Consider the following 115343-nt stretch of genomic DNA (forward strand, 5'->3'; position numbering starts at 1 on the left):
CCGCTTGAGGTTGGCGAACAGCTCGAGGCTGTCGGGGAAGGAAAGCAGCAGCGACAGGCTCTCGGGGGTGGTCAGCAGGATGTGCGGCGGACGGGTGCGCTGGCGCTTCTTGCGATCCGACGGGGTGTCGCCGCTGCGGGTCTCGACCCGGATCGGCAGCCCGATCTCCTCGATCGGGGTGAGCAGATTGCGCTGCACATCATGCGCCAGCGCCTTCAGCGGCGAGACATAGAGCGTGTGCAGCCCTTCTGGCGGCGCGGCGCCTTCCAGCCGCGAAGGTGCGAAATCCGCCAGCGTCGGGAGGAAACCGGCAAGAGTCTTGCCCGCTCCGGTATCTGCCACCAGCATGGCATGATGGCCCGCATCGCTGGCGGCCAGCATCGCGGCCTGGTGATCGCGCACCCGCCAGCCGCGCGCGGCAAACCAGGCGGCGATTTCGGGGGGAGGCGAGCGCGTGGTCACTCTGGCACAGCGCCGGAGGCTGCGCTGCGTTCCGGACGCGCTGGCGTCAGCCCGTCGGGCCTCCACGCGTCGCCGGCCCTCAGTGCCCTACGCTCGCCCCGCGCTCGAGCCCCGAGAGCGCCAATTGCTCGTCGATCTGCGCCAGCAGCTTGTCGAGGCCCTGCTGGCTGTCGCTCTCGGCGCGCGCGACCAGCACGTCCTGCGTGTTCGAGGCGCGCAGCAGCCACCAGCCGTCGGCGCTGGTCACCCGCACGCCATCGGTGGAATTGACCTCGGCGGTGCTGTCGGCGAGCCGCGCCTTGACCTCGTCGATGGCGGCGAACTTGCGGCTCTCGTCGACCTGGAAGCGCATTTCCGGCGTGTTGATCATCGCCGGCATCGCCCCGCGCAATTGCGTCACCGACCGCCCCAGCCGCGCGCTGGCGGCCATCAGCCGGACCCCGGCATAGAGCGCGTCGTCATAGCCGTAATAATCGTCGGCGAAGAACACATGACCGCTCATCTCGCCCGCGAGCGGGCTGCCGACCTCCTTCATCTTCGCCTTGATCAGCGAGTGGCCGGTCTTCCCCATCAACGGCTCGCCGCCGCATTGCGCGATATGATCGAACAGCGCTCGACTGGCCTTCACATCTGCAATCACGGTGGCCCCATTATGACGCTTGAGAGCATCCTCGGCGTAGATCATCAGCAGCTGGTCGCCCCAGATGACCCGGCCCTCGCCGTCGATCGCGCCGATCCGGTCGCCATCGCCATCGAAGGCGATCCCGAAATCGAGCCCCTTCTCGAGCACAAGCGCGCGCAGATCCTCGAGATTGGCCTCGACCGTGGGATCGGGATGGTGGTTGGGGAAATTTCCGTCGACCTCGGTGTAGAGCAGGTGATGCTCGCCCGGCAGCCGAGCGGCGAGCTGCACCAATGCGGGGCCGGCAGCGCCATTGCCCGCGTCCCAGCCGATCCGCATAGCGGCGAGCGCTTGCGGGTCGACCCCGTCGAGCCCCGCCAACAACCGGTCGATATAGGCGGGCATGATCTCGCGGGTTTCGGAGGTACCGACGCCATCCATCCATTCGCCCGCCGCGGCGCGTTCCCCGAGCCTTGTGATATCGGCGCCAAAGAACGGACGCCCCTGGAATACCAGCTTGAAGCCATTGTAATTGGAGGGGTTGTGGCTGCCGGTTATCTCAATGCCGCCATCTATCTGCTCGTCTGACGCCTCGGCGTAATAGAGGATCGGGGTCGCCGCCATGCCGATCCGCACGACATCGCAGCCGCATGCGTTGAGCCCCTCTACCAGCGCATGTTCGAGGATCGGCGAGCTGACCCGCCCGTCGTAACCTACCGCCACCGTGCTGCCGCCCGCTTCGCGCAGCATCGAGCCGAACACCCGCCCGATCGCGCGGGCATCGTCGGGGCCGAGCGTTTCACCGATGATCCCGCGAATATCGTATTCGCGCAGCACGCTGGGGTCGAATTGGTGGCTCATTGGGGCGGCTCCGGCGGTTCCTGAGGGATATTGTCCTGTGGCAAATGCGCAAGCAAGAGGTCGCGCGCGGCGTTGACCTCGGCGAGTTTGGCGGTGCTGCCGCCTCTATCCGGATGCAATATGGCAGCCATGCGACGATGCGCATCGCGAATCTCGCTGCGGCTCGCCCTCGGGCTGACCCCGAGCAGGCGCCGCGCCTGGGCGAGCTGCCGCCCCCCGGCAGAACGGGTCTGGAGATATTGCCACGGCCATTTGCCGAGCAGCAGGCGGCAGGCCAGCGCGATCACCACCGCGATGACCAGCAGGCGCATCATGCTGCGGCCGCCTCGGTCCCGGCCAGCCCGGGGAGCCGCAGGCTGGCGACCAGCCCGCGCAATTCCTGCCGCGCGACCAGATGGCTGGTCCCCAGATCGCCCAGATGACCCTTGTCGAGCAGCGTCAGCCCGGAGGGGAACAGCTCGCGATAGACCACCCGCTCGGACAACCCCTTGGCGACGCGGAAGCCGACGCGCTTGGCCATTTCGCCGAGCGCCTTTTCGAGCCGCGCCATGTTGCGCGCCTCGGTGTAACCGGTGCGGTTGCGGACCACGACCCAGTCCATCGGCGGACGGTTCTCCTCAATCTGCATCCGTCCGCGCTTGATCCGCGCTTCCCAGATCAGCTCGGCGTAGAAGGACAGTTTCTTGACCTTGAAGCTGTCGCCCTCGACCTGGCCGATGAGATCGAAATCGACGAAGCTGTCGTTCATCGGGGTGACCAGCGTATCGGCCTGTCCGGCGCTGTGGCGCGCGAGCGGATCGTCGCGGCCGGGCGTGTCGACGAGGATGAAATCGGCGCCTTCGGCCTTCTCGGCTACCAGCGCCTCGAATTCTCCGGCATCGCAATCGCCGACCACATGGCATTCGGCGCCGGGCAGATCGATCCCGCGCTTCTTCGCGGTTTCGGCGCGGTTCTCGAAATAGCGATCCATCGTGCGCTGGCGGTGATCGAGATCGAAGGCCACCACCCGCTTGCCCGAATAGGCCAGCGCGACCGCGATATGGACCGCGGTGGTCGACTTGCCCGTCCCGCCCTTCTCATTGGCGAAGGTGATACGGTGCGGGCGGGTCGAGGGCACGAGGGGGCGTTCCTTACAGCTTAGTGGGCATTTTGGTCGGTTTATCGGTGCAGGCTTAGCGGCTAGAGCACCAGTGTAATCGCCTTACTGGAGGGGCATAGCGCGTGCAAACCATCACTCGGCTGGACATGTTGAGAAGCGCCGTGGTCGCGCTGCGCCGCAGCGGCGCGAGCGTGGCGCTGGTGCCGACCATGGGCGCTCTGCACGAGGGACATCTGAGCCTGATCCGCGCCGCGCGCAGCCAGGCCGATCACGTCGTCGCCTCGATCTTCGTCAACCCACGCCAGTTCGGCCAGGGCGAGGATCTGGACGCCTATCCGCGGCAGATGGAGCGCGATGCGAAGCTGCTTGAGGCCGAAGGGGTGACGCTGCTGTGGGCGCCCGCGCCAGATGAGGTCTACCCCGAGGGTTATGCGACCAATATCACGGTCTCGGGGGTGAGCGCGGGGCTGTGCGGCGCCGACCGGCCGGGCCATTTCGACGGGGTCGCCACCGTGGTCTGCAAGCTGTTCAACCAGGTCCTGCCCGACATGGCCTTTTTCGGCGAGAAGGACTGGCAACAGCTCGCGGTGATCCGCCGGATGGCGCGCGATCTCGACCTGACCCAGCCGCCGGTGGAGGCAATCCACTCCATCGCGACGGTGCGCGGAACCGACGGCCTCGCGATGAGCAGCCGCAACGCGTATCTCACCCTCGAACAGCGTGAGAACGCCACCGCCCTGCCCCGCGCCATGCGCGAAGCGATCGCGGCGATCGGCGCGGGAACTTGTGTTGGCGATGCCCTCGACACCCTGCGCGCCACCTTGCTGGCGAGCGGCTTCGACAGCGTCGACTACACCGAACTGCGCGATGCCGACACGATTGAACCGCTCGACAGATCGCGAACCGGCACACGGCTGTTCGTGGCCGCAAGGATCGGCGGCACCCGCCTTATCGACAATATGGCTGTGTAAGCTGAGCGCTTCGCCAATGGCGGGACGAGGCTGCGCCAAAAGGTAGAGCGGGTAGCGGGATTCTGAGCCGCTTTTCCTACACGTCAAACACCGCAGAAAACCATGGGTTTCTGACTGCGTGAAATCCTTTGTAGCCCGCTATGTGGGAAGGTCAATGTTGCGCTGGCTCAGAGGCCCGCGACCCCTTTGAAGCCTCTAGGAGAATTTTTTGCGGCGCCCGAGGTGCGCCATTTGAATTGCGGCGATACCAATCACATCGCGGCCCAGGATGATGGCCTTCGCGCTTAACTCCTCTGGCCCTCGAGCATGCGAGTCGGGATATTTCGGAAACCTGCGGACGACAGGACCAGCCGCGACGGCGAGCAGATTTGTTCTCCTCTCCTATGGGTGTGTAGGATCTAAATCTGTGCGAACGTTGTGAGCAGCGCACTAGCCATGGCCCACATGATACGGTCGCATTGAACGACACCCGAGCCTGCAAAACTACTCTATGTCGAAACTCAACAGTTCAAAGCTGGCCGGCGCGGTGGCAAAGACTCCATGCCCGCGAGATGAGGCAGAGCCGAAGACTAGGCCGACTTGGCCTGCTTGCACCAGCGAATCCCTGAAGGCCCTCGGGTTCTCGCTTGCCCGTCGGCCCAGAACCGACGTCCAACCAGGATTGTCGAGATCGATCACCATGCGGCGCACGCCTGTCGTGATTTCATGCACATGCTCAGCAGGCGAATACCAGCGATAGTGCTCGTATCGCCCTTTCGCGTTCCAGCTGTCTCCCCGCCGCTGAATGACGAGCGAGACGGTCCCGGCAAGGTGTGGCTGCTCTTGGGGAACGAATCGAGCGCGCCTGTCGGCGGCGACGCGATAATTGACTACGATTCTCGACTTGCCCGCCAGAGAGCCGGGATCGAACGAGACATAATGGACATGCCCGGCAGCGCGGTTGGGATAGGGAAAATCAAACGCCCACCCGCTCTTTGTAGGCTCCGGTTGCAGCGGCATGTTGACCGAATAGTTCGTGCCGCGAATGACCGGGCCGATCGTCCACTCGTTTGCCCATGGTGTAGCCAGAGCTGCTGACCCGGCGAGGGCCACGAGCGATCCGATTAAGAAGGTCTTCGTCCTTTTCATCCGATTGGCTTACGAGGTTTGTCCTCTGCACTTGCTGAACAAGCATGTCATGCGGCCGAAAGGCGCCCTGATTGAGCAACCCACTCCGGATTCCTTCCGGGTGCATCCGACCCTCCCCCAACTTTGGGCACTAGTTCGTAGCCCTGCCGACAGACCGGTGCGCGCTGGACTGTGAGAACCGGAAGTTATAGCCCCCCATCCTGCGCCAATCTGCTCCGATTGAATAAGACATGGGAGGCAGATTGCGCCGCATGAGAGCATCGCAATGCGTTGGCAAGCCTACAAAAACCCGCGCGAGCGCTGCTTTGGGCAAGCGGCGGACTGCATCTTCCGATCCTATTGCATGTGAGCGATTGCGTGGCCCGCGATAGGCGCTAGAGCGTCGGCGCATTGTATTTTCGGGATTGAAGGCGGGATAGCAGTATGTGCGGCATTATCGGCATCGTGGGGAAGGTTTCGGTTGCGGACCGGCTGGTCGATGGCCTCAAGCGGATGGAATACCGCGGTTACGACAGCGCCGGGCTCTGCACTATCCACGAGGGCGATCTGGTCCGCCGTCGTTCGCAGGGCAAGCTCGCCAATCTGGTAGCGGAACTCGCCAGCCGGCCCGCGCCCGGCGATATCGGCATCGCCCACACCCGCTGGGCTACTCACGGCGCGCCGACCGAGGACAACGCCCACCCCCACGCCACCGATCATGTCGCGCTGGTTCACAACGGCATCATCGAGAACTTCAGGGAATTGCGCGAGGAACTGCGCGCCGATGGCCGTCGCTTCACCAGCGAGACCGATTCCGAAGTGGTCGCGCATCTGGTCTCGCGCGAGGTCGAGGGCGGGGCGAGCCCCGAGAAAGCGGTCAAGACCGTGCTGCCGCGGCTGCGCGGCGCCTTCGCGCTGGCTATCGCATTTCGCGCGCATCCCGACATGCTGATCGGCGCGCGGCGCGGTTCGCCGCTGGTGCTGGGCTATGGCGCCAAGGAGAATGGGGGCGAGATGTTCCTGGGCTCCGACGCCCTGGCGCTGGCCCCGCTGACGCAGCAGATCGCCTATCTCGAGGAAGGCGACTGGGTAGTGGTGCGCCGCGAGAGCGTCGAAATCTTCGATGCCGAAAACGAGCCGGTTGAGCGCGAGATCACCACCTCGGGCGCTTCCGCCGCGGCGGTGGAGAAGGGCAATTACCGCCATTTCATGCAGAAGGAGATATTCGAGCAACCGACCGTGGTCGCGCAGACGCTCGGCTCCTATCTGCGCCAGGCGGACAATTCCATCGCGTTGCCGCAGTTCGATTTCGACATCTCCAGCATTCGCCGGGTGACGATCGTCGCCTGCGGGACCTCCTACTACGCCGGGATGGTGGCGAAATACTGGTTCGAGCAATTCGCCCGCGTGCCGGTCGATATCGATGTCGCGAGCGAGTTCCGCTACCGCGATCCGGTGCTCGAGGAGGGCGGCCTCGCGCTGTTCATCAGCCAGAGCGGCGAGACCGCCGACACGCTCGCCGCGCTGCGCCATTGCAAAGCCAACGGCCAGACTATTGCGGTGGTGGTCAACGTCCCCACCAGCAGCATGGCGCGCGAGGCCGATTTGCTGCTGCCGACGCATGCCGGTCCGGAAATCGGGGTCGCATCGACCAAGGCCTTCACCTGCCAGCTCGCGGTGCTCGCCGCGCTCGCCGCGCATATGGCGGTCAAGAAGGGGTTGATGAACCGTGAGGAAGAGGCCGAGGTGGTCGGTCACCTGCTCGAGGCGCCGGCCTCGCTCAACGCTGCGCTCGACCATGACGAGGATATCGCGGCGATGGCGCATCTGATCGCCCCTGCGCGTGACGTGCTGTTCCTGGGCCGCGGGCCAGACTTCCCGCTGGCACTCGAAGGCGCGCTTAAATTGAAGGAAATCAGCTACATCCACGCCGAAGGCTATGCCGCTGGCGAGATGAAGCACGGCCCGATCGCGCTGATCGACGACCAGGTTCCGGTGGTGGTGCTCGCGCCTTCCGGTCCGCTGTTCGAGAAGACCGTCTCCAACATGGAGGAGGTCCGCGCGCGCGGTGGGCAGGTGGTGCTGATCTCCGATGCCGAGGGACTGGCGCAAGCGGGCGAGGGCTGCATCGCGACGATCGAGATGCCCAGAGTCCACCCGCTGATCGCGCCGCTGGTCTAGGCGATCCCGGTGCAATTGCTCGCCTATCACGTCGCCTGCGTCAAAGGCACCGATGTCGATCAGCCGCGCAATCTCGCCAAGTCGGTGACTGTGGAGTGACGGTGGAGTGACGGTGGAGTGACGGTGTTTCGAGCGGTTGGGGATATTCTTTCATGACGGAAAAAAAACGCAGCGTTTCTTCGTCTCGTGTCCGCGACGCAGTCGCAGGCGACCTACCGGACGTCGTTCGGGTTCACCGGATCGCTTTCAAGGGCTTCTTCCTGGATCGAATGGGGCCTCGGTTTCTTCGGGCCTATTACGAGGCGATCCTCGAATACGACGATGCGATATTTTTGGTCAGTATCGACGACTCCGATGAGCTCGACGGCTTTGCCGTCGGGTTTCGGGATCCCGAGGCATTCTACGATCACTTCCGATCTCGGCGGTTGCGGCTGTTGCCGATCATCGCGCTAACGCTCCTGCGCCGTCCCACACTGTTCGTCGAGATCGCGCGCAACACGGGTCGCGTAGCCGCAAGCGGGAAAGGCGCCGCGAGCGTTGTCGAGCTCTCGTCGATCGCCACAAGTCGCCTAGGAACCGGGATCGGATCGCGCCTGCTGCAGGCGTTTTGCGACAGGAGCCGGAGCCTTGGAGCGAGCGAAGTCACGCTGACCACCGACCGCGACGACAATGCCCCGGTCGTGAATTTCTACCTTAGGCATGGCTTTAAGAAGCGAGGAACCGAGCTGCGTGGCGCACGGGCTCTGCAAGTGATGGCGCGCGATCTCTCGAGCGACGAATGACGATCAATCCTGGATAAGCGCCGTGAGTTGACTGCTCATGGCCGCAGGAAAGACCGCGGGTTCCACCCACATCAACGCCGTCCGCTGATCCGTCCTGGTCGGGTCTATTTTCAACCCAAACGGCACGATGAAAATGGCGGCTGCTGTGCGAAGGATGTAGGCGATGTCGCTAAAGAAATTGGCACGTTCGAGATAGGCGCGTTCGAGCGCCAGCTTAGCGGGCAACATCCGCTCGACATAGGATTCTTCCGGTCGCAACGGGTCGATCAGTTCCTCGCCGTAGCTATAGCCAAATAAAGCGCCGACGCTGGTCAAGCCGGGCGCGACAGCGAGGGTTTCCCGCATCCAGTCGGTGTAATGTTCGGCCACGATAACGTCGGACTCCGGACGAGGTCCGACGATCGACATCTCACCGCGCAGGATGTTGACCAACTGCGGGAGCTCGTCAATTTTCAACAGACGGATCACTCGTCCGAGTGCAAAAACGCGACTGTCCCCCGGCGCCGTGATCTCGCTTTGCCCCGCCGTTCCCACGGTCATGGTCCGGAACTTGGCCATCCGAAACGGTTCGCCACCTCTCCCGATCCGGGTCGCATGGTAGAAGATGGGACCCGGAGAGGACAGCGCGATCCCGATCGCTGCGACCAGCCACAGGGGTGCCGAGAGGATAAGCGCGATGACCGAAAGCACGATGTCGAACAACCGTTTAGACATCGCAGATCACGCTGCGCACCGCCTCGATCACTTCATCCTGCTCGTCGTCGGTCATCGCCATGAACAAGGGCAGCGAGACGCACCGATCGAAATAGGCGTCCGCCGCCGGAAAGCTGTGGCCCTCGCAATAAGACGACCAGAACCGCATCTGATGGAGCGGACGATAGTGAACCGAAGTCCCGATCCCGCGCTCGCGCAGGGCAGCGATCAGCTCGTCGCGATCGACCTTCGAGCTGGCCGCAGCCTGCACAATATAAAGGTGCCAGCTGTGGGTGTCACCAGGTGCCGGGTGCGGCGGCAAGATGAGCGGCAAGTCGGCGAAGGCGGTGTCGTAGCGCGCCGCCAGTGCGGTCCGACGTTCCGCGAAATCCTGATGGCGGGCCAGTTGGACGCTGCCCATCGCCGATGCAATGTCGGTGAGGTTGTACTTGTAGCCTGGCGCGACCACGTCATACATCCAACTCGCACGCGGATCCGTGAACCGGTTGAAGACGTCGCGGTCGATCCCGTGCAGCCGCATGATGCGCGCCCGGCCGGCGAGTTCGGCATCACGGGTTACAAGCATCCCGCCTTCGCCGGTGGTCATGGTCTTGTTGGCATAGAAACTGAAAGCAGTCACATCTGCACCGGTCAGTCCGACCGACTGGCCCTGATGGCTTGCTGGCAGTGCGTGAGCCGCATCGTCAAGGATCTTGAGCACATGCCGGTTCGCAATGTTGCGCAGTGCAGTCATGTCGCACATACGTCCGGCGAAATGAACCGGCATGATGAGACGTGTGCGCTCGGTAATGGCGGCTTCTGCGGCTTTCGGGTCGATGCAGAGCGTTGCCGGGTCGCAATCGACGAAAACCGGGGTGGCCCCGACGTAACGCACGACCTCCGCTGTTGCGGTGAAGGTCAGGGTCGGCACGATAACCTCGTCGCCCGGTCCGATACCGAGCGCATCGATCCCGAGGTGCAGGGCAGCGGTCGCGCTGTTGACGGCGAGTGCATGAACCCCGCCACCGATTGCTTCTGCGAACTGTTCCTCGAACTCACGGGTTTTCGGACCTGTCGTGAGCCAGCCGGATTTCAGACATTCCACGACAGCATTGATCTCTTCGTCGCCGATCGACGGTCTAAAAAACGGGACGGGCATTCTTCCCCCTTAAAATAGCAGAACGCGGACTGGATGGCGTAGCCGCCGCTTAACGGTTGTCGCTATGCGTGACTAGGTGCTGCTTTGCCCCTCGCCGCGCGTTCGACGACGAAACCGCTCGATTATGCCGACCGTGGCGTCGATGCCGTGGCGGAAGGTCAACTTGCGATCGTAGAATGCGCGTGCACGGGCCCCCATCTCAGTCCTTCCAGCGACGCCCAGATCAGCCAGTGTGCGGATTGCTTCGGCCAGCGCCTGCGGATTCTCAGGCTCCACCACAAGTCCTGCTTCGCTTTCTGTAATCAAATCCGCAGCATTCCCTTCGACGGCCATCAATATGGGTCGTCCCGCATAGAGATAGGCCTGGGTCTTGGACGGGACTGTGATGGCGAACAGTGGGTCGCGCGCGAGATGAACCAGCAACGCTCCCGCTTGGCGCAGGATGTCTTGGACTTCGTGGAGCGGGACGCGGGGTAGGAACCGCACATTGTCGATCCCTTCGTCGGCGACGCGTGCCTTGAGCCGCTCGACATCGACTCCTCCACCCATCAAATAAACGCCGATGTCGCTGCGTTCCCGCGCCAGCGCCTTCGCCGCGTCTAGAACTGAATCGAGACGCTGCGCTGCTCCCATGTTGCCCGCAAACAAAAGCGTGAATGTATGTTCGGGGTCGAACGGAGATGAGGTCGGTAGGGTTGCGGGCTCGCCGTCCAGCTGCTCCATTTCGTCCGCCCAGTTGTAAATGACGGTGATTTTCTCCGCTGGAACGCCCCGCTCGATAAGCGTGTTACGAAACCCGGGTGAGAGAACGACGATGTGATCGACATTGCGGTACAGAATCTGACAGAACCACTCGACTATCGCGATCAGCCTGCTGTTTTGCATCATCCCGGCAGCACCGAGCGAATCCGGCCACATATCCTGAATATCCACCACCACCGGCACACGCCTCAACCACTTGACCGCAATGGCAGCGAGCCCGGCTGTAAGGGAAGGGTAATAGACATAGATCAATTGCGGTCGGCGGCGGAAGAGCAGATAGAGGAAGGAGGTAATGGAAAAGCTGAGGTAGGAAAGAACCCGACGGGCGGCGCTGCGGTCGTGCGATGGATAAGTGGCAAGACGCACGACCTTCAGGCCTTCATCGGCTCCCCTGGCGATTGGTCGCATCTTGAATCCGTCATAGACCCGACCGCCCGGATAGTTGGGAAAGCCTGTGACGACTTCGACATCATAACCGGCCTCGTCCAGGCCTTTTGCGAAGCGATCGCCCTTAAAGGTTGGCTCAGGCGTGTAAAGCTGGGTGAGGTAGACAATGTCGCCGGATGGCTCAGCGCGTTTCACCAGCGATCTTCCTTGTAGACCCAAGCGGTGCCAGCGTCAGCCACCGGACCATGGGCCTTGCCACCTTCGGTTCCGAACTCAGTGAATGAGATAATTTCGCTCCATGCATCCAGAGTCGCCAAGTGCGCCATATGCCCTTAGTTCGCAGATACAAAAGCCGATCGATAGTCGCGAGACACGAAAGGAAGCGACGCAGTGCGGCCCCTGCCTGAAATTGCCGCGCTTTGCCCCTTGCGCCGGATTTGATCGGAATGACCCGAGCAATAGAGTTGTGCAATAGCCAAATCAAAGGCGGCATGATGTGTTGGGCTCCATCTTCTCCAATCTCTTAAGCAGCGCCATAAGCCCATACCATCCTACCGCTGGCGCGGCTTCGTAACCATCCGCGCGATAGCGAATGCGATCAGTGTTAGCACGACCCAGAACCCTTGCCTGGTCAACATCACCTGATTATTCGCAGGGATAAAGGCGATGAACACGAAGAACTGCCCCAGCGCCGTGAGCGCGAGAACATCGACCCCATAAAGGCAGTTTACCCAAAGCCTCGCGAAAATCGCCCCCATCGCCGCCATGAAGAACGGGATGAGGAAGAACGTCATATCAGACGCCAGCCACGGAAAGATCGTGGACCAGAACATACCGGCGGGCCAACCCGTCACCCGCTCGGAGCGGAATGGATAAGTTGTGAGGGTGTTGTCGATGCCGCCCAGATACTGGAAGCGGTAGGACTCAAAGGCTTGCGAAATACCAGCGCCTCTCGAAAACTCGAAGGGAACGCTCATGGAATAGCTGAGCCCGAGATAGCCGTGGCTCGGGTAGGCAAGAACCTGATAGATACCGTAGGCCGCTCTATCCCCGAATGTCTGCGCGATGAAAGTGTCCGAGACATCCCCAACGATTGCCGATTCAGTAATCCCGAATTCCTCGGCCCGCTGCAACTGGTTGAACGTCATATATGCGAACAGGACGACCCCCAAGCCAAGTAGTACCCCACGGACCCTGCGGCGGACGTTGAACCCTTGGCCCATCAGGCTGCGCTTACCAACGTAGACAGCACCGCCACAAATGATGAAAAGCATCACATCCCCGATTCCTTTCATCGTGCCGATGAACAGGTAGCTCATTATATAGATAGCGGTAGCAATCCCGACGAACCACCGGGTCGCCCGGGATATGTTGGCCCATGAGGCGACAGCAAGGGGGAGAAAAAGCGCGTAAACGAGACTCGCGAGGATCAGGACTTGAACGAGGGGGCTGACGTAGGCGTCATCGATCTGCGCCTCGTAAACATCGAACTTCGCGCCGTATGCTTCGCCCGGAGACAAGATCGCCTGCACAATCGAGCCAAGGCCAGACGCGCCGAACTCAACGAATTGGTTTAGCCCCCAGATCAGGAAATACGTCGCACCGATGAAAATCAGCTTCTTTTGATTTGGTGTGTCGCCAAAATCGGGCAGGCTTGGTGGGCATCGGTAGGTTTTTGGGTTGCCGATCGCCAATCTGTAGCCGCCATAAAAGCCGCCAAATGCGAAGAAAAGGAAAGCAATCAGCACCGGGAAGTTTTCGACATCCCAGACGAGATTGCTCATCAGGAAGATGCCAAAGGTCCCCCATAGATAATACTGGCTGTAGCGCATTGGCGCCATCAACAGCGAGGGAAGGCTAGCCGTGGGCTCACCCGCCAATGATCGCGGCTGTTGCGGCGACCAGCGCACACTGGCACCAGGGTATGATCGTATTGCCGTTGGGGCATGTGCGTCGGTCATGCCGGGCGCTCCAGAAATGGGATACTCTTTCCGATTTGCTCTGCGGCTAAACGCAATACGTTACAAGTGCCACGGCCGCCTGTGTCTTTACCTCAAAATTAGATTGGGGCGTGCATGTGCTTTCCAGAGTTTGTCTGAGAAATATCGATCAGGCCGGGTAAAGTGAGTCCAGGATGCGCCGCACCTGTTCGCGGGGACCCTTGCGCGAACGGACAAAGTTCCGGGCCGCCGCGCCCATGGCATTTCGCTCGTCGGCGGGCACGTCGATCGCTGAACTGATCGCAGCGCCAATACCCGCAGCGCCTGTAGCACTGATGGGCAGATAATGCCCCTCGTAGTCCTCCGGAATGCCTGGCAGACCGTACATGATCACCGGCCGGCCCGAGGCCATATATTCCATGATTTTGGACGGGAAGCTGTATCGGACGAATTCATCGTCACCGCTGCGTGGATTGATAAGGAAATCGGCCTCACCCTGCAGCTCCAGCGCCCGCGACCGGTCGACTTGACCAAAAAAGACGATGCGCGGGTCGGCCTTTGCCGCCGCTGCCACGTAATTGGCGCCTTCGCCTGCCCCGCAAATCCACAAGGCTGCACCGGCGCAGCGGACCTGGCGGAAGCCATCCACCAGTTCTTCGATACCATAACGGCGGGCCAGGGTGCCGGTGTACAGGAACGTGTTCCCTCGGTTTTTGTGCGCGACATCTGACGTGCCGGCTTGGCTCAAGGTCGCGATGCCCTCGACCACTACTGCTTTTTCAGGGTCTACGCCAAGGCGCGAGATCATCGCTTCGGTAAGCACGACGAACTTGTCGAAGTAACGTACCAAGTAATAAAACAGCTTCTGATTGAATCGACCGAACAACTTTTGCGCCAACCCCATCGCACCCATATACTCAGGCAAGTCGAGGACGATGATCGCAAGTTGCCGGCGGGAAAACAGGCGCCCGGCCAACACGGCGGCCAACATGAAGGGTACATGAGCCGAATAGACCAAAATCGTATCCGCGCTCCTCGCCTGCTTTCCGTACAAGCCCACCAATGATGCCATAATTCGGGCGGGATAGCGAACCAAGGAAGCATTCGCGAAACCGCGGCCGTCGACCGGCACCCCGCTCTCCGAGTCACGAACCCTCGGAAACCAGAGTTTCCGGAATGACGACGGCCATGCACTGACGAACGGCAAATTGACGACGACCGCATCGACATCATCATGGTTCGCCAAGCCTTCGATAAGATTTTTTTGGAAAGCATCTGCCGCGTTCTGGATCACGCCGATTGAATTTTGGGCGATGAAAGAATGCTGCTTGCGCGGGAACATGCCAGCGAGAAAGGCGATCCGGTGTATCTTGTTCACGATAAACTCTTGCGGGGATTCTCGCTCGCCTGATCGCTACGGATCGCCACGTGCGCGAGAAGGAAAATCGGAATACTGATCAAGAGGGAATATAGCAACGTATCGACCAGCGGAAGGACCCACGCACCGAATACCGGGAGCATTATCCATTTGGCGCAAATCGCAATTGGGACGAAGATGCCCCAGGCCGCGATTTGCGGCTTAATCTGGCCGGAGGCATTCAAGATCATGTTGAATGGGGCGGTAAGCGCCGTAACCGCCGAAAATCCCGCAAGCCCGGCAACGATTTTGTGTTGGTTGGGAAACGAGCGGCCCATCCACACATTCAGGATCAGGTCGATCCCAATCGTCAATATCGCACCTGCTACAGCCACGGCCAAGAGGCCCAGTGCCGCCATAAGCAAGGCGTTGCGCCATACCCACGCACGATCGCCACTCGTTATCGCTTCTCCGTATATCGTCCAGAGTGGCATAGCGATCGTCCCGGCGATCAACATCAGCAACGTCCCGATACGTGCAGGGACGGCATATGATGTTACAGCTGCCTCACCCAGCTGGAGCGCAATCAGGATGTTATCGGCGTTCATCGATGCTGCCATCAGGATGGACAAGATGAAGAACTTCCAACCGAGTCCCATAAGATCGATTGTCGCCCAAGTTCTGATGTCCGCGACATTCGGACGTTTCTCCGCCTCGCGCCACATTGTAAAGACGGTGGCAATCAGCATCGTCAGGGGGCCGGCGATAACATAGACGAAAACTACCGCGGCCGCGCTCCAGTCCGCGCGTATCGCGGCAAATGCCGCCCCTACCGAAAGCAATGCTCCCCCGACCTGCCAGACATTCGCTAATACGATTCGATTTGTCGCATATAGAATACGATAGACGACCGATCCCGGTATACTAAAGGCAAAAGCGATCAAGGTGACGCTATAGATCGGGGACAGCGTGTCCGAAAAATAAAGCAGGCAAACCAGGCCGATCGAGGATACCGTAAGCGCGACCAAAAGAAGCGCGGCATAGCTGCTTGCAACGTAGGAACGAAACGCACCCATATCGCCTCGTGCATGCGCAGCCGAGAGCCTGGTCAAAAGCCCTGATCCGATACCGAGGTCCGCGAACTGGATAAAACCTGTGACAGCAATCGCCGTCATCCAGATACCGAAGTCACGAACGCCCAGATAATCGAGCATCGCAGGCATAACCAGAAACGGCGCGATCAGGACCGCCACGCGCCCCCCAACGCTTCCGACTATAGAACGAAACAGGAGATTGGCACGCGTCATTGTGTCTCTTCGGGAGCGGCATCAGCCATTTGGTATAATGATATCGAATTTCGTCCGCAGACTGACGGCGCGCACTCAATAGCGCCTGCAGCAGTATGCATTAGGTCGGAGAAGCAGGCTTCTGAAACACAAGCTTTATACCACATCCGTCATTCGTTGAAAGTCGAGGATCTCTCGATTTCGAACCGAATTAGGCGGTTAATTCAAATCATTTGGCCGTATTCCGTCCCAGCTGTTGGACAGTCGTGCAGTGCCGAGGATAAGGCTGACCACCCGCTCGGAGGTGTTGGTCACGGTGTAGTCAATCGGCACCGGATGCGCGACGCCTGATTTTTCGCGCTCGGCGAACATCCGCGTGGCCGCATCGACCCCGTCGAGGATCGTATCGCGGTTGAGCCCGGTCATGATCAGGCAGCCGACATCGAGGCCCTCCGGCCGTTCGATCGCGTCGCGCGGGGTGATCGCAGGGAAGCCCATCATCGAGCTCTCTTCGGCGATGGTTCCGCTGTCGGATACGGCGCAGAAGCAATGCTTTTGCAGCGCGTTGTAGTCGTGGAACCCGAACGGCTTCATATATTGCACGCGCTCGTCGATCGGGGTCTCCACCAGCGCCTCGAGCCGCTTGCGGGTGCGTGGATGGGTCGAGACGATCACCGGCATGTCGTAACGTTCGGCCAGGGCGTTCAACGCTCCGAGCAGCAGACGGAGCCGGTCGCTGCTGTCAACATTCTCCTCGCGATGCAGCGAGACGATGAAATAGCCGCGCCGATCGAGACTCAGCCGGTCGAGTACGTCCGATGCGTCGATCTGCGCTTGGTAATGATCGAGCACCTCCCTGATCGGCGATCCGGTGAGATAGATTCGGCGATGGTGGACCCCCTCTGACAGCAGATGCCGCCGGGCGTGCTCGGTGTAAACCAGATTGAAGTCGGAGATGTGATCGACGAGCTTGCGATTAGTTTCTTCGGGCACGTTGCGGTCGAAACTGCGATTGCCGGCCTCCATGTGATAGACAGGGACCTTCATGCGGCGCGCCATTATTGCGGAGATGGCCGAATTGGTATCGCCGAGCACTAGCACGGCATCGGGTTTCTCCTCGCGGATTACCCGCTCGCTTTCGGTTAGTATCTTGCCCAGTGTTTCGCCCAGCGTACCGCCGCCGGTCCCCAAGAAATGATCCGGCTTGCGAACCCCCAGATCCTCGAAGAACACTTCATTGAGTTCGAAATCGTAATTCTGCCCGGTGTGGACAAGCACGTGATTGGTAAACGCATCAAGCCGCGTCATGGTGCGCGACAGGCGAATAATCTCGGGGCGGGTGCCGAGGATAGTCATCACTTTCAATTTGGTCATTCTAGGCTCCGAAGACCGGGTCGGCATAGGTGTCGGGGGCATCTGGGTCGAAGACAGCGTTGGTCCAGAACAGCGTCAGAAGCGGCGTGTCGCCGACGTTCACGATATGGTGGGTGTGCAGGGTCGGCATGTCGACCGCGGCCGGTGCCTCCCCACTGACCCTAAATTCACTGACCGTCTCGCCGAGAACCGGGCGAATTCGGATCATCGCTTCGCCCTGGACGACCAGGAAGCGCTCGACCTTGTCGAGATGGAAATGCTCTCCCCGCGTGATCCCGGGATGGGTCCAGCTCAGGAACGTCTGGCCCCCACCGCCGCCGCGCGAGGCTTCGAACAGCGCACCGCGCTGGTCGCTGTTGAGCTTGAGCATCCGCGGATAACTGCCGGGATACAGCGCGCTCCGGTAACTATTGAACAGCGCCAGTGTGAACGGATCGCTCAAATCAGCGAACAGATTCATGCTATAGGTCTCGTGCAACCAACGCAGTCGCTCGAACAGTTCGGCAACCGAAATGACCTTTCCTGTCGGCGCCAATCTGCCGGTGGCCCCGCTTTTGCCCGCATCGATCGCAATTTGCGCCGCTTCTCCCGAATGGAGAAGTTGAACTTCCGCCGACTCATTGATCTCGGGCTTTTCGCCATCGATAATGCGCTTGATGAAAGTCGCGGTCACATTATTATAGTCCGGGCGGGCCCCCTCACCAAATATGTGTGGCAAAATGAGATCCGTGTGGCGCAGGCTGGAGGCCGCGATTATTTCGCCTGCGATTCGCTTGCTGTTGCCATAAATGCTGTCTTGGGCCGCATGAGTCGAATTGGCGTAGACGATATGGGGGGTCGCGCCGGCAGCCGCACAGGCGGCGATCAGGCGCCGGGCAATGTCTGGATTGCCGGTTGCAACGTCGGCGTCGCTGGCACGGTTGACCCCGGCAAAATGCAGGACGAGGTCGGAATCCCTGAGCGCCGCATCCAGAGTAGCGTCGTCGTCGAAATCCGCGTGCCCAACCGAAACGAGGTCGTAGAGCTCGGGCAACCCACGAAACCGCGCTGCACAATTTTCCGCGTGAAGTCGAACGGCGGCGTGATGCCCGATCAGTCCACGTGCACCAGTAATGACAATTTTCACGATTTCTCTTTCTGCCAAAGATCCAGTTCCCGGCGAACTTCCTCAAGCGTCAGCAACAGCGCCTTAACCTCCTCGACCGACAGCCGCTGGGTGTTGTGTGAATGATAGTCCTCGTGCTGGGACGTCTCCTGATCGCCTTCGCTGAAATATGCCTTGTAGTTGAGGTCTCGCGTGTCCATGCGAATACGGTAATAGTCGCCCATATCGTCACTGCTTGCGAGTTCCTGAGCGCTAGCGAGTGTTTCGTAAAGCTTTTCGGCGTGACGCCAGCCGATCACTTCGACTGGATGATCGGGGCGATCGAACAGCTCCTTGATTGCCGTTACTAGATCGGCGATCGTCGAAGCGGGCGCCTTGCGGATAAACAGATCGCCTTGCGCAGCGTTCTCAAACGCATGATGGACCAGCGAGACAGAATCCCGGAGCGGCATCAAGAAGCGCGTCATCTCGGGCTCGGTTACCGTGATGGGGCGACCCGATTTGACTTGGTTTATGAACAGCGGAATCGCCGAACCGCGCGAGCACATGACATTGCCATAGCGCACCATCGAAACGGTAGTTGGAGAATCCGATTCAAGCGACCGCGCGATCGCCTGTGCGACCTTTTCCATCATTGCCTTCGATACACCCATCGCATTGACAGGGAAAACCGCCTTGTCTGTCGAAAGACACACCAAGCTGCGGACGCCGGCATTGACAGCAGAGCGGGCCACATTCTCGGACCCGATGATATTGGTGCGCACCGCCTCCATCGGAAAGAATTCGCAGCTTGGCACCTGTTTCAAGGCGGCAGCGTGAAACACGCAATCAACCCCGGCAATGGCTCGATCGACGCTCTCACGATCTCTGATGTCGCCGAGGTAAAATCGCACTCGCGGATCACGCAATTCATTGCGCAGCGCGTCTTGCTTTTCCTCGTCGCGACTGAGAACCCGTACCTCCGCTACATCCCGGGCGAGCATGTCGCGCAACATGGTTTTACCGAAGGAGCCGGTGCCCCCGGTTATGAGCAGCTTGTTGATAGTCATGCATTTCCTGCGGATAGAGTATTAGGGCAATGCGCCGAATCCGGCATAGGCGATGCAGCCGATTCGAACGATTTGCTGCTTCTAACAATTCTTTTTGCGAACGCCACCGCCAATAGGCCAAAGTGGTTCCCACCCGTTCTCGCCATCAATCCGGGAACCAATAGGTAAAATCGCAGGTCGCTCCTGCCAGGCGCAAATGTGTGCCCAAGTGCCTCATCCGAAATCAGTGTAGGTGGTATCTGCGGGCTTGCTTGACACCACCCGCGCGTGCCTTGGGCGTTAAGGCCTTGCGTCATCGAGTGATTTTACCGATGACCAATGGGCGGGCCAGTCCCTCACACGGTGCATCGCTAGGCTGTGAAACCAAGCCACATAGTCTGAGCCAGACTCCAGACCTTGGAAGGCAGAGTATGCGACGTCGGATGGGGCCTCACAGACTCAAAGTCGACGCCACAAGCAGGGAGGTGAAGCGTGGCGAGATGGTTTCAGCTTTGGGATTGCCTTGATGTTGACGCCCATTCGGTATCGCCATAGAGTGCGCCTCAGCAGAGATCCAGAATCTACTTGCGAGGGCTTGCGGTCCGATGCATTCGGTTCGGATGGCTCCGGTGTTCCCCTCAAATGTCAGGTTGGTAAGTGTTAAACCCAGGGCAGCTGCGAGTAAGTTCTGATGGTTGAACTCTGGAAATCGACTGAGAATTACATAATTGACGCCTTGCGTTGGCTCGTAGAATTGGGGCGAGGCACTAAGGCCGCCTTGCTCCTGAGTGTGGACGCAACTCTCTGCGTCCTCTCAGTTTGGATAGCTTTTTCTCTTAGGCTCGGCGTTTGGGACTTGTGGAGCCCTGCCATTGCCTCGGTGATTGTTGCTAGTCTAGCTGTGTGGCTTCCCATCTTTGCAACGAGAGGCGTTTATCGCTCGGTGTTGCGCTTTGTCGGGTCGCGGACGATGCTGGGTATTGGGATCTCGTCTTTGCTGATGTCGCTTGTGCTATCGGCACTGTTTATCGCAAATGTAGTCCCAAGGGTGCCTCGCACGATTGGTGTGTTGCAACCGATGGTCTTCGCTGCATTGCTCGTAATCAGCCGCTTATTCGCTCGCTTCGTGTTGTTTGATCTCCTTAACCAGCGCGGCTTCGACGGATCGCCAAGCAAGGTTCTGATTTTCGGAGCAGGAGCAGCTGGTCGCCAGCTAGCTATGTCGCTGACGCACGAACCGGGAATGGTCCTGCGTGGTTATATCGATGACGATGGGCGTTTGGCGGGCCAGCACTTGGACGGCGTAAAGGTCTACCACAGCCAGAATATGGATGACGTTGTCGAGCGATTGGGAATTGACACAGTACTGCTGGCAATTCCCGGGGTGCCTCACCAGCAGCGTAAGCGAATCGTCCGTGCGTTCTCTGAGTTACCGGTTCATGTACTCACCCTGCCGGCAATTGGTGATCTAGTTGATGGTTCCGTTTCTACCGAGAACCTGCGTGAGATCGAAATCACTGACCTTCTGGGCCGCGATCCCGTGCCCCCCAATCATTTGTTGCTGCATCGGACCATCGCAGAGCGTGTTGTGCTGGTCACCGGAGCGGGGGGATCGATCGGAAGCGAACTGTCTCGCCAAATCTCCGCGTTAAAGCCGGCCGCGATAATTCTCGTCGAAATGACAGAACATGCACTTTATCTGATCGAGAGCGAATTGCGAGAGGCCCAGCTGGCCGGCGATATCGATCATTCGACAACAATTCACGCCGAGCTCGGAAACATCGCCGACCGACAGACAGCTTACCGGCTGTTCGAGCGTTGGAAGCCTGATACGGTTTTTCATGCTGCGGCTTACAAACATGTGCCGCTGGTCGAGGAGAACGTGATTGCCGGTCTACTGAACAATATCTTCGGCACACTTCGGTGCGCGCTAGAAGCAAAGCGTGTGGGTGTGAAGCACTTCATTTTGGTGAGCACCGACAAGGCGGTCCGGCCGACCAATGTGATGGGTGCCAGCAAGCGCGTATGCGAACTGATCCTGCAGGGACTGGAAGCCGAGGATAGCAAAACGCACTTCGCTATGGTTCGGTTCGGCAATGTTCTGGGATCGAGCGGTTCGGTCGTTCCACGTTTTCAGCGACAGATCAGGGAAGGTGGCCCCGTTACGCTCACGCACCGCGATGTCACACGTTATTTCATGACGATCCCTGAAGCCGCCGAGCTTGTGATCCAGGCCGGCGCCATGGCTGAAGGCGGTGACGTGTTCCTGCTGGATATGGGCAAGGCTATCCGCATCTACGATATGGCACAGACAATGATCCGCCTGTCCGGTCTTACGGTCCGTGATGAGAAAAACCCCGACGGTGACATTGAGATCCGCGAAGTGGGACTCCGCAAGGGGGAGAAAATGTACGAAGAACTCTTGATAGGCGATTCTTCGAAACCGACATCGCACCCCCGCATCATGCGCGCATTAGAACAGCATCTGACTTGGCATGACCTGCTGGAACAGCTTAACACTATGGAATCTGCTCTCGGCAATGGCGACCGCAGCAAAGCACTCGAAGCTCTTTGTGCTCTCGTGCCCGAGTATAACGGATTCCAGGCAACCCGCCTGGACGTCGCCTAAAGACAGCGCTTCGGACAGATAAACAAGCCGCATTGCCTTCTGTTACAAAGTCGCGCTTCAAAGCCGTCACAACGGACACGGTCTCTTATCCAACAGGCTCAAGTCCCATCTCAGCTCATTTCGGAATAGGCAATGCCGGAATTCTGTTGCCGTCCTGAATCCGCTATTGTTTTGGCTTTCACGAGCCACATGGCGGCGAGAGGGAGCAAGGCCATCACCAGTGGCGTGCGTGCCGGATAATCCGTGACGCTCGCAGCCAGAATGAGAACGACGACGATTACCCCCGCTTTCCCAAGCAAGTCGGCGCCCCCCGGTCGTCGGTTCGAAGTCCAAGCCTGAAAGCTCCGCAGAACGAACCAGACCCCGGCGGCAGCGAGCAGAACGAGGCCCATAATGCCGCCTTCGAGGAGAATCTGTAGCCAATCATTATGCGCAAGATTGACGTATTGCGGATTCAACAGGCCGTCGGGTTCGCTGATGCGGAACACGGGATCGAAGGTCCCAAAGCCGGTTCCCGTCGGAAAGTAGGACCGGGACATATCCAAAACGATGGGCCAAAACTGCAAACGTAAATCCACCTCGCCTGCCAGCACTGTTGCCCGATCGACCGAAGCAGCACGATCAAGGCCAACACTCAGCCAAATGGCACCGATCACAACCGCGAAGGCCACAAGCACGACCGGCACCGCGATCTTATGCGGTATGGCTTTAAATTGCCGCATGGCCCGCCTGCGGAATGCAAGGAAGGTCAACACGATCCCCAACATTCCGACAACAACGCCGCTGCGCGATCCTGTAGCGAGAATCATCAGGATGAAGAGGACAATAAGCCCGAAAGCCGCGGCGGCCTTCCACGGCGGCGTCTCTTCGCGAAATGCCCATGCGAGCGTCAGAACGCAGCCGATCGCGAGGAACACTGCGAAGTGATTGCGGTTCGCAAAATTGCCGGCCACTGAGCCTGCGGGAGTGTTGATCAGCGGGTTGTTGAAATTCGCGCCCGAGAACTGCAGCACGCCAACGACGGCCCCCGCCCCGACCAAGCCCAGCACGAATATGGCGATCCGCCAGTGCTGCTCGCGGGTGAGGTTCGCCGCAAGCAACAGGACCACCGCTGGCACGATCAGCGAGGATAACGCGTTGACTGTACCGCTCGGTGAGATCGAAAGCGGACGCCACGGCTGTTCCGCCCCTGTCAGAATCGCCGCTTCGGTGAAGATTTCACGACCTGGTAGTTCGGTCCAAATCGACGGAGGCAGCGGAACCAGTTGCAACGCAACCAGCAGCGCTGCTGCACCCAGGATGATCGCCGGCTCCTTCACCGCTCGCCAATCCACCCGAGACAGCGCGAGAATCGCCACCACGATGATCGACCAGGCGGAAAAGCGGACAACCGCTTGCCCGAGGACATCGGCGCGGGAGGCGCCGCCGGCGACCCAGAGAATCGCCAGAAAGGCGACCAGCAACCAGAAGGACAGGGTCGATGCGCGATTGGGTGCGACTGAATGACGAGACATGAGGCGGCGAATAGCCAATTCCCACCTCCGAGCAAACCCGAATAGCTGCAGCAAGGTTTGGCAGCCGGGGGCAAAGACGCATCCTTAATCAGCGCGAATGAATTCCAACCCCAAAACGCTGATGGCTCGCTCACCAGCGAAGTCCTCCCGAACGGCAATCAAATTGCTGCGCTCGAGATGGTCGAGCAGTCGGCGGATGCGACCTGTTGACGAACTTCCGTAAACGCGCGCCAGCTCGTCCTCGTCCGGCTTTGTGCGGCCGCGAAATACCGCGAGGGCGATCGCGAGGTAAGGGGCACGCACATCTTCATCCACATCCTCGGCGAGCCCTTCGATTGCCTCGCGTACAGGAGCCGGAAGCTCCCAACCCGGATACGGCGAAGGCGAACAGACGCCGGAACTCGACAATGTGATATGCGCGCTGACCACGCCGCGCTGGCACAGGAACCAGTGCGCGTTCAGGCATTCGCTGCGTAGCTTGCTGTTAAATGCTTCGATAAACGCATTACCCTGATCGTCTTGGGATAGCCGATCTTCCTGCATGCCTGTTCCAGCGTGGCGACCACATCCTCTCCCCGATAGCGGAACCGCGGGTCGACCACCGGCGATAGCCGGGAGTAGGTATCGACCACGGTCAGGATGCGTAGCTTGCGTCCAGTCGCCAGCTGGTCGTGTACAAAGTCCATCGCCCAGACATCGTTCGACCGAACCGCCGGTGCGCGATCCTCGCGCAGATTCGCCTTGACCCGCCGATTGGGTGTCTTGTTACGCAGCTGAAGGCCCAACTCCCTGTAAAGCCGATAGTCCTTCTTCAGGTTCAAATGCCTACCATCACGGCGAAGGATATTGTATACCCGCCGGTAGCCGTAACCCACATGCGTTTCGCAGATCTCCTTGATCCGCTTCTTTAGAAAGGCCGGATCATTGCGGCGGGACTGGTAATGATAAGTCGACCGATCGAAGTGCAGTGCGGCATACGCCCTGCGGATCGTCACCTGCCAGTCCTGCCAAACCGCGTCGATAATCTCGCCCTTCCGATCCGGCCTCAGAGCTTTCGTTTGATAACCTCCTGCAGCATCTCCCGATCCAAAGTCAGGTCAGCCACAATCTTCTTCAACCGCCCGTTCTCATCCTCGAGCTCGCGCAGACGAAGCATCTCCGAGGGCATCAGCCCTGCGTGCTTCTTCTTCCAGTTGAAGTAGGTCGCTTGGCTGATCCCAGCCTTGTGGCAGATCTCCGCGACCGGCGTTCCTTCCTCACCTTGCTTGATGACGAACGCCTTCTGCGCGTCCGTGAACTTCGCTAAAGCGGGGCGGGGGAAGGCGCACGGTGCACAGTATTCTTGTTAGGTAGTGCGATTATTCCGAATGGGGTAGTTCGTCATTAACTATATATAACTCCGTCCTATTTTTAAACCGTTTTGCATATGGACGGGTTTAGTTCCCTCATGTAAATTTATCTTGTCTGAGTCGAGTTAAATCTCTCAGTCAAACAGGGTGGAGAACAGAAGGGTAGCGCTCTTTAATATGGAGCGTTAGTAGGAGTATTTATCTTCCTCTAATTGCGGAAGGTAAATGCGACATTTAGCCCCGAAATTCACGACGATCTCTTGATCCTGGGAAGGATTGAGTTCGCCGAAGCTTATGGGATGTCGAGGGCGAATTGGTTTCCCCGACGTTGGCATCGGCGCGAAAGGTAGATCAGCCTCCCGTCTGTTTGCGAGGAGTCTAGCTGACTCGATCCTTTTCGGGGGCCTTGTTATGAAACGACGCACCTTTATGCAGCTCAGTGCCTTGGGAGGTACCGCCACTGCGTTCGGGCTAAATGCATCGGTAGGATCTGCTCGATCCACTGATACAGAATTTGCCCTCACGATCTCTCCTGCCAGCGCCGAGATGATCGACGGCACCATGGTACACGTGCTTGCCTATTTCCTCGGCCTCAATGATCCGAGCCCTGAAATCAGGGTGACCGAGGGCGACGAGATCACCATCTTCATCACCAACAACGACAGCGACCCTCACGGGTTCGCGATTCCCGGCATACCGGCCGCGACTATCGATGCGATTGAACCTGGCGCTACTGCGACGGTGATCTTCAACGCACCATTTGCCGGCAGCTTTCTCTACATCGACCCGTTTAAGGAACCATTGAACCGCGTCCTCGGTCTTCATGGCGCCTTTATCGTCGAAGTGCAGGACGGAAGAACGCCCGCAGGATCGGAAACCCCCTATTCTGCACCGCAGCAAACGCCCCAAGTTCAGGCGATTTTCGACGCCATGGGTGGCGGGAATCCGCGTTTCCCGGGTGATAAATGGCGCCACAATGACCTTCGCAAGGACAAATTGTGGCTCTTCTCCCAGACCGACCCCCTCCTGAACGCAAGCGTTGCGGCGGGCGAGGCTGTCGATCCGGCAAAAGTGAAGGCCAATTTTCTGCCCCGCTACTTCACCATCAACGGTCTATCGGGGTTCGATGCGGCGCACTCACATGGGGGGGATCACGAGCCGGCAGAACGGATCATCGCTTCGGGCAAGCAGGGCGAACCATGCCTAATCCGCACGATGAATGCCGGCCTCGCTAACCATGCAGTACACATCCACGGGAACCACTGCTTCCAGCTGTCGACAGTGGCGCCGGACTTCAGCAATGCCTGCAGGACTTTCGCCTACGAACGCGACACCTGGCTCTTGGCCCCCATGGGGCGGATCGACATGCTGCTGCCGTTCACACGGCCACCAGACATTCCTCTCGACGCATGGCCGCCGCAGGATGAGCCGTTTCCATTAAGCTACGTGATGCACTGCCACTTTGAATTGTCGCAAACCGCCGGCGGGGGAAATTACCCTCAAGGGGCGGTTACGCACTGGGAAATGACGGCACCTCTCTGACAGGAGACCGATTATGTCGATGCTAGAAAGTCTTCAAGACAGTAATAAGAAAAGAGAAAGAGATAGGAAAAAAGAGCGGGAGCGGGCCAAGGAACGGGAGCGGGAACGGGAACGGGCCAAGGACCGAGGCCGGGAACGGGCTAAGGACCGAGACCGGGAACGGGAGCGGGAGCCTGAAAGAGAGAGAAATAGAGAGCGAGAAAGAGATAGCGACGACAATGACGAATTTAAAGATACTGCAGTTGGGGGGGAACTTACTTACGCCACATTCGGTTGTCGTGTCTTCAAGGCCGATCCGAAAACACCCGACCGACTTGATCCCGACGTTCAGATCTGGCTCGAGGGAGCCGACACGATGGATCTCCAAGCGCCCGACGGCCGAAAGATCCGGGTCTGGAATTTTGTAAATCGGTCTCTGCCGCTAGCTCAGCAAAAGCGGAGCTATCCTTCTCCAACGATACGGGTTCGGCAGGGCCAGATCGTGCATACCAAGCTGACAACCAGCAAAGGTCCGCATACGGTCCACCATCACGGAATCGAGCCGACTACCTTCAACGATGGAGTCGGCCATGTCTCCTTCGAGGTCGGCGATTCCTATACTTATCAATGGCAAGCCAACGAGCCTGGAACCTTTTTCTATCACTGTCACCGAAACACAGTGCTGCACTTCGAAATGGGTATGTTCGGCCTACTCATCGTGGATCCACCGGAAGGGCCTGGGTCAATCTACGAAGGCGGCCCCACCTACGACGTCGAAAAGGCATGGGTCGCCGATGACATGGATCCGCGTTTCCACTCTATCAGCAACCACGATGCAGGCCTTTGTGGGATGGATGTCGGGCTCAATCGCTTTGAGCCGAAGTACTTCCTGCTCTCGGGAGTTTTCAACAATCGGACCCAGACTGACCCGCGCACCGTGGTGAACGCGAAGCTGGGAGAGCGCATTCTGATCCGACTTCTGAATGCAAGCTATTCCATCCTGCGAGTCACGCTCGACTGCGATGCCGAATGGGTCTCCTGCGACGGTCGTTCCACGGGGATCGACCCTTGGTGTGGCACGTTCACGCGCCCAGCCGGGCAGCCGTTCGATCTCTGTACTGCCCAGCGAACGGACCTGATTCTGGAGCCGCCGGCAAGAGGCACCTACTCAGCACGCATGGAATTCCGCCATTGGATCACGGGGGAGATCCAGAACAATGGGGCAGGCGTGGTTCAAACAAAGGTAATCGTGTCATGAGGCGTTCCTCAATCCGCGTATCGGATTCCTATGAAATCTCCCCGATTCTGAAGTCTGCATGGGGCAAGGCAGATCATGTGTATGGCCACAGCCAAGTAGCCCCCGACGAGCTCGGCGGACATTTCGATTATACCGATTGGCGCGGCCAACCCGTTTCGCAGCAAAATTTCCTCGGGCGCTGGACGCTTCTGTATTTTGGATACAGCCGCTGCCGTGGATCATGCCGAAGAGTCGCGCCTCTGATTGCCGGAGCTTCAGCCCAACTTCGCAAGATGGGCTTGCCTGCCAAGGCCGCTTTCATCGACATAGAAACGCAGCCTGTGAGCCTGGCAAGGATGCAGTCCCAGTCGGTTAAGAGACACATCCACGCCAATAATTGGCCAATGCGTTTCGCCATGTCCCAGCTTTACGCCGACAATCACGGCCAGCTGGAGGTGATGACCGGGAACCGCGCCCAGCTTGCACGCGCGACCGCCGCTTTCCACGTGATGCGAGAGCATGTTCCGCCGAGGTCAGGTGAAGACGTGATGAGCATCAACCACAGTTCGTTGATCTATCTTCTTGGGCGCGACACCTTCGTTGCGGCCTATGGCTACCATGATATGACCAAGGCCAATATCATCGCGCTCGTCGAGAAATTAAGCGACGCAGAGCGAATACCCATCAACTACTCTGCTGCACGCAGCCGTTATATCCAAGGCTCTTGTGGCGTTGAGGAAAGTTGACTCGATCCTAATCCATCGCCCCCTGAGAAGAGCCGCCAATCGAGCTCAGGCTTCAAACTGAACTGTGTCCTCGTTCCTTAGTCTCTCAGCGAGATTCGACTGACGTTGGATCAGATATATATTGTAGACGTTACCGATCACCTCGGCATCCAATGCGCCATCGCAGAACGATGCGGAACCTATGACGTTTCAAGACGAAATCATTAACTGAATGGATTATATCACTTTTGAGTCCGCACTGAATGAAATGGCGGGGACCATTCGCAATGGAATATAACTTAGAAAGGCTCGCTTGTTGCGCACGCGAGGTTGCTGCTAAAGCCGACGCAGTTCAAGCCAAGCCGTCCTCGATGGACGCACTTCTGATCGCTATGGTGGGCTATAGGGCAGCAGCCATTTGCTACTTGGCCCACCCCTCGGTGGGGGACTTTGTGAAAGCTCAAGCTCTCAAATATGATGGTGATACGCGCGAGGCTATCGAGCGGATTGCCGATTTAATCGACAGTCTGAACCAGCAGTCACTCGGACCTAACTTTCCGAACCCTGACGGTTATGAGGGGTCAGTTGCGCTGAATGAGAGAGCAAGCAAAGCTGGCCCGGCCATCGCGCCTTAGCCGAAAGCAGATCGACTTTGCGTTAAGCGAGGCCGTCATCAACACTCTCGTGACCCCACAGGCTGCTTGGCGAACGGAAGAGGGTGCCGTCCTGCCGGGCCAGATTCTCCACAATCCGCTCGACGCTCACTTCCCCTGACCCTTCCGATGGTGTGGTGTTGGTCTCCCACGCCGATGAGGTATCGGTGACGATCGGCGGTGCGGCATTTTCCGTATCGACACGCCTGGGCGGTGGAGGCTGGCTGACCCGGTTCAGGATCGCCTGCTCGACATCGGTCACCGAATTGCGCTTCGGCGTGGCGACACGCGGCGCAGTCCTCCGCGCTTCCTGCGCCAGCTCGACATGAAGTAGGGCCTTCAGCTCCGGTCGAGGGCATAGGCATCAGACCCTGCCCCGCATTAATACCCCCCGTCAGCGCTGCACCCACCTGTACCGCTACGGGACGTCGGCTGATCTCCGGCCCCAGCCCCAGAAATGACCCCGCTGGAGGTCGCGGATGCGCTCGGTCTGCCTGCGTTCCATGCCCAGCAGATCGGCAGCGCGCTGCATGTCGATATCGAGAAATTTTCCCCCATCAGGAAATTCGGCGCCTCGGCGGCGACGTTTGTCGCAAACTTGGCGAGCCTTTGGGTCGCAACGACCCCTGCAAGCCCGCGTTTCCTTCCACGGCACATGAGATTGGTCATGGCCGACAGCGTCAGGCGACGCGAGTCCTCGGCCATCTCGCCAGCGGCGGCAGGCGCGAACATCTGCGCTTCGTCCACTACCACCAGCGCCGGATACCAATGTTTCCCCGGAGCATCGAAGAAGGCGGTAGACCTGAGAAAGCGTGAGACCGCTCGTCGTCGCAGACGCTTCTTGAGATCGTAATTCAATCGTCTCGACCACTGTCTCAGACAATGGCGGTGAGGGAAGCAACCGAGCTTCCACAGGCAACCCGATCTCAAGACGCTTGGCCTCGAACATCGTATCAATCGCAGCAGCAACCTTCCTGCTCAACCGTATGGCGAGCGATCTGCTGTCAGTCCGCAGTGAACGATCCACGTGAACGCAGCCCATGGCTTGGCGAAGACCAGCAGGAACCCTCACCCGAAACTGATACACAGCCCCTCTCAGCCACACTCCCCGCGCGGGTGGATTGTATGACAGTTATGTATGACAGTCGCGGAGACGATTTCCCGAACGATCCGAGAGCGTTGTCCGTGATTTCATGCCGCTAGAGTGCGACACCTGAGTGCAACACACGTGCAAATCCGCCTGCTCAATGGCGGAATTCTGCGGACTTTCAGGGTGTTGGGAAAAGTTGGAGCGGGTAGCGGGAATCGAACCCGCATAGCCAGCTTGGAAGGCTGGAGCTTTACCACTAAGCTATACCCGCCCGCTTAGGCGGCGCAGATGCCATCTCTTGGCGCGTTGCGTCAACCATTTTGCGCGAAGCGTGAGCCGGGATCGGGGCGCGTCAGCCGGGATCGGGGGCCGGCTCCTCGTCGCTCGCGGTGAGGCCCTCGGGCACCGGTTCGCTCTCGTCCGGCAGCGCGACGAGCAGATCGACCCTGCGGTTTGCCGCGCGGCCGGGCTCGTTGGGGGTTCCGTCGGGGCGGGCATTGGGTTGCAACGGGTTCTGCTCACCGAAGGCGATAATCGCGATCCGCGCCTCGTCCACGCCGTTCTCGACCAGATAGTCGCGCACCGCTTCGCCGCGCCGACGGGACGCGCGCATATTAACCTCGCCGCTCCCGCCCGAATCGCTGTGCGCGCGCAGCAGGATCGGACCGCCCTCGGCAATCTGCGGTGAGCGCAGGATGCTGGCCAGCTCGGCCATGGCCGATTCGGACAGTTCCGCGCCACCATCGGAGAAGGAGATCCGCGCATCGAGCGGCGCCAGTTGCGGCTCGGGCGGGGGGAGCACCGAATCATCGAGATCGTCGCGCATGATGGAGGTCGGTTGCGGTACCGATTCGCTCGCAGCGGGCTCGGGCGCGGGTTCCTGCCGCTCGCATCCGGCGAGCGCAAGCAGGAGCGCGGCTCCGGTGAGGCCATGGGCAACGGCTTTGGCGGCGGTGGCGCTTCTTGTCATCATGATACTCTTCATGCTGGCTCCGGCTTGGGTCCGCCCTTGCGGGCGCGCCTTGCGGCGACTTCTTCCGCCGTGCGCTGCTGGGGCGGGGTGAAGGTGACGATAATGTCCCCGGCGCGCGGCTCGGGACGGGCGGCGTGGGTGAAGAACCGCATCCGTCCGCCTTCGCGCAGCAGCAGCAGCATATGCGCGCTCTCGGGCAGTTTTTCCTGCGCGTCCTCGTAGTTGAATTCTTCGGACAGCCTGGTCTTGCGGAAGACCCAGCCCTCCTTCTGGCGCTCGTTGGTCTCGGTCACACCCCAGCCAGATTCGAACAGTGCGCGCCCGCGCAGCGCGACCGGCAGCGAATGGCGATCGTAATCGTCGCCCGCCTCGCCCAGCTGATAGACCGAATCGCGGCCGATCTCATGGGCGAATTCGTTGCACACCAGCGTGTTGTAGGCCTCGTTGTCGGTCGCGGCGACGAGCACTTGGAACGGTCCGAGATCGAGATTGTGCTCGGTCGCCTCGTTGAGGATTTCGCCGTGGTAGAAGGGCACCCCCTTCTGCCGCGCGAGAGCGAGCCGCTGCCAGCTGGAATCGACCACCATGACCGGGGTCTTGAGATCGAGCATCTGCTTCGCGAGCGCTATGGTCCAGGGCGTGCTGCCGACGATCAGCAGGCCCGGCCGGGTCACGCCCTTGACCTTTAGCAGGCGCGCGACGAGGTCGACGGTAAAGCCATGCGCGACAATAGTGGTGACCACGACCGCGAAGCTCAGTCCGATAAGGATGTTGCCATCGTCATAGCCCAACTCGGTCAACCGCAGCGCGAAAAGGCCCGAGATGGCGACCAGCACGATCCCGCGCGGTGCGATCCATGCCAGGAACAACCGCTCGTTCCAGGGGATCGAACTGCCCGCCAGGCTGATCACGATGGTCAGCGGGCGGACAACGAACAGCAGGACGAGCAGGAAGGCGCCGAAGCGCCAGTTGAGATATTCCAGATCGCCCCATTCGAGCGAGGCCGACAGCAGGATGAAGATACCCGACACCAGCAGGACCGCGATGTTTTCCTTGAATGGGTGGATGCTGCGCAGGCTCTGGACGTTCATGTTCGCCAGCGCGATCCCCATCACCGTGACCGCCACGAGACCCGCTTCGTGCTCGATCATGTTGGACAGCACGAAGACGCCGATCACCGCGGTCAGCAGCACGGGCACCTTGAGGTATTCGGGAACCGCGCCGCGGGGGAAGGCCCAGGCGATGATGGCGGCGGCGACATAGCCCAGCAGGCCCGCCAGCGCGGCGGAGATCAGCAGCGGGGGCACCACCTCGAAAACCGTGGCGCCATCGACCGAGAGGCGAAAATATTCATAGGCGATGACCGCGCACAGCGCCCCGGTCGGGTCATTGACGATCGATTCCCATTTGAGGATCGAGGCCGGCCGGGTCTGGATCGAGCTCTGACGCAGCAGCGGGATGACCACCGTCGGGCCGGTGACCACCAGAATGCCGCCGAACAGCACCGCGACGGGCAGCACCAGCCCGGCGACCTCATGCGCGGCCAGCGCGCCGAGGAACCAGCCGACCAGCACACCGATGGTCGCCAGCCGCCACACCGCCTGCCCGGAATGGCGCAGTTCGCGGAAATTCAGGCTCAGCCCGCCTTCGAACAGGATCAGCGCCACACCGATCGAGACCATCGTCTCGAGCAGGTCGCCGAACACCAGTTCGGGATCGAACAGGTTGAGCACGGGGCCGGCCATGAAGCCGGCGAACAGCATCAGCACGATCGCCGGCCAGCCGCTGCGCCAGGCGATCCACTGGGCACCGATGCCCAGGACGCCGACCACGGCGATGACTAGCGTTTGATCTTGCATGGCTTAAGCCGGTGCCCCCTGCAGGCCGATGGAACGCGAGACGCGCGGTCACGCTCACGGCGCATGGAAAGAATGCACGAGGGTGCGGGTGTTTCCAACCGCAAATGCGAAAAGGCGCCTATTCGCCCTCGAACCGCATCAGGGCGTCGACCTCGATGTCGAGCTCGCCAAGGCGCTTGGCACCCCGCAAATCGGGCAGGTCGATGACGAAGGCCGCGTGTTCCACCACCGCCCCCGCGCGGCGGAGCAGGCTTGCTGCCGCGCAGGCGGTTCCGCCGGTGGCGATGAGATCGTCGACCAGCACCACGCGCTGACCCGGCACCACCGCGCCCGGGTCCATCTCGAGCCGGTCGGTACCGTATTCGAGCGCGTAATCGATCCCGATGGTTGCGACCGGCAGCTTGCCCGGCTTGCGTACGGGGACGAAACCGATCCCCAGCGCGACCGCCACCGCAGCGCCGAATATGAAGCCGCGTGCCTCCATCCCCGCGATTGCCTCCGCCCCGCCCGCGCGCGCGCTCGCCGCAAGATGGCCAACGCAGGCCGCAAAGCCCTCGCCATGCGCGATCAGCGTGGTGATATCGCGAAACTGGATACCGGGTTCGGGAAAGTCTGGCACGGTCCGGACCAGCGCCTTGAGATCGTCCGGGCTCATGCCTGCCCCGACACAAAAAGGCCCCCCGCATCACGCGGATGCGAGGGGCCGAATGTCAGGAGCTCGCGGATCGCGATCAGTCCTTGTCGTTCTTTGGGAGGTGCTTCGGCTTGATCGCTGACCAGATCTGCTTCTTCGACAGATAGGCCAGCACGGTGGCGAACAGCAGGAAGATCATCACCGGCCATCCGGTCTGCTTGCGCTTCACCAGCGTCGGTTCTGCGGTCCAGGTCAGGAAGGCGGCAACATCCTGCGACATCTGCGGCAGCGTCGCTTCCGTCCCGTCGTCGTAGGTCACCTGGCCGGCGTTCATCAGTGGCGGCGCCATGGCGAGATTGAGATTGTGGAAGTAGATGTTGTGATAGAGGCCGGGCGACGGCGCGGCTTCGGGATGTTCCGCCAACACCTCGGCGGAGGGCTCCTGATAGCCCACCAACAGGGATGCTACGTAATTCGTGCCGTCTTCGCGTGCCTTGGTGATCAGTGAGAGATCCGGCGGAATGGCGTTGTTGTTGGCCGCCGCTGCCGCAACCGCATTGGGATAGGGCGAGGGGAACTGATCGGTAGGGACACCTGGTCGCATGGTCGCTTCGCCGGTGTTCGGATCGATCCCGGGCACCTGCCAGGTCGCCGCTTCGGCCTTCACCTGCGCTTCGGAATAGCCGAGCTCGGACAGGTTGCGCATGGCGACAAACTTCAACCCGTGACAGGCCGAGCACACTTCCTTGTAGACCTTGTAGCCACGCTGCAGCTGGGCAACGTCCCAGGTGCCGAGCGGGCCGTCGAAGGAATAGGCAATGTCCATCGGCTCTTCATAGGGCAGATGGGATATGGGCTCTTCAGTCGCGAAGGTATAGGCACCCACCGCGAAGGAGATCAGGGCGACGGCTGCGAAGCCGAGGCCAACGAGGATTGCGATGATCCGGATCATGCGAAGGTCTCTTCTCTCGTAGCTTTCAGCGCGGTCAAACCGCGGGCTCGGCGTTTTCGCCGAGCACAGCCTTCTTGTCGGATCCCAGCACCGCTTCGGTGATGGAATAGGGCAGCGGCTCGGGCCGTTCGATCTGCGACACGAGCGGGATCACCACCAGAAAGTGCAGGAAGTAATAGGCGGTGAAAATCTGGCTCAGCATCACATAGGGTTCTTCGGCCGGACGGCCCCCGAGCCAGAATAGCATGGCCATTGTCGGGAGCAGGCCGAACCAGAAGAACTTGCGGAACAGCGGGCGGTAATGACCGCTGCGGACCGGCGAACGATCGAGCCAGGGCAAGAAGAACCACAGCAGAATCGATGCGAACATGGCGAGCACGCCCCACAGCTTGGCGGGAAGGATGAAGTCCATCGTGAAGGCGCGCAGGATCGCGTAGAACGGATAGAAATACCACTCGGGGACGATCAGTGCTGGCGTAGAGAGCGGGTTCGCCTCGATGTAATTGTCGGCGTGGCCCAGCGCGTTCGGCAGGAAGAACACCATCGTGAACAGCGCAAGCAGCGCGATGCCCAGCCCGAAGCCGTCCTTGGCCGTGTAATAGGGGTGGAACGGGACCGTGTCGCTTTCCTGCTTGATCTCGACCCCGGTGGGATTGGACGACCCGGGGATGTGCAGCGCCCAGATGTGCAGGATCACCACCCCGGCGATCACGAATGGCAGCAGGAAGTGCAGGCTGAAGAAGCGGTTGAGCGCGGCGTTGTCGGGCGCGTAGCCGCCCAGCAGCCAGACCTGGATCGGCTCGCCGACCAGCGGGATCGCACCGAACAGGCCTGTGATGACCTTGGCACCCCAGAAACTCATCTGACCCCACGGAAGCACATAGCCCATGAAGGCGGTCGCCATCATCAACAGGAAGATCACCACGCCCAGCAGCCAGATCATCTCGCGCGGCGCCTTGTAGGAGCTGTAGAAGAAGCCGCGGAAGATATGGATGTAAACCACGACGAAGAAAAAGCTCGCGCCGTTCGCATGGGCATAGCGCATCAGCCAGCCCCAGTTGACGTTGCGCATGATGTGCTCGGTCGAGGCGAAGGCAACGCTGGCATTGGCCGCGTAATGCATCGCCAGGACGACGCCTGTGATGATCTGGAACATGAGGAAGAAGCCGGCGAGAACGCCGAAATTCCACATGTAGTTGAGGTTGCGCGGCACCGGATAGCCGGCGCCCACCGCGTTGTAGACGAAACGCGGCAAAGGCAGCTTCTCGTCGAGGAACTTGGTGATGCCGGTCTTCGGCTCGTACTGGCGTGCCCAGGGAAAGCTCATGATCTACTCTCTACAACCTCAGCCGACGGTGATGGTGGTGTCGGAGGTAAAAGCATATTCCGGCACCACGAGATTGGTCGGCGCCGGACCTTTGCGAATGCGACCCGCGGTGTCGTAATGCGATCCGTGACAGGGGCAGAAATAGCCGCCGAATTCGCCCTTCACCTCGCCCTCGGCGGCGCCTAGCGGGACGCAGCCCAGATGGGTGCAGACGCCCATGGTGACAAGCAGGTCGCGGTGCCCTTCCTTGGTGCGGTCTTCGAGGCTCTCGGCATCGCGCAGGCTGCCCGTCGGAACGGCATTCGCGGCGGCCATTTCCTCCGGCGTGAGCCGCCGAATGAACAACGGCTGCTTGCGGAACACTGCCTTGATCGCCTGGCCGGTCTCGATCGAGGAGACGTCCAGTTCGGTGGTGCTTTCGGCGAGCACGTCCTTGGACGGCGCCATCTGGCTTATCAGCGGCAGCAGCACCGCAGCGCCACCGACGCCCGCCGTGCTGAGAGCGGCGATGTTGATGAAATCGCGGCGGCGCACGCCGTCGGTCGCTCCGTCGTCCACAGGGACCACGGGTATTTCGGTGTTCGCGGTTGCAGCGGTGTCTGCCATCAGAGCGGTGCCCTACCTGCCTCTATTCAGTCTGTGGGCCCGGAAATGGGCCAGAAGAATTGCTCATCCGGCTGGCCTTCCGCGATCGCTGGGATCGGGTCGGGGGAAACGCGCACGATGCGGTCTCCCGTTGCCGGATTGAGGGGCCTCTAAACGCTATGGCACACCTTGCCAACCGCGATTTTGGCAAGAGGAATACGCTTCAACGCAATGCGATGAGCGAGATTTGCCGCCCGTCGATGGTCTCGTGGCGATGGCTGGCGCGGCGGTAGGAATGGAACAGGCCCTCTTCGGCATAAGTGTCGAGATTGAGGCTTTCGATCCACCCGACCCCCGCCTGTTCGAGCCGCGCCGCGACATAGCCGGGCAGGTCGAACTGCCAGTGGCCGGCGCGTCCGGCGCGAAAGAATTGCGCGTCCTCCTGCCCGAAATGCTCGCGAAACGGCGCATCGATCTCGTAGCTTTCCTGCGCGATGCACGGGCCGATCACCGCCACGATCTTCTCGGGGCGCGCGCCCAGCGCGGCCATCGCCGCGACCGTCTTGGCGATCACCCCCTCGTTCGCGCCGCGCCAGCCGGCATGCGCCGCGCCCACCACCCCGGCGTCGCGGTCGGCGAACAGCACCGGGGCGCAATCCGCGGTCACGATCCCCAGCGCCAGCCCGGCGCGGTCGGTGACCATGGCGTCTGCGTCAGGGGGATCGCCGCTCCACTCGCCGGTGACGGTTACGACATAGGGCGAGTGCACCTGCCTGACCTGGACCAGCGCAGACCCAGACAGGATATCCCCGGCCGCGGCCCCCTGGCGCTTGGAAAAACCGTGCGGCACCCCTTCGAGCGCATGGGCCCGGAGCAGCTTAGCCAAGCGAGCGGCTCACCTGCTCGAAGGTGTCGCGCGACAGTTGCGAAGCGCCCGCGATCCGCTCGAGCTCGCCGCGCATCAGCGCCGCGCGACCGGGCTCGATCCGCCGCCAGCGACCCAGCGCGGGGACGAATCGCGCCGCGGTCTGCGAATTGATCGGGTCGAGCTCGAGAATGAGATCGGCGATCAGCCGGTAGCCCTCCCCGCTGGCCGAGTGGAAGGTCTGCGGATTGCCCGCGAAGGCCATGTAGAGCGACCGCGCGCGGTTCGGGTTGCGCAGGGTGAAATCCTCGTGATCGCGCAGCGCCTTCACATGCTCGATGGCCTGCGGGTGGAGCGAGGAAGCCTGCAGCGCGAACCATTTGTCGATCACCAGATCATTACCGCGATAGCGGTTGTAGAAATCGAGCAGCTTAGCGGTCCGATCGGCCGTTTCGAGACCCGCGAGCACCATCAGCGCGCCCTGGCGATCGGTCATGGTAGTGGCGCCATCGTATTGCTTTGCAGCAATGTCCGACGCGCGCCGGGGGTCGGCGGCGGCGAGATAGGTCAGCGCCAGCGTCTTGACCTTGCGCGCGCCCTGCGCTGCGGCATCGAGCGTTCCGGGGGCCTCGGAAGCGCTTTGATGCAGGCCGACCAGTTCATCGCCCAGTTCCCGGCCGAGCCAGGCCTTGAGCGTCTCGCGCTCGGCGTGGATCGCGCCCGGATCGGCGACCAGCGCCTGCTCCATCAGATAGGTCTCGCTGGGCAGCATCATCAGCTCGCCGCGCATCTGGTCGTCGATCCGGACGTCAGCCAGCACGGCGGCCAGCGCGGTACGGATGGCCTCGCGCCCCGCATCGCGTTCACCCGAGTCGAGCTCGCCGGCGAAGACATCGCCGAGATGCCCGACCACCAGATCCTGCATCGCCTCGTAGCGCGCGAAGGGGTCATCGTCCTTCGCGGCGAGGAAGGTCAGGTCCTCGCGGGGAATGTCCCGCTCGATCCGCACCGGGGCGGAAAAGCCGCGATTGACCGAGAGCACCGGCGGCGTGGCGAAACCGTCGAAGGTCAGCGTCTCGATGGCTTGGTTGAGCACCACCAGCTCTTCGCCGCGGTGCGTCCCGCTGGCGCGGTCGAACAGCGCGATCCTGAGCGGGATCGGCATCGGTTGCTTGTCGGGCTGCCCCGGGGTCGGCGGGACCTCCTGCGCCAGGGTGAGCGTCGCGGTGTCGCCCTCATGCGACAGCGCAACCGTGACCCTCGGAGTACCCGCCTGCGAATACCACAGCCGGAAGCGCGTCAAATCGAGCCCGGCGCCGTCCTCGATCGCCTTGACGAAATCCTCGCAGGTCGCCGCTTCGCCATCGTGGCGCTCGAAATAGAGGTCGCTGCCTTTGCGGAACGCCTCCTCGCCCGCCATGGTCCGCATCATCCGGATCACCTCGGCACCCTTGTTGTAGATCGTCGAGGTGTAGAAGTTCGAGATCTCCTGATAGCTGTCGGGCCGGATCGGATGCGCCAGCGGGCCCGAATCCTCGGGGAACTGGACCGAGCGCAGAATGCGGACATCGCCGATCCGCTTGACCGGCGCGCTACCCATATCCTGGCTGAACAGCTGGTCGCGCAGCACGGTGAAGCCTTCCTTGAGGCTGAGCTGGAACCAGTCGCGGCAGGTCACGCGGTTGCCCGACCAATTGTGGAAATACTCATGCGCGATCACGCCCTCGACCGCGTCGAAATCGCCATCGGTCGCGGTGTCGATATCGGCGAGGACGTATTTGGTGTTGAAGACGTTGAGTCCCTTGTTCTCCATCGCCCCCATGTTGAAATCGCTGACCGCGACGATGTTGTAGATGTCGAGATCATATTCGCGCCCGAAGGTTTGCTCGTCCCATGCCATCGCCCGCTTGAGGCTTTCCATGGCGTGCTCGGTACGGTCGAGATCGCCGTCGCGGACAAAGATGTTGAGCGCCACTTCGCGCCCGCCGATGGTGGTGAAAGCGTCGCCGCGCGCGACCAGATCGCCCGCCACCAGCGCGAACAGGTATGAAGGCTTGGGCCAGGGATCGTGCCATTCGGCCCAGTGGTGCTCGCCTTCTTCGCCCTCGGCGGTGCAATTGCCATTGGCGAGCAGCACGGGGAACTGCGCCTTGGGTGCGCGCATCCGCACGGTGTAAACGCTGAGCACATCGGGCCGGTCGGGGAAGAAGGTGATCCGGCGGAAACCCTCGGCCTCGCATTGCGTGCACAGCATGCCGTTCGAGGCGAACAGCCCCATCAGCTGTGAATTGCCCGCGGGGTCGATCTCGGTGACGATGGTGAGCTCGTGGGCATCGCCGGGCAGGGTGACGATCAGATCGTCGCCCTCCATCGTGTGGCTGTTGCTCGGCTCGCCATCGCAGTGGACCTCGAGCGGCGCGAGGCCCTCGCCATTGAGGCGGATCGTCGGCGAAGCCTCGGCGGCCGGATTGCGCTCGAGCGTCAGCTTCGCCTCGACGCGAGTCTTCTCCAGCCCGAGATCGAAATCGAGATGCGTCGCCACGACGGTCCAGGGGAAAGGCGCATAATCCTCGCGGCGGATCAGCGCGGGAGCCTTGGGCTCGACCGCGGCATCGGCCATCTCGGGGTTGCCATCGGGGTTGGCGGGCGTGCGGGCAATATCCATTGAGCGTGTTTCCGTCCTGTAATTCGGGAGGCTTTAATATGGGAGGCTTTGGGCTAATACGCCCCTATGTCTCGATTGTTCATTTTCGGCCTGGGCTACACCGCCAAACGGATCGCGCAAGCGCTGACGGCGCAAGGCTGGGAGGTGATCGCCACAGGCAGCGACGGTTCGCTCGATTTCGCCGATCGCGAGGCGGTGGGCAAGGCGCTGGATGATTGCACCCATGTGCTGTCCTCGGTCCCGCCCGCCGACGACAGCGATCCGGTGCTCGACCTCTACGCGCCCGCCTTTGCCGGAAAGTGGCTCGGCTACCTCTCCTCCACCGGCGTCTATGGCGATGCCGATGGCGCCTGGGTGGATGAAGCCTCACCCACCGGCACCGGGCGCCGCAGCGCGCGGGCACAATGCGATTCCCGCTGGCTGGAACTGGGCGCGCGGGTGTTCCGGCTGCCGGGAATCTACGGGCCCGGGCGCAGCGCTTTCGAGCGGGTGCGCGAAGGCAAGGCGCATCGCATCGACCTGCCCGGCCAGGTGTTCAGCCGGGTGCATGTCGAGGATATCGTGTCGGGCGTGGTCGCCGCGCTCCAAACCGACGCGCCGCCGGGCGCCTACAATCTCGCCGACGATCTGCCCACCAGCCAGAACGCGGTGATCGAGGAGGCCTGCCGCCTGCTCGGCGTGGAGCCGCCGCCGTTACAGACCATCGAGCAGGCCGGGCTCTCGCCGATGGCGCGCGGTTTCTATGCCGAGAGCCGCCGGGTCGCCAACGGCAAGGCCAAGCGGGTGCTCGGCTGGCGCCCGGCCTATCCGACCTATGTAGAAGGTTTACGCGGGCTGCTTTAGCCCCGATGTATCGGCTGGTGGGGTCGGGACTGTTCGGGCACGCAGCGCGATGACGAGCCCGCACAGCGACAGTCCTGCACCCAGCGCGGTCCACACCGTCCAGCGATAATCCTCGAACAGCGTCGAGAGCACCATCGCCACGATCACGGTGACGATGCCGTTATAGGCCGCGCGGCCCGCGCCTATCTGGCGCACCAGCGTGTAATGCAGCGGGAAGGTCACCACGCTTCCCGCCAGCGCCAACCAGGCGATCCCCAGCCAGAAACTCGCGCGGTCGGGGAGCACCGGCGGCCCCGCGGTCCAATAGGCGAGCGCGAAATCGGCGATCGTGCCGTAGAGCATGGCCCAGGCGAGCAGGCTCAACATCGGCAGCGAACGGCCGGTCTGGTTGGCCTGGACGACATTGGCGATGCTGGCGCACAGGATCCCCAGTACCGCCCAGAAGATGCCCAGTCCGATCGACCCGCCCAGCGGGTTGAGCCCTGCCTCGTGCCACAGCAGCAGCGCGATCCCGCACAAGGCCACCACCGTCCCGGCGACGAAATTGCGCGTGATCCGCTGGCCCAGCAGCCACCAGCCGAACACCGCATTGGAGACGATCAGCATGGTGAACAGCACCGCGACGATGCCCGAGGTGAGATGCAACTCGGCGCGGTAGACGAAGTTGAAATTGCCGCAGAATTGCGTGACCCCGATCGCCAGCGCGAGCCAGTGGCCCGCCCTGCCGATCCTGAGCGTCTTGCGCATCGCCAGCACCAGCAGGAACATCGCCGGGGTGGCCACGGCAAAGCGGATCGCCACCGACCAGCTGGGCGGCACCCCATCGATCTGGTCGGTGATCACCCACCAGGTCGAACCCCAGATCAACCCGGTCAGCAGGAAGGGAAATACGATCCGCGGCCGCAGCAGCGCATGATCGGCAGGATTCGCGGTCGCGGCGGCGGTCACAGGCCGGAAACGGCCTTGGCGAGCGAAGCCGCGTCTTCCGCGCGCGTGTTCCAGGCGGTTACGAACCGCGCAGCGTTCGCGCCCCAGTCGTAGAAGCCGAAACCCTGTTCGCGCAAAGCCTCGCGTTCGGCGGCAGTGCAGCGCACGAAAACTTCGTTGGCCTCGACCGGATGCATCAGCCGGTCCGCGCAAGCCTCGGCTATCTCCCGCGCCGCGGAATTCGCCGAACGCGCATTGGTGAGCCACAGATCACCGTCGAGCATCGCCAGCAATTGCGCGGCGAGGAAGCGGCCCTTGGACTGCAGATGGCCCGCGCGCTTGCGACGATAGCGTGCGACATCCGCCGCTTGCGCGTCGAAGAACAGGATCGCCTCGGCACTCATCGCACCGTTTTTCACGCAGCCGAAGCTGAGCGCATCGATCGGACCGGCGGCCTCGGCGGGCGCGCAATCGAGGAACGCCACCGCATTGGCGAAGCGCGCGCCATCCATATGCAGGCCCAGCCCGCGTTCCTGCGCCAGCGCGGCGATGGCGGCGATTTCTTCGGGGCGATAGGCGCAGCCATATTCGCTCGCCTGGGTGATCGAGATCGCGTGCGGCTGGACCTGATGGACATCGTCGCGGATCGGATCGATCGCGGCGCGGATGGTTTCGGGCGTCAGCCTGGCGCTCTCGCCCTGCGCCAGCAGCAGCTTGGCGCCGTGGAGATAGAACCCCGGGGCGCCGCCCTCGTCCATCTCGATATGCGCTTCCTCGTGGCAGACCACGCCGCCATGCGGCTGGACCATGGTCGCCAGCGCGAGGCAGTTCGCCGCCGTCCCGGTCGCGACCCACAGCGCGGCACAATCGCGAGCGAACAGCGCCGAAAAGCGCGCATCGAGTTCCTGCGAGAGCGCATCGCCATCATAGGGCGAATCGGGCGAATCGGCGGCGCGCATCGCCTCCCAGACGAGCGGGTGGACGGCGGCGGCGTTGTCGGAAAGGAACTGCATCGGAACGCCCATAAAGCGACAGGCGTTGCATGCAAGACAGCGAAAGGATCCGCCCCCGATGGCCGAGACAGATTTGACGATCGAACGACACGAGAACGCCAGCAACGGCGGCGAGAGCGGCGAGTATCTCGCCCGCATCCCGGGCAGCGACGCCACCGGCAAGCTCACCTGGGTGAAGCGCGGCGATGCGCGGGTGGCAGAGCACACGCTGGTCCCCGGCGCCTTGCGCGGGCAGGGCATCGCGGCGGAGCTGGTGAAAGCTCTGGTCGCCGATGCCCGCGAGCGGGTCTTCAGGATAGTGCCCGCCTGCTCCTATGTCGCGGCGAAGTTCGACGAGAACCCGGACTGGAGCGATCTGCGCGCCTAGACCAGCTCGCTGAAGTCGCGGCCCGCGATCGATTCGAGCACCGCGGCGCGCAATTCGCGCGCGCGGTCGAGCGAAATCCCGGAAATGGCGAACTTGCCCCCGGCGAGCCCGAGGCTCAGCGTCGCATAGCCGCGGCGGCGGGCGATCGGGCCCTGGCTGATCTCGACGGACTGCAGCTTCACCCGCGAGGCGATCGCCACTTTGGGCGCGAGCCAGTTGCGGCGCAGAAACAGCTGGGTCGTGTCGAAGCCGTTGGCGGCAAAGCGCCAGTTGGCGAATTCCATTGCCGCGATGACGGCAAAGCCGACCATCGGCAGCAAGGCCAGATGGCCCTGCCCCGCTATTGCCAGGCCCGCCGCCAGTGGAAACATGACCAGTCCCGCGAGTATCACCTGATCGGTGCGGTACTGGGTGGCCGCCCTTCGCCAGTCGAGCTCCTCGCCCGGCAGATGAAACCCCGTCACTGCGACGATGGGCGCGATCTCATCGGCCTGCGCGAAGGGGGCGACGCTGTGGTTGGCCGAGCCGCTGTCCTGCGCGAGACTGACCACCTTGAGCTCGAGCCAGCCGAACCAGCGGCGCACCAGGCCCGTCCCCATCCGCAAGGCCTGCACCCGGTGGATCGGCATCACCACATCGGTGCGCGTCAGCAGGCCGCGGCGGCGCCGGAGACCCTTCTCGGTCCGCTCGAGCCTGAAGTCCCATTCGCGCAAAGCGGTCCGAACCAGACCGGTGGCAAAACCGATCGCAACGAACGTCGCCACCGCGATAATCCCGCCGGCGAGCTGCGCGGCGAAGCCCAGCCCCGCCAGCCAGCGGCCCGGACCCGCCAGCCGGTCCTGCCAGGCGTCGAAATCCCACAGGTCGAACGGGAGCAGGAAATCGAACTGCTGCGCGGCACCGGCCAACACCGCGACCACCGCGAGCGAGAATTCGAACAGCCCGAAAGTCGCCACTCGGCGCGGCCCCATCGCGAACAGCGGGGGCGGCGCTTCGGCGGAGACGGAAGCTTCGGCTGATTCGGGGGCGAGGACCGCGCCATCCTTCTGGCTGCGGACAACCTCGCGCAGACGCTCACCCTCGGCCTCGGTGAGATAGGAGAGCTTGAGCTCGTCCTTGCCCCCCGCCCCGGTTTCAAAGCGCACCTCGACCAGCCCGAACAGGCGCGGAAGCAGTTTCTGCTCGAGGCTGACATCCTGGATCCGCTCATAGGGCACCGAACGCGCAGCACGCGAGATCACGCCGCTCTCGACGCGGATGTCGCTGGCGCCGATGCGGTAGGTAAAGCGGTACCAGTGCAGATAGGCCAGCGCCGTGCTGACGGCGAGGATGGCGAGCACGGCGGGGATGGCGAACAGCAGCCGGGTCGGTTCGCCATCGAGAACCGCATAGGCACCGAAGGCCAGCGGGAGCGCCACCTGCCCGAGCGAAGCGACTGCGCCGACGATGAAGCTTTTGGGGTCGGTGCGCTGAGCCTCGCCGGGGTGTTCGGCGGCGAGTTCTTCCTGCGGACCCACTTCAGGCAGAGACCGCTCGCCCGTCACAGCGTGTCGCGCCGGATCGCTGCGCGGATCGCGTCGCGCATCGCCAGCGCATCGGCGTGCTTGAGACCGGGAAGGTGGACCGAAGCGTTGTGGCTCCCCGCGGTGTGCACCGTCAGCGTGGCGATATCGTAGGCGCGCTCGAGCGGGCCCTGGTCGACATCGATATGCTGCACCCGCCCGAACGGCACCACCGTGTCCGAATGGAACAGCAGCCCCTTGACCACCCGCAGCCGCTCGTCGGCCATGACATAGCCGCGCGCCTGCCAGCGCCGTTGAGGCAGGCGGAAGAAGATGATCGCAGCGAGCAGCACGTACGGGATCGCGACGACACCGTGCCAGCCCGGAATCGCCACTTCCGCAACAACGGTCGGGACCAGCAAAATCGCCAGCCAGATCGCGGTCACGATCCGCATCACCGACCTATAGGCGGGGTCCAGCTGCGTTAGCGGGTCGTTATCATCCATTGGCGTCCTATCTAGGCAATACACTAAGCCAAATCAACGCCGTTGGTCGAACCGTCTGCCGATCATCGCGGCGGTGATATTGGTCTTCTGGACATCGATCGCGCCGCCCGCGATTCCCCAAGCGAAGCCGTCGCGCAGCCTCTGCTCCATGCCGTATTCCTTGTGATAGCCATAGCCGCCCATGACCTGCATCCCCTGCGCGGTGACCTCGCGGACGATCTCGTTGGCATAGCATTTGGCGACGCTGCTCTCGTAGACCGAGGGCAGACCGTTGGCCTGCTCGGCGGAATTGACCACTGCGCGGTAGATCAGCAGTCGCGCCGCCTCGACCCGCATCGCCATTTCGGCGAGCTTCAATTGCACGCCCTGGAAATCGACGATCGGCTTGCCGAATGCCTTGCGCTCCTGGGTGTATTCGATCGCCTGATCGAGCGCAGCCTGCGCAAGACCCAGGCTCTGCGTCGCATTGCCGCAGCGCTCCAGCCCGAAGGCCTGCATCAGCTGGCCGAACCCGCCCGCGCCGATCACCAGATTGTCCTTGGGCACTGTCACATTATCGAACAGGATGTCGCGCGTCTCGATCCCGCGAAAGCCCATCAGCTCTTCGCGCGCGCCGAAGGACACGCCCGCCATCTCCTTGTCGACCAGCAGCGCGCCGATGCCCTTCGCCGCCGGTTCGTCCGACAGCCGGCAATAGGTGACATAATAGCGCGCATGGCCCGCGCCGCTGGTCCACCGCTTGGTGCCGTTGAGCAGGTAATGATCGCCCCGGTCGCTGGCATGCGTGGTCAGTTCGGTCAGCGCGGTCCCGGCATCTGGCTCGGACATCGACACCGCCACCGTCGCCTCGCCCGCTGTGACCTCCGGGATAATTCGCTGCTTGAGTTCTTCGGAACCGAATCGCTCAAGCGTGCGCACCGGTCCGACCAGCGCTTCGAACACCGGGAAGGCGACCGCGTTGGAGATCATCGCGAATTGTTCGAGCACAAGGATCGCCTCGAAATGCCCCAGCCCCAATCCGCCATATTGCTCGGGAAGATTGACCCCCAGAAAACCCATCTCGCCGTAGCGGCGGACCATTTCGGCGGGGACGGAGAAATCCTTCTCCTCCATCTCGCGCGCCAGCTCGGGCAGTTCGTTCTGCGCGAATTTGCGCGCGCTGTCCTGAAGCTCGCGCTGCTGTTCGGTAAGCTGGAAATGCATGCCGGTGTCGTCCCCTCAGATACGGGCGGACAGGTGGCGCAGCGCGCCGCTTTGTGCAAGCGCCTCCGCGCTCGCACTTATTTCGACCGACGTCGGGTGGAAAATGGTGCTGCTGGGGAGGATTGAACTCCCGACCTCGTCATTACCAATGACGCGCTCTACCACTGAGCTACAGCAGCACGGACCCTGCCCCCAAAGAGGGGGTTGAGGAGGCGCGCGCTATTGTCAGAGCCGGACCCAATGTCAAGCGAATGCTTGAGCTTGGCGCGCTTCGCGGCCACAGACACGCACCATGGCGAACACCGATCCGAAACCGACCCGCGAGGAACGGCTGGCCGCGCAATTGCGCGCGAACCTGCGCCGCCGCAAGGCGCAGGCACGCCAGCAAAACGATTCGGACGCGGCGCTTCCAAAACCCGATCCGGGCGGCTAACGAAACGCGCTCCTAGGATTTGCCCGGAGCATCCATGCCCAAACTCATTCTCGTGCGCCATGGCCAGAGCGAATGGAACCTCGCCAACCGCTTCACCGGCTGGTGGGACGTCGAACTGACCCAAAAGGGCGTCGAGGAGGCTCTCGCCGCAGGCCACCTGCTCGCCGAGCACGGCCTGCTGCCGACCACTTCCTTCACCTCCTTCCAGACCCGCGCGATCAAGACGCTCAATCTGGCGCTCGAGGCCTGCGACCGGCTGTGGATCCCGGTGACCAAGGACTGGCGGCTCAACGAGCGGCATTACGGCGGGCTGACCGGGCTCGACAAGCAGGAAACCCGCGACAAATATGGCGACGAGCAGGTCCATATCTGGCGCCGCAGCTTCGATGTACCCCCGCCCGAAATGGAGCCGGGCAGCGAATTCGATCTCGCCGACGATCCGCGCTATGCCGGGGTGCCGGTGCCCCGCGCCGAAAGCCTCAAGCTCACCATCGAACGCGTGTTGCCCTATTGGGAAAGCGCAATCCTGCCGGTGCTCTCGAGCGGCGAGACGGTGCTGATCTCGGCGCATGGCAATTCGCTGCGCGCGCTGGTGAAGCATCTCTCGGGCATCTCCGACGAGGAGATCACCGGGCTGGAGATCCCCACCGGCCAGCCGATCGTCTATGAGTTCGGCGACAATTTGCGCCCCTCGGGCGACCGCTACTACCTCAAGGACGCGTGACCATGGCGCAGGGTGCAAAAGTGGCGATCGTCATGGGCAGCCAGTCCGACTGGCCGACGATGAAGAACTGCGCCGCGGTTCTGGAGGCACTCGCGGTCGCGACCGATGTGCGCATAGTCTCGGCGCATCGTACCCCCGACCGGATGTACGAATTCGCGCGGCAGGCCGAGGGTGAAGGCATCAGCGTCATCATCGCCGGGGCGGGCGGCGCGGCGCATCTGCCGGGCATGATCGCGGCGCTGACGCATCTGCCGGTGCTGGGCGTGCCGGTGCAGTCGCGCGCGCTGAGTGGGCAGGACAGCCTGCTCTCGATCGTCCAGATGCCTGCCGGCGTGCCGGTCGGGACGCTGGCGATCGGCGAGGCCGGGGCGACCAACGCCGGCCTGCTCGCCGCGAGCATATTGGCGGGCTCCGACGCGGCGTTGACCGAGCGGCTCAAGGCCTGGCGGCAGGCGCGCAGCGATGCGGTGGCGGAGCGGCCGGAGGACTGATGCTGAAACCGGGCAGCACGATCGGCATCCTCGGCGGGGGACAATTGGGCCGCATGCTGGCGATGGAAGCCGCGCGGCTGGGCTATCGCTGCGTCGGCTATGCGCCCGAGGGCGACAATGTCGCCGCCGAGGTCTGCGCCGATTTCTTCGTCGCCCGATGGGACGACACCGCCGCGCTCGCCGCTTTCGCCGCGCAATGCGATGTGATCACCTATGAATTCGAGAACGTGCCGCTGAGCGTATTCGACACGCTGCCGGTCGCGCCGGTGTTCCCGCCGCGCAAGGCGCTCGAAGTGGCGCAGGACCGGCTGGCGGAAAAGCGCTTCGTCGAAGGGCTCGGCGGGTGCCCGGCACTCTATGCCGCGGTCGATTCGCGCGCCGATCTGGTCGAGGCGATCGACCGCATCGGCGCGCCCGGCATCCTCAAGACCCGGCGCGAAGGTTATGACGGCAAGGGCCAGTGGCGGATCGCATCGGCGCATGATGCCGATTCGGTGCAATTGTCCGACGGCCCGGCGATCTACGAAGGCTTCGTCGACTTCGCGGCGGAGTTTTCGGTGATCCTGGTGCGGGGGCAGGATGGCGATATCCGGTTCTGGGAGTCGGCCCGCAATGTCCATCACGACGGGATTCTCGCCACTTCCTCGCTGCCGGCGGGGGAGGCGATTGCGGCGCAAACTGATGAAACACATACCCTGGCAAAGCTTGTGGCGGATGCGCTGGATTATGTCGGGGTGCTGACGCTGGAGTTTTTTGCGACCGAAAAAGGTCCTGTTTTCAACGAGATGGCCCCGCGAGTGCACAATTCGGGGCACTGGACGCTCGAGGGTGCGGTCACCAGCCAGTTCGCCAACCACATGCGCGCGGTGGCGGGGCTGCCGCTGGGCGATACCGCGACGGTCGCACAGACGGTGACGATGACCAATCTCATCGGCAAGGGTGCGGCCAGCGCGCAGGCGCTGCTGAGCGAGCCCGACACGCATCTGCATCTCTACGGCAAGAAACAGGCGCGCAGCGGTCGCAAGATGGGGCACGTCACGAAGCTGACCCGCGCCAAGAATCCGACCCACCAGACCCCATCGTGACCCAGCACATCTTCCTGGTCTACGCCCGCGCCGCCAATGGCGCGATCGGGCACGAGGGGCGGCTGCCCTGGCACCTCCCCGCCGACCTGGCGCATTTCAAGGCGCTCACGATGGGCTGCCCGATGATCATGGGGCGCAAGACCTTCGAGAGCCTGCCCGGGCTGCTGCCGGGGCGGCGCCATATCGTGCTGACAAGGCGCGAGCGCTGGGACAGCGAGGGCGCGCAAGTGGCCCGCTCGGTCGAGGAGGCGCTCGCCACCGCGGGCGAAGGCGCAATCGCGGTGATCGGCGGCGCGGCGATCTTCGACAGTTTCATGGACCGCGCGACCCGCGCCGAAGTCACCGAAATCCAAGCCGATTTTGCCGGCGACGTGTTCATGCCCGAGCTCGGCGCAGCCTGGGAAGTCGCGGCGCGCGAAGACCATCCGGCGACGGGCGAGCGCCCCGCCTATTCCTTCGTCACCTATCGCAAGCTGCCGGAGGACGAAGCATGAGATGGCTCGACCACCGCGAGCCGGTGCCTTCCTCCTTGCGCGGTGCGATCATCGCGCTGGGCAATTTCGACGGGTTTCACCTCGGTCACCAACAGGTCGCGGGCGAGGCGATCGAATGGGCGCGCGCGCAAGGGCGCCCGGCGATCATCGCCACTTTCGACCCCCATCCGGTGCGCTTCTTCCGTCCCGAGGTGCCGCCGTTCCGGCTGACCACGCTCGAACAGCGGCAGGAACTCTATCTCGCCGCGGGCGCGACCGCGATGCTGGTGTTCCATTTCGACGGCGCGCTGGCGGGCACTCCGGCCGAGGACTTCATCGCCGATATCCTGATCGAGCGGCTGGGCGCGCATGGCGTGGTGACCGGCGAGGATTTCAAATACGGTCAGGGCGCGAAGGGCGATGTCGCGCTGCTGCGCGGCTTCGGGGCCAAGCGCGGTCTCGAGACGCGCACGGTGGGCGCGGTCATGGATGGCGGGCAGCCGATTTCCTCCAGCCGGGTGCGCAATGCGCTCAAGGACGGCGATCCACAGGAGGCGGCGCGGCTGCTCACCCGCCCGTTCGCGATCCGCGGCGTGGTCGAGCATGGCGACAAGCGCGGCCGCACCATCGGCTATCCCACCGCCAATCTCGCGATCGAAAGCTATCTGCGCCCGCGCTACGGCATCTACGCGGTCACCGGGCGGATCCTCGCCACCGGCGAGCTGCTGAAGGGCGCGGCCAATGTCGGTATCCGCCCGCAATTCGATCCGCCCAAGGAATTGCTCGAGCCCTATTTCTTCGATTTCGCGGGCGATCTCTACGGGCAGGAGATCGAGGTGGGGTTCCACCATTTCCTGCGCCCCGAGGCGAAATTCGATTCGCTGGACGAACTGATCGCGCAGATGGAGCGCGATTGCGACACGGCGCGCGAATTGCTGGCATGAGCGTTTCGCGCGAAACCCTTCCCTAGAGGCGCGGTTTCCTTTAGCGGCCCAGCCCTATGGCTGAGACCCGCGATTACCGAGATACCGTCTTCCTGCCGAAGACCGAATTCCCCATGAAGGCCGGGCTGCCGCAGAAGGAGCCGGGCATTCTGGCGCGCTGGCAGCGCGATGCGCTCTACGAGGAGCTGCGCGCTGCGCGCGAAGGCCGCGAAAAGTTCATCCTCCACGATGGCCCGCCCTACGCCAATGGCGACATTCATGTGGGCCACGCGCTCAACCATGTGCTCAAGGACACGGTCTGCCGCACCCAGACGCTGCTGGGCAAGGATGCGCCCTACGTTCCGGGCTGGGATTGCCACGGCCTGCCGATCGAGTGGAAGGTCGAGGAGCAGTATCGCAAGAAGAAGCTCAACAAGGACGAGGTCCCCGCGGCCGAATTCCGCGCCGAATGCCGCGCCTATGCGCAAGGGTGGGTCGACACCCAGCGCGAGCAATTGAAGCGGCTGGGCTGTCTGGGCGATTGGGACAATCCCTATCTGACGATGGATTTCGCAGCCGAGGCGACGATCGTCGGCGAGCTGATGAAATTCGCGGAAGGCGGCAATCTCTATCGCGGGTCGAAACCGGTGATGTGGAGTCCGGTCGAAAAGACCGCGCTGGCCGAGGCCGAAGTCGAATACGAGAACATCGTCTCGACGCAGATCGATGTGGCGTTCGAGATTGTCGAGTCGCCGATCAAGGAGCTGCGCGGCGCATACGCGGTGATCTGGACGACAACGCCATGGACGATTCCGGTGAACCAGGCTTTGGCGTATGGAGCGGAAGTTGAGTATGTCCTAGCCGAACCGATGGTCGGCGGCTCTTCCGTCGGTGAACAGAACCTCGAACTTGCTATCAGTTCCCATCCGTTGCGGGAGTTCGTGGGTAAGCGCTTTCTGGTCGCGCGTCCGCTTCTGAAGCAAGTCGAAGAGCGAATAGAGGCAGCCCTTGGAAAGACTGCTGATGGCGGCCAGTTCAAAGTTGGCCTTGAAGAGCGCAAGGTATTTAAAGGCTCCGACCTCGCCGGAACCGTCGCGCGCCACCCGATGCACCATCTCGGAGGTTTCTACGCCAAACCCCGTCCCTTCCTGCCGGGCGATTTCGTCACCACCGACAGCGGCACCGGGCTGGTCCACATGTCGCCCGACCACGGCGAGGACGATTTCGCGCTGTGCAAATCGGTAGGGCTCGAGCCGGTGTTCGCGGTGATGGACGACGGGCGCTATCGCGACGACTGGCCGTGGCTGGGCGCCGACGACCTCGACGGTGAAGGCAAGGAGCGCCGCCGTGCGGTGATCAACAAGCCCTTCAACGCGCCCGACGGACCGATCTGTTCCGACCTGCGCGACGCGGGCGCGCTGCTGGCGGCCTCGGAGGATTACGCGCACTCCTACCCGCACTCATGGCGCTCCAAGGCCAAGGTCATCTACCGTTGCACCCCGCAATGGTTCGTGCCGATGGACGAGCCGCTCGACACCGGCGATTTCGATGTCGCGGTGCCTTCGGGCTTCGGCGCGGCGGTGGCGATGTTCACCTCGAAGGACCACTCCACCTTGCGCGAAATCGCGCTGCGCGAGATCGAGCGGGTGGATTTCATCCCCGAAAAGGGCCGCAACCGGATCCGCTCGATGGTCGAGGGGCGGCCCGACTGGGTGCTGTCGCGCCAGCGCGCCTGGGGCGTGCCGATCACGCTCTTCGTGAAGAAGGGCGGCAATGATTATTTGCGCGATCCCGCAGTCAACGAACGCATCGTCGCCGCCATCCGCGAACACGGCGTCGACGGCTGGAACGAGATAGCGAAAGCCGATCTGCTCGGTCCCGACTACGCGCCGGACGACTACGAGATGGTCACCGACATTCTCGATGTCTGGTTCGATTCAGGCTGTACCCATGTCTTCACGCTGGAGAGCGGGCGCTGGCCGGCGCTGCAATGGCCCGCCGATCTCTATCTCGAAGGCTCGGACCAGCATCGCGGCTGGTTCCAGTCCTCGCTGATGGAAAGCTGTGCCACCCGCGGCCGCGCGCCCTACAACCAGGTGCTGACCCACGGCTTCACGATGGACAGCCAGGGCAAGAAGATGTCCAAGAGCCTGGGCAACACCATCGATCCGCTCAAGGTGATGGAGCAATACGGCGCGGACATCATCCGGCTGTGGGCGCTGAGCGTCGACTACACCGAGGACCATCGCATCGGCGACGAGATCCTCAAGGGCGTGGCCGACCAGTATCGCAAGCTCAGGAACACCTTCCGCTACCTGCTCGGCGCGCTCGACGGTTTCGTCGGCGATATGGGCGATGCGGGTGAGGTTCCCGAGCTGGAGCGCTATGTGCTCGCCCTCCTCGCCGAGCTCGACGGCAAGCTGCGCGCCGCCGCGCTGGCCTATGATTTCAACGCCTACACCCGCCTGCTGGTCGATTTCTGCAACGAGGATCTCTCGGCCTTCTATTTCGATATCCGCAAGGACTGCCTCTATTGCGACGGCGAGGACAGCACCCGCCGCAACGCCTATCGCACCGTGCTCGACCTCTTGTTCCACGCGCTGGTGCGCTACGCCGCGCCGGTGTTGGTCTTCACCGCCGAGGAGGTTTGGCAGACGCGCTATCCTGCGGCACCCGGCGAGGCTGGCGGCAGCGTCCACCTGCTCGAATGGCCGGTCGTGCCCGGGGTCGAAGCGGACCAGAGCCGCTGGGAGGCGCTGCGGTCCTTGCGCGAGGACGTGATGGAGGCGATCGAGCCGCTGCGGCGCGAGAAGGTGATCCGCTCGGGGCTCGAGGCCGATGTCGTGGTGCCCGCCTCGCGCGTGCCCGCGGGCTTCGACGAGGCCTCTCTGGCCGAACTGTTCATCACCGCGTCAGTGAGTTTCGGCGATAGCGACGAAGTGACAGTGACCCGGACATCGGAGAACAAATGCGGTCGCTGCTGGCGGCTGCTCCCCAGCGTGGCCGAGGATGGCGCGCTGTGCGATCGCTGCACCGATGTGGTGGCTCACATGGACGGTGCGGCATGACCCGGACGCTGCGCAATCGCCTGATCGGCTGCTTTATCGCGCTGGGCATCTTCGCGGTCGACCAATGGACCAAATGGCTGGTGACCGACCGGCTCGGCATCGACCGGGTCGGCGATGCGATGGAGCTGCTGCCGTTCTTCGACCTTCGTTTTACCCGCAATTTCGGCGTCTCGCTGGGCATGTTCGAGGCGACCAGCCCCGAGGCGCGCTGGGCGCTGGTCGGGGTCACCGGGCTGATCGCGCTGGTGGTGACGGTGTGGATGCTGCGCGAAAAGCTGCTCGGCGAGATTTTCGGGCTGGCGCTGATCCTCGGCGGGGCGTTGGGCAATATCCGCGATCGCTACGACCTGGGCTATGTGGTCGATTTCGCCGATCTGCATTTCGGCGAGTTCCGGCCCTTCCTGATCTTCAACGTCGCCGATGCGGCGATCACGATCGGCGTGGTGATTATCCTTGCCCGCGCCTTTCTCATACGCGACAATGTCGACGACCTGATGGATGAAACGGCGCCTTCCGCCGCGGAGAAGACTTCATGACCAAGCATCATACCCTCGCCCTGCTCGCCCTTTCGGCGACCATGCTGTCCGCATGCGGCGGCGGCGGCTTCCTCAATCGCGAGCGGCCCGACGAATTCGCCGTCCAGCGCCAGGCGCCGCTGGTGGTGCCGCCCGACTTCAACCTCGTACCGCCCGCCCCGGGCGCGCCGCGTCCCGCGGAAGGCACCACGTCGCAGCAGGCGCTCGAGGCGCTGTTCGGCGGACCCGCAGCGCGCAGTGCGGTCGAGACCAGCGCGCTCGACCGCGCCGGCGCCGCGGCTCCGGGCATCCGCTCCTCGGTGGGCGATCCCGAGACCAACACCGTCGCCAAGGGCCGCGTCACCCGCGACATCATCGCCGCGCCCGAAGGCGATGGCGCCGGCGCGCAGGCGGTGATCCCCGGCTAGCGCTCCCGGCGGGGCCCGGCCAAGCGGCTAGGCCTCGCCGAAATCGTCCTGCGCGGGCTCGGCGCCTTCGCGCGACACCAGCAGCTTGTCGATCCGGCGGCCGTCCATGTCGACGACCTCGAAGCGCCAGCCCTGTTCGCTGAAATACTCGCCCTCCTCGGGCAGCTTGCGCAGCACCGCGAGGACGAAGCCCGCGGCGGTCGCGAATTCGCGGTCCTCGTCGTATTCCAGCCCGAGCCGGTCGCCCAGCGCATCCGCCGAGAGCGAGCCCGAGACCAGCAGCGAGCCATCCTCGCGCTCCACCACCCCGGGTGCATCGCCATGCTCCTGGTCGCTGACGAAATCGCCCACCAGCGCGGTCAGCACATCGACGGGCGTGACGATGCCGTCGAGATGGCCGTATTCGTCGTGGACCATCGCCATCGCGACATCGGCCTGCTGCAGCACGCGCAGCGCATCGACCGCGTCGAGCTGGTCGGGGACGACCTCGGCCTTCAGCATCATGCTGCGCAAGTCGACCGGCCGCCCCGCGACCATATGCGCGAGAACATCGCGCACCTTGATCAGCCCCACCACCCTGTCGGGCGAGCCTTCCGCAACGGGCAGGCAGGAGTGCGAGCTCGCCTCGATCGTGGCGCGGATCTGGTCGGTATCGGCATCGGCGTCGATCCAGTCGAGCTGGTTGCGCGGGGTCATCACCTCGCGCACCGGCCGGTCCGCCAGCCGGACCACGCCCTGCAGCATCTGGTGCTGGGCGTGCTCGATCACACCCGAGCGGGTCGCATCGGCGAACAGCATGTGCAGTTCCTCCGCGGTCACCGCGCCTTGCCCCGAGGGACGCACGCCGAGCAGCCGGATCAGCACCGCCGACGAGGCATCGAGCACCCACACCACCGGCGCGGCGACGCGCGAGAGCAGCGCCATCGGCCCCGCCATCACGATCGCGATCGGCACCGCCAGCCGCAGCGCCACCTGCTTGGGCACGAGCTCGCCGATGACGAGGCTGAAATAGGTCGTCAGCGCGATAACCAGCACGAAACCGGCCTGCTCGGACCATTCCAGCGGCAGACCCAGCGCCGCCAGCCGCTCGCCCACCGGCCCGCCGAGGCTGGCCCCGGAATAGGCACCGGCGATGATGCCGATCAGCGTGATCCCGATCTGCACGGTCGAAAGGAACTTGCCGGGGTCCGAAGCAAGCCGCAGCGCGGTGCTCGCCCCCTTGGTACCCTTCTGCGCGGCGCCGCGCAGCTTGGCGGTACGCGCGGAAACGATCGCCAGCTCGGACATCGCAAAGACGCCGTTGAGCACGATGAGCCCCGCGATGATGAGGAGGTCGGTCCAGGGAAAAGGAGTCACGAGGCGAGCGCTAGCACAATTGCGCTCCAACGCCAGCCTTCGCGCCATCATTGGAACATCGCGGAACGCCTATGGCCTTCACGGGTTTAGGGAGCAGGCGCGGGGTGGGCGCGCTTCACTACTATCCCAATGCCGGGGTCGAGACAGTCTCCAATGGTCGAGACGCGACGCCGCTGAAGAAGGACTGAGTTTCCATGAAAAATTCCAAAATTCTCGTCGCCACGCTGGCATCCGTATCGCTGCTCGGCGTCTCGGCCTGTGTGACCGACCCCAATACCGGCGAACAGAAAATCTCGCGCACCGTCCTGGGTGCCGGCGGCGGCGGCCTGCTGGGCGGTCTGCTCGGCGGCGTGATCGGCGGCAAGACCGGACGCATCATCGGCGCCGTCGGCGGCGCGGCAGCGGGCGGCTATGTCGGCTACCGCATGGACCAGCAGATCAAGGAGCTCGAGGAAGCGACCGCGGGCACCGGGGTCGATGTGACCCAGGTCGATGGCGGCGAGGCGATCCTCGTCAACCTGCCCGACGGCGTCACCTTCCAGACCGGCAGCTACACGATCAACCAGACCTTCCGGAACACGCTCGACCGCGTCGCGCAGAGCATGGTGCAATATCCCAACAGCCTGATCGACGTGTACGGCTACACCGATTCGACCGGTTCGGATTCCTTCAACCAGAACCTGTCGCGCCAGCGCGCCGAAGCGGTGGCCAGCTATCTGACCAGCCGCGGCGTCGCCGCCTCGCGTATCCGCTCGCAGGGCTTTGGTGAGGATCCGCGCTATTTCGTCGGCGACAACGCGACCGTTCAGGGTCGCGCGCTCAACCGCAGGGTCGAAATCAAGATTATCCCCTTCGACGAGCAGGACGTGCGCGAGGCGCAGGCCGCGCAAGGAATGTAATCCCGCTCCGGGCTTCCGGACTGAAAATTGGAAGGGGCCGGTCGCGAGATCGGCCCTTTTCTTTGGCCATGGCGAATATGCAAACTGCCTCTCTAAAGGGGCAGGCAACTAGGTGTTGGACGCGACGTGAACACCACGCCTTGCGTCCGCTTTCTCTCATCATCCTCGCGCCAGCTATCCAGAAGCGACTGCCTCGCTTGCTCGCAGGCTTCTAGCCCCGGATATCGAAAGACCTCCCCTCCCTGAAATGAGGTTCCGACGAGTTGGTGGGTCATGCGCTGTTCTGGCAGCGTAGCCGGTGCGGCACGCTCTGGTTCAGGAGCAGTTTGAATTTCCGCAGGCCGTACAGCCTCTTGTTCCAACTGGGTGATTCGATCCCGGATGTTCTCAATTTCTGCTCTAGTCACGGCTTCGTCCGGCTGGCCGCACGCGACCAGCGCGACTGCTGTGGCCGAGATTGCAATTCTCATTCCGGTTTCTCCAACTCTCGCTTCCTGATCGTTGCAACCCGCCCCGCCATCCGCTCCACCGCCGCGGTGTGAATGCCGGGAGCCGAGGCGATCACCCCGAAGGCGCGCGGATCGCGCTTGTTGTAACCCAGCGTCCGCCCGTAGGCATCGCTGGTAGATGCGCCCGCTTCGCGCGCGATCAGCGCCGCGGCGCCGATATCCCATTCGAAGCCCCAGCGCAGCGTCGCCACCAGATCCGCCTCGTCCGCCGCGACCATGGCGATCCGCAGCGCGATCGAATTGGGCTTGTCGACGAGCGCCAGATCGCGATCCGCCTTGGGCAGCGAATCGGCCGGGACCCGCGCGCCCGAAAATTCGCTCCGGGTCGAGGCGCGCAGCGCGACGCCGTTGCGCGCCGCTCCGGCACCGGCCACCGCGCTCCAGCTTTCGCCTCGCGCCGGCGCGGCGAGAATGCCGATCAGCGGCCGCCCGGCGCTCACCAGCGCCACCGAGACGCACCAGCCCGAGCGCCCGCGGATGAAATCGCGCGTCCCGTCGACCGGGTCGACCAGCCAGATCAGCGAATTGGCGAGCCGCGCTGGGTCGTCCACCGTCTCCTCGGACAGCCACCCCGCCGAGGGCAGCAGCGCGCCCAGCTCGCGCTTGAGGAAGGTATCGACCGCGATATCCGCCTCGCATACCGGAGCACCGGGTTCCTTCTCCCAGCTGGCCACGGCGTGGCCCGCGCCCGGCCACAAATCATGGGCGATGCGGCCCGCTTCGCGGACGATGGATTCGAGGCGCTGGCTGTCGATCATGAAGCAGCGGCGCAGTTGCACCCGAAGGCGGCACTTTTCAAGCGTGCCCAGACATGCTTATGCGGCACGAAACTTCCACCCCCCATTCGCGGCGCGACAAGGACATTCCCCCAAAATGAACATCCATGAATATCAGGCCAAGGAACTTCTCGCCAAGCACGGCATCGCCATCCCCGTCGGACACGCGGCGATGAATGTCGAGGAAGCGGTCGCGGCGGCGAAGAAACTCCCCGGACCGCTCTATGTGGTCAAGGCTCAGATCCATGCCGGCGGACGCGGCAAGGGCAAATTCACCGAACTGCCCGCCGACGCCAAGGGCGGCGTGCGGCTCGCGCACAGCATCGAAGACGTCGAGAAGGACGCGCGCGAGATGCTCGGCAACACGCTGGTCACGATCCAGACCGGCGACGAGGGCAAGCAGGTCAACCGCCTCTACGTCACCGACGGCGTCGATATCGCATCCGAATACTACCTCTCCATGGTCGTCGATCGCGCCAGCGGCCAGGTCGCGATGATCGTGTCGACCGAAGGCGGGATGGACATCGAGGATGTCGCGCACAACACGCCCGACAAGATCGCGACCATCACCATCGACCCCGCGCAGGGCTTCATGCCGCATCACGGCCGCGCGGTCGCTTTCGCGCTCGAGCTCTCCGGCGAACTCAACAAGCAGGCGCAGAAGCTCGCCAAGCAGCTCTACACCGCCTTCATTGAACTCGATTGCGAGATGGTCGAGATCAACCCGCTGGTCGAGACCAAGCCAGATTCTTCGGGGACGGCCAATCTGCTGGTGCTCGACACCAAGATGAGCTTCGATTCCAACGCGCTCTATCGCCACCCCGATATCCAGGCGCTGCGCGACGAGAGCGAGGAAGATCCCGCCGAGGTCGAGGCCAGCGAATATGATCTCGCCTATATCAAGCTGGACGGCACCATCGGCTGCATGGTCAACGGCGCGGGCCTCGCGATGGCGACGATGGACATCATCAAGCTGAACGGCGCCTTCCCCGCCAACTTCCTCGATGTCGGCGGCGGCGCCACCACCGAGAAGGTGACCGCGGCGTTCAAGATCATCCTCAAGGATCCGGCGGTCGAAGGCATCCTCGTCAACATCTTCGGCGGGATCATGAAGTGCGACGTGATCGCCAACGGTATCGTCCAGGCGGCCAAGGACGTGAACCTCTCGGTTCCGCTGGTGGTCCGGCTGGAAGGCACCAATGTCGCTGCGGGCAAGGAAATCCTCGAGAATTCGGGCCTGCCGATCGTCAGCGCCAACGACCTCGGCGATGCCGCGCGCAAGATCGTCGCGGAAGTAAAGAAGGCCGCCTGAACGGGCGGATTGGCTACCTTTGGCGAGCGCTTTCCCGGTGATTCGGGCCCGGCGCTCGCCAAACGCTCAACGCCTGCCATCAGGTTGACGTTACGGTAAAGCGGCACTCCCGCCCGGGGGCTTGACCTTGGCCTCTCGGAACGCAATGTCCCGCCCACGCATTCGTTAGGAAAGCGGCCCATTCGCGCCGTTTTGCAGCTTTTAGAAAAGGACTTTCGCGCATGAAAATCCTCGTCCCCGTCAAGCGGGTCATCGATTACAACGTCAAGCCGCGGGTCAAGGCCGACGGCTCGGGCGTCGACCTCGCCAACGTCAAGATGAGCATGAACCCCTTCGACGAAATCGCAGTCGAGGAAGCCATCCGGATCAAGGAAGCCGGCAAGGCCGAGGAGATCGTCGTGGTCTCGATAGGCCCCGCCAAGGCGCAGGAAACGCTGCGCACCGCGCTCGCCATGGGCGCCGACCGCGCGATCCTCGTCGAGACCGACGATCTGGTCGAGCCGCTCGCGGTCGCCAAGATCCTGAAAGCCATCGTCGAGGAAGAACAGCCCGGGCTGGTCATGCTCGGCAAGCAGGCGATCGACGACGACAGCAACCAGACCGGCCAGATGCTGGCCGCGCTGCTGGGTCGTCCGCAGGGCACTTTCGCCAACACCGTCGAGGTCGATGGCGATTCGGTGACGGTAAAGCGCGAGGTCGATGGCGGCCTGCAGACGGTGAAGCTCACCCTGCCCGCGATCGTCACGACCGATCTGCGCCTCAACGAGCCGCGCTACGCTTCGCTGCCCAACATCATGAAGGCCAAGAAGAAGCCGCTCGAGAACAAGACCCCCGCCGATTACGGGGTCGAGACCGCGCCGCGGCTGACGACCACCAACGTCTCCGAGCCGCCCGTGCGGCAGGCCGGCGAGAAGGTCGCCGATGTCGATGCGCTGGTCGCCAAGATCAAGGCGCTGGGCTTCGCCTGACACAATGCCCGCCACCCGCCGGTGCTGAGCTTGTCGAGGCACCGGCCCTCGCGGCACGCCGCGGGTCCGATACGCCAAGGCCCTTCGACGCACCGAGGGCGAACGCAAACAAGGGTTTGAAACGATGAACACTCTGGTTCTGGTCGAACACGACAATGACAGCGTCGCCGACGCCACGCTCGCGGTGGTCACCGCCGCCGGCAAGCTGGGCGATGTGACCGCGCTGGTCGCCGGCTCCAATTGCGCCGGCGCCGCCGATGCCGCGGCGAAGATCGCCGGGGTGGGCAAGGTGCTGAAAGCCGACGACCCCGCCTATGCCAACCAGCTCGCCGAAAACGTCGCGCCGCTGGTCGCCAAGCTGATGGACGGCTACGACGCGCTGGTCGCGCCCGCCACCACCACCGGCAAGAACATCGCCCCGCGCGTCGCGGCGCTGCTCGACGTGATGCAGATCTCGGACATCCTCTCGGTCGAGGGCGAGAAGAGCTTCACCCGCCCGATCTATGCCGGCAATGCCATCGCGACGGTCGAATCCTCCGATCCCAAGCTGGTTATCACCGTGCGCGGCACCGCCTTCGACAAGGCCGAAGCGGAAGGCGGATCGGCCAGCGTCGAGGACGTGACCGGTGCCGGCGATGCGGGCATTTCCAGCTTCGTCAGCGAGGAAATCGCCGCCAGCGAGCGCCCCGAGCTGACCAGCGCCAAGGTTATCGTCTCGGGCGGCCGCGCGCTCAAGGATGCGGCCACCTTCGAGGAAGTGATCATGCCGCTCGCCGACAAGCTCGGCGCGGGCGTCGGCGCCAGCCGCGCGGCGGTCGATGCGGGCTATGTCCCCAACGATTACCAGGTTGGCCAGACCGGCAAGATCGTCGCCCCGGAAGTCTATATCGCAATCGGCATCTCGGGAGCGATCCAGCACCTTGCGGGCATGAAGGATTCCAAGACCATCATCGCCATCAACAAGGACGAGGACGCGCCGATCTTCCAGGTCGCCGATGTCGGCCTGGTGGCGGACCTGTTCAAGGCGGTGCCGGAGCTGACCGAGAAGCTCTGACCGGCGCGAAATTCGCGCTTGGATAATGCGACCCTCCTGCGGTAATTCTTGCTGCAGGAGGGTCGCCCATGGTTCGTTCAAAGATCTGTTTCGCCGCAGCCGCTGCGGTCGTTTCCCAAGCAGCATATGCGGCGGATCTGCCCGTCGTACTCGCTCCCACGTCGAACTGGCATGTCGACTACGCAAAGCAAAGCTGCCGCCTCGCGCGCACTTTTGGCGACGCCGAGAATCGCTCGGTAGTGTTCTTGACCCAGCACGGTCCGAGCGGCTCCTTCGAGATGACGCTGGCGGGCGAGCCGCTGGAGCGATTTTCTTCGAGCCGCGACGTGATCACGCAGTTCGGTCCAGCCGGCGGGGAGCAGGGAATCAGACCGTTCAAGGGCGATGTGGACGGCTTCGGCCCGGCCCTGATCTATTCAGGCGTCAACCTCGAGGAAAAGCCGGACGAGGACGAGGACGTGGATGACGCTCAAGCCTCCGAAATCCGAACCAGCCTTCCGGCAATCAACGTCGAACGGGCGCAGGGGATGGAATACATCGAGATCGGCCAGCGCAACCGCGGTGTCCGCTTCGCCACGGGCCCGCTCGACAAGCCGTTCGCGGCACTCAATGCCTGTTCGCAGGATCTGCTATCGGCGTGGGGGCTGGACGTCGACCAACACCGCTCGCTGACGCGGATGGTCGATTGGACAAACAGCAGGGAAATCACCTCGCGGATCACGCGGGACTATCCGATGAAGGCGCTGCGAAGGGGCGAACAGGGCATCGTCCGGGCGTTACTTCTGGTCAACGAGAAGGGCGCGGTGGAGCAATGCACGCTGGCCAATGCCACCAATTCCGAGGCGCTCCCTGCGCCCGCGTGCCGAGCCTTGAAGGACGCGGTTTTCGAACCAGCTCTGGATAGCCAGGGCCAGCCGATGCGTTCGTTCTATATCACCAGAATCGTCTACAAGATGGGCTGACCCCCCGCACCGGCTTGGCTCAAAACGTCCCGCTCAGGAAATGCAGCGTCAGCCCCACCAGCCCGCCTACCAGCGTGCCGTTGATGCGGATGAACTGCAGGTCGCGGCCGACCGCGTTTTCGACCCGGCCGGTGATCGTGCTGGCATCCCAGCCGCGCACGGTTTCGGACACCAGCCGGACGATCTGCGCGCCGTAGCGCGAGGTCAAGCCCACCGCGGTGCGGCGGGCGAAGCGATTGACCTGCTGCTGGAGCCGCGGATCTTCGCGCAGCGCGGCGCCCATTTCGGCGAGGCTGTCGGTGATCCGCCCGGGCATCTCGCCGGACCCGCCGCGGACCATCTCGATCAACCGGTGGCGCAGCCGCTCCCACACCCCCTGCCACCAGGTGGCGATGGCGGGATTGTCGAGCATCTCGTGCTTCATCCGCTCGACCTTCGCCTGAAGTTCTGGATCCTCGCGCAAGCCCTTCGCGAGGTCGGCCAGCCCGTCCTCGATCTTGGCGCGCAAGGGATGCTCGGGATCGATCAGCACCTCGGCGAGCATGCGGTAGAGCCCGTCGAGCACCGAATTGGCGAGTCGCTCGTCGAGCCCGGTGAATCGCAGCAGCGCATTGGCGCGCTGGTTGATCATCGCGCGGACCATGTCCTCATTGTCCTCGAGCACCAGCCCCGCCCAGCGGATGATGCTGTCGATCAGCGGGCGGTGGCGCCCGTCGGCGATCATCGCCTCGAGCATCTGGCCCAATAGCGGCGCGACCGCGATCCGGTCGAGTCCGGTCTTGAGCGCGCTGCGCACCTGCCCGCCCAACCGGTCGGGATCGAGCGATTCGAGCACTTCGACGAACAGGTCGCCCGCGCCCGCGCGGATCCGCGAACTGCCCTGCTCGGAGGGTTCGGTCAGATAGCGACCGACCGCCTGCGCCAGGTTCATCGCCCGCATCCGCCGCGCTACCACCGCAGGGGTGAGGAAATTCTCGCGCAGGAACTGCGCCATGGTGTCGGCGATGCGATCCTTGTTCTCGGGGATGATCGCGGTGTGCGGGATCGGCAGGCCGAGCGGACGGCGGAACAGCGCGGTGACCGCGAACCAGTCGGCAAGGCCACCCACCATTGCCGCCTCGGCGAAGGCGTGAACATAGCCCCATGCGGGATGCAGATCGAGATAGCGGCCCGAGAAGATGAAGACCGCGGCCATGACCACCAGCAGGCCGGTCGCGGTCCAGCGCATCCGACGCACCCGGTCCTGCGTCAGCATGTCGCCCGAGACGACCCGCGGCAGGGGGCTGGTCAGCCAGCCGCCGCGGGATTTGTCACTCGGCAGGAGCGACCTCCCCCGTGCGCGGATCGATGTCCTCGTCGCCGGGGCGATAGGTCAGGAACTTGTTGCGCATCCACGGGCCGAGCCGCCGCTCCACCCCGTCGGCGAGGCTGAAGCCCGCCGGCACGATCAGCAGCGTGAGCACGGTCGAGAGGATCAGCCCGCCGATTACCATGGTTCCCATTGGCGCGCGAAAGGCGCCATCGCCCGAGCCGAGCACGCCCGACAGCGAAACGGGGACCATGCCCGCGGTCATCGCCACCGTGGTCATCACGATCGGCTGCGCGCGCTTGTGGCCGGCATCCATGATGGCTTCGAATTTCTCCTTGCCGGCATCCATCGCCTCGATCGCGAAATCGATCAGCAGGATCGAGTTTTTCGACACGATCCCCAAGAGCAGCAGGACGCCGATATAGACGGGCATCGATTGCGGCTGGCCGATGATCCAGACCAGGAAGATACCGCCCAGCGGGGCGAGCAGCAGCGAAGTCATGTTGACCAGCGGGCTCATCAGCCGCTTGTAGAGCAGCACCAGCACCGCGAAGACCAGCAGGAAGCCCGCGAGGATCGCGATGGTCAGGCTGTTGAGCATCTCGGCCTGCCATTCGTCCTCGCCCACCACGTCGCGCGCGACACCCACGGGCAGGTTCTGCAGCACGGGGAGCTTGTCGATCTCGGCCTGCGCCTCGCCCTTGACCACGCCTTGCGCCAGATCGGCGCCGACCAGCACCCGGCGGTTCTGGTTGTAGCGCTGGATCGTCGTCGGACCCGAGCCGAAGCTGATCTCGGCGACGCGCGACAGCGGGACGGTCTCGCCGCTGCGGGTCTGGACCGGCAGGTTCTCGATCGTGACCAGATTTTCGCGCGAGAGTTCGGGCAACTTGACCCGGATCGGGATCTGGCGGTCGGAAAGCGAGAATTTCGCCGCGTTCTGCTCGATCTCGCCCATCGTCGCGATCCGGATCGTGCGGCTGAGCTCGGCGGTGGTGACGCCCAGTTCGGCTGCAAGATCGGCGCGCGGTTCGATGATCAGTTCGGGCCGGTTGACGTCGGCGCTGATGCGCGGGGCGACCAGCATGTCGATCCCCTTCATCTGCTCGACCAGCGTCGCCGCGGTTCGTTCGAGCAGTTCGGGGTTGGAACCCGCGAGCATGATCGTCATGTCGCGCCCGCTGCCGAAGCCGCCCGATTGCGAGGCGAAGCGCACCCGCGCATCGGCGATTTGCGACAGCGCGGGCGCGAGGCTGCGCTCGAACTCGATCGAGGTCCGCTCGCGGTCTTCCTTGAGGGTGATATAGAGCGTCGCCTGGCCCTCGCGGACGCGCTCGAGCGCCAGTTCCACCTCGGGCTGCTGGTAGAGCAGCGCCGCGACCTTGTCGGTAACGCGCTCGGTCGTCTCGAGCGTGGTGCCCGGCACCATTTCGATCTCGATGCGCGAGTTTTCGCTGTCGGTGGTCGGCTGGAACTGGGCCGGCACGTTCATGAACAGCAGCACGGTCAGCAGCAGGGCGAAATAGCCGATTCCCACCATCCAGATACGGTGGTCGAGGAATCGTGCCGAGAGGTAGCGCCAACTGTCGGCGATCCGTCCGCCCAATAAAGAGGACAAAGATTTGCCGAGCAGCAGCACGAGCAGGATTGCGCCAAAACCGACCGCAAGGGCGATCGCAAATTCGAGGATGGCGAAAAACTTCTCGACCAGGAAAAAGACGGCGCCGGGATTGTTTGCTTCCGCGCCGGGCGCCGCCGCGCCGGCCATGACAGCGGGTACATCGAAACCCGAGATAAACGTGTAGACGAAAAAGACGCTGGCTGCCGAAGTGGCGATCATGGCCAGCACTGTCAGCAACAGGCTGAGCGCATAAAACAAGCGATGGTGCGGCGGCTCGACCGATTCGCGCTTGGCGAACATCTTGCCGCGATTGAGCGTCCATTCGAGGACCCGCATATAGCGGTCCATCCACTTCCCCTCGCCATGCTCGGCGTGACCATGGGCCTTGAGGAAATAGGCCGCCAGCATCGGGGTGATCATCCGCGCCACCGCGAGCGACATCAGCACCGCGATCACCACGGTGATGCCGAAATTCTTGAAGAACTGGCCCGGAATGCCTGGCATCAGCCCGACCGGCAGGAACACCGCGACGATGCAGAAGCTGGTCGCGACCACCGGCAGGCCGATCTCGTCGGCGGCATCGATCGAGGCCTGATAGGCGGTCTTGCCCATCCGCATGTGTCGCACGATGTTCTCGATCTCGACGATGGCATCGTCGACCAGCACGCCCGCAACCAGCCCCAATGCGAGCAGAGAAAGCTGGTTGAGGTTGAAGCCGAGCAGATCCATGAACCAGAAGGTCGGAATCGCCGAAAGCGGTATCGCGACCGCGGAAATGGCGGTGGCGCGCCAGTCGCGCAGGAAGAAGAACACCACCACGACCGCCAGGATCGCGCCCTCGATCATCGCCGCCATCGAGCTTTCGTATTGCTCGAGCGTGTATTTGACGGTGTTGAACAGTGGCACGAAGGTGACGCCGGGGTTCTCCGCCTCGATCGCGGCGATTTCTTCCACCGCGAGGTCGAAAGTGGTCACGTCGGACGCGCCCTTGGCGCGCGACATCGCGAAATTGACGACTTCCTTGTCGCGCACCTTGCTGATCGAGGTGCGTTCCGAATAGCCGTCGCGCACGGTGGCGACATCGGACAGTTTGATGGTGGTGCCATTGCCCAGCTGGATCTGGCGCTGGCCCAGTTCGAAGGCGGTCTCGCTGCTGCCCAGCACGCGGACCGACTGGCGCGTGCCGCCGACCTCGGTCATCCCGCCCGCGGCATCGATATTGGTCGAGCGCAAGGTGTTGTTGATCTGGCTGGCGGTGACGCCATAGGCCTGCATCCGGTCGAGATCGAGAATCACCTCGATCTCGCGATCGACCCCGGCAAAGCGGTTGACCTCGGCCATCCCCTCGACGCCGAGCAGCCGCTTGGCGACGACATCGTCGATGAACCAGCTGAGCTGCTCGATCGTCATGTCGTCTGCTTCGACCGCGTAGATCGCGAGGAAGCCGCCGGCTATTTCCTGCTTGGAGACGCGCGGCTCGAGAATCCCGTCGGGCAGACTGCCGCGGATGGTGTCGACCGCGTTCTTGACCTCGACGGTGGCGTCGTTGGGATCGATGCCGATCTCGAATTCGATGAAGGTGTTGGAATTGCCTTCGCTGGCGGTCGAATTGATCGTTTTCACGCCATTGATTGAACGGACCGCCGATTCAACCAGCTGGGTGATCTGGTTCTCGATCTCGGTCGGCGCGGCGCCGGGCTGCGAGATCGAGACGCTGACCGCGGGAAATTCGATGTCGGGGTTGTTGACGACATCCATCTGCGCGAAGGCGAGCAGGCCGGCGAACAGCAGCGCGGTGAAGGCGACGAGCGGAATGACCGGATTGCGGATCGACCAGGCGGAGATGTTCTGGAAGTTCATCGCGCGTCAGTTCCCGCTGTTCTCGGCCAGCTGCGGATTGACCGATTCGCCTTCGGTCAGGAAGCCGCCGGCGCGCAGCACCACGCGCTCGCGCCCGGTCAGCCCTTCGGTCACGACGATGCCCGCGGGCGTCGTCGAACCGGTGGTGACCGAGCGTCGCTGCGCCTTGTTATCGGAATCGATGATGTAGACGAAGCTGCCATCGCGATCGGACAGCACCGCGGATTCGGGCAGAACCGGTGCCACCACGGTACCGCTGGCGATCCGCGCAGTGGCAAAACCGCCCGGACGCAGGCCCGGTTCGTAGGACATGGCGATCCGCGCGGTGCCCTGGCGGTTCTGCGCGTCGATAATCGGCGACAGCTGCCAGACCTGGCCGGTATAGGTCTTCTCGCTACCCACCGGGGTAACTTCGGCGCGAACGCCGGTCGATAGATTGCTCAGCTGGGTCTCGCCGACCTGCGCGAGCATTTCGATTTCGCCGCCGCGGGCGATAAGGAACAGCGGGGGCGATCCGCCACCGACGGTCTGGCCCGGTTCGACATCGCGCGACAGCACCAGCCCCGCGGCGGGAGCGACGATATTGAGGCGCTCGTTGCGTGCCTGAAGCTCGCCGAGTTGCGCCTGCGCGACCCCCAGCCGGGCGACCGCGCCATCGCGGGTGGCGGTGAGGCGATCGACATCGGCCTTGGAGATGAAACCGCGTTCGACGAGCTGTAGCGCACGGTCGAGATTGGCCTGCGCGAGATTGGCTTCGGACCGCGCGACCTCGATCTGCGCGCGGGCGCTGCGCACCTGCTGCGACTGGACCGAACGATCGATCACCGCGAGCACCTGGCCCTGGTTGACCCAGTCGCCGGCATCGACGGGTACGGAAACCACGCGACCGCCCTCGCCAACCACGCCGACGGGCATTTCGCGCCGAGCGGCCAGCGTTCCGGTAGCGGTGATCTCGCCTTCGACGGTCGTCTGGCCGGGAGCGATCACGGTAACCGTGGGCAGCTGGCCCTCGCGATCGGCGACGGGTACGGCTTCCGAATTGGTCATCTGCCACGCGACCGCAGCCGCGATCAGCGCGGCGATGATGATACCCAGCACGATGAACAGCCGGCGACGGCTGCGCGTGCGATCCTCGGCCTCGAGCGATTCCAGATCGCTGGTCAGGGGTTGCCCCCCCTCGCCCGTGATGGTCGTTTCGTAGTTCATCGCGCCTATGCCTCGGCTTGCAAATCTTGCAGGTGTGTTATCTGACTACATCACTCTGTGCAAGGAGCAGTTCGCGATTCCCCTACTCGCGAGCGGCTCCAAGGGCAATCTACCGTTCGACCGGCGGCGATGCGCAAACCACGAGCGACAGGCAGACAATCGACTGCGACATAGGATTCCGGACGTGAAACCGGACACGAAAAAGGGCGGCTGGCACCAAGCCGACCGCCCTTCATCTGTTGTTTTGCGATGCGCTTAGCGTGCGCGGCCGCGCTGAACCATGTTCACGATCGCGAGAAGCACGACGGCGCCCAGGAACGACATCAGCAGTCCGGGCAGGCTGAACGTGGTCAGGGTTGCGCCGACGCCGATCAGCGAGCCGATGAAGCCGCCGATAAAGGAGCCGACGATGCCGACGATGATATTCCAGAAGATGCCCATAGAGGCATCACGGTTCATCACGAGACTGGCAAGCCAACCGATGATGCCGCCGACGATAATAGCGATAATCCAACCCATAATATTCCTCCTGTTGTATTTACTCGTACTTCCTGATGCCGCCTAAACGGTCGTGCAGGAAAAACGGTTCCCGTGGTGTCGGGCTACAGGGGACTATCCGGTGGACATACAAAAGGTTCCCGCATCGCTGCGAGAACCTTTCGTCAAATTCAGTCGCGGGTCAGTATTTGAGCTGGCGTTCGTAGAGATCGCGATAGTGCTGGATGCGGGTCACGCGCAGGCCCTGCATCCCGGACCGGTCGACCGCGCGCTGCCACGAGGCGAATTCCTCCAGCGTCAGGCCGTAGCGCTCGAGCACCTCGTCGATCGTCAGCAGGCCGCCATTGACCGCGGCGACCACCTCGGCCTTGCGCCGGACCACCCAGCGCTTGGTCTGGGGCGAAGGCAGGTCGGCGATCGTCAGCGGCTCACCGAGCGGACCGATGACCTGTGCTGGGCGGATGTCTTGGTTTTCAATCATGTATCGTCCCGGTCGCCATGGGCCGCGTCGTTCGCGGCGGCTGCAGGCTTAGAACGGGTGAATTTGCCATGCCTTAAAATATCCTGGTTACCGTCGCGTTTACCTTTTTCGCCAAGCTCGGGAAGCGAGGTCGAAAATCCGGCAAATCCTGCCTCGCCCGTATGGCCCAGTTCCTCGCGCAAATCGCGAGTCGCGGCGAGCCGCGCGACCAGGTCCGTCCAGCGCAACTGGCGCAAATCCTGCGAGTCGCCAGGGGCGTCCGCTTGCGATGTTTTGATATGACCCTCGAACATGAGGTCGAGCTATAGGTGGATGTGGTAAACAGTCCGTGAAACATTCGGAGCCGCCCGGTCGAGCTTCGCTTGCTGGCCTCACCGCTAGCCGGCCCCGCCGCTAGCTGGCCAGAGCGCGCGCTGGGGTGTATGGGCCGCGGCCCATGACCACCGACGTTCACCCCACCCTTTCCGCAACCGCTGGCGACCCCTGGACCCGTCCGGAGGATGCCGCCGCGCTGTTCGATCTGCCGCGCCCCGCAGCCGAATGCCGTATCGTCGTCGCCATGTCGGGCGGAGTCGACAGTTCGGTGGTGGCCGCGCTGGCCGCGCGCAGCGGCGCGGAAGTGATCGGCATCACGTTGCAGCTCTATGATTTCGGCGCGGCGACCGGGCGCAAGGGCGCCTGCTGCGCCGGGGACGACATTCGCGATGCGCAAGCGGTCGCCGACCGGCTGGGGATCGCGCATTACGTCTTCGACCACGAAAGCAGCTTTCGCGAGGAGGTGGTCGAGACTTTCGCCGACGAATATCTCGCCGGGCGCACCCCGGTGCCCTGCATCCGTTGCAACATGGGTCCCAAATTCACCGACCTGTTCGCCATGGCGCGCGAGCTGGGCGCGGACTGCCTCGCCACCGGACATTACGTCCGCCGGACCATGGGGCCCGCAGGGCCCGAACTGCACCGCGCGCTCGATCCGGCGCGCGACCAGTCCTATTTCCTGTTCGCGACCACCGAGGCGCAGCTCGACTATCTGCGTTTCCCGCTGGGCGGGCTGCCCAAATCCGAAGTGCGGCTGCTCGCCGAACAGGCGGGCTTGCGCAACGCCGCCAAGCCCGACAGCCAGGACATCTGCTTCGTCCCCGATGGCGATTATGCGAAAATCGTTCGCGCCATGCGGCCCGAAGGCGGTGTGGCGGGCGATATCGTCCACGCCGAGAGCGGTGAGGTTCTGGGACGCCACAAGGGCGTGATCCACTACACCGTCGGCCAGCGGCGCGGGCTCGAGATCGGCGGGCAGGCCGAGCCGCTCTATGTGGTGGGCATCGACGCCGCCGCGCGCGAAGTCCGGGTCGGACCGCGGCGGATGCTCGCGGTGACAAGTGCACGGGTCATCGAGACCAACCGTATCGGCCCGCTCCCCGCGACGCCGCTGACCGCCAAGATCCGTTCGCTCTCCAAACCGGTACCGGTGCGGCTCGAAGGGCCGCTTGGCGAGGATGCCACGGTCACGCTGTGGTTCGAGAGCCCCGAATACGGCGTCGCGCCCGGGCAGGCGGCGGTGATCTATGCCGGCGAACGGGTGGTCGGCGGCGGCTGGATCGCCGAGACCGGCGCAAAAGCGTCGGACGCCTGACCCGCAGCTATTCCTCCCACGGATCGAGTACGCAGCCAAAGCCTTCGCGATAACGCGCGGTCTCGCTGGCGATCAGCGGGACGCTCGCGGTGACGCTCTTGTCCTCGGGTATCTCGCTCAGCCGGATCATCTCCATCCCGGCGAGCTTGTCCTTGGCGCAATCCTCCAGACTGCGCCCCGCGACATAGCGGCACGAACACCCGACCCGCGCGGCATAGGCGGTTCCAGCGGCGGCATTGCCGGTGACATTGTCGCGCACATACCACCAGCCGATGCCGAGCAGCACCGCGAGCGCGAGCACCACCCAGGGCCAGCGTCGCCGAGGCCCGATCGATTTAGACCGGGTTGATTTTGACCCCGTCGATTTTGACATTGCCAAGCCGAGAACCCCCATGCGAGTTACGCCGCATGACCATGCGGCTCGCTCCCCTTATCGCCATCCTCGCCAGCGCCTCAAGCCTTGCGTCCTGCTCCGACACCGCGCCGGTTCAGGAACCGCCCCTGACCGAGGCCGCGCTGGCCGCAGTCATGGACGACCCCGGCGCGGCGAAACGCCCGCTGGCGCGCGAGATCGACCAGCTGTTCACCCGCGAAGGTCTGGGCGAGACGCGCGCGGTGGTGCTGCTGCACGAGGGCGAGATCGCCGCCGAACGCTACGCGCCGGGCTACGATGCCGATACGCGCTTCATCAGCTGGTCGATGGCCAAGACCGTGACCGCGGTGATGATCGGCATGCTGGTGGCCGATGGCCGGCTGGAGCTGGACGAGCCGGCGCCGGTGGAAAGCTGGCAGCGCCCCGGCGACGCGCGCAGCGAAATCACCCTGCGCCACCTGCTGCAGATGCGCAGCGGGCTCGACCACACCGAAGCCGGGCCGGTACCGGTCGAATCGAGTGAAGTGCGGATGCTGTTCCTTGACGGGCGAGACGACATGGCGGGCTGGGCCGAGGAACAGCCGCTCGAGGCCGAACCGGGCGAACGCTTCGAATATTCCTCCAACACCACCGTGATCCTCGCCGATATCGCCGCGCGCACGCTGACCGACAGCGAAGACCCCGAAGTCCGGCGCCAGGCGGTGGCGGATTATCTCGATGCGCGGCTGTTCGAGCCTTTGGCGATGAATTCGGTGGTGCCCGAATTCGACGCCAGCGGCACGCTGATCGGCGGCAGCCTGATGCATGCAACCGCGCGCGACTGGGCGCGGTTCGCCGATTTCCTGCGCAACAAGGGTTCCTATCGCGGCGCGCAGCTGGTTCCGCGCGGCTGGGTCGAGCAGATGGTGACCCCGAGCCCCAAATCGCCACACTACGGCTTTCAGACCTGGCTCAACCGCCCGACCGGAGAGGCCGACCACCCGCTGATCCCCGAGCGCGCGCCCGACAGCCTGTTCGCGATGATCGGCCATATGGGCCAATACGCTCTGGTCTCGCCCAGCCAGCGGGTGACTCTGGTGCGGCTGGGCCATTCCGACGCGCCGCAGCGCCGGGCGATGCTGCAACAGGCGGCCGATGTACTGGAGCTCTATCCGCAGCGCTGAGGCCTGGCGACGCCCGGCATCAGTCGGGGAGGTGGAAGGTCCCTTCGACCACGGTCACGCAGGGACCCCCGAGCCAGACCCGGTCGCCCTCGAGCCGACAGGTGAGATCGCCGCCGCGCTGCGATGCCTGGTGTGCGGTGAAGGTCTCGCGCCCCAGTCGCTCGGCCCAGAACGGCGCGAGCACTGCGTGGGCCGAGCCGGTCACGCTGTCCTCGGGAACGCCCCAGGCGGGCACGAACACCCGGCTGACGACATCGGCGGTGTCTCCGGGCGCGGTGCAGATCGCCATGCGATCGATCTTTTCGAGCGCGCGCATATCGGGCGCCAGCGCGCGCAGTTGTGCTTCCGATTCGAGCAGGACGATCGCAGTCTCCTCGGTGCCTGCGACCGTGTCGTACACCGGCGCATCGACCCCGAGCGCCTCGAGCAGGCCCGGCACAGGCAGCTCCTCTACGCGGCTGGTCGGCAGCGAAAGTTCATACCCCTCCCCCTGCCGACGGACGTGAAGCGTGCCGGCGTGCCGGGTGCGGAAACTCACCGCCTCGCCGCCATCGCGCGTCAGCAGGACATGCCCGCTCGCCAGCGTCGCATGGCCGCAGAGCTTCACTTCGCTGGTCGGGGTGAACCAGCGCAAGTCCCAATCCGCCGCGCCGCTCCCGTCGCGCACCACGAAGGCGGTCTCGGCGAAATTGTTCTCCTCGGCGATCGCCTGGAGCACCGCATCGGGAAGCCAGCCATCGAGCGGCATCACCGCCGCCTGGTTGCCCGCGAAGGGGCGGTGGGCAAAGGCATCGACATGCCAATAGGGCAGCTTCGTCACGGGGTCTCTCCTTCAAGGCGATCGAATTCGTTTTCCTCGACCAGCGGATTGTCCGGCTCGTCGACATGACCCTCGGGATCGATATGGATCAGCAGCTCCATCTCGGGGAAACGGCTGCACAGATCCGCCTCGACCCGCTCGATCACGTCATGCGCCTCCTCGACCGTCATGCTCCCGGGAAGGTCGACATGGAACTGGACGAAATCCTGCGTCCCGCTGGTTCGGGTGCGCAGATCGTGGAGGTTGGAGAGTTCGGGATGGCGCGCCGCGGCCGCGACGAAGGCCTCCCGCTTCTCGTCGGGCCATTCGCGGTCGAGTAGCTGGTCGACCGCGGTCGAGGCCGCCGACCACGCGCCCCATAGCAACCAGGCGCCGATGGCGAGGCCGAACAGCGGGTCGGCGAGGGCGAGACCGAGATATTGGTCGAGCACCAGCGCGGCGATCACCGCCAGATTGAGCAGCAGGTCGGACTGGTAGTGGACATGGTCGGCATGGATCGCGACCGAACCGGTGCGCGCGATCACCACGCGCTGCCAGGCAAGCAGCGCAAAGGTGGCGACGATGGCGATGGTCGAGACCGCGATCCCCTCCTGCGCGCCGGTGGTCTCGCCGCTCTCGACCAGCCGCAACGCGGCGCGGAAGATGATCGCCGTGGCCGACAGCGCGATCAGCACGACCTGGATCATCGCCGCGAGCGCCTCGGCCTTGCCGTGGCCGAAGCGATGCTCGCGGTCGGCGGGCTGCGCGGCGAACCACACCCCCACCAGCGTCGCGACGCTGGCGACGAGGTCGAGCGCCGAATCGGCAAGGCTGCCGAGCATGGCGGTCGAGCCGGTGCGCCAGCTTGCCCAGGTCTTGAGCGTGACCAGCAACAGCGCGACCGCAATCGAGGCGACAGCGGCGGATCTCGCAAGCGTGGAGCGTTTCATGGCTATGACGCAAGGCTCATGGGTAAAGCAGAGTGTCGGACCAGCCGGTGCCTGAGCGGCTGAACAGCCGCCGGTCGTGCAACCGGTTGGGGCGGTCGAGCCAGAACTCGATTCGTTGCGGGGTCAGCCTGAACCCCGTCCAATGCGTGGGCCGGGGAATATCGCCCTCGGGATATTGCCGGGCGAGCGCCTCGACCCGCGCGAAATAGGTTGCCCGCTCGTCCAGCGGGCGAGACTGGTCGGAGGCCGCGGAGCCGATCTGCGACACGCGGGCGCGCGAATGGAAATAGGCATCCGCCACGGCGGCGCTGACCTCTTCGAGCGGGCCCTCGATCCGGATCTGGCGCCGCAGGCTCTTCCAGTGGAACAGCAGCGCCGCCTGCAGATTGGCGCGGATTTCCTCGCCCTTGCGGCTCTGCGCATTGGTGAAGAAGGTGAAACCCTCGGGCCCGTGCCCCTTCAAGAGCACCATCCGGAGCGAAGGCGCACCCGCCGAGGTGGCGGTGGCAAGCGCCATCGCGTTCGAATCATTGGGCTCGCTTGCCCGGGCTTCGGCGAACCAGGTTTCGAACAGATCGAAAGGATCGCTTTGCGGAATTGCGCTTTTGTTGTCCATGACCCGACGCCCTAACGCCCTCGCCCGCATTGGAAAAGCCATCGTGCTTGCCCTTGGACACTGCTCCACCTAGCTAATACGCCATGGCCGATCCCTATTCCACCCTTGGCGTGCCCCGCACCGCGTCCGAAAAGGACATCAAGAGCGCCTATCGCACGCTCGCCAAGGAGCTCCACCCCGACCGCAACACCGGCAATCCCAATGCCACCGAACGCTTTTCCGATGCAACCAGGGCCTACGACCTGCTCTCGGACAAGGCGAAGCGCGCGCAATATGATCGCGGCGAGATCGATATGGAGGGCAACCCCACCCATCCCTTCGCCGGAGGCGGTGGCGGTTTCGGATCGCGCGGTCAGCCGCGCGGCCAGGGCGGCTACCGGCCCGAGGATTTCCAGCGCGGCGGTGCGGAGGATGTCGATCTGAGCGATCTGTTCGAAGGCCTGTTCGGCGGTGGGCGGACCAGCGGCGCCGGTTTCGGCGGTGCGCGCCGTGGCCAGCAGGCGCCGCCGCGCAAAGGTGCGGACATTGGCTATCGCCTGCGCGTCCCCTTCGTGGATGCGGCTGCGCTCAAGGACCAGCGCATCACCCTTTCCGATGGCAAGACCATCGACCTCAAACTGCCCAAGGGTGTGGAGAGTGGCACCCAGATGCGGCTCAAGGGCAAGGGCGAGCAGGGTCCCGGCGGCGCGGGCGACGGGCTGGTGACGATCGAGATCGACAAGCACCATGTCTATCGCCGCGAGGGCGACGATGTCCGCTTCGACCTGCCGATCACGCTGGACGAAGCGGTCAATGGCGGCAAGGTTCGCGTTCCCACTGTCGATGGCCCAGTGATGATGACCATCAAGCCGGGTACCGACGGCGGCACCGTGCTGCGGCTCAAGGGCAAGGGCTTTTCCCGGAAATCCGGCGGTCGCGGCGACCAGCTGGTCACGCTCGAGATTCAGTTGCCCGAAGATCTCGGACCGCTCGCCGAGCGGCTGGAGGGGTGGAAGGACGAGAGCGATCCCCGGGCAAAGCTCGGGGTCTAGGCCTTGCCACCGCATCCTCTGCTGAAAACCGCGCAGGATCCCTCACCCGAGGATCCTCTGGACCCTGAGGAACGCCCGATCGAGTCGCTCTCGCCCGAGGCGCGGCGGCACCAGGCAGTAACCCTGCACGGGCGCATGGTTCGCCAGCTCGGCCCGGGTACCAAGGCCTGGCAGGTGATGAAGCGCACCGTCATCGGTACCTTCAACGACGGCTTCATCCATGCCGGCAACCTCGCCTACCTGGCGATCTTCTCGATCTTTCCCTTCTTCATCCTGGGCGCGGCGCTGTTCTCGCTGGTCGGCGAGGAGAGCGAGCGCGCGGCCAGCATCAATGCGGTGCTGGTCGCGCTGCCGCCGGTGGTGGGCAATGTCATCGAACCGGTAGCGCGAGATGTCATCTCGGCGCGCAGCGGCTGGCTGCTGTGGGCCGGCGCGCTGGTGGCGCTGTGGACCGTGGGCAGCCTGATCGAGACGATCCGCGACATCCTGCGCCGCGCCTACGGCACCCAGATGATGTATGCCTTCTGGAAATACCGACTGCTCTCTGCCGGGGTGATCGTCGGCGCGGTCGTCCTGCTGATGCTCTCGCTCATCGCGCAATTCCTGATCGGCGCCGCGCAGCAGGTTATCGAGGCCTATTTCCCGCAGCTGGTCGATCGGGTCAGCGATCTGCAGCTGACGCGGATCATCCCCGCGCTCGGGCTGTTCGGGTCGCTCTACCTGATCTTCTACACACTCACGCCATCGCAATACCGCGCCAGCCGTTATCCCAAATGGCCCGGCGTGCTGCTGACGACGGTGTGGTGGATCCTCGTCGCCATCCTGATGCCGATCGTGCTGCGCAGTTTCTTCACCTACAACCTCACCTATGGCAGCCTTGCCGGGATCATGATCGCGCTGTTCTTCTTCTGGCTGGTGGGGCTTGGCGTGGTAATCGGCGCGGAACTCAACGCCGCGCTAGCCGAGACGCCCGAGGAAGAACAGGGCGCGACCGACGAGACCGAAGGCGAGCAGCAGGACGACACAACAACCGAAGGGAACGCCGAATGAGCGGATTGATGGCAGGCAAACGCGGCCTGATCATGGGCCTCGCCAACGACAAGTCACTGGCCTGGGGCATCGCCAAGAAACTGAGCGAGCAGGGCGCCGAACTGGCCTTTTCCTACCAGGGCGAGGCCTTGAAGAAGCGCGTCGGCCCGCTGGCCGAACAATTGGGCAGCGATTTCATCTTCGAATGCGATGTCTCCGACATGGACGCGCTCGACGAGGCCTTCGCCACGCTCAAGGCGCGCTGGGAAACCATCGATTTCGTCGTCCATGCGATCGGTTTTTCCGACAAGAACGAACTGCGGGGCTTGTATGTCGATACCAGCCTCGAGAATTTCCTGATGACGATGAACATCTCGGCCTATTCGCTGGTCGCGGTCGCCAAGCGCGCCCGCGCGATGATGCCCGCGGGCGGCTCGATCCTGACGCTGACCTATTACGGCGCGGAAAAGGTCATTCCGCATTACAACGTCATGGGGGTCGCCAAGGCGGCGCTGGAATCGAGCGTGCAATATCTCGCCAATGATCTGGGACCCGAGAACATCCGCGTCAACGCCATCAGCGCCGGACCGATCAAGACGCTGGCCGCCAGCGGAATCGGCGATTTTCGCTACATCCTGCGCTGGAACGAGCTCAATTCGCCGATGCGCCGCAACGTCACGATCGAGGATGTCGGCGGTTCGGGGCTGTATTTCCTGTCCGACCTGTCATCGGGCGTCACCGGCGAGGTCCATCACGTCGACGGCGGTTACCACGTTGTGGGAATGAAGCAGGAAGACGCGCCGGATATCGCGCTGGATTGAGGGGCGCTAGGGGCAGGCTTGGTCTCAGGAGAGCAAGGGCGGCCCAGCTCCTCGGGGTCTATCGCGGCCCCGCTCGCGTTTGGCGGTCGGCCTTCTCATAGGGTGACGTCGCATTTGCGGTTGGGTCGTAATAGCGATCAATCCGATTGCGGATGCGGTTTTCGACCCGATTGCTAATGCGCGATGTGATGCGACCCAGCGGCTCGCGCATCGCCGGGCCATCCTGCGCGGTCTGGCGCTGCCCGACCTCGCCGATGCCGGTGTCGGCGGTGCGGGCGGTCCTTTGCAGTCCCTCGTTCTGCGTATCCGCCTGCTCGGCACTCTCCTCATCATCGGTGGTGTCAGGTGCGGGGATTTCCTGCGCCGTTGCGGCCATGGGCAGACCCAGAACCAAAATCGCGGCGGCCGTCACGCCCAGCAACGCCCATTTGCCGTGTCCTGCACTCATCGCACCGCTCCTGCCGGAATGAGCGATGCCCGTTCGATCTGACCCGAGACACCGGCAATGTCATCCGTTGCGCGGCCTATCAAGGCCAAAGTCTGGACCGCGCAGCCGTTTGGAACGCTCACTCGCCCCTCGAATACGCCATTCGAGACATCCGAATTAGGGACCTCCACGCGCCCGAGTTCGCGCCCGTCCTGGCAAAGTAGGGCCCAATAGGGGCGCGAGCGCTCGGGCTGGTCGACGCCGCGGCTGCGCCCTGAAATCCGGTACACTCCCGGCGGGAGCAGCTGGGTTTGCTGTACGAGCGTGCCGCCTGTTCCTGGGGGCAGCGAAAAGTCCAGAATGCCGCCTTCCCCCTCTTGCAGAATGGCAGCGGAAGTTCCGGACTGAGTACTTGGCATCCAATCGAACGCGGCGCGGATATCGCTGGCCAAGGCGAAATCTGGATCGCGCGAGCGATTGCGCACCGTATCGCGGCGGAATTCTGAATAATAGGCCCAGGCCTGCTGGGTTTCTCCCTCGGCAAGCAATCCATTTACGAGGGACGCGCGCAAATCATCGGTCACGGGTAGGGCCACCGCTTCGCCTTCGAGGAAAAACGCCACGCCAGCCGTCGGAGCGATGCCACTTGTGGCGATCCGCTGCAAAAAGCTTTCGGCCCAGACCGGATCGCTCGCCATTATCGGCAGCAGACCGGCCCGCACCTTGGGTTCGGTGAGGGCGGCGACCAGATTGGGAAAGAGCAGGTTCGGCGCTTCCCTGGAGGTCCGCAGCGCGATATCGTAGCTGCGCAGGGCGGCGGCGATATCGCCGCGATTGACCGCTTCCTCGATCGCCCAGATTTGCGGCCGAAGCTCGCGGCGCGAGAGCCGCAGGGAATATTGAAAAATTTCCCTGGCTCGCTCGGTTTCACCCCGTAATTGCGCCTGCAGCCCGAGCACGGTGAGCGCATCTACTGCGGTCGGATCATGGCGCAGGGCAAGACGCGCCAGCCGGGCCGGGTTCGATTCCTCAGCCCCGGTCGGCGCTATCTTAAATTCCTGCTGGGCGCTAGCGGCGAGAATGACGCCATTGCCCGGCGCAAGCACGGCAGCGCGCGACGGGTCGGCCGATTCGATCACTCGCGCTAGAGATCCGCCTACGCTCAAGGCGCCAATCGTTAGAGCGCCCAGAGCAAGAGCCCCGCGCCCCAACCAATTGCGCGGAGAGCGACGGGGTGCCGGGCGAGGTGAGGATGAGGGGCGGCGTCGTTTCAGCATCAGGCCGGCGCTGTTTTCGCGTCTCTCCCGTACCCATAGCCATAATCGTAGTCATAGCCGAGGTGCGCCTTTCGGGCGTCGAATTTAGTCACGATCCCCCCGAACACCTTGACCCTGGCGCTAACCAGACGCCCGAGCGCGGTCTTCACCTGCGTGGTACGAATACCGTGCGATTCGACCGCGTAAATGACACCGTCCATCTGCGAGCCGATCAGCGGCGCATCGGCGAGACCGAGGACCGGTGGGCTGTCGACCACGACGTGATCGTAAGCAACCAGCAGCCGCTCAACCAGCAGGGAAAGGCGATTGCCGGTCAGCAATTCGGCCGCGTTGGGTGGGATGGGGCCGGACGTCATCGCATCGACACCAAGGTCCTCCATCCGGAAGATGAGACTGTCCACCGCGTCTTCGCCGGTCAGAAAATTGCTCAATCCGCGATCGTGATCGACGCCGGCCAGCTGATGAACCGATGGCGAGCGCATGTCGCCGTCGACCAATATGACCTTGCGTCCCTGGCGCGACAGGATCGTCGCGAGGGCCAGCGCGGTGGTCGACTTGCCTTCGCCAGGACGAGTGGAAGTCACCGAAAACGCGCGGGGTATGCCGTGTTCGGTAGTGAATCCAAGATTCGTCTGGACCGCCAAATAGGCATCCACCAATTCGGACTTGCGATCCAGCAGGGCCTCCATTGGCGTCTCGTCTTCGACCTTCGGCACGGACCCGAGCAGTGGCAGACCGAGACGGCGCTGCAATTCAGTCGGGTCGCCGATTGACTCGTCAAGCTGCTCTAGACCAAGCGCAATTGCCACGCCGATCAGCATTCCGCCCAGCAAAGCGATCAGCATATTGAGTACCAGGCGCGGGCTAGACGGAAATTGCGGGATATCGGCCAGATCGACGATCGCGATATTGTTGACTCCGACGCCGCCGGCGATGCCAATCTCCTCGAACCGCTGGAGAAGGCCGTCGTAGAGGGCTTGGTTAGTGTCCACTTCCTGCTCGAAAATATTGTACTGGATCGAGCGCCGACGCAGGTCGAGATACTCTTCCTTCAGAGCATTCACACGCGCTTCCAGCGCGCTTTCGCGCTGCACCGCCTGCCGATATTCGGCTTGCACTGAGCCCGAAACGCGCGATTCCTCGCGCGTGATCGCATTGTCCAGCGCACTGATTTGTTGTTGGATCGCCTGAGCCGCAGGATAGCCGGGTTCAAAACGAACCAACAGTTGCTGATATTCCGCCGCCAATTCGGCGCGCCGCTGGCGCAAATTGTTGATGGCGGTGTTGTCGAGGGCCGCAGCGGTGCTGCCGGCGCTGCCGGCCTGCCGGAAACGCGATTCGGCAGCGATGCGATCAGCAATCGCGTCGCTCAGCGCCGAGTTGAGAGCGGCAAGATTGTCCGCCACAATCGGGCGCTCTTCCGCACCTTCGCTGGTGGCTGGGAGATTGATGATCTCTTGGTCCGAAGCGTAGGTTACCAATTGGCGTTGGGATTCGTCGAGCCGCTGCTTGTAATCGGTCAGCTGGCGCTGAAGAGCGTCGCGTCCGTAAGACGTCGACTGAAGCTTCCGCTCCAAATTGGATTCGATGAAATTTTCCGCCCAGGCATTGGCGACGCTGGCGGAGAATGCGGGATCCGGACTGGTGAAGCGGATGTCCACTAGTCGCGACAGCCGGGTGGGCTCGACGCTAACGTTCGTAAGCAGCACTTCGCCCGCAATCCGCTGACGCTCCGCTCGGCCCTGCGCCGGAAAACGACCGTTGTTAATCTGAAAGGCTGACTCGCCCTCTTTTGCGGCGCCGAACATTTCGAAGAAATCGGGATCGTCGACCAAGTTCAGTTCGGTTGCAACGCGCTCGGCCAAGGTGCGGGCACGCAAAAGCCCGTACTGGGTCTGGTAGAATTCCTGATCCGCAACGCTGGTTTCGCGCTCGACGCCCTCGAAACTCGTGACCTGATCCGATTCTCTCAGGATTTCGATCGTCGAAGCAGCGGTGTATTGCGGCGTCGTCAGCAATGTGATGACGAGACCGATAGCCATTAACGCAATCGTTGCCCCCAGAATTACCCAGCGCCAGCGCAGCGCAATACGCATGTAGTGCTGCAGGATGGAGGGCTCTTCGAGGACAACGGCCGAATCGTATTGCGCGCCAACTTCCGAAGACCGATCAGTGCGTCGCTCATTGGGGCTGCTTGTGAGAATGTTCATAATTCCAAGGGTCTAACGCTGCAAAATTGCTATGAGCGGCGCAGCAAGAAGCGGGGCCACACCAAGAAAGTCACGGAACAGACGCCGCTGCGGACTGTCGCCGACCACTATGAGGTCGTTGGCGTAAATCTCGGGATCTTCGTATACGCCGCGACGAATGGCACCGATGTTGTAAAGGCCAGCAAGCCGCTGGCCCTCTACGGTCCGGAGGATGACGACATCGTCCTGATCGGCGAATTCGGTCAGACCACGGGCCGATGCGACGGCGCGCAGCAAGGTCATTTGATTCGTTACCGGATAAAGCCCTGGCTCCACAACCTGACCATCTACGGTCACTACCTGACTGACCGAACTGTTGATATTGATGGTTACATCGGGATTGCGAACAAAATTCTGAGCCAATGCGGATTCAATGTCGCGGGCGAGTTCGGCCGAGGTCTTGCCCCCTGCATCGACCGCTCCGATCAGCGGCATGGCAATCCGACCGCTGGTATCTACCTGCATCTGCCCGCCAAGCTCGGGAATGCCAAACACGCGCACAGTGATGGTGTCGAGCGGGCCGATCAGGGCAACCCGGTCTGATGCGGCTAGGTCGGTGCGGCCGGGTGCGGGAAGCGCAAGCTGCCCTTCAATAACGGTGAGGTCGGCAGTCGACTGGATGGGCGGCTGCCCAGCGCATCCGGCCAAGCCGACACCCGCCAATATGCTGAGGAGAAAATTACGCATTTTAAGATAACAAATCCGGTTCGGCGGGAAGATAACGGGTTATAAGGGGGGGGGGGGTGAAGGTAAAGAAAAGATAGCCTCCGTACGACAAGTGCGCTGCTCTTTCTTCGCACAAAGTGAAAACAGGGTCACAGACTGGCCATGCACATTTGGATGCAATGCACCTCCAGCAAATCAAAGCCTAGGCAGAAAAATGTCAACGCACCAGAAGGATGGTGACGATGCGCGATCGGCGTTGGTATGGTGACGGGGCACGGAGAGCGAGTAGACAATTTCACGTTTTGCGCAAACCCAATTGTGGCATTAGTAGGCCCATGGCCCATCTCAGAAAAACCCGACCGATCGCCCTCAAAATCGGACTGATTTTTGTGCCCTTGCTGCTCGCTGCATGCGGTACCAATGAATCGGCTCCAGTTCCGGGTAAGGTGCCAGAGCAGGCGCGCGAATTCAGCGATGAGGACAAGCAAGCCGCGTTGGCGCTCTCGATCGGTAATATGCAGGCGCTGTCGGCAGAAACGAGCGCCTACGATCGGTCTCTGGCATGCAGCATCGCGCTGGAATCCGTGAATGCACAATTGTCCGAAAGCGGCCAGCTCGACACGGCGATGGTCAGGGCCATCGAGCAGGTCCGCATGGTGTACAACAACCGGGTCCTGCAACTCGGTGCGGCGGAGGGCAAATCTACCGCCGACATCGCCGCCGACCGCCGACAGCGCGCCGAAGAAATCTCCGAGCAGAGCGAGCGGGGCCAGATCGCGATCGGCTGCCTGCGCGCGATGACCTGACCGGATAAAGTCGGTCGCGCCATTCGCTTAAGATGCGGCGGCCTCCACATTTTCGGTTGTCGCTCGACCTTGAGGCCGCTTGTCGGCATCAGGTCTCCGGCATTCGATAAGTCAGATTAAGCGGAGATTGCGATGCGGGTTCTTGTCACCGGAGCGGCCGGATTTATCGGCAATGCAGTATCGATGGCGTTGCTAGCCCGCGGCGACGCGGTGCTCGGGGTCGACAATTGCAACGACTACTATTCCTTCGCACTCAAGCGGGCGAGGCTCGAGCGGGCGCGGGTGGCCGGCGGCGGGGCGTTCGCGTTTCGGGGCGTCGATTTCGCCGACCCGGCTGCGCTCGCGCAAGCGCTGGAGGGCGAGGATTTCGACCGGATCGTCCATCTGGGCGCGCAACCCGGCGTCCGCTATTCGCTGGAGAATCCGCACGCCTATGCGCATTCGAATATCACCGGACATCTCGAACTGCTCGAAGTCGCGCGTCACCGCCGGATCGAGCACATGGTCTATGCCAGCTCTTCCTCGGTCTATGGCGGCAATGCCAAGCTGCCCTTTTCGGTGGAGGATCGCGCGGACCACCCGGTCTCGCTCTACGCAGCCACCAAGCGCGCCGACGAGCTGATGAGCGAGACCTATGCGCATCTCTATCGTATCCCGCTGACCGGACTGCGCTTTTTCACCGTCTATGGGCCCTGGGGGCGGCCGGACATGGCGATGTGGCTGTTTACCAGCGCGATCCTGGAGGGGCGGCCGATCGAGGTCTTCAACCACGGCGATATGTATCGCGACTTCACCTATATCGACGATATCATATCAGGCGTGCTGGCCTGTCTCGATGCACCGCCCGCCGATGACGGTGCGGCAAAGGCGGGGGGCAGCACCAAGCCGCATGCGCTCTACAACATCGGCAACAATCGCTCGGAGCATCTGCTCAAGGTAATCGCGCTGATCGAGGAAGCCTGCGGGCGCGAGGCGGAGCGCGTGCTGCTACCGATGCAGCCGGGCGACGTCGAAAAGACCTATGCCGATATTGCAGCGATCCGGCACGATCATGGCTATGAACCTAGAACGCCAATCGAGGCTGGCGTGCCGCAATTCGTGCGCTGGTATCGCGACTATCACGGCGTGTAGGCGCCGGTTGCGCGACTCAGGCCCGGATCAAACGACGTCGGGCCAGATTCCGCGGGTGTCGTAAACCAGAGCGCCCTCGCGCTCCTCTGGCGGCACGACCTTGAAGATGTCGTGATCGACCAGCACCACGATGATGCCGCAGTCCTCGAGCGCGGTGTCGAGATCGACCAGAGCTGCGCCGGTGCCGTCGAATTCTGGCGGCAGTTCGCCAGCATAGGGTTCAACCACGTGGATCCGCTCGCCGAATTCGCGCGCCAGACCGGCGGCGACGAAGCGCGCGGGGCTTTCGCGGAAATCGTCGATATTGGCCTTGAAAGCGAGACCGAGGCAGGCGACCTGCTGCTCGGGATGCGCTGCGATCAGCGCTTTGGCGCGCGCCAGCACATGCGCCATCTTGGCGTCGTTGGTTTCGCGAGCCTGGCGGATGAGTTTTGCATCCTCGGGCGCGCCATGGACGATGAACCACGGGTCGACCGCGATGCAATGGCCGCCGACGCCGGGCCCGGGGGTGAGGATGTTGACGCGCGGGTGACGGTTGGCGAGTCGGATCACCTCCCAGACGTCGAGCCCCTGCCGGTCGGCGATCATCGAGAGCTCGTTGGCGAAGGCGATGTTGACGTCGCGAAAGGCGTTCTCGACCAGCTTGGTCATCTCCGCCGAGCGGACGTCGGTGGTGACGCATTCGCCCTTCACGAAGCGCTTGTAGAAGGCCAGAGCCTTGCGCGCGCAGCGCGGGGTGATCCCGCCGATCGAGCGGTCGTTATGCGTCAGTTCCTCGAGAATCTTGCCGGGCAGGACGCGCTCGGGACAATAGGCGATCGATACATCGGGGGTTCCTTCGCAGAGGCCCGGCAGTGCCAGATCGGGTAGTTCGCGCGCGATAAGGTCGCGCAGCGCCTCGGTGGTCCCGACCGGACAGGTCGATTCGAGAATCACCGTATCGCCCTTCTTGAGCACGCTTGCGATCTGCGCCGCCGCCGCCATCACGTAGCTGGTGTCGGGCGTGTGCTGCCCGTCCTTCGCGAAGGGAGTAGGCACGGCGATGACGAAGACGTCCGCAGGTACGATCCTGGTCGAGGCCGTAAGCAGCCCGCGCTGCACCGCCGCCTGCACCAGCCCGTCGAGATCGACCTCCTCGATATGGATCTCGCCGCGGTTGATCGTGTCGACCACGCTCTGCGAGACGTCGAGGCCGTGGACCGGGCAGCCCGAACGGGCGATAATCGCCGCTGTGGGCAGGCCGATGTAGCCGAGACCGATGACGCAGACGTCGGGCTTGATGTCACCGCGCATGAATTGGGGTTCCCTGAAGTGTTTCAGGCAGCCCTAGCGGCTGTCGGTAAATTTTACAGTAACGCACGTGCAACACGGCGCGGATCACTCCGAAAGCAGATCGCAGATGCGCATGGCCGAGCGCCCGTCGCCAAAGGGATTGTGGGCGCGGGCCATGGCGGCATAGGCATCGGGGTCGTCGAGCAGCCGTTCGGTCTCCGCGACGATAGTGTCGGGGTCGGTCCCGACCAGTCTGGCGGTTCCCGCCGCGACGCCCTCGGGCCGCTCGGTGGTCTCGCGCATCACCAGCACCGGCTTGCCCAATGCGGGAGCTTCTTCCTGTACCCCGCCACTATCGGTCAGCATCAGCGTGGCGATATCGAGCAGCCGGGCGAAATGCGGATAATCGAGCGGTTCGATCAGCGCGACATTGTCCAGCCCCGCGAGCTCGGCCTCCATCACCTCGCGGACATTGGGGTTGAGATGCACCGGAAAGATCACCGCGACATCCTCGCGTTGGGCGATCCGCCGCACCGCATCTGCAATCCCGCGCATACCCTCGCCGAAATTCTCGCGCCGGTGGCTAGTCATGCCGATGATACGTTTTCCCGCGAACCGTTGTTCGAGCGGGGCGAGGCCGGAAGCCAGTTCGGGCTGCGCCGCGATCCTGGCGGTGACCCATTGCAGCGCATCGATCACCGTATTGCCGGTGACATGGATGGTGTCGGGGGCGACATTCTCGCGGCGCAGCGCGGCGGCCGCGGTCTCGGTCGGGGCGCAGTGCAGCGCGGCGAATGTGCCCACGACCTTGCGGTTGACCTCCTCGGGCCAGGGATGGTGGATATCGCCGCTGCGCAAGCCAGCCTCGACATGGCAGACCGGAATCTGGCGGTAATAGGCTGCCAGCGCGCCCGCCATAACTGTGGTGGTGTCGCCCTGGACCACGACCCAGTCCGGCTTCTCGACGTCGAGGACTTCACCGATCCCGGTGAGAGCGCGCGCGGTGAGCGCGTCGAGCGTCTGGCCGGGCGTCATCAGGTCGAGATCGTGGTGGGGCGCGATCCGGGCGATCTCAAGCACCTGGTCGAGCATCCCGCGGTGCTGCGCCGAGACGCAGACGCGCGAGACGAAGCGCTCATCCGCCTCCAGAGCGTGGATCAGCGGGAACAGCTTGATGGCTTCGGGACGCGTCCCGAAGACGGTGAGAATCTTGCGCGGGCCACTCATCGCTGCTGTTCTAGCGCAATCGGGGGGCCTCTGTCAGTCCCGCTTCAGTTCGGGACCGGCGGGGGCGCGGCGAGTTCGGCCTCGGGTAGTTCGGCCTCGCGTTCGAGCCGTTCGAGATATTCGCGCTCGATCTGCTCGACGCGCTCCTGCTCTTCCGCAGCCAATTCGTCGATCTCAGACAAACGTTCGGCGCGGGCGGCTTCGATCAACTGGCCGAAGCGGACCGAGGAAGAGTTCTCGCGATCGGCATAGGCCGCGGCGATCATTTCCTGCGTGCAGCCGGTAGACCCGCCCACCCCGACGGCGCTGCAGGACAGCGTGCCGAAATTGCCAACGATATCCAGCCGCTCGACCCGCTCGGCCCAGCTCGCATTGGCCGGGTTGTCGCTGTAGCGCAGCGATTCGGGGATGCGAAAGCGGTCCGCCTCGGGAAGGCGGGCGACGACGACGATCTCGTCGCCGACGGGCTCGGGCGCGGCATCGTCGCCGTAGAGGATGACCATATTGACCTTGTCGCCGCCTGTGTCCTGCGCGGCGAGCGGGGTCGCGAAACAGGCGGCGGTGGCGAGCATCAGGGCGGCAAGCGGGCGTCTGGTCATCGTAATCCTCTCAACAGCCCGACAGTAAGGGCGTGGCGGCGTGAATATGTCCTGAAGCGCGCAGACTGGCCCGGCGTTCCAGGGTCAAATGCGTTCGGACACCTTGATCGCGGTGCGGCAACCCAGCCGAATAAGTCCCGAGAGCAGCGGATAGGCAGGCGCGTTCTCCGCCCCGGCGGCGAGCGCAGCGTCGCGATGCTCGCGCTCGTCCTCGCGGAATTCCTCGATCATACCCGCCAGCTCGGGATCGCTGCCGTCCTCCTCGAGCTGGTCGAGCTGGTCCGAATAATGGCGATCGATCTCTTCCTCGACCGCAGCGGTACAGGCCATCGCCGCTTCGGGGCCGAGCAGCGCGGTCGCCGCGCCCAGCGCATAGCCGGCCACCGACCAGAAGGGCTGCAGCGCGGTCGGGCGGACGCTGCGACGCGCCATCAGCGCGTCGAATTTGGCGCGATGTTGCGCTTCTTGTTCGGCCATGCCGGCGATCTCCGCCGAATGCGGGCCGCGGTCACCCATCACCGCCAGCTGGCCGGCATAGATGCGCGTCGCGCCGAATTCACCCGCCTGATCGACACGGATCATGCGGTGGATGTCAGGCTTGGGCATGGGTTTTGCTCCGTGAAAGTAGAACGAGGATCGCGAGGGCCCCGGCGGTCGAAATAAGGAAGTTCCATCCTGCCAGCGAAACGCCCAGCAGGCTCCATGGTGCCTCGTCGCAACGGATCATCGGCGCGTTCATGATCGACTCGAGCGCGCTGGCGCCGTCCTGCGGGACGATCGTGGCGCAGCCAGTCAGCCCTTCCCACCAGCCGTATTCGACCCCGGCGTGAAAACCCCCGATCGCTCCGGAAACCAAGATCGCGAGGGCGGCCAGACCGACCCACAATTCGCGGCGGGGCAAGAAGAAGGACACGAGCGCCAACGCGACCGCGGCGAAATGCGGCCAGCGCTGCCACCAGCACATCTCGCACGGATACAGGCCGAAACCGTATTGCGAGAGATAGGCCCCGCCGAGCAGGACCGCGGGGATGCCCAGCGCCAGTTGCTGCGCCAGGCGGAAGGAAGGCGAGACGATCATCTAGCTTCGGATAGCGCCTCTAGCGGCGGGCCGCCACCGCGCTCGGCGCGGTGCGGCGCAGCGTTTCGAGCGCATAATACAGCTGGAAGTCCTCGATACCCTCATCCTTGAGCTCTGCGGCGGTCTTCTTGAAGCGCGGATCGTCCTGCTTGTCGGTCTCGAGCGCCGAATCCTCGAGCTTCAGCTCGTTGACCAGATGGCCACGCAGATCCGATTCGCGCATCGTGAAACGCGAGCGCTTGGCGAGGTCGGGATCGGACAATTGCGGAACCGCGATATCGGGCTTGATCCCGCCTTCCTGCACCGAATGGCCCGCCGGGGTGTAGTAGCGCGCGGTGGTGAGCTTCAATGCCGAATCGCGGCCCAGCGGCAACAGCGACTGGACGCTGCCCTTGCCGAAGCTGCGATCGCCCATGATCACCGCGCGGCGATGATCCTGCAGCGCACCGGCGACGATCTCGGAAGCGGAGGCGGAGCCGGCGTCGATCAGCACGATGATCGGCACACCTTCGGCGATATCGCCACGGAACACGGTCTCGGCCTCGTAGACCACGCTTTCGCCGCGCGCGCGGCCACGCTGCGAGACGATGCGCCCGTCGTCAAGGAAGAGGTCCGCCAAGGCCACCGCCTCGTCGAGCGAACCGCCAGGATTGGAGCGCATGTCGAGCACGAGCCCGCTCAGCCGTCCGCTCGCCTGTTTCTTCAAGTCATCCCACGACGCCAGGACATCGCTGCCGACGTCGCGCGAGAACTCGTTGACCATGATGTGCCCGATGTTGCCGGGCATCAGCTCGTGAGTGACCGGTTCGAGCTCGATCACGCCGCGCGTCACGCTGACATCGAAGGGCTCGTCGCGGCCCGGGCGGAAGATGGTCAGCCGGATCGCACTGCCGGCGGGCCCGCGCATCCGCGCGACCGCTTCGTCGAGATCGCCGCCATAGATCAGCTCGCCATCGAGATGGGTGATGTAGTCGCCCGCCTTCATCCCGGCCTCTTCGGCGGGGCTGCCGCGGAAGGGCGAGATCACCTTGACCGCCCCATCCTCGAGCACGACCGAGAGGCCGAGACCCGAATAATTGCCATCGATCAGCGTCTCGAGCCGCTGGAGGTCCGAGCCGTCGAGATAAGCCGAATGCGGATCGAGTGCGGCCAGCATGCCGTCGATCGCGCCGCGGATCAGGACTTCGTCCTCGACCGGTTCGACATAGCTTGCCTTGATCCGCTGGTAGGCGGCGAACAGGCTGGCGAATTCCGGCCCTGCGCGCGCATCGACCTGCGCCAGACCGGCGGTGGTGGCGGGGATCAGGGCGACCGCGGTGACCAGCGCGGCGCTGCGGGCGAGTTCGGCGAATTTCATGGCAGATGTCCAATCATGTCTTGCGCCATTCTATCCCCTGCGCTCGCTGAACGCTAGCTGAGGATCGACGACCGGCCCATCGGGACCTGCAGGCGCGCTAGCACGGAAGTGCTACGATCCTATCAGGCCATGAAATCAGGCGATGAAATCGAGCGGATTGACCGGTTCGCCCTCGCGGCGAAGCTCCAGCGTCACCGCCGGATCGCGCAGCTCCGCCATGCCGAGCGGCGAGCCGGCGACGACGTTCTGGCCGACGCGCGCTGCCAGTTCCGAAAGCCCGGTCACCAGGCTGGTCCAGCCATTCGCGTGTTCGACAATGACGATGGTGCCATAGCCGCGATAGTGTCCCGCGAAGACGATCCGGCCCGCGCCCGGGGCGACGACCTGCGCGCCGCTGCGGGGGAAGAGCTGCAGTCCATTGCGCTGCGCGCCGCTGTCCTCGCGCGATCCAAAGGCTGCGACCAGCCGCCCGTCGACGGGGAGTCGATAGCGGCGCGGCGGCGCGGTGGAGGAGGGAGAGGGCGCAGGTGGCGGCGCGGCGGCGGCGGTACGGGCCGCGGAAGGATCGGAGGGGCGCGGGATCGGACCCGGTAGCGCCGCCAGCCGCTCGCGCAGATCGCCGACCTGTTCGAGTTCCTCGATCAAGCCATCGATGTCGCGTGCGCGCTCGCCCAGCGCCAGCGCGCGCAGCTCCTCGCGATCCGCCGCCCCCGCGGCGCGGCGAGCGTCGATGCGCTCGCGCTGCGCCATGGCGATCAGCTCTGTGCGGCGCTGCGCCAGCTGCGTCTCGCTGGCACGGCGGACGGCGACCGCGTCCCGCGCCTCGGCCTGCAGCACTGCCGCGCGGTCGAGTTCGGCGCGCAGATCGGCGGTGGTTTCGCGCACCAGCGGGACGGTGCTGTCGAGCACGGCGCCGAGATAGACCGTGTCGCGCAGGGATCCGGGCGCGAAAAGGCTGAGCGAAAGCGGGCGCCGGACCAGAGTCTGCAGCGCGCTGGTGAGCTGCACGATGGGTTCGCGACGCTCGCCCAGCCGGATATCGAGCATTCGGCGTTCGGTTTCGATCAGCGCCAGCTGCGCCTCGGCCACACCGATCGCCGCCTCGACCTGCTGGATCCGCGCCGCCAGCGCGGCGGCTTCGGCCTGCGCCTTCTCCGAGACCTGCGTCGAGCTGGCGGCCTCGCTGTCGAAGCGTTCGGCGCGGGAGCGGGCACGGGAGGCCTGCTGGCGCGCGAGATCGAGCGCCGCCCGCGCCTGCGGGGCATCCTCGAAACGCGACGCGGATTGCGCCTGCCCGGCCCCGTCGGAGCCCAGCCAGAAGCCGAGCGCGACAAGGCCCAGCAGGCCGGCAGCAAGAAAGCGCGTCACGACGTCATTCTAGCGGGTAAATCAGGCACGATGATAGGGGTGACCGGCGATAATGGTGGTGACGCGATAAAGCTGTTCGGCGAGCATCGCGCGCGCCAGCAGATGCGGCCAGGTCGCTTTACCGAAGGCGAGCAGCAGGTCGGCGCCAGCGCGCTCCTCGCGCGAATGGCCATCGGCGGCGCCCAGCACGAAACGCGCCTCACGGATGCCGTCATCGCGCCAGCGTTCGAGAATTGTGGCGAATTCCTGCGAGGTGAGGTCGCGCCCGCGCTCGTCGAGTAGCACGGTGCGGCACGGCGTCTGCGGCTCGGGCGCGCGCCCGCCGGTCTCGGGCAGTTCGGTAAACCGGGCCGGCCAGGTCAGCCGCTTTTCATAGCGGGCGACAAGCTCGGCCTCGGGACTGCGGCCCAGCTTGCCGCGCGCGATCACATGGAGCAGCACGGCCGCGGTCCCGGCGAAGAAGCGGGCTTACGCCGTACCGGCGGCGGGTGGCGCGTCGCCGAAGGCCCACATCCGCTCCAGATTATAGAAGCTGCGGACTTCGGGGCGGAACAGATGGACGACGATGTCGCCGGCATCGAGGAGCACCCAGTCGCCTGCGGGCAAGCCTTCCAGCTTGACCGGGCCAAAGCCGGCCTTTTTGATCTTCTCGGCCAGCTTCTGGGCGATCGAGGCGACCTGACGCGTCGAGCGGCCCGAAGCGATCACCATGTGATCGGCGATCGAGCTTTTGCCTTCGAGATCGATGGTGACGATCTCCTGGGCCTGGTCGTCGTCGAGGTGCTGCAGGACGAGGTCGAGCAGCGGATCGGTGCCGTCGCTATTCATGGACGGAACCTGAGCGGTGTCGGCAGCTGCCGACAGGGTTTGCGCCTGAGTCATCGGCGTGGATCATACTCCTGTTGGGAAAAAGAAAGGACATGAAGGAGACAACGCACGTCATCGTGCTTGTGTTTCCTCGATCATGCCGATTGGGGTTTTGCTTTCCGGGTCGATTCCGGGTGCTCGATCATCGATCACGCGCCGTGTCACCTGATCGCGCAACGACCGCGAGCCGAGGCGCTCAACCCAGTCGGGATCGGCCCGGCGGATGGCCGTGGCCGAGCTTTCGTCCGGATCGAAACGCAGAATCACCAGAGCCGGCGCACTCCAATCGTCCCCTCTTGCAAGACTGGCGGCGGACGCGGAAAAGCGTCGCAACCAGGCCATCGCGGGGCTCGCGAGGGCAGCGCCATCATAGCCGGGTCGGGCGATGACCGCAATCGGCATGCTGCGGGCGATGCCGCGCCAGTCGCGCCAGCGGTGGAATTGCGCCAGATTGTCGGAGCCCATCAGCCAGCAGAAGTCGATTTTGCGATAGCGGCGGCGCAGCGCCTCGAGCGTGTCGACGGTATAACGCGTATCGAGCTCGCGTTCGATCGCGGTCACCCGGATCGGTGCGCGGCGCGCCAGCAGCGTGGCCGATTCGAAACGCGCCGCGAGCGGTGCCATCCCCTCGCTGGATTTGAGCGGATTGCCCGGCGACACGAGCCACCAGACCTCGTCGAGATTCAGTGCTTCCGTGGCGAACAGCGAGATCCGCCGGTGGCCGACATGCGCGGGGTTGAAGCTGCCGCCCAGCAGGCCGACGCGCCGCGGCGCCAGGGACGGCGCGCTCATGCGCAGCCCTCGCGCGCAGCTACGCCTTTGAGACAACAGAGCCTGGGGAGAAAACTGCGGGGCATGGCGAATCGGGTAGCAGGGCGATTCGGTGCTGTCAGCTTGCTGCGTCGGCGTGCCTGATCCGAATCCCGGGAGAATCGCGTGGCCTGAAAAGCGCAGGCGGTGGTTTCGTTCCCGGGAATCGCGATAAAATTCGCTGCCGATCAACCGTTCATCCCGCGAAGCCTTCGCTTTGACCATTTCTGCGGGCTCAGATTCGCAAGGTCTAACAAACGCTGTTAGGTGACCGGGCGAGGGTCTGAAGTCCAAAAGACGGGGTCGAATTTGTCCGATAATACATCCGCTGGCGGCTGGTTTCGCCGCGTGCGCAGCTGGTTTCCCGACCGAGAATTCTTCATGCGCTCCGAAGGCCAGGTCCGCTTCGTGACCATCTCCTCGCGAGTCCAGATGGCCACCGCCGGTCTCGTTGCTGCCGCGCTGTTCGCCTTCGTCGGAACGATGGGGGCGATGAGCTGGTCGCAATATCGCGCCTCTTCCGATCGCGTCTTGCTCGCCCAGCGCGAGCACAAGGTCGCCGATTCCGAAGAGCGGCTGGCGAATTACCGCGACGATATCGACGAGGTCACCGACGATCTGCAGCGGCGGCAGAAATTCATCGAGGACATGGTCGCCTCGCTGCCTGCCGATGTGATCGTGCCCGCGGAAAGCGAAGCCGATACCGAAGCCGCCGCCACCGTCGAAAAGGTCTCGATGGCGGTTCCCGAAGCCGCCGAATTGGCCACGATCGAAGCGCGCCAGCTTGCCTTCGTCGAAGGCATGACGCGTTTTGCAGATCAACGCGCCACTCGCGCCGCCGCCGCTCTGCGCACGCTCGGGCTCGACCCCGACATCGTGTTGCGCCGTGCCGAGCGCGAGGCGATGGGTGGTCCGCTCGAGCGGCTGACCACCGGCAGCGATGACGATCTCGATCCGCGCTTCGAACGGCTCGGCCTTAGCCTCGCGCGGATGAGCGCGCTCGAAACCTCGCTCGACGCGCTGCCGCAGGTCAAGCCTGCCAACACCAGACTGTCCTCGGGCTTCGGTTTCCGCCGCGATCCCTTCAACGGCCGCGGCGCGATGCACAGCGGGCTCGATTTCAGCGGCCCGCAGGGCACGCCGATCGCCGCCGCATCCAAGGGCCGGGTCAGCTTCGTCGGCCGCAAGTCCGGCTATGGCAACACGGTCGAGATCGATCACGGCGGCGGGCTGATGACGCGCTACGCGCATCTTTCCGCGTTCAAGGTCCGCGCCGGCCAGCAGGTCGAGGCCGGGACCGCGATCGCCGCGATGGGCAGCACAGGGCGCTCGACCGGTTCGCACCTCCATTTCGAAGTCCGCATCGACGGCCGGGCCGTCAATCCCCGCCCATTCCTGGAGACGGCTCCCAATGTTCTCAAAGAAGTCCGACGCGCGTCCGCTCGCGCCAGCCGCTAGAACCGAGAGACCCATGGCAACGCGCAATTCATCCTCGACCTTCTCGGTCATCGGCACGGACATTGCGATCCGTGGCAATATCGAGGCTTCCGCCGACCTGCATATCGACGGCTCGGTGGAAGGCGACATCGCCTGCTCCGCGCTGGTCCAGGGCGAAGGCAGCACGATCACCGGCGCGGTGACGGCCGAGACCGCCCGTCTGGCGGGAACGGTCAACGGATCGATCTCGGCGCGCGAACTTGTGATCCTAAAATCCGCCCGAATCGATGGTGACGTCCATTACGACGCACTGACGATCGAGCAGGGGGCCCAGGTCGAGGGCCGCTTCGCGCCGCGCGCGACCGGGAAGGCCGTACCGGCTGGCACCGAGCATCACGACGCTACCAACAGCGACGAGCCCAAGCTCGCCATCGCCCAGTAATAGCGAGCTGAAGTAAGGCCGGGCTGAAATCTAGTCGGGCAGGACCTCGGCGCGCAGCGCCTTGCGATCGAGCTTGCCGATCATCGTCTTGGGCAGGTTCGCGCGGATGATGACGTCTTCCACCCGCTCGTGCTTACCGACGCGTGCGTTGAGCCACTCCTTCAACTCGCCGCCGGCGGGCGCCGCGACATCCTCGGCTTGGTTGAGCGTCACATAGGCCATCGGGTGTTCGCCGAGATACGGGTCGGGATGGCCGATCACCAGCGCCTCCTTCACCTGCGGATGTTCAAGCAGCACCGCCTCGACCTGGCTCGGGAAGACCTTGAACCCGCCGACCGCGATCATGTCCTTGATCCGGTCGACGATCGCCAGGAAACCGTCCTCGTCGATGGTCGCGACATCGCCGGTGCGCAGCCAGCTTTGGCCGTCATGCTCGGCAAAGGCGCTGGCCTGCGTGTCGGGTCGGTTCCAATAGCCCTGCATGATCTGCGGTCCGCGGATAACCAGTTCGCCCGGCGAGCCATCGGGCGCGATCCGCGTCGGGTCTTCCTTGTCGAGCAGCATCACCTGCGTCGCGGGAAGCGGCTGACCGATCGTGCCGTGCTTGCGCAGGCCCTCGTAGGGGTTGGTCGAGACCACGCCCGAGCTCTCGGTCAGGCCGTAGCCCTCGACCAGCCGCACCCCGGTCGCGCTCTCGAACTTTTCGCGCAACGGCCCGGGCATTGGCGCTCCGCCCGAAATGCAGATCCGCAGCGAGGACCAGTCGGTCTTGGCGAAATCCTTGTGGTCGAGCAGCGCCTGGAACATCGTCGGCACGCCGGGAAAGGCGACCGGCTTGGTACGCGAAATAGTTTTGAGCACCTGTCCCGGATCGAAGCGCGGAACCAGCACCATCGCCCCGCCCCGCACCACCGTGCGGTTGAGCACGCAGGTGTTGGCGAAAACGTGGAACAGCGGCAGCCCGCCCATCACGATATCGGCCCGCTCGCGATCGAAGGGATCGATCATATCGACCTGGATTGCGTTGCTCGACAGATTCGCGTGCGAGAGCATAGCCCCCTTGGGCGTGCCGGTGGTGCCGCCGGTGTATTGCAACAGCGCCAGATCGCCGGTTTCGAGCGCGGGGAGCAGGCTTTGGGTGTCGGACAGCCAGTCGCGGTAGCGAGCGACATCGGCGCGATCGGGGATGGCGGCGATCTGGCTGCGGCGCAATAGGCGCAGCGCGAGGCTCTTCACCATCGGCAGCATGTCGGAGAGCTTCGCCACCGCCAGCATCTCGAGCGAGGAGCCGTCGAGCACCTTCATCGCGGTCGGCAGCAACGCGGGCGCATCGAGCGTGACCAGCAGCCGCGTGCCCGAATCCTCCACCTGCTGGGCGAGCTCCTCGACCGTGTAGAGTGGCGAGAAATTGACCACCACCGCGCCCGCCATCATCGCCCCGTAATAGGCCGAGACATAGGCGGGGACATTGGGGAGGAAGAGACCGACCCGATCGCCACGGGAGATGCCGCGCGCGATCAGCCCGTAGGCGAAGCGCCGCGCCTCGGCGAAAATCTCGCGGTAGCTGTAGTCGCGCCCGAGAAACTCGACCAGCAGCGCATCCGGGCGCGCTTCGGCCTGGCGCTGCAGGATGGCGTGGAGCAGCTCGGGCACGACCTCGGTTTCCCAAGGGTGGGCATGGCCGTAAGTTGCCGGAACGGGCGGAAAAAGCTTATTGACAGTCATGTCAATAGCATGACGCGCCCGCCTTCAAAGGCAAGCGAAAAGGCAGGCAGTCGCGGGCCCGCCGCGCTTAGCTTGCGGGCCCAAATCAGCCCTGCCCTTCGCCGGTGGCTTCCTCGGCGCGCTTGTTCTCGAGCCAGGCGGCGGCTTCGGCTTCCTGCGCGGCTTCGGCGGCGGCCTTCTGGTTGGAATCGCGTTCGGCGCGCAGTTCCTCGATCAGCTTCTCGCGATCGCTGGTGCCGGGGACGACGATCTCGGGCTCGGGGGCATCCGCGTCGGTGACGATCGACTTGGCCGCCTTGGCGACCACCGCGTCGAGCTCGCGCTGCGAACACAGGCCCAGCGTCACGGGATCCTTGGGCTGGATGTTCTGGATGTTCCAGTGCGACCGCTCGCGGATCGCGCCGATGGTGTTGCGCGTGGTGCCGATCAGCTTCGAGATCTGCGCATCGGAGATTTCCGGGTGGTTGCGCAGGATCCAGGCGATGCCGTCGGGCTTGTCCTGGCGCTTGGATACCGGGGTGTAGCGGGGCCCCTTGGTGCGGGTCACTTCGACCGGAGCGCGCTGCATCTTGAGCTCGTAGCCGGCATCCGCCTGCCCGCGCTCAATCTCTTCCTGCGTCAACTCGCCGGCATGGACCGGATCGCGACCGGTGTATTTCGAGCTCGCCAGATCGTCCGCCATGGCCTGGACCTCAAGGATGTGCAGGCCGCAGAACTGGGCGATCTGCTCGAAGGCCAGGCCGGTGTTGTCGACCAGCCAGGTGGCGGTCGCATGCGGCATGAGCGGTTTGGGTTGGTCGGCCATTGGGCAAACTTTCGCTGGACTGAAAATAGAAGGGCCGCCCCTTTCGGAGCGGCCGCTGGAACGTCTTTCTACGCCACAAACGGGCGTTGGGCAAGCGTTCAGGCCTCTTTGGCCTGGACCTCCATCGCGGCGAGGCCGGCGAGAAACTGGCGCGTCGCCACAGCCCAGCTGAAACCCGCCCCGAATTGCGCGCAGGCGCGGCGGTCGCGAGTGAGCGCGGCGGCGATCGCCTGGTCGAGATCCTCGCTCATCGTGCCAACCTCGCCGGACAGGATGTCGCGTGGGCCAGCGACCGGATAGGCCGCCACCGGGGTGCCGCAGGCAAGCGCCTCGATCATCACCAGTCCGAAGGTGTCGGTGCGGCTGGGGAAGACGAACACATCGGCCCCCGCATAGCACCCGGCGAGCGACGCGCCGCTGCGCCGTCCGAGAAAGGCTGCTTCCGGATAGTGCGCCTTCAGCCGCTCGAGCGAGGGCCCGTCGCCAACCACCACCTTGCTGCCGGGATGGGAATTGGCGAGAAACGCCTCGATGTTCTTCTCGACCGCGACCCGCCCGACATAGAGCTGGATCGGGCGTGGCAGACCGGCGAATTCGGTCGCGGGTGGCACCTCCGGCGAAAAGCAGGCGAGATCGACCCCGCGGCTCCAGTGATGGAGCTGGTTTAGCCCCTGCGCGCGCAATTCCTCGCGGATGCTCTCCGTCGCGACCAGAATACGCCGCGCCGGTCCGTGGAACCAGCGGATGTAGCGCCAGAACCAGCTGGCTGGCAGATGCGTGCGCTTGGCGAGATAGTCGGGAAACTGCGTATGATAGGCGGTGGTGAAGCGCACCCCCGCCTTCGTGCAGTAGCGCCGTGCCGCCAGCCCGAGCGTACCTTCCGTGGCGATATGGATAGCATTGGGCGCGAAATCGCGCAGCCGCGACGCCACCGCGCCCGGGCGGGTCAGCGCCAGCCGGATCTCGGGATAGGTCGGACAGGGCATGGAGGTAAACTGATCGGGAGAGACCACCATCACCTCGTGCCCCAGCGCGCGCAGATGGTCGCAGGTGGTGGTCAGCGTGCGGACGACGCCGTTCATCTGCGGCAGCCAGGCATCGGTGACGATCGCTATGCGCTCGGGTCCAAGCCGCACGGGGCCGGGCGCAAACCGCGGCATTTCGCCGCCGGCGAGATCGCTGCGCTTCACGCCGCTTCCAGCGTCTCGGCCGGTTCCGGCTCAGGCGCAGGCTCCGCGAGCGGCTCGCGCTTGGCGATCTCGTCGGGCCAGTGGAGAATTTCCATCGTGCCGTCGAAATGCTCGACCAGCGCGTTGCATCCTTCGACCCAATCGCCATCGTTGTAATAGGAGATGCCGTCGAAATCGCGCATCTCGGCGGTGTGGATATGGCCGCAGACCACCCCATCGACGCCGCGTTCGGATGCCGCGCGGGCGACCACCTCCTCGTATTTGGAGATGAACTCGACCGCGTTCTTGACCTTGTGCTTGGCCGCCTTGGACAGCGACCAATAGGGCAGCCCGAGCCCGTTGCGGACCGCATTCACCCAGCCGTTGAGGCCCATCATCACATGGTAGAGCGCGTCGCCGACGGAGGCGAGCCAGCGGTGCGCCAGCATGATGGTGTCGAATTCGTCGCCATGCAGCACCAGCAGCTGGCGCTTGTCGGCGGTGGTGTGGACATCCGCCCGCTTGATCTCGACCCCGCCGAAATTCATGCCGCAGAAGGGGCGCACCATCTCGTCGTGATTGCCGGGGATATAGACGATCCGTGTGCCGCGCCGCGCCCGCTTGAGCACCCGCCAGACGATGTCGTTGTGCTCGGGCGGCCAGTAGAACTTCTTCTTCAGCCGCCAGCCGTCGATGATATCGCCCACCAGATACATCGTCTCGCTATCGGTGTGGTCGAGGAAATCGATCAGCATCGCCGCGTTGCAGCCCTTGGTGCCCAGGTGGACATCGCTGATCCAGATGGTGCGGAATTTGCGCCGTTCGCCCAGCGTGCGTTCGGGCACGACCGGCTGGGCGATCGGGAAACTGGTGACGTTGGCGAGGCTGGCGAGATCGGTAGGCAGTTGCGTCATTGCGCACGTCCCTTCCTGCAAGAGCTGCCTACCCTTGCACGGGTATTGTTACAGGCGATTCACAGTTCGGTGACGGGCCGGGGTCAATGTTGCGGTTTGGAGGCGCTGCGGAGATCGGGCACGGCGGCCGGTATTGCTATCCAGGATGCGCTCAAGCTCCTGTTTCGAGGACGATCTTGCCGATGTGATCGCCCGCTTCCATCCGCGTATGGGCTTCGGCGGCCTGTTCAAGCGGAAAGATTTGATCCATCACCGGGCGGATGGTGCCGTCTTCGAACAGCGGCCAGGCGTGGTTGTGGATCTCGTCGGCTAGCAGCGCCTTGAACTCGTCCGGCCGCGCGCGCAGCGTCGACCCGGTCAGCGTGTGACGCTTGCCCATCACCTTGGCCATGTTGATTTCGGCCTTGAGCCCGCCCAGCACCGCGATGGTGACGTGGCGCCCGTCCTCGGCGAGGCAATCGAGATTGCGCTGGACGTATTCGCCCGAGACCATGTCGAGCACCACATCCGCGCCCTTCCCATCGGTGAACTGGCGGACGTGCTCGACGAAATCCTTGGTCTTGTAGTTGATCGCCAGATCGGCACCGATCTCGCGTGCGGCGGCGCATTTCTCGTCGCTGCCGCACGTGGTGACGATGGTCAGCCCGAAGGCCTTGCCGAGCATGATCGCCATGGTGCCGATCCCGCTGGTGCCGCCGTGGACCAGCAAAGTCTCGCCCTCGCGCGCCCAACCGCGCTCGAACACGTTGTGCCACACGGTGAACAGCGTTTCCGGGATCGCGGCGGCTTCCGCCATCGACATGCTCTCGGGGATGTGGAGGCAATGCGTCGCCTGGGCGAGGCAATACTGCGCATAGCCGCCACCGGTAACCAGCGCGCAGACCGGCTGGTTGAGCAGTTCGGGCGGGACATCGGGACCGACTGCGACCACCGTTCCGGAAATTTCCAGTCCGGGGATCGGCGAGGCGCCGGGCGGTGGCGGGTAGAAGCCCTGGCGCTGGATGACATCGGGCCGATTGACCCCGGCATGGCTGACCGCGATCAGCACCTGCCCGGCTTCGGGGCGCGGAACCGGGAGCTTCTCGGCGCGCAGCACCTCGGGTTTGCCCGGCTCGTCGTAGCCGATGGCCGTCATCTCGTCCGGAATTGTATCGCCCATGTGCCCCCAGCCTGTCTTGTCGATTTGATGTATCGCGCGCCGCTGCGCACCGCAACCGAACCATTGACAGCTATGCGCCGCAAAGGCGATGATGCGTTGCAATGGATCCCGAGGACAGACCAAGGCCCCGCGGCGATGCCGCCGACCGCCTCGCAACCGAGGATCTGGACCCCTATTCGCAGGATGAGCTGACGACGCGGATCGCGCAACTCGAAGCCGAGATCGCCCGCGTCACCCGCCATCGCGACAATGCCACCGCGCATCGCGCCGCCGCCGACGCGCTGTTCGGGAAAAAGGATTGAACGATTCCAAAACGATGGTGGGGGGACTCAAAATAGCCGCAAAATTCCCCATATTCGCTATCGTGATACAGCCCCGGTCGGATTTGCCGGCCTAGGCTTTTGCCCCTCTCGCGGCGCGGGTCCTGCAGCGCCTCCGAGATTAGCGAAAGAGACCGAATGCCCAGCTTTGCGCAAAATCTAGAGAAGACCCTCCACCAGGCGCTCGCCGATGCCTCCGAACGTCGCCATGAATATGCGACGCTCGAACATCTGCTGCTGGCGCTGGTCGAGGACGAGGATGCGAAACAGGTGATGTTGGCCTGCGGGGTCGAAATCGCCGAGCTCGGCGCGGCGGTGCGCCAATATCTCGACCAGGAATATCAGTCACTCAAATCCGACGACGATGCCGATCCGCAGCCAACCGCCGGGTTCCAGCGCGTGGTCCAGCGCGCGATCCTCCATGTCCAGTCCTCGGGCAAGGACACGGTTACCGGCGCCAATGTGCTGGTCGCGCTGTTCTCCGAACGCGACAGCTATGCGGTCTATTTCCTCCAGCAGCAGGACATGAGCCGGCTCGATGCGGTGAGCTTCATCAGCCACGGCATCGGCAAGGGCGGCAAGCAGATCGAGGCCAACTCGGCCAAGGGCGCTGACGAGGCGCGCGGCGGCGATGAAGCCGCCAAGGAAAGCAACAAGAAGGAAACCGCGCTCGACCAGTTCACGGTAAACCTCAACAAGCGCGCCGAAAACGGCAAGATCGATCCACTGATCGGCCGCGGTCCCGAGGTCGATCGGACGATCCAGATCCTGTGTCGTCGCAGCAAGAACAACCCGCTCTATGTCGGCGATCCGGGCGTCGGCAAGACCGCCATCGCCGAAGGGCTGGCGCGCAAGATCGTCGAAGGCGAAGTGCCCGATGTGCTGCTCGATGCGGTGATCTATTCGCTCGACATGGGCTCTCTGCTCGCGGGCACGCGCTATCGCGGCGATTTCGAGGAGCGGCTCAAGCAGGTCGTGTCCGAGCTCGAGGAAATGCCCGAGGCGATCCTGTTTATTGATGAAATACATACGGTGATCGGCGCGGGTGCCACCAGCGGCGGAGCGATGGATGCGTCCAACCTGCTCAAGCCCGCGCTGTCGGGCGGGACAATCCGCTGCATCGGTTCGACCACCTACAAGGAGTTCCGCAACCATTTCGAGAAGGACCGCGCGCTGCTGCGCCGGTTCCAGAAGATCGATGTCAACGAGCCTACCGTCGAGGACACGATCAAGATCCTGAAAGGTCTGCGCAGCGCCTTCGAGGACCATCACAAGGTCAAATATACTCCCGACGCGATCAAGACCGCAGTCGAGCTCTCGGCGCGTTACATCAACGACCGCAAGCTTCCCGACAAGGCGATCGATGTGATCGACGAGGTCGGAGCGATGCAGATGCTGGTGCCGCCGAGCCGCCGCAAGAAAAAGATCACCGCCAAGGAGATCGAGGCGGTGATCGCGACCATGGCGCGTATCCCCCCCAAATCGGTCAGTTCGGACGACAAGCGCGCGCTCGAGAACCTCGAACGCGATCTCAAGCATGTCGTCTTCGGGCAGGACCCGGCGGTCAAGAAGCTCTCGACCGCGATGAAGCTCAGCCGCGCAGGTCTGCGCGATCCCGACAAGCCGATCGGCAGCTTCCTGTTCTCGGGCCCCACCGGGGTCGGCAAGACCGAGGTCGCGCGCCAGCTCGCCAGCATCATGGGGATCGAGCTCAAGCGCTTCGACATGTCCGAATATATGGAACGCCACAGCGTTTCGCGGCTGATCGGCGCGCCTCCGGGCTATGTCGGCTACGATCAGGGTGGCCTGCTCACCGATGCGATCGACCAGAACCCGCATTGCGTGCTGCTGCTCGACGAGATCGAGAAGGCGCATCCCGACCTGTTCAACATCCTGCTGCAGGTGATGGATAATGGCCGGCTGACCGATCACCACGGCAAGACGGTCGATTTCCGTAACGTCGTGCTGATCATGACCACCAACGCCGGCGCCGCCGATATGGCGAGCCAGGGTATCGGCTTCGGCAATGTCAGCAAGGAGGATGCCAGCGAGGAAGCGGTGAAGCGGATGTTCACACCCGAATTCCGCAACCGGCTCGATGCGATCGTGCCCTTCGCCTATCTCGGCAAGGACACCGTAGGCCGCGTGGTCGACAAGTTCATCCTCCAGCTCGAACTCCAGCTTGCCGAACAGAATGTCGATATCCAGTTCGACAAGGCGGCGCGCGAGTGGCTCGGCGACAAGGGCTACGACCGCCTCTATGGCGCGCGCCCGATGAGCCGGCTGATCCAGGACCGGATCAAGCAGCCGCTCGCCGAGGAGCTGTTGTTCGGCAAGCTGGCCGATGGCGGCGAAGTGCACGTCAGCGTCAAGGACGACAAGCCGTCCTTCGAACTCACCCCCGCCCCGCCCAAGGCCAAGCGCAAACCGCCGAGCCGCAAGAAGGCGGTAAAGAAGCCTGCGGTCGACAAGCCCGATGCCGCGGCGAGCGAGAGCAAGGACGACAGCGAGGTCTGAGCGAAGCGGATAGTAGCGCGGCGGTGAGGTCCGGCGGTTCGTCGGTCTTTCCATGCGCTCGGCAGAGGAATGCCTTGCCGCCGCGCCCCCTTCGCGGGCATGACCGCCCCGGTTCAAGGGGGGACAAGCCAGAATGCCGGTACTCGAGGTCGAAAGGCTAACGAAACGCTTTGGCGAGGTGCTCGCGGTCGACGATCTGAGCTTCGCGGTCCAGCCGGGGGAAATCTTCGGCTTTCTCGGCGGCAATGGCGCCGGCAAGACCACCACGCTGCGGATGGTGCTCGACATCATCCGCCCAAGCTCGGGGCGGATTGCGGTGTTCGGCAGCGCTCCCGACAAACGCAACACCGCCGCGATCGGCTTCCTGCCCGAGGAACGCGGGCTTTACGGCCATATGAGCGCGATCGACACGATCGTCTATTTCGCACGGCTCAAGGGAATGGACGCCGGCGAGGCCCGCGGCCGGGGGCTCGAGCTGCTCGAACGCTTCGATCTCGCCGACCGCGCCACCGCCAAGATTTCCGACATGTCCAAGGGCATGGCGCAAAAGGTCCAGCTCGCCACCGCGCTGGTCAACCGCCCCGAACTGCTGATGCTCGACGAGCCCTTTTCTGGCCTCGATCCGGTCAACCAAGGGCTGCTCGAGGACGAGATCCTGCGCGCTTCCGAGCGCGGTGCGGCGGTGATCTTCTCCACCCATGTGATGCAGCACGCCGAGCGGCTGTGCGACCGGCTGCTGCTGCTGCGCAAGGGCCACAAGCGCTTCGAGGGCACGCTCGACGAGGCGCGCGCGACGCTGCCTGCGCGGATCATCGCGGTGGCACCGCGCAGCATCGCCGCGGTCGCGGGCGTGGGCCATGCCGAACCTGTCGAGGACCTCGGCGCGGGCTGGCACGAATGGGCCATCACGCTGGCGCCGGACGCTGAGGTCGGCGAGGTACTGGAACGCTGCACCAGCACCGGCGTGCCGCTGCGCCGCTTCGAGGAGCGGCGCGCCAATCTCCACGATGTCTTCGTTTCGCTTGTCGGAACCGCGGAGGTCCAGCCATGAATCGTTCCAGCATCATGCTCGTGGCCGGGCGCGAGTTCCGCCAGATCGCCGCGATGAAGAGCTTCTGGCTGACGCTGCTGCTCGTGCCGATCGCGCTGGCGCTGGGGCCTATCGTCGGCCAGGCGCTCGACGACGACGAGGCGACCCGCGTGGTCGTGCTCGACCGTTCGGGGGGCACCGCGCGCGCCGCGATCGTGGACCGTTTCGAGTTCGAGGAAGACCGCTATCGGCTGAGTGCGCTGTCGCGTTACGTCCGCCGTCACGGGCTCGAGGAGGCCGACCCGCAGGCCCCATGGGCGCAGCACGACCGCTGGTACACCGCCGCCGATGTTGCCGCGTTCCGCGCGCGTGGCGGAATGGAAGCCGCGATTGCCGCGCTCGATGCGGTCAAGCCCGAGGAAACTGCCAGTTTCGAAGTGCCGGAGCCGCAATATGAATTTCCCGAAGCGCCCGAGACGCTCGTCTCGGCAAGCGACGAGCAGCTGGACGCGCGAGTCGACGCGCTGCTGGATTCCGAGGGCGACGAGGAAGTGGCGACGGTGGTGATGATCGGGCGCGACTATCCCGCCGATCCCACGATCCGGCTGTGGTCCAACGAACAGCCCTCGACGGGCTTCGTTACCGTGCTGCAGGATGTGCTGACCGGCGATCTGCGCCAGCGGCTGCTTACCGGTCGCGGTCTTTCGCCGCAGGAGGCGATGGCGATCCAGTCGGCCGCGCCCGCCATCGCGGTGACCACCCCGCCGCCGGGCGGCGGCGCGCGCGAGGCGCTGCTGATCCGTTCGATCGTCCCGCTGGCGCTGGCCTATATCCTGATGATGAGCCTGATGCTGTCGGGCAGCTGGATGCTGCAGGGTTCGGTCGAGGAACGCTCGAACAAGCTGCTCGAATCTCTGCTCGCCTGCATCCGCCCCGAGGAACTAATGTATGGCAAGCTGCTCGGCGCGCTGGCGGTCGGCCTGTCGATGATCCTGGTCTGGCTCGGCTGCGCCGCGGTGGTGGCCTTCGCCACCCATGGCGCGATCGCCGACATGATCCGCCCCGCGCTCGCCCCGCTGACCTCGCCCGGGATCATCCTCGCGATGATCTATTTCTTCCTCGCCGGTTATATCGCGATCTCGATCCTGTTCGTCGCGATTGGCGCGCTGGCCGATTCGATGAGCGAGGCGCAGGGCTATCTGATGCCGGTCCTGCTCGCGATCCTGCTGCCGATCACCTTGCTGCTCCAGGCGATCGTGATGGGGGAGACCGGCTTCTTGGTGCAGGTGCTGACCTGGGTCCCTCTGTGGACGCCCTTCGCGGTGCTGGCGCGGCTGGGAGCGGGGATCGAGATGTGGGAAATCGTCGGCGCGGGTGTGTTGCTAGCCGGCTTCGTCTGGCTCGAGATCGTTTTTCTCGGACGATTGTTCCGCGCCAGCCTGCTGTCGCAAGGGCAGAAACCCGGTCTGAAGCAACTCTTCGAGCGCTTCCGCGCCGCGCCCGAATAGGGAGGCCAAAGCTTGGCTGACCGCAAAGCCGAGGGTACGGGCGGGAACGCTCGCCCCGCCCCGGGTTTGAGTTGAGGATGGCAGCGCCCTTTTCCTGGATCCGGCCCGAACCGCACGGGATCCATGTCGGCCCCGCGGATTGCTGGATCGATCCCTCGCGCGCGGTCGACCGCGCGCTGGTGACGCATGGCCATGCCGATCACGCGCGCGGCGGGCACGGCCAGACCGTCGCCACCCCCGCGACGCTGGCAATCATGGATCTGCGCTACAACACGCGCGAGGGCGCGACCCCGGTCGAATATGGCGAGACGATCCGCCTGCCTGGCGGGGTCGATGCGACCTATATCCCCGCAGGCCATGTACTCGGCAGCGCGCAGATCCTGCTCGAGCACGCGGGCGAACGGGTGGTGGTGACCGGTGATTACAAGCGCCGCGCCGATCCCACCTGCCCGCCCTTCGAAGTCACCAAATGCGACATCTTCATCACCGAAGCGACCTTCGGCCTGCCGGTGTTCTGTCACCCGCCAATCGCCGAGGAGATGCGCAAGCTGCTCGACCGGCTGGCGGCGCACCCGGACGCCTGCGTGCTGGTGGGCGCCTATGCGCTGGGCAAGGCGCAGCGGGTGATCGCAGAACTACGCGCCGCGGGCCATCACGACCCGATCTATCTCCACGGCGCGATGGAGCGGATGTGCCGTCTCTACGAGGAACACGGCGTGGCGCTGGGCGAATTGCGGCTGGTGGCGGACCACACCAAGGACGAGATGCGCGGGAGCATCGTGATCTGCCCGCCCTCGGCGCTCAACGACCGCTGGAGCCGCCGCCTGCCCGCGCCGATCACCGCGATGGCGAGCGGCTGGATGCGCGTGCGCCAGCGCGCCCGCCAGCGCAATGTCGAGCTGCCGCTGGTGATTTCCGACCACGCCGACTGGGGCGAGCTGACCCGGACGATCGAGGAGGTCGATGCGCAGGAGAACTGGATCACTCATGGGCGCGAAGATGCGCTGCTGCGCTGGTGCCAGCTCCACCAACGGCGAGCGCGGGCACTGGCACTGGTAGGGTATGAGGACGAGGATGATTGAGGTGAGGCTGCACTAATGGAAGCCTTCGCCGCCCTGATCGACGCGCTGGTCTACACCCGCAGCCGCAACGAGAAGCTGCGGCTGATCGCCGAGTACCTGCGCGACACCCCCGATCCCGATCGCGGCTGGGCGCTGGCGGCACTGGCCGACGGGCTCGACTTTCCGGCGGTCAAGTCGGGGACGATCCGCACCCTGCTCAAGGAGCGCGTCGATCCGGTGCTGTGGACGCTGAGCCGCGATTTTGTCGGCGACACCGCCGAGACCGCCAGCCTGTTGTGGCCCGCGCCCGCAGCGGCGCCGTCGCCACCGGGGGTTAGCGAGGCCGTCGCGCTGCTCACCGCGATGAACCGCAAGAGCGTGCTCACCGAACTGCCGAGCCTGCTCGACCGGCTCGACGCCGACGGGCGCTACGCGCTGCTCAAGCTCGCCACCGGGGGAATGCGGATCGGGATTTCAAGTCGCCTCGCCAAGACCGCCTTCGCGCAGGCCTTCGCGGTGCCGGTCGACGAGGTCGAGGAATATTGGCACGGGCTCGATGCGCCCTATGCGCAATTGTTCGCCTGGGCCGCCGATGGCGACCCCGCCCCCGACATCGCCAATCTGCCCACCTTCCGCCCCTTCATGCTCGCGCATCCTCTCGAGGATGGCACGGTCGATCTGGCGGATTACGCCGCCGAATGGAAATGGGACGGCATCCGCGTCCAATTGGTGCGCGCGGGGCAAGGCGATGCCGCGCAGACGCGGCTGTTCTCGCGCTCGGGCGACGATATTTCGGCCACCTTCCCCGAACTGCTCGATCAGTTGCCCTTCCCCGCGGTGCTCGACGGCGAGCTGCTGGTGCGCGGCTCGGCGCAGGGCGGCGAGGAGAACGAACGCACGCAGGGCGGCGCGGCGAGCTTCAACGCGCTCCAGCAGCGGCTCGGGCGCAAGACGGTGAGCAAGAAAATGCTCGCCGAGGCGCCCGCCTTCGTGCGACTCTACGATGCGCTGCTGGTCGAGGGCGAGGACTGGCGCCCGTTGCCGTGGAGTGAACGCCGCGCGCGGCTCGAGACGCTGATGAAGCGGCTCCCTGTCAGCCATTTCGACCTGAGCAAAGTGGTCGAGGCGCGCGATTTCGACCACCTGGCGCAGATCCGCGAGGGGAGTCGCGAGGAGGCGATCGAAGGGCTGATGCTCAAGCGCCGCGACAGTCCCTATATCGCCGGACGCCGCACCGGATTGTGGTACAAATGGAAGCGCGACCCGCTGCTGGTCGATTGCGTGCTGATGTATGCGCAGCGCGGCAGCGGCAAGCGCTCGAGCTTCTATTCGGACTACACCTTCGGCTGCTGGGACGGCGACCCCGATGCCGGCGCCGAGCTGCTCCCGGTCGGCAAGGCCTATTCGGGCTTCACCGACGAGGAGCTGAAGAAGCTCGACCGCCACGTTCGCGGCAACACGGTCAAGCGCTTCGGGCCGGTGCGCGAGACCGACAAGAGCCTGGTGTTCGAGGTCGCCTTCGACAGCGTTCACGCCAGCAAGCGCCACAAATCAGGCCTCGCGATGCGCTTCCCGCGGATTCACCGCATCCGCTGGGACAAGCCCGCGCATGAGGCTGACCGGATCGCGGCGCTGCAGACGCTGATCAGGGATTGAGGCGAGAGCGAGAAAGTCGCGCGGCGCAGCTTGCGACAGCGTGACGCCAACGACCCGACGCTAGTCCTCTGCTGCGGCGAGCGCGTCGCGGTGATGCTTCGCGTTCTCGGAATAATGCACCACCCCCGCGCGCATCCCCATGATCGCAGCGTCGGTCAGCTCTTTCATCGGCTTGGCCGGGCGGCCCGCCCAAAGCGAGCGCGGTTCCATCACCTTGCCCTCGGTCAGCATCGCGCCCGCTGCCAACATGGCGTCACTGCCGATCACCGATTTGTTCATCGCGATCGCCCCCAGGCCCACAAAGCCGCGGTCGGCAATGGTGCAGCCATGGCACATCGCCATATGGCCGATCAGCACATCGCTGCCGATCTCCAGCGGCGAGCCCTCGGGGTCGCCCGGGCGCGGCGGGTCGCAATGGAGCACGCTGCCGTCCTGGACATTGGTTCGCTCGCCGATGCGGATGGTGAAGACATCGGCGCGAAGCACGCAATTGTACCAGATCGAGCTGCCCTCGCCGATCTCGACATCGCCGATGATGGTGCAGCCCGGCGCGATGAAGACGCTTTCGTGGATCTTCGGGGTCTTGCCGTGGATCGGGACGATGCGGACGCCGGGCCGGTGGATGCTCATGGTCATTTTCCCAGAATGTTCTGCCATTGGATATGCGGCAGGATGGACGCGAAATCGTCGGTCCACAAGTTTTGCGCCGGTGGCGGCAGGCGGTGCCACGACAGGTCGCGGCGCGCGGTCAGCAGCCGCGCGAGCTGCCCCGCATCGGGCGACATCACTACCCAGAGAGAGGGGCTGATGCCGGGTCCGAGGTTGGCCTGGTCGGAGCGCAGGATTGCCGTCATGCCATGCTCGCGCGCGAGCGCGGCGACCATCGGGCGCAGGTCGATGAAACGGTTGGAGATATGCAGCAGCAGCAGCCCGTCGTCTTCCAGCTTGCGGCGATAAATGCCGAAGGCCTCGGTGGTGACGAGGTGCAGCGGAATGGCGTCCGAGCTGAAGGCATCGATCACCAGCGCGTCGAAGCGGTCATCGGGAAACTCCTCGAGCACCAGCCGCGCATCGCCGATATGGATCGGCGCGTCGGGGGTGCATTCGCGCAGGAAGCTGAACCCGTCCTCGCCGCGCGAGAAATCGACCACCTTTGGATCGATCTCGAAGAAGTCCCACGCCTGACCCGGCTGCCGATAGCAGGCCAGCGTCCCCACCCCGAGCCCGACCACGCCGACGCGGGCATCGGGACCGGAAAGCTGCGGAAGCACGTCGAGCGCCGCGCCGACGCCGGAATCGCGCCCGTAGTAGGTCGTCGGCTCGCGCCGGTCGACGGGATCGGTGAACTGCAATCCGTGGAGCGTGGTGCCGTGGGTCAGCCCGCGCAAGCCTGCGTATTCCTGCTCGCGCACGGTGTAGACGCCGAAATAGCTGCGCTCGCGCGCGCCTTCGGCGGAAGTAGCGAGCGTCTGATAGCCGCCGCGCCCGAGCATCAGCATCGCCAGCACTGCCACCATCGCCCAGCGATAGCCGAGCAGCAGGATCCCGCACCATGCGACGCCCAGCATCCCGAGCAGCACCAGCGCATCGTTCTGCTCGACCAGCCAGCGGTTGAGCAGGCCCGAGAGAACCATGGCGGCAATCAGCACCAGCAGCACCGCGATCCGCCGCTGCCGCCGGTCGAGCCCGAGCCGGTCCATCCAGGCGATCAGCGGCCGGTTGGGGAGCAGCGCTGCGGCGGCGAGCACGAGGATGGGATGCTCCCACACCCAGTCGAACAGCACCGGGGCGAGCAGCGCGGTGAACAGCCCTCCCAGCGCGCCGCCCGCGCTCATGATCAGGTAGAAATAGGTCAGCCGCGCGGGCGAGGGCCGGTCATCGTAGAGCCGGCGATGCAGCGCCACCGCGACCACGAACAGCATCAGCACGGTGGCGAAGCCGGTGGAGAGACTCTCCGCCCCCTGGCTGACCATCGCCATCCCGCCCGCCAGCAGCACGATCACCGGCGCCACCCGCGCCAGCGTATGGCCCAGCGCGCTGCGCGCGTTGAAAGCGAAGACGAAGCTGAGCAGGTAAAGCCCCAGCGGGACGACCCACAGCAGCGGCATGGCGACGATATCGGTGGTAAGATGCGTGGTCGCCGAGAGCATAAGCCCCGAGGGGACCGCCGCCAGCGCCAGCCACAGCAGCGTACGCCGCCAGCCGATCGGTTCGGAGGCGGCGGGCGGGAGCGGTGCATCCAAACCCCCGGCCCGCCAGCGCGCCGCCGCGGCGGCACCGACCAACAGGATCAGCACGCCGAACCCCAGGCTCCACACCCAGCTTTGAGCACCGAGCGACAGATTGGGCTCGAACAGCAGCGGATAGGCGAGCAGACCGGTGAAACTGCCCAGATTGGAAGCGGCATAGAGCCAGTAGGGATCGCCAGCGCTCGCATCGGCGGCATACCAGCGTTGCATCAGCGGCGCCTGCGCCGATACGACGAAGAACACCGGGCCAATGGTCAGCAGGAACAGCAGCGGGACCCACAGCGCTTCGAACCCTGCGGCCGGCGCAGGAAGATCGGCCAGCGCGATCGGCAGCGTCAGCCCCGCGAGCAGCAGCAGGCCGAGATGCACCGCGGCCTGCCGCGCGATCGGCCAGCGTCCGATCGCATGGGCATAGGCATAGCCGCCGAGCAGCAGCGCCTGATAGACCAGCATCGCGCTGTTCCACACTGCGGGCGCGCCGCCCAGCCGGGGCAGCGCCATGCGCGCCACCAGCGGTTGAACCAGAAACAGCAGGAAGCTTCCCGCCAGGATCGTCGCGACGAACAGCAGCCGATGGGTCACGCGGCGCGATGCTCCTGCCATTCATCGGCAGAAATCGAATAGACGATGCTCGGGTTAAGGTGCGGTCCCCAGCGCGGATCCTCGAAATCGAGATCCTCGCGGCGGCGCATCCCAAGTCGCAGCATCAGCCCCCAGCTCGCGGTGTTGCCCGCAACGGTCAGCGCGACGACCTCGTCCGCGCCGAAGCGCTCGAAGGCGGCGTCGAGGCTGGCAATGGCGCCCTCTTTTGCATAGCCGTGCCCCCAGGCATCCTCGCGCAGCCGCCAGCCCACTTCCATCATCCCGAACACCGCCTCGCCCTCGACGTTGGAGCGCTTCAACCCGCAAAAGCCCAGCAGTGCGCCCGAGAGATGCCCGCCATCGGCTTTGCGCTCGAGCACCCAGAAGGTGTGGCCATGATCGCGGCGATAGCCTTCAAGCCGCTCCCGCGCGCCATTGCGGGTTGCTTCGTCGGCCGGATCGCCCAGCCAGCGCATCACCGCCGCCGTGTTGGTCACGCGCCAGAACTCGGCCCAGTCCGCTTCGCGCCAGTCGCGCAGGATCAGCCGCTGCGTTTCGAGGCGGAATTCCTCCACCTGCGTTCAGCCGTTGAGCAGCCGCGCGACCAGGGGAGCGTGATAGCTCAGCACGCCGGTGCAGCCCGCGCGCCTGAACGCCATCAGAGTCTCGAGCACCAGCGCGTCGCGATCCCCGGCGCCGGCCGCCGCCGCAGCCTCGATCATCGCGTATTCGCCGCTGGTTTGGTAGGCGAAGACGGGGAGGTCGAAGCGGTCCACCAGCCGCGCCACAATGTCGAGATAGGCGAGCCCGGGCTTGACCATCACGCTGTCGGCGCCCTCGGCGATATCGAGCGCGACCTCGCGCAGCGCCTCGCGGGAATTGCCGGGATCCATCTGGTAGCTCTTCTTGTCGCCCTTGAGCAGATCGCCCGACCCCACCGCATCGCGGAACGGGCCGTAAAAGGCCGAGGCGTATTTCGCCGCATAGCTCATGATCTGGGTGCGGTGGTGCCCGGCCATTTCCAGCGCCATGCGGATCGCCTTCACCCGGCCGTCCATCATGTCCGAGGGCGCAACGATATCCGCGCCCGCTTCGACCTGGTTGAGCGCCTGATCGACAAGCACCGCCACCGTATCGTCATTGGCGACATACCCGGTCGCGTCGAGCAACCCGTCCTGCCCGTGGCTGGTGTAGGGATCGAGCGCGACATCGGTTAGCACGCCGATATCCGAGCCGCAGGCGTCGCGGACCGATTTGATCGCGCGGCACATGAGATTGTCGGGGTTGAGCGCTTCTTGGCCGGCATCGCTGCGGCGGTCGCCCGGGGTGTTGGGAAACAGCGCAATACAGGGGATGCCCAGGGCGACCGCTTCGCGTGCGCGTTCGGCGATCCCGTCGACCGACCAGCGCGACACGCCGGGGAGGCTGCCTATGGGCTCCTCGACCCCCTTACCCGCAGTGACGAACAGCGGCCAGACCAGATCGCTCGGGGCGAGGCGGGTCTCGCGGTGCAGCGCGCGGCTCCAGCCGCTCGATCGGGTGCGTCGCAGGCGAATGTGGGGGTAGCTGGCGTCCATGCGGCAATCTGTGCCGCAATCGTTCCAACGGTGCAATGGAGTGCAACGCAAGTCGCGCGCAGGGGTCAGGAAACCGGTTCGGTCCGCTTGGGATCGAGCCGGTCGATCTCGCGCAGCGGCTCGCGCGCGGCGCGCTCGTCCTGGGTCTGGTCGAGCTTGGCGAGCGCCGCACCCGCCTCGACCGTCTTGAGCTTGGCCAGCGTCGCGCGGAATTCGCGCAATTCATTGCCGCTGAGTTGCGCGCGGGTGACGAAGGACACGCCGGCGGGATTGATCGCCCGCCCGCCGCGATACATTTCATAATGCAGATGCGGGCCCGTCGAGAGCCCGGTCGAGCCGACGTAGCCGATCACCTGGCCGCGTCGAACGCTCTGGCCGTTTTGCACCGCGATCCGGCTCATATGGCAATAGCGCGTGTCGAGATTGCCGCCATGACGCAGGCGGACCGCATTGCCGCAGCCGCCCATCCGTCCGGCCCCCGTCACGCGGCCATCGGTCACCGCGACGATCGGGGTTCCGTGGCGGGCGCGGAAATCGACCCCCGAATGCATCCGGCGATAACCCAGGATCGGGTGGCGGCGCATGCCGTAGCTGGAATTCATCTGCCCCGGCACCGGAGCGACCAGCCCGCTGCGCTGCTCGCCCACTCCGGAAGCTTCGAAGAAGGCTCCCTTCTCGCCCCAGCGCATCAATTGCGCGCGCGGCTTGTCGCCGCTTTCGAGCCCGGCGAACAGCAATTGCCCGGCCTGGCGCTCGCCGGTCGCGGCGCGGCGATGCGCGACGATCAGGTCGAAAGTGTCGCCGGCGCCGATCTCGCGATCCATGTTCACATGATCGCCGAGCGCCTTGAGGTAGGCCTGCACCGCGCTGGCGGGCGCGCCGGCGGTCCGGGCCGATCGATAGAGGCTGCTGCCGACGCGGCCCCGGATCCGCAGCGGGGTGTCGTCGACGCGGATCACCTTGCGCTCGAGCGACAAACCGCTGGCCGGGTCTGGCCGGGTGAGCGCCAGTTCGAGATCGAAGCGGGCGCGGAACTGGAGATGGTCGAGCGGTCGCGGCGCACTCGTGCTGGTGCGGCGGCCGAGCGTGATATCGACCTTGGTGCCGGGCTCGATCTCCCCGATCGCCATCGCATCACCCACCAGCGCAGCCACCAGCGCGGCATCCTCGCGACCCACCCCGGCGCGGAGCAGCATCCGGTCGAAACTGTCGCCGCGGGCCAGCGTCGCGACCAGCTGAAGCTGCGGGCGTTCGGGCGCGGCGGCGAGCGGACGGACCAGCGCGGTGGCGCCCATCCTGCGGCCGGTGTCGCTGCCCAATGCCAGCGGCATGATCATCTGGCTGCGATATTCGTCGACATTGGCGGTCTCAATCTGCGCGGTCGGCGCGGCTTCGAGCGGGGCGTAGCTGGGCCAGAAGGCCAGCGCGACGGCGGTCAGCCCGACGAAGGTTCCGAGCCCACCGAACCAGCGGCGGCTACCGATATCGCAGCTCAGATCCTGCGCCAGTTCGAGTCGGGCGATTCGCGCAGGGAGGGAGCCCCCTGGCAGCGAAGCCGTGTCCGGCGTCGCCGTCTTGTTCCCGAACACCCGCAATATCTGGTCGTGCGCAAGCCGCGCGGCGGGCAGCGCCCTGCCGCCCGCGCCGTCATCGGCGCCGGCCTCGCTCCGGTCCTGGTCCTCGGGGGACGTGTACACGCGAGATACCTCCGCTGCGGCCGCTGCATCATGGGGATGCGCGGCCCGACCCTGTGCGCGTTTCATCGCGCTTGGAGCCTTGCCGCAGTTTCCTGGCGGATTAAAGTTAAGACCGGTTTAAATCGGGGCGATACGAGTCCCCTGGGCGACGAGATGCGGCGGACGGCCGCTGAACGGTTGTCGGAGGGCGCCTGCGCTGCCATCACGCTGGTGTGGCTGATCACACGATCACGGCGGTCCTCGGGCCCACCAACACCGGCAAGACCCATCTGGCGATCGAGCGAATGTGCGGTCATTCGAGCGGGGCGATCGGCTTTCCCCTGCGGCTGCTGGCGCGCGAGGTCTACGACCGGGTCTGCGCACTCAAGGGCGAGGCCAATGTCGCGCTGATCACCGGCGAGCAGCGGATCGAGCCGGCCAATGCCAAATATCTGTGCTGCACGGTCGAGGCAATGCCGCGCGACGGCGGCAATCGCGCCTTCGTCGCGCTAGACGAGGCGCAGCTTTCCGCCGACCGCGAGCGCGGTCATCTGTTCACCGACCGACTGCTCAACGCGCGCGGGCGCGAGGAAACCATGCTGCTGGGTGCGGCGACGCTCGCTCCGCTGGTCCGCCAGCTGGTCCCCGAGGCCGAGATCACCCAGCGACCGCGTTTTTCCACGTTGAAGCATATCGGCCCGCGCAAGCTGTCGCGACTGCCGCCACGCAGCGCGATCGTCGCCTTCAGTTCCGAACAGGTCTATGCCGTGGCCGAAATGCTGCGGCGGTTTCGCGGCGGCGCGGCGGTGGTGATGGGCGCGCTGAGCCCGGAAACGCGCAACAAGCAGGTCGCGCTGTTCCAGAACGGCGAGGTCGATTACATCGTCGCCACCGACGCGATCGG

At 64.0% G+C, this 115343-nt stretch carries 105 protein-coding genes, 2 tRNA genes and 4 pseudogenes (2 of these 111 only partly in view); 40 read left to right on the forward strand and 71 right to left on the reverse strand.

Translation table 11 applies throughout. The features are described from left to right. From ACWIKC_RS13430 to ACWIKC_RS13445, 4 genes are all read right to left on the reverse strand, one after another. Positions 1-462, reverse strand: the beginning of a protein-coding gene (locus tag ACWIKC_RS13430; RefSeq protein ID WP_454597950.1) for a ligase-associated DNA damage response DEXH box helicase. 2007 nt of this gene lie to the left of the window's left edge; the window shows 462 of its 2469 coding nt (coding positions 1-462); its start codon is at positions 460-462; its stop codon lies beyond the left edge, outside the window. A gap of 79 nt (positions 463-541) precedes the next feature. Then, on the reverse strand, positions 542-1945 hold the full coding sequence (gene pgmG / locus ACWIKC_RS13435; RefSeq protein ID WP_454597951.1) for a phosphoglucomutase/phosphomannomutase PgmG: 1404 nt from the start codon (positions 1943-1945) through the stop codon (positions 542-544). Then, entirely contained in the window at positions 1942-2259 is a 318-nt protein-coding gene (locus ACWIKC_RS13440; protein ID WP_454597952.1) for a J domain-containing protein, read from the reverse strand. The genes pgmG and ACWIKC_RS13440 overlap by 4 nt, the downstream gene beginning before the upstream one ends. Beyond that, positions 2256-3062 carry a division plane positioning ATPase MipZ gene (locus ACWIKC_RS13445; RefSeq protein WP_454597953.1) on the reverse strand — a complete coding sequence of 269 codons (807 nt, stop codon included), beginning with the start codon at positions 3060-3062 and terminating at the stop codon, positions 2256-2258. The genes ACWIKC_RS13440 and ACWIKC_RS13445 overlap by 4 nt, the downstream gene beginning before the upstream one ends. 104 nt (positions 3063-3166) lie before the next feature. On the opposite strand from ACWIKC_RS13445, the gene panC reads away from it, so the two are divergent. Beyond that, on the forward strand, positions 3167-4015 hold the full coding sequence (panC, locus tag ACWIKC_RS13450) for a pantoate--beta-alanine ligase (protein WP_454597954.1): 849 nt from the start codon (positions 3167-3169) through the stop codon (positions 4013-4015). Between the two features lie 483 nt (positions 4016-4498). On the opposite strand, the gene ACWIKC_RS13455 is transcribed toward panC, so the two are convergent. Then, complete coding sequence (locus ACWIKC_RS13455) at positions 4499-5143, reverse strand: hypothetical protein (protein ID WP_454597955.1); 645 nt, start codon at positions 5141-5143, stop codon at positions 4499-4501. 423 nt (positions 5144-5566) lie between these two features. On the opposite strand from ACWIKC_RS13455, the pseudogene glmS reads away from it, so the two are divergent. After that, positions 5567-7402, forward strand: a pseudogene (gene glmS, locus ACWIKC_RS13460) (glutamine--fructose-6-phosphate transaminase (isomerizing)). A gap of 170 nt (positions 7403-7572) precedes the next feature. Further along, positions 7573-8085 carry a GNAT family N-acetyltransferase gene (locus ACWIKC_RS13465; protein ID WP_454597956.1) on the forward strand — a complete coding sequence of 171 codons (513 nt, stop codon included), beginning with the start codon at positions 7573-7575 and terminating at the stop codon, positions 8083-8085. 3 nt (positions 8086-8088) lie between these two features. Here the strand turns inward: ACWIKC_RS13465 and ACWIKC_RS13470 are convergent, their stop codons facing one another. The 9 genes from ACWIKC_RS13470 to ACWIKC_RS13510 all read right to left on the reverse strand — a co-directional run bounded on the left by ACWIKC_RS13470 (position 8089) and on the right by ACWIKC_RS13510 (position 19197). Beyond that, positions 8089-8787, reverse strand: a complete 699-nt coding sequence (locus ACWIKC_RS13470) for a sugar transferase (protein ID WP_454597957.1) — start codon at positions 8785-8787, stop codon at positions 8089-8091. Positions 8788-8791: 4 nt separating this feature from the next. Further along, on the reverse strand, positions 8792-9937 hold the full coding sequence (locus tag ACWIKC_RS13475) for a DegT/DnrJ/EryC1/StrS family aminotransferase (RefSeq protein WP_454597958.1): 1146 nt from the start codon (positions 9935-9937) through the stop codon (positions 8792-8794). 72 nt (positions 9938-10009) lie between these two features. Continuing rightward, a complete protein-coding gene (locus tag ACWIKC_RS13480; RefSeq protein WP_454597959.1) occupies positions 10010-11281 on the reverse strand; it encodes a glycosyltransferase family 4 protein in 1272 nt (423 codons plus the stop codon). Between the two features lie 356 nt (positions 11282-11637). Beyond that, entirely contained in the window at positions 11638-13047 is a 1410-nt protein-coding gene (locus ACWIKC_RS13485) for a hypothetical protein (RefSeq protein WP_454597960.1), read from the reverse strand. Between the two features lie 148 nt (positions 13048-13195). Then, a complete protein-coding gene (locus ACWIKC_RS13490; protein ID WP_454597961.1) occupies positions 13196-14404 on the reverse strand; it encodes a glycosyltransferase in 1209 nt (402 codons plus the stop codon). Then, a complete protein-coding gene (locus ACWIKC_RS13495) occupies positions 14401-15636 on the reverse strand; it encodes a lipopolysaccharide biosynthesis protein (RefSeq protein ID WP_454597962.1) in 1236 nt (411 codons plus the stop codon). Before ACWIKC_RS13495 ends, ACWIKC_RS13490 begins: the two co-directional genes overlap by 4 nt. A 252-nt stretch (positions 15637-15888) precedes the next feature. After that, complete coding sequence (wecB, locus tag ACWIKC_RS13500) at positions 15889-17043, reverse strand: non-hydrolyzing UDP-N-acetylglucosamine 2-epimerase (protein ID WP_454597963.1); 1155 nt, start codon at positions 17041-17043, stop codon at positions 15889-15891. Between the two features lies 1 nt (position 17044). Further along, entirely contained in the window at positions 17045-18169 is a 1125-nt protein-coding gene (locus tag ACWIKC_RS13505) for a polysaccharide biosynthesis C-terminal domain-containing protein (protein WP_454597964.1), read from the reverse strand. Beyond that, the gene (locus tag ACWIKC_RS13510) at positions 18166-19197 is read right to left on the reverse strand and encodes a polysaccharide biosynthesis protein (protein WP_454597965.1); all 1032 of its coding nucleotides are present in this window, start codon (positions 19195-19197) and stop codon (positions 18166-18168) included. Before ACWIKC_RS13510 ends, ACWIKC_RS13505 begins: the two co-directional genes overlap by 4 nt. Before the next feature lie 769 nt (positions 19198-19966). On the opposite strand from ACWIKC_RS13510, the gene ACWIKC_RS13515 reads away from it, so the two are divergent. Beyond that, entirely contained in the window at positions 19967-21805 is a 1839-nt protein-coding gene (locus ACWIKC_RS13515; protein WP_454597966.1) for a polysaccharide biosynthesis protein, read from the forward strand. Positions 21806-21915: 110 nt separating this feature from the next. Here the strand turns inward: ACWIKC_RS13515 and ACWIKC_RS13520 are convergent, their stop codons facing one another. Both ACWIKC_RS13520 and ACWIKC_RS13525 read right to left on the reverse strand, forming a co-directional pair. Continuing rightward, a complete protein-coding gene (locus ACWIKC_RS13520) occupies positions 21916-23337 on the reverse strand; it encodes an O-antigen ligase family protein (RefSeq protein WP_454597967.1) in 1422 nt (473 codons plus the stop codon). Between the two features lie 423 nt (positions 23338-23760). Next, positions 23761-24589, reverse strand: a pseudogene (locus ACWIKC_RS13525) (IS3 family transposase); the annotation flags it as partial. 490 nt (positions 24590-25079) lie between these two features. Between ACWIKC_RS13525 and ACWIKC_RS13530 the strand changes: the two are divergent. From ACWIKC_RS13530 to ACWIKC_RS13545, 4 genes are all read left to right on the forward strand, one after another. Next, a complete protein-coding gene (locus ACWIKC_RS13530) occupies positions 25080-26210 on the forward strand; it encodes a multicopper oxidase domain-containing protein (protein ID WP_454597968.1) in 1131 nt (376 codons plus the stop codon). Positions 26211-26223: 13 nt separating this feature from the next. Then, positions 26224-27447 carry a multicopper oxidase domain-containing protein gene (locus tag ACWIKC_RS13535; protein ID WP_454597969.1) on the forward strand — a complete coding sequence of 408 codons (1224 nt, stop codon included), beginning with the start codon at positions 26224-26226 and terminating at the stop codon, positions 27445-27447. Continuing rightward, entirely contained in the window at positions 27444-28172 is a 729-nt protein-coding gene (locus ACWIKC_RS13540; protein ID WP_454597970.1) for an SCO family protein, read from the forward strand. The genes ACWIKC_RS13535 and ACWIKC_RS13540 overlap by 4 nt, the downstream gene beginning before the upstream one ends. Before the next feature lie 266 nt (positions 28173-28438). After that, complete coding sequence (locus ACWIKC_RS13545) at positions 28439-28786, forward strand: hypothetical protein (RefSeq protein WP_454597971.1); 348 nt, start codon at positions 28439-28441, stop codon at positions 28784-28786. Positions 28787-28808: 22 nt separating this feature from the next. Here ACWIKC_RS13545 and ACWIKC_RS13550 read toward each other — a convergent pair whose 3' ends face one another. The 12 genes and pseudogenes from ACWIKC_RS13550 to pepN all read right to left on the reverse strand — a co-directional run bounded on the left by ACWIKC_RS13550 (position 28809) and on the right by pepN (position 39754). Next, positions 28809-29066 carry a hypothetical protein gene (locus ACWIKC_RS13550; RefSeq protein ID WP_454599527.1) on the reverse strand — a complete coding sequence of 86 codons (258 nt, stop codon included), beginning with the start codon at positions 29064-29066 and terminating at the stop codon, positions 28809-28811. 82 nt (positions 29067-29148) lie between these two features. Beyond that, positions 29149-29599: pseudogene (locus ACWIKC_RS13555) on the reverse strand (ATP-binding protein); the annotation flags it as partial. Positions 29600-29795: 196 nt separating this feature from the next. Beyond that, a pseudogene (locus ACWIKC_RS13560) lies at positions 29796-29909 on the reverse strand (DUF6538 domain-containing protein); the annotation flags it as partial. A 182-nt stretch (positions 29910-30091) separates the two neighbouring features. Next, positions 30092-30165, reverse strand: a tRNA-Gly gene (locus ACWIKC_RS13565). An 81-nt stretch (positions 30166-30246) separates the two neighbouring features. Continuing rightward, complete coding sequence (locus tag ACWIKC_RS13570) at positions 30247-30867, reverse strand: OmpA family protein (RefSeq protein ID WP_454597972.1); 621 nt, start codon at positions 30865-30867, stop codon at positions 30247-30249. Positions 30868-30875: 8 nt separating this feature from the next. Continuing rightward, positions 30876-32726: a cation:proton antiporter gene (locus ACWIKC_RS13575; protein WP_454597973.1), complete on the reverse strand. Its 1851-nt coding sequence runs from the start codon at positions 32724-32726 to the stop codon at positions 30876-30878. Between the two features lie 118 nt (positions 32727-32844). After that, positions 32845-33381 (reverse strand): adenine phosphoribosyltransferase, encoded by a 537-nt coding sequence (locus tag ACWIKC_RS13580; protein ID WP_454597974.1) that lies wholly within the window; start codon positions 33379-33381, stop codon positions 32845-32847. Positions 33382-33457: 76 nt separating this feature from the next. Further along, positions 33458-34312, reverse strand: a complete 855-nt coding sequence (locus ACWIKC_RS13585; protein ID WP_454597975.1) for a cytochrome c1 — start codon at positions 34310-34312, stop codon at positions 33458-33460. 34 nt (positions 34313-34346) lie between these two features. Beyond that, on the reverse strand, positions 34347-35639 hold the full coding sequence (locus ACWIKC_RS13590) for a cytochrome b (protein WP_454597976.1): 1293 nt from the start codon (positions 35637-35639) through the stop codon (positions 34347-34349). Between the two features lie 18 nt (positions 35640-35657). Further along, positions 35658-36245, reverse strand: coding sequence for a ubiquinol-cytochrome c reductase iron-sulfur subunit (gene petA, locus ACWIKC_RS13595; protein ID WP_454597977.1), 588 nt, complete (start codon positions 36243-36245; stop codon positions 35658-35660). 202 nt (positions 36246-36447) lie between these two features. Beyond that, a complete protein-coding gene (gene pgeF / locus ACWIKC_RS13600; protein WP_454597978.1) occupies positions 36448-37110 on the reverse strand; it encodes a peptidoglycan editing factor PgeF in 663 nt (220 codons plus the stop codon). Further along, entirely contained in the window at positions 37103-39754 is a 2652-nt protein-coding gene (gene pepN, locus ACWIKC_RS13605) for an aminopeptidase N (RefSeq protein ID WP_454597979.1), read from the reverse strand. Before pepN ends, pgeF begins: the two co-directional genes overlap by 8 nt. Before the next feature lie 66 nt (positions 39755-39820). On the opposite strand from pepN, the gene ACWIKC_RS13610 reads away from it, so the two are divergent. Continuing rightward, positions 39821-40597, forward strand: a complete 777-nt coding sequence (locus ACWIKC_RS13610) for an SDR family oxidoreductase (protein WP_454597980.1) — start codon at positions 39821-39823, stop codon at positions 40595-40597. Here the strand turns inward: ACWIKC_RS13610 and ACWIKC_RS13615 are convergent. Together ACWIKC_RS13615 and ACWIKC_RS13620 are read right to left on the reverse strand one after the other, a co-directional pair. Further along, the gene (locus tag ACWIKC_RS13615; RefSeq protein ID WP_454597981.1) at positions 40580-41545 is read right to left on the reverse strand and encodes a DMT family transporter; all 966 of its coding nucleotides are present in this window, start codon (positions 41543-41545) and stop codon (positions 40580-40582) included. The genes ACWIKC_RS13610 and ACWIKC_RS13615 overlap by 18 nt on opposite strands. After that, positions 41542-42537, reverse strand: coding sequence for a threonine aldolase family protein (locus ACWIKC_RS13620; protein WP_454597982.1), 996 nt, complete (start codon positions 42535-42537; stop codon positions 41542-41544). Before ACWIKC_RS13620 ends, ACWIKC_RS13615 begins: the two co-directional genes overlap by 4 nt. A 58-nt stretch (positions 42538-42595) precedes the next feature. Between ACWIKC_RS13620 and ACWIKC_RS13625 the strand changes: the two genes are divergently transcribed. Beyond that, positions 42596-42904, forward strand: a complete 309-nt coding sequence (locus ACWIKC_RS13625; protein WP_454597983.1) for a GNAT family N-acetyltransferase — start codon at positions 42596-42598, stop codon at positions 42902-42904. Here ACWIKC_RS13625 and ACWIKC_RS13630 read toward each other — a convergent pair. The 4 genes from ACWIKC_RS13630 to ACWIKC_RS13645 form a co-directional block, all read right to left on the reverse strand. Further along, positions 42901-44448 carry a PH domain-containing protein gene (locus tag ACWIKC_RS13630; RefSeq protein WP_454597984.1) on the reverse strand — a complete coding sequence of 516 codons (1548 nt, stop codon included), beginning with the start codon at positions 44446-44448 and terminating at the stop codon, positions 42901-42903. The two genes, ACWIKC_RS13625 and ACWIKC_RS13630, sit on opposite strands and share 4 nt — an antisense overlap. Beyond that, positions 44445-44912, reverse strand: coding sequence for a PH domain-containing protein (locus ACWIKC_RS13635; RefSeq protein WP_454597985.1), 468 nt, complete (start codon positions 44910-44912; stop codon positions 44445-44447). Before ACWIKC_RS13635 ends, ACWIKC_RS13630 begins: the two co-directional genes overlap by 4 nt. A 33-nt stretch (positions 44913-44945) precedes the next feature. Then, a complete protein-coding gene (locus tag ACWIKC_RS13640; protein WP_454597986.1) occupies positions 44946-46115 on the reverse strand; it encodes an acyl-CoA dehydrogenase family protein in 1170 nt (389 codons plus the stop codon). Positions 46116-46219: 104 nt separating this feature from the next. Then, positions 46220-46294 (reverse strand) — tRNA-Thr (locus ACWIKC_RS13645). Positions 46295-46407: 113 nt separating this feature from the next. Here ACWIKC_RS13645 and ACWIKC_RS13650 point away from each other — a divergent pair. From ACWIKC_RS13650 to ACWIKC_RS13690, 9 genes are read left to right on the forward strand one after another with little or no spacing between them, the layout of a single operon-like run. Beyond that, a complete protein-coding gene (locus ACWIKC_RS13650; RefSeq protein ID WP_454597987.1) occupies positions 46408-46548 on the forward strand; it encodes a hypothetical protein in 141 nt (46 codons plus the stop codon). Between the two features lie 34 nt (positions 46549-46582). Continuing rightward, positions 46583-47272 carry a 2,3-diphosphoglycerate-dependent phosphoglycerate mutase gene (gene gpmA, locus ACWIKC_RS13655; RefSeq protein ID WP_454597988.1) on the forward strand — a complete coding sequence of 230 codons (690 nt, stop codon included), beginning with the start codon at positions 46583-46585 and terminating at the stop codon, positions 47270-47272. Between the two features lie 2 nt (positions 47273-47274). Next, on the forward strand, positions 47275-47763 hold the full coding sequence (gene purE, locus ACWIKC_RS13660; RefSeq protein WP_454597989.1) for a 5-(carboxyamino)imidazole ribonucleotide mutase: 489 nt from the start codon (positions 47275-47277) through the stop codon (positions 47761-47763). After that, the gene (locus ACWIKC_RS13665) at positions 47763-48848 is read left to right on the forward strand and encodes a 5-(carboxyamino)imidazole ribonucleotide synthase (protein ID WP_454597990.1); all 1086 of its coding nucleotides are present in this window, start codon (positions 47763-47765) and stop codon (positions 48846-48848) included. Before purE ends, ACWIKC_RS13665 begins: the two co-directional genes overlap by 1 nt. Beyond that, positions 48845-49342 (forward strand): dihydrofolate reductase, encoded by a 498-nt coding sequence (locus ACWIKC_RS13670; protein ID WP_454597991.1) that lies wholly within the window; start codon positions 48845-48847, stop codon positions 49340-49342. The genes ACWIKC_RS13665 and ACWIKC_RS13670 overlap by 4 nt, the downstream gene beginning before the upstream one ends. After that, positions 49339-50265 carry a bifunctional riboflavin kinase/FAD synthetase gene (locus ACWIKC_RS13675; protein WP_454597992.1) on the forward strand — a complete coding sequence of 309 codons (927 nt, stop codon included), beginning with the start codon at positions 49339-49341 and terminating at the stop codon, positions 50263-50265. Before ACWIKC_RS13670 ends, ACWIKC_RS13675 begins: the two co-directional genes overlap by 4 nt. 56 nt (positions 50266-50321) lie before the next feature. Then, complete coding sequence (gene ileS / locus ACWIKC_RS13680) at positions 50322-53312, forward strand: isoleucine--tRNA ligase (protein WP_454597993.1); 2991 nt, start codon at positions 50322-50324, stop codon at positions 53310-53312. Continuing rightward, the gene (lspA, locus tag ACWIKC_RS13685) at positions 53309-53848 is read left to right on the forward strand and encodes a signal peptidase II (RefSeq protein WP_454597994.1); all 540 of its coding nucleotides are present in this window, start codon (positions 53309-53311) and stop codon (positions 53846-53848) included. Before ileS ends, lspA begins: the two co-directional genes overlap by 4 nt. After that, positions 53845-54255, forward strand: a complete 411-nt coding sequence (locus ACWIKC_RS13690) for a DUF3035 domain-containing protein (protein WP_454597995.1) — start codon at positions 53845-53847, stop codon at positions 54253-54255. The genes lspA and ACWIKC_RS13690 overlap by 4 nt, the downstream gene beginning before the upstream one ends. 27 nt (positions 54256-54282) lie before the next feature. Here ACWIKC_RS13690 and ACWIKC_RS13695 read toward each other — a convergent pair whose 3' ends face one another. Beyond that, positions 54283-55611 carry a hemolysin family protein gene (locus ACWIKC_RS13695; RefSeq protein WP_454597996.1) on the reverse strand — a complete coding sequence of 443 codons (1329 nt, stop codon included), beginning with the start codon at positions 55609-55611 and terminating at the stop codon, positions 54283-54285. A 194-nt stretch (positions 55612-55805) separates the two neighbouring features. On the opposite strand from ACWIKC_RS13695, the gene ACWIKC_RS13700 reads away from it, so the two are divergent. Continuing rightward, the gene (locus ACWIKC_RS13700; protein WP_454597997.1) at positions 55806-56510 is read left to right on the forward strand and encodes an OmpA family protein; all 705 of its coding nucleotides are present in this window, start codon (positions 55806-55808) and stop codon (positions 56508-56510) included. A gap of 92 nt (positions 56511-56602) precedes the next feature. Here the strand turns inward: ACWIKC_RS13700 and ACWIKC_RS13705 are convergent, their stop codons facing one another. Both ACWIKC_RS13705 and ACWIKC_RS13710 read right to left on the reverse strand, forming a co-directional pair. Further along, positions 56603-56980, reverse strand: a complete 378-nt coding sequence (locus ACWIKC_RS13705) for a hypothetical protein (RefSeq protein ID WP_454597998.1) — start codon at positions 56978-56980, stop codon at positions 56603-56605. Next, complete coding sequence (locus ACWIKC_RS13710; protein ID WP_454599506.1) at positions 56977-57777, reverse strand: 3'(2'),5'-bisphosphate nucleotidase CysQ; 801 nt, start codon at positions 57775-57777, stop codon at positions 56977-56979. Before ACWIKC_RS13710 ends, ACWIKC_RS13705 begins: the two co-directional genes overlap by 4 nt. 115 nt (positions 57778-57892) lie before the next feature. On the opposite strand from ACWIKC_RS13710, the gene sucC reads away from it, so the two are divergent. The 4 genes from sucC (at position 57893) to ACWIKC_RS13730 (ending at position 62091) form a co-directional block, all read left to right on the forward strand. Then, positions 57893-59107, forward strand: coding sequence for an ADP-forming succinate--CoA ligase subunit beta (sucC, locus tag ACWIKC_RS13715; protein ID WP_454597999.1), 1215 nt, complete (start codon positions 57893-57895; stop codon positions 59105-59107). Positions 59108-59328: 221 nt separating this feature from the next. Beyond that, positions 59329-60075 carry an electron transfer flavoprotein subunit beta/FixA family protein gene (locus ACWIKC_RS13720; RefSeq protein WP_454598000.1) on the forward strand — a complete coding sequence of 249 codons (747 nt, stop codon included), beginning with the start codon at positions 59329-59331 and terminating at the stop codon, positions 60073-60075. A gap of 124 nt (positions 60076-60199) precedes the next feature. Continuing rightward, entirely contained in the window at positions 60200-61129 is a 930-nt protein-coding gene (locus ACWIKC_RS13725) for an electron transfer flavoprotein subunit alpha/FixB family protein (protein WP_454598001.1), read from the forward strand. A 278-nt stretch (positions 61130-61407) separates the two neighbouring features. Next, the gene (locus ACWIKC_RS13730) at positions 61408-62091 is read left to right on the forward strand and encodes an energy transducer TonB (RefSeq protein ID WP_454598002.1); all 684 of its coding nucleotides are present in this window, start codon (positions 61408-61410) and stop codon (positions 62089-62091) included. A 19-nt stretch (positions 62092-62110) separates the two neighbouring features. On the opposite strand, the gene ACWIKC_RS13735 is transcribed toward ACWIKC_RS13730, so the two are convergent. The 6 genes from ACWIKC_RS13735 to ACWIKC_RS13760 all read right to left on the reverse strand — a co-directional run bounded on the left by ACWIKC_RS13735 (position 62111) and on the right by ACWIKC_RS13760 (position 69359). Next, on the reverse strand, positions 62111-63346 hold the full coding sequence (locus tag ACWIKC_RS13735) for a DUF445 domain-containing protein (RefSeq protein ID WP_454598003.1): 1236 nt from the start codon (positions 63344-63346) through the stop codon (positions 62111-62113). Between the two features lie 55 nt (positions 63347-63401). Further along, on the reverse strand, positions 63402-66881 hold the full coding sequence (locus ACWIKC_RS13740) for an efflux RND transporter permease subunit (RefSeq protein WP_454598004.1): 3480 nt from the start codon (positions 66879-66881) through the stop codon (positions 63402-63404). A 6-nt stretch (positions 66882-66887) separates the two neighbouring features. Continuing rightward, entirely contained in the window at positions 66888-68087 is a 1200-nt protein-coding gene (locus ACWIKC_RS13745) for an efflux RND transporter periplasmic adaptor subunit (protein WP_454598005.1), read from the reverse strand. Positions 68088-68342: 255 nt separating this feature from the next. After that, positions 68343-68606: a GlsB/YeaQ/YmgE family stress response membrane protein gene (locus tag ACWIKC_RS13750; protein ID WP_454598006.1), complete on the reverse strand. Its 264-nt coding sequence runs from the start codon at positions 68604-68606 to the stop codon at positions 68343-68345. A 160-nt stretch (positions 68607-68766) separates the two neighbouring features. Further along, positions 68767-69066 carry a CtrA inhibitor SciP gene (sciP, locus tag ACWIKC_RS13755; protein ID WP_305930607.1) on the reverse strand — a complete coding sequence of 100 codons (300 nt, stop codon included), beginning with the start codon at positions 69064-69066 and terminating at the stop codon, positions 68767-68769. Beyond that, a complete protein-coding gene (locus ACWIKC_RS13760) occupies positions 69063-69359 on the reverse strand; it encodes a hypothetical protein (RefSeq protein WP_454598007.1) in 297 nt (98 codons plus the stop codon). The genes sciP and ACWIKC_RS13760 overlap by 4 nt, the downstream gene beginning before the upstream one ends. A gap of 143 nt (positions 69360-69502) precedes the next feature. Between ACWIKC_RS13760 and mnmA the strand changes: the two genes are divergently transcribed. Beyond that, the gene (gene mnmA / locus ACWIKC_RS13765; protein ID WP_454598008.1) at positions 69503-70696 is read left to right on the forward strand and encodes a tRNA 2-thiouridine(34) synthase MnmA; all 1194 of its coding nucleotides are present in this window, start codon (positions 69503-69505) and stop codon (positions 70694-70696) included. A gap of 7 nt (positions 70697-70703) precedes the next feature. Here the strand turns inward: mnmA and ACWIKC_RS13770 are convergent, their stop codons facing one another. Then, on the reverse strand, positions 70704-71000 hold the full coding sequence (locus tag ACWIKC_RS13770; protein WP_454598009.1) for a hypothetical protein: 297 nt from the start codon (positions 70998-71000) through the stop codon (positions 70704-70706). Positions 71001-71104: 104 nt separating this feature from the next. On the opposite strand from ACWIKC_RS13770, the gene ACWIKC_RS13775 reads away from it, so the two are divergent. Further along, positions 71105-72232, forward strand: a complete 1128-nt coding sequence (locus ACWIKC_RS13775; protein WP_454598010.1) for a serine hydrolase domain-containing protein — start codon at positions 71105-71107, stop codon at positions 72230-72232. Positions 72233-72251: 19 nt separating this feature from the next. Here ACWIKC_RS13775 and ACWIKC_RS13780 read toward each other — a convergent pair whose 3' ends face one another. The 3 genes from ACWIKC_RS13780 to pdxH are packed head-to-tail and all read right to left on the reverse strand — an operon-like array spanning position 72252 to position 74597. Beyond that, positions 72252-73052, reverse strand: coding sequence for a PhzF family phenazine biosynthesis protein (locus tag ACWIKC_RS13780; RefSeq protein ID WP_454598011.1), 801 nt, complete (start codon positions 73050-73052; stop codon positions 72252-72254). Next, on the reverse strand, positions 73049-73981 hold the full coding sequence (locus tag ACWIKC_RS13785) for a cation diffusion facilitator family transporter (protein WP_454598012.1): 933 nt from the start codon (positions 73979-73981) through the stop codon (positions 73049-73051). Before ACWIKC_RS13785 ends, ACWIKC_RS13780 begins: the two co-directional genes overlap by 4 nt. 16 nt (positions 73982-73997) lie before the next feature. Next, complete coding sequence (gene pdxH / locus ACWIKC_RS13790) at positions 73998-74597, reverse strand: pyridoxamine 5'-phosphate oxidase (protein ID WP_454598013.1); 600 nt, start codon at positions 74595-74597, stop codon at positions 73998-74000. An 83-nt stretch (positions 74598-74680) separates the two neighbouring features. Here pdxH and ACWIKC_RS13795 point away from each other — a divergent pair, with 83 nt between their 5' ends. Genes ACWIKC_RS13795 through fabI form a run of 3 tightly spaced genes read left to right on the forward strand, consistent with a single transcriptional unit; the run spans position 74681 to position 77478 of the window. Beyond that, positions 74681-75628: a DnaJ C-terminal domain-containing protein gene (locus ACWIKC_RS13795; protein WP_454598014.1), complete on the forward strand. Its 948-nt coding sequence runs from the start codon at positions 74681-74683 to the stop codon at positions 75626-75628. 3 nt (positions 75629-75631) lie between these two features. Next, on the forward strand, positions 75632-76678 hold the full coding sequence (locus tag ACWIKC_RS13800; protein ID WP_454598015.1) for a YihY/virulence factor BrkB family protein: 1047 nt from the start codon (positions 75632-75634) through the stop codon (positions 76676-76678). Continuing rightward, complete coding sequence (gene fabI / locus ACWIKC_RS13805) at positions 76675-77478, forward strand: enoyl-ACP reductase FabI (protein ID WP_454598016.1); 804 nt, start codon at positions 76675-76677, stop codon at positions 77476-77478. The genes ACWIKC_RS13800 and fabI overlap by 4 nt, the downstream gene beginning before the upstream one ends. Positions 77479-77536: 58 nt before the next feature. On the opposite strand, the gene ACWIKC_RS13810 is transcribed toward fabI, so the two are convergent. The 4 genes from ACWIKC_RS13810 to ACWIKC_RS13825 all read right to left on the reverse strand — a co-directional run bounded on the left by ACWIKC_RS13810 (position 77537) and on the right by ACWIKC_RS13825 (position 82118). Beyond that, positions 77537-77926 carry a hypothetical protein gene (locus ACWIKC_RS13810; RefSeq protein ID WP_454598017.1) on the reverse strand — a complete coding sequence of 130 codons (390 nt, stop codon included), beginning with the start codon at positions 77924-77926 and terminating at the stop codon, positions 77537-77539. After that, a complete protein-coding gene (locus ACWIKC_RS13815; protein ID WP_454598018.1) occupies positions 77923-79044 on the reverse strand; it encodes a tetratricopeptide repeat protein in 1122 nt (373 codons plus the stop codon). The genes ACWIKC_RS13810 and ACWIKC_RS13815 overlap by 4 nt, the downstream gene beginning before the upstream one ends. A 137-nt stretch (positions 79045-79181) precedes the next feature. Further along, positions 79182-81392 (reverse strand): GumC family protein, encoded by a 2211-nt coding sequence (locus tag ACWIKC_RS13820; protein WP_454598019.1) that lies wholly within the window; start codon positions 81390-81392, stop codon positions 79182-79184. A gap of 12 nt (positions 81393-81404) precedes the next feature. Continuing rightward, on the reverse strand, positions 81405-82118 hold the full coding sequence (locus ACWIKC_RS13825; RefSeq protein WP_454598020.1) for a polysaccharide biosynthesis/export family protein: 714 nt from the start codon (positions 82116-82118) through the stop codon (positions 81405-81407). 314 nt (positions 82119-82432) lie between these two features. Here ACWIKC_RS13825 and ACWIKC_RS13830 point away from each other — a divergent pair, with 314 nt between their 5' ends. Further along, positions 82433-82903: a hypothetical protein gene (locus ACWIKC_RS13830; RefSeq protein WP_454598021.1), complete on the forward strand. Its 471-nt coding sequence runs from the start codon at positions 82433-82435 to the stop codon at positions 82901-82903. Between the two features lie 132 nt (positions 82904-83035). Beyond that, positions 83036-84034: an NAD-dependent epimerase/dehydratase family protein gene (locus ACWIKC_RS13835; RefSeq protein WP_454598022.1), complete on the forward strand. Its 999-nt coding sequence runs from the start codon at positions 83036-83038 to the stop codon at positions 84032-84034. A 27-nt stretch (positions 84035-84061) separates the two neighbouring features. Here the strand turns inward: ACWIKC_RS13835 and wecC are convergent, their stop codons facing one another. From wecC to ACWIKC_RS13885, 10 genes are all read right to left on the reverse strand, one after another. Continuing rightward, complete coding sequence (gene wecC / locus ACWIKC_RS13840) at positions 84062-85327, reverse strand: UDP-N-acetyl-D-mannosamine dehydrogenase (protein WP_454598023.1); 1266 nt, start codon at positions 85325-85327, stop codon at positions 84062-84064. Between the two features lie 84 nt (positions 85328-85411). Then, positions 85412-86533: a non-hydrolyzing UDP-N-acetylglucosamine 2-epimerase gene (wecB, locus tag ACWIKC_RS13845; RefSeq protein WP_454598024.1), complete on the reverse strand. Its 1122-nt coding sequence runs from the start codon at positions 86531-86533 to the stop codon at positions 85412-85414. Between the two features lie 44 nt (positions 86534-86577). Next, complete coding sequence (locus ACWIKC_RS13850) at positions 86578-87132, reverse strand: hypothetical protein (protein ID WP_454598025.1); 555 nt, start codon at positions 87130-87132, stop codon at positions 86578-86580. 84 nt (positions 87133-87216) lie between these two features. Beyond that, positions 87217-87738: a demethoxyubiquinone hydroxylase family protein gene (locus ACWIKC_RS13855; protein WP_454598026.1), complete on the reverse strand. Its 522-nt coding sequence runs from the start codon at positions 87736-87738 to the stop codon at positions 87217-87219. Further along, positions 87725-88210 carry a disulfide bond formation protein B gene (locus ACWIKC_RS13860; protein ID WP_454598027.1) on the reverse strand — a complete coding sequence of 162 codons (486 nt, stop codon included), beginning with the start codon at positions 88208-88210 and terminating at the stop codon, positions 87725-87727. The genes ACWIKC_RS13855 and ACWIKC_RS13860 overlap by 14 nt, the downstream gene beginning before the upstream one ends. A 19-nt stretch (positions 88211-88229) precedes the next feature. Further along, entirely contained in the window at positions 88230-89567 is a 1338-nt protein-coding gene (locus ACWIKC_RS13865) for a S41 family peptidase (RefSeq protein WP_454598028.1), read from the reverse strand. 135 nt (positions 89568-89702) lie between these two features. Further along, entirely contained in the window at positions 89703-90935 is a 1233-nt protein-coding gene (locus ACWIKC_RS13870) for a murein hydrolase activator EnvC family protein (RefSeq protein WP_454598029.1), read from the reverse strand. A 21-nt stretch (positions 90936-90956) separates the two neighbouring features. Next, positions 90957-91376: a 23S rRNA (pseudouridine(1915)-N(3))-methyltransferase RlmH gene (locus ACWIKC_RS13875; protein ID WP_454598030.1), complete on the reverse strand. Its 420-nt coding sequence runs from the start codon at positions 91374-91376 to the stop codon at positions 90957-90959. Between the two features lie 27 nt (positions 91377-91403). Beyond that, complete coding sequence (gene rsfS, locus ACWIKC_RS13880; protein ID WP_454598031.1) at positions 91404-91763, reverse strand: ribosome silencing factor; 360 nt, start codon at positions 91761-91763, stop codon at positions 91404-91406. A 111-nt stretch (positions 91764-91874) separates the two neighbouring features. Continuing rightward, on the reverse strand, positions 91875-92594 hold the full coding sequence (locus ACWIKC_RS13885) for a nicotinate-nucleotide adenylyltransferase (RefSeq protein WP_454599507.1): 720 nt from the start codon (positions 92592-92594) through the stop codon (positions 91875-91877). Positions 92595-92993: 399 nt separating this feature from the next. On the opposite strand from ACWIKC_RS13885, the gene ACWIKC_RS13890 reads away from it, so the two are divergent. Together ACWIKC_RS13890 and ACWIKC_RS13895 are read left to right on the forward strand one after the other, a co-directional pair. Further along, the gene (locus ACWIKC_RS13890; protein ID WP_454599508.1) at positions 92994-94070 is read left to right on the forward strand and encodes a M23 family metallopeptidase; all 1077 of its coding nucleotides are present in this window, start codon (positions 92994-92996) and stop codon (positions 94068-94070) included. A gap of 13 nt (positions 94071-94083) precedes the next feature. After that, positions 94084-94491 (forward strand): bactofilin family protein, encoded by a 408-nt coding sequence (locus tag ACWIKC_RS13895; protein ID WP_454598032.1) that lies wholly within the window; start codon positions 94084-94086, stop codon positions 94489-94491. A 30-nt stretch (positions 94492-94521) separates the two neighbouring features. Here the strand turns inward: ACWIKC_RS13895 and ACWIKC_RS13900 are convergent, their stop codons facing one another. The 5 genes from ACWIKC_RS13900 to ACWIKC_RS13920 form a co-directional block, all read right to left on the reverse strand. After that, on the reverse strand, positions 94522-96216 hold the full coding sequence (locus tag ACWIKC_RS13900) for an AMP-binding protein (RefSeq protein WP_454598033.1): 1695 nt from the start codon (positions 96214-96216) through the stop codon (positions 94522-94524). Positions 96217-96301: 85 nt separating this feature from the next. Next, positions 96302-97021: a DUF1013 domain-containing protein gene (locus tag ACWIKC_RS13905; protein WP_454598034.1), complete on the reverse strand. Its 720-nt coding sequence runs from the start codon at positions 97019-97021 to the stop codon at positions 96302-96304. Positions 97022-97119: 98 nt separating this feature from the next. Beyond that, positions 97120-98181: a glycosyltransferase family 4 protein gene (locus ACWIKC_RS13910; RefSeq protein ID WP_454599509.1), complete on the reverse strand. Its 1062-nt coding sequence runs from the start codon at positions 98179-98181 to the stop codon at positions 97120-97122. 26 nt (positions 98182-98207) lie between these two features. Next, on the reverse strand, positions 98208-99104 hold the full coding sequence (locus ACWIKC_RS13915) for a UDP-2,3-diacylglucosamine diphosphatase (protein ID WP_454598035.1): 897 nt from the start codon (positions 99102-99104) through the stop codon (positions 98208-98210). Positions 99105-99255: 151 nt separating this feature from the next. Then, positions 99256-100263: an NAD(P)H-quinone oxidoreductase gene (locus ACWIKC_RS13920; RefSeq protein WP_454598036.1), complete on the reverse strand. Its 1008-nt coding sequence runs from the start codon at positions 100261-100263 to the stop codon at positions 99256-99258. Between the two features lie 101 nt (positions 100264-100364). Between ACWIKC_RS13920 and ACWIKC_RS13925 the strand changes: the two genes are divergently transcribed. From ACWIKC_RS13925 to ACWIKC_RS13950, 6 genes are all read left to right on the forward strand, one after another. Beyond that, a complete protein-coding gene (locus ACWIKC_RS13925) occupies positions 100365-100565 on the forward strand; it encodes a DUF1192 family protein (protein WP_454598037.1) in 201 nt (66 codons plus the stop codon). A gap of 156 nt (positions 100566-100721) precedes the next feature. After that, entirely contained in the window at positions 100722-103100 is a 2379-nt protein-coding gene (gene clpA / locus ACWIKC_RS13930) for an ATP-dependent Clp protease ATP-binding subunit ClpA (protein WP_454598038.1), read from the forward strand. A gap of 133 nt (positions 103101-103233) precedes the next feature. Continuing rightward, positions 103234-104151 carry an ABC transporter ATP-binding protein gene (locus ACWIKC_RS13935; RefSeq protein WP_454598039.1) on the forward strand — a complete coding sequence of 306 codons (918 nt, stop codon included), beginning with the start codon at positions 103234-103236 and terminating at the stop codon, positions 104149-104151. After that, on the forward strand, positions 104148-105638 hold the full coding sequence (locus tag ACWIKC_RS13940; RefSeq protein ID WP_454598040.1) for an ABC transporter permease: 1491 nt from the start codon (positions 104148-104150) through the stop codon (positions 105636-105638). Before ACWIKC_RS13935 ends, ACWIKC_RS13940 begins: the two co-directional genes overlap by 4 nt. A gap of 77 nt (positions 105639-105715) precedes the next feature. Next, positions 105716-106720, forward strand: a complete 1005-nt coding sequence (locus tag ACWIKC_RS13945) for a ligase-associated DNA damage response exonuclease (RefSeq protein WP_454598041.1) — start codon at positions 105716-105718, stop codon at positions 106718-106720. 15 nt (positions 106721-106735) lie between these two features. Continuing rightward, positions 106736-108355, forward strand: a complete 1620-nt coding sequence (locus ACWIKC_RS13950; protein ID WP_454598042.1) for a cisplatin damage response ATP-dependent DNA ligase — start codon at positions 106736-106738, stop codon at positions 108353-108355. A 60-nt stretch (positions 108356-108415) separates the two neighbouring features. Here the strand turns inward: ACWIKC_RS13950 and ACWIKC_RS13955 are convergent, their stop codons facing one another. From ACWIKC_RS13955 to ACWIKC_RS13975, 5 genes are all read right to left on the reverse strand, one after another. Beyond that, entirely contained in the window at positions 108416-108985 is a 570-nt protein-coding gene (locus ACWIKC_RS13955; protein WP_454598043.1) for a gamma carbonic anhydrase family protein, read from the reverse strand. A gap of 2 nt (positions 108986-108987) precedes the next feature. Beyond that, entirely contained in the window at positions 108988-111207 is a 2220-nt protein-coding gene (locus ACWIKC_RS13960) for a spermidine synthase (protein ID WP_454598044.1), read from the reverse strand. Continuing rightward, complete coding sequence (locus tag ACWIKC_RS13965; RefSeq protein WP_454598045.1) at positions 111183-111761, reverse strand: GNAT family N-acetyltransferase; 579 nt, start codon at positions 111759-111761, stop codon at positions 111183-111185. Before ACWIKC_RS13965 ends, ACWIKC_RS13960 begins: the two co-directional genes overlap by 25 nt. A gap of 6 nt (positions 111762-111767) precedes the next feature. Next, the gene (gene hemB / locus ACWIKC_RS13970) at positions 111768-112763 is read right to left on the reverse strand and encodes a porphobilinogen synthase (RefSeq protein WP_454598046.1); all 996 of its coding nucleotides are present in this window, start codon (positions 112761-112763) and stop codon (positions 111768-111770) included. A gap of 65 nt (positions 112764-112828) precedes the next feature. After that, positions 112829-114526 (reverse strand): M23 family metallopeptidase, encoded by a 1698-nt coding sequence (locus ACWIKC_RS13975; protein WP_454598047.1) that lies wholly within the window; start codon positions 114524-114526, stop codon positions 112829-112831. 146 nt (positions 114527-114672) lie between these two features. Here ACWIKC_RS13975 and ACWIKC_RS13980 point away from each other — a divergent pair, with 146 nt between their 5' ends. Continuing rightward, positions 114673-115343 carry the start of a helicase-related protein gene (locus tag ACWIKC_RS13980; protein ID WP_454598048.1) on the forward strand. 1873 nt of this gene lie beyond the right edge of the window, so only the first 671 of its 2544 coding nucleotides appear in the window; its start codon is at positions 114673-114675; its stop codon lies off the right edge, out of view.

This window comes from Qipengyuania sp. SM2507 (genome assembly GCF_053714505.1).

Bases quoted from the DNA above. Each gene is read 5' to 3' on its own strand.
- pgmG (WP_454597951.1), bottom strand. From the start codon at position 1,945: ATGAGCCACCAATTCGACCCCAGCGTGCTGCGCGAATACGATATTCGC.
- ACWIKC_RS13440 (WP_454597952.1), bottom strand. From the start codon at position 2,259: ATGATGCGCCTGCTGGTCATCGCGGTGGTGATCGCGCTGGCCTGCCGC.
- ACWIKC_RS13455 (WP_454597955.1), bottom strand. From the start codon at position 5,143: ATGAAAAGGACGAAGACCTTCTTAATCGGATCGCTCGTGGCCCTCGCC.
- ACWIKC_RS13465 (WP_454597956.1), top strand. From the start codon at position 7,573: ATGGGGCCTCGGTTTCTTCGGGCCTATTACGAGGCGATCCTCGAATAC.
- ACWIKC_RS13475 (WP_454597958.1), bottom strand. From the start codon at position 9,937: ATGCCCGTCCCGTTTTTTAGACCGTCGATCGGCGACGAAGAGATCAAT.
- ACWIKC_RS13485 (WP_454597960.1), bottom strand. From the start codon at position 13,047: ATGACCGACGCACATGCCCCAACGGCAATACGATCATACCCTGGTGCC.
- wecB (WP_454597963.1), bottom strand. From the start codon at position 17,043: ATGACCAAATTGAAAGTGATGACTATCCTCGGCACCCGCCCCGAGATT.
- ACWIKC_RS13510 (WP_454597965.1), bottom strand. From the start codon at position 19,197: ATGACTATCAACAAGCTGCTCATAACCGGGGGCACCGGCTCCTTCGGT.
- ACWIKC_RS13530 (WP_454597968.1), top strand. From the start codon at position 25,080: ATGAAACGACGCACCTTTATGCAGCTCAGTGCCTTGGGAGGTACCGCC.
- ACWIKC_RS13535 (WP_454597969.1), top strand. From the start codon at position 26,224: ATGTCGATGCTAGAAAGTCTTCAAGACAGTAATAAGAAAAGAGAAAGA.
- ACWIKC_RS13540 (WP_454597970.1), top strand. From the start codon at position 27,444: ATGAGGCGTTCCTCAATCCGCGTATCGGATTCCTATGAAATCTCCCCG.
- ACWIKC_RS13545 (WP_454597971.1), top strand. From the start codon at position 28,439: ATGGAATATAACTTAGAAAGGCTCGCTTGTTGCGCACGCGAGGTTGCT.
- ACWIKC_RS13570 (WP_454597972.1), bottom strand. From the start codon at position 30,867: ATGATGACAAGAAGCGCCACCGCCGCCAAAGCCGTTGCCCATGGCCTC.
- ACWIKC_RS13575 (WP_454597973.1), bottom strand. From the start codon at position 32,726: ATGCAAGATCAAACGCTAGTCATCGCCGTGGTCGGCGTCCTGGGCATC.
- ACWIKC_RS13580 (WP_454597974.1), bottom strand. From the start codon at position 33,381: ATGAGCCCGGACGATCTCAAGGCGCTGGTCCGGACCGTGCCAGACTTT.
- ACWIKC_RS13585 (WP_454597975.1), bottom strand. From the start codon at position 34,312: ATGATCCGGATCATCGCAATCCTCGTTGGCCTCGGCTTCGCAGCCGTC.
- ACWIKC_RS13590 (WP_454597976.1), bottom strand. From the start codon at position 35,639: ATGAGCTTTCCCTGGGCACGCCAGTACGAGCCGAAGACCGGCATCACC.
- petA (WP_454597977.1), bottom strand. From the start codon at position 36,245: ATGGCAGACACCGCTGCAACCGCGAACACCGAAATACCCGTGGTCCCT.
- pepN (WP_454597979.1), bottom strand. From the start codon at position 39,754: ATGGATATTGCCCGCACGCCCGCCAACCCCGATGGCAACCCCGAGATG.
- ACWIKC_RS13610 (WP_454597980.1), top strand. From the start codon at position 39,821: ATGTCTCGATTGTTCATTTTCGGCCTGGGCTACACCGCCAAACGGATC.
- ACWIKC_RS13620 (WP_454597982.1), bottom strand. From the start codon at position 42,537: ATGCAGTTCCTTTCCGACAACGCCGCCGCCGTCCACCCGCTCGTCTGG.
- ACWIKC_RS13625 (WP_454597983.1), top strand. From the start codon at position 42,596: ATGGCCGAGACAGATTTGACGATCGAACGACACGAGAACGCCAGCAAC.
- ACWIKC_RS13635 (WP_454597985.1), bottom strand. From the start codon at position 44,912: ATGGATGATAACGACCCGCTAACGCAGCTGGACCCCGCCTATAGGTCG.
- ACWIKC_RS13640 (WP_454597986.1), bottom strand. From the start codon at position 46,115: ATGCATTTCCAGCTTACCGAACAGCAGCGCGAGCTTCAGGACAGCGCG.
- ACWIKC_RS13650 (WP_454597987.1), top strand. From the start codon at position 46,408: ATGGCGAACACCGATCCGAAACCGACCCGCGAGGAACGGCTGGCCGCG.
- gpmA (WP_454597988.1), top strand. From the start codon at position 46,583: ATGCCCAAACTCATTCTCGTGCGCCATGGCCAGAGCGAATGGAACCTC.
- purE (WP_454597989.1), top strand. From the start codon at position 47,275: ATGGCGCAGGGTGCAAAAGTGGCGATCGTCATGGGCAGCCAGTCCGAC.
- ACWIKC_RS13665 (WP_454597990.1), top strand. From the start codon at position 47,763: ATGCTGAAACCGGGCAGCACGATCGGCATCCTCGGCGGGGGACAATTG.
- ACWIKC_RS13675 (WP_454597992.1), top strand. From the start codon at position 49,339: ATGAGATGGCTCGACCACCGCGAGCCGGTGCCTTCCTCCTTGCGCGGT.
- ileS (WP_454597993.1), top strand. From the start codon at position 50,322: ATGGCTGAGACCCGCGATTACCGAGATACCGTCTTCCTGCCGAAGACC.
- lspA (WP_454597994.1), top strand. From the start codon at position 53,309: ATGACCCGGACGCTGCGCAATCGCCTGATCGGCTGCTTTATCGCGCTG.
- ACWIKC_RS13690 (WP_454597995.1), top strand. From the start codon at position 53,845: ATGACCAAGCATCATACCCTCGCCCTGCTCGCCCTTTCGGCGACCATG.
- ACWIKC_RS13700 (WP_454597997.1), top strand. From the start codon at position 55,806: ATGAAAAATTCCAAAATTCTCGTCGCCACGCTGGCATCCGTATCGCTG.
- ACWIKC_RS13705 (WP_454597998.1), bottom strand. From the start codon at position 56,980: ATGAGAATTGCAATCTCGGCCACAGCAGTCGCGCTGGTCGCGTGCGGC.
- ACWIKC_RS13710 (WP_454599506.1), bottom strand. From the start codon at position 57,777: ATGATCGACAGCCAGCGCCTCGAATCCATCGTCCGCGAAGCGGGCCGC.
- sucC (WP_454597999.1), top strand. From the start codon at position 57,893: ATGAACATCCATGAATATCAGGCCAAGGAACTTCTCGCCAAGCACGGC.
- ACWIKC_RS13720 (WP_454598000.1), top strand. From the start codon at position 59,329: ATGAAAATCCTCGTCCCCGTCAAGCGGGTCATCGATTACAACGTCAAG.
- ACWIKC_RS13725 (WP_454598001.1), top strand. From the start codon at position 60,200: ATGAACACTCTGGTTCTGGTCGAACACGACAATGACAGCGTCGCCGAC.
- ACWIKC_RS13730 (WP_454598002.1), top strand. From the start codon at position 61,408: ATGACGCTGGCGGGCGAGCCGCTGGAGCGATTTTCTTCGAGCCGCGAC.
- ACWIKC_RS13735 (WP_454598003.1), bottom strand. From the start codon at position 63,346: ATGCTGACGCAGGACCGGGTGCGTCGGATGCGCTGGACCGCGACCGGC.
- ACWIKC_RS13740 (WP_454598004.1), bottom strand. From the start codon at position 66,881: ATGAACTTCCAGAACATCTCCGCCTGGTCGATCCGCAATCCGGTCATT.
- ACWIKC_RS13745 (WP_454598005.1), bottom strand. From the start codon at position 68,087: ATGAACTACGAAACGACCATCACGGGCGAGGGGGGGCAACCCCTGACC.
- ACWIKC_RS13750 (WP_454598006.1), bottom strand. From the start codon at position 68,606: ATGGGTTGGATTATCGCTATTATCGTCGGCGGCATCATCGGTTGGCTT.
- sciP (WP_305930607.1), bottom strand. From the start codon at position 69,066: ATGATTGAAAACCAAGACATCCGCCCAGCACAGGTCATCGGTCCGCTC.
- ACWIKC_RS13760 (WP_454598007.1), bottom strand. From the start codon at position 69,359: ATGTTCGAGGGTCATATCAAAACATCGCAAGCGGACGCCCCTGGCGAC.
- mnmA (WP_454598008.1), top strand. From the start codon at position 69,503: ATGACCACCGACGTTCACCCCACCCTTTCCGCAACCGCTGGCGACCCC.
- ACWIKC_RS13775 (WP_454598010.1), top strand. From the start codon at position 71,105: ATGACCATGCGGCTCGCTCCCCTTATCGCCATCCTCGCCAGCGCCTCA.
- ACWIKC_RS13785 (WP_454598012.1), bottom strand. From the start codon at position 73,981: ATGAAACGCTCCACGCTTGCGAGATCCGCCGCTGTCGCCTCGATTGCG.
- pdxH (WP_454598013.1), bottom strand. From the start codon at position 74,597: ATGGACAACAAAAGCGCAATTCCGCAAAGCGATCCTTTCGATCTGTTC.
- ACWIKC_RS13795 (WP_454598014.1), top strand. From the start codon at position 74,681: ATGGCCGATCCCTATTCCACCCTTGGCGTGCCCCGCACCGCGTCCGAA.
- fabI (WP_454598016.1), top strand. From the start codon at position 76,675: ATGAGCGGATTGATGGCAGGCAAACGCGGCCTGATCATGGGCCTCGCC.
- ACWIKC_RS13810 (WP_454598017.1), bottom strand. From the start codon at position 77,926: ATGAGTGCAGGACACGGCAAATGGGCGTTGCTGGGCGTGACGGCCGCC.
- ACWIKC_RS13820 (WP_454598019.1), bottom strand. From the start codon at position 81,392: ATGAACATTCTCACAAGCAGCCCCAATGAGCGACGCACTGATCGGTCT.
- ACWIKC_RS13825 (WP_454598020.1), bottom strand. From the start codon at position 82,118: ATGCGTAATTTTCTCCTCAGCATATTGGCGGGTGTCGGCTTGGCCGGA.
- ACWIKC_RS13830 (WP_454598021.1), top strand. From the start codon at position 82,433: ATGGCCCATCTCAGAAAAACCCGACCGATCGCCCTCAAAATCGGACTG.
- ACWIKC_RS13835 (WP_454598022.1), top strand. From the start codon at position 83,036: ATGCGGGTTCTTGTCACCGGAGCGGCCGGATTTATCGGCAATGCAGTA.
- wecC (WP_454598023.1), bottom strand. From the start codon at position 85,327: ATGCGCGGTGACATCAAGCCCGACGTCTGCGTCATCGGTCTCGGCTAC.
- wecB (WP_454598024.1), bottom strand. From the start codon at position 86,533: ATGAGTGGCCCGCGCAAGATTCTCACCGTCTTCGGGACGCGTCCCGAA.
- ACWIKC_RS13850 (WP_454598025.1), bottom strand. From the start codon at position 87,132: ATGACCAGACGCCCGCTTGCCGCCCTGATGCTCGCCACCGCCGCCTGT.
- ACWIKC_RS13855 (WP_454598026.1), bottom strand. From the start codon at position 87,738: ATGCCCAAGCCTGACATCCACCGCATGATCCGTGTCGATCAGGCGGGT.
- ACWIKC_RS13860 (WP_454598027.1), bottom strand. From the start codon at position 88,210: ATGATCGTCTCGCCTTCCTTCCGCCTGGCGCAGCAACTGGCGCTGGGC.
- ACWIKC_RS13865 (WP_454598028.1), bottom strand. From the start codon at position 89,567: ATGAAATTCGCCGAACTCGCCCGCAGCGCCGCGCTGGTCACCGCGGTC.
- rsfS (WP_454598031.1), bottom strand. From the start codon at position 91,763: ATGAATAGCGACGGCACCGATCCGCTGCTCGACCTCGTCCTGCAGCAC.
- ACWIKC_RS13885 (WP_454599507.1), bottom strand. From the start codon at position 92,594: ATGAGCGCGCCGTCCCTGGCGCCGCGGCGCGTCGGCCTGCTGGGCGGC.
- ACWIKC_RS13890 (WP_454599508.1), top strand. From the start codon at position 92,994: ATGCGCTCCGAAGGCCAGGTCCGCTTCGTGACCATCTCCTCGCGAGTC.
- ACWIKC_RS13895 (WP_454598032.1), top strand. From the start codon at position 94,084: ATGGCAACGCGCAATTCATCCTCGACCTTCTCGGTCATCGGCACGGAC.
- ACWIKC_RS13900 (WP_454598033.1), bottom strand. From the start codon at position 96,216: ATGACTGTCAATAAGCTTTTTCCGCCCGTTCCGGCAACTTACGGCCAT.
- ACWIKC_RS13905 (WP_454598034.1), bottom strand. From the start codon at position 97,021: ATGGCCGACCAACCCAAACCGCTCATGCCGCATGCGACCGCCACCTGG.
- ACWIKC_RS13910 (WP_454599509.1), bottom strand. From the start codon at position 98,181: ATGCCGCGGTTTGCGCCCGGCCCCGTGCGGCTTGGACCCGAGCGCATA.
- ACWIKC_RS13915 (WP_454598035.1), bottom strand. From the start codon at position 99,104: ATGACGCAACTGCCTACCGATCTCGCCAGCCTCGCCAACGTCACCAGT.
- ACWIKC_RS13920 (WP_454598036.1), bottom strand. From the start codon at position 100,263: ATGGGCGATACAATTCCGGACGAGATGACGGCCATCGGCTACGACGAG.
- ACWIKC_RS13925 (WP_454598037.1), top strand. From the start codon at position 100,365: ATGGATCCCGAGGACAGACCAAGGCCCCGCGGCGATGCCGCCGACCGC.
- clpA (WP_454598038.1), top strand. From the start codon at position 100,722: ATGCCCAGCTTTGCGCAAAATCTAGAGAAGACCCTCCACCAGGCGCTC.
- ACWIKC_RS13935 (WP_454598039.1), top strand. From the start codon at position 103,234: ATGCCGGTACTCGAGGTCGAAAGGCTAACGAAACGCTTTGGCGAGGTG.
- ACWIKC_RS13940 (WP_454598040.1), top strand. From the start codon at position 104,148: ATGAATCGTTCCAGCATCATGCTCGTGGCCGGGCGCGAGTTCCGCCAG.
- ACWIKC_RS13945 (WP_454598041.1), top strand. From the start codon at position 105,716: ATGGCAGCGCCCTTTTCCTGGATCCGGCCCGAACCGCACGGGATCCAT.
- ACWIKC_RS13950 (WP_454598042.1), top strand. From the start codon at position 106,736: ATGGAAGCCTTCGCCGCCCTGATCGACGCGCTGGTCTACACCCGCAGC.
- ACWIKC_RS13955 (WP_454598043.1), bottom strand. From the start codon at position 108,985: ATGAGCATCCACCGGCCCGGCGTCCGCATCGTCCCGATCCACGGCAAG.
- ACWIKC_RS13960 (WP_454598044.1), bottom strand. From the start codon at position 111,207: ATGGCAGGAGCATCGCGCCGCGTGACCCATCGGCTGCTGTTCGTCGCG.
- hemB (WP_454598046.1), bottom strand. From the start codon at position 112,763: ATGGACGCCAGCTACCCCCACATTCGCCTGCGACGCACCCGATCGAGC.
- ACWIKC_RS13975 (WP_454598047.1), bottom strand. From the start codon at position 114,526: ATGAAACGCGCACAGGGTCGGGCCGCGCATCCCCATGATGCAGCGGCC.